This is a genomic window from Paenibacillus sp. P3E (assembly GCF_001909045.1).
Classification (GTDB): domain Bacteria; phylum Bacillota; class Bacilli; order Paenibacillales; family Paenibacillaceae; genus Paenibacillus_AQ; species Paenibacillus_AQ helianthi.
This window is the reverse complement of sequence record NZ_LVWH01000014.1, coordinates 1-115343: the sequence shown is the minus strand read 5'-3', so window position 1 is coordinate 115343 and position 115343 is coordinate 1. Positions and strand designations below refer to the sequence as shown.

Below are 115343 nucleotides of genomic sequence, written 5' to 3'. Positions count from 1 at the left end.
CAAAAACCACTTGCTTCATATGTCCAGGGATACCGCCCCTAGTCTGGCGGACCGTCAGCAGCGTGGCCGGGACTCCCGCAAACGTAATCTCCTCCATGCTGATTAGCTGAGGGCCTTTGGGATCATTTTTACTGTTCTTGTAGTAACTTTGCAGCAAGCCTACCGCATAATCGACGGAACCCTCAGGGGTAGCATTGATCTGGAAGCGTCCGCCGGTGAACCGGTATTCTACGGTCTGACTCTCAAAAACATCCTGATAAGGTATCCACAGCCGTGGAATATCTATGCTATAGCCGTAGGTCTTGGAGCTTTTGGTTACAGCCTGGCTGCGGAGCGCTATGTAATCATCGGTCTCCAGCCTGCCAAAGTTCTCCTTGATTCTGGAAAAATCAATATCAATAGAGCTTAAGATCGTCTTAAATTGAGCCTTATCCTCATCCTGCCCTGCTGCTGCCAAATATTCGACGTAGTAGCGGTAGCCGGATTTTTGCAAAAGGATCTGATACTCTGTACTCCAGCCGCTGCCCGGATTCAGATCCGTTTCCTTCACGCGCACAGGCTCACCGGAGACCACGGCCTCTATATCCTTCTGCATGGTATATGCACCCGGCATAAAGGTATCACTAACCTGTGAATCCAGATCTTTGCTCCAGCTCTCCAGTGTAGACCCGGTTGGCGCTGAAGAAACCTTTACAAGCAGATGGCTTCCCTTGTTACTCTCGTAATACAGGTGTTGATCATCCATAGTCCAACCTGCAGGAACCTGTAGAGTTATTCCGTAATCGTCGTTGTATCCTTCGCGCAGACCGTTTTTGACCGTTGAGAGGTCGCGGATACTTTTGTCGCCGGCATTAAATGAAGGGATAAATGAGTTCAACAGTGAAGCGTATGGATTCAGATCCTTGTAATTCCCTGCATTATCGTCAGTCAGGTAGAGCTCGTATAATTTTCCGTTACTGTAATATTGACGTCCTTCCCACAGAGCACCGCTGGAATCCTTACTGACAATTCGGGCGTAGGGAACCTCCGCATTCGGAAAAACCACCCGGTCCAGAATCGTCTCCCCGCCTTCTTCTGCCGCACGAACCAGTCTCTCCAGCAATTCATCGGGATCTGCCGCTATTTCCAGCGGTGAAACGTGAACCTCCAGATAATACAGATTCTCTGTATTTGTAAAAGTCGCTACACTTTCATTGCCTCCGCTGTCACCGACCACCAGACCGGATGGATAGTTCATGCTCCACCCATAGTAGCTGTTGCCTATCCGTGTTTTGCCGACATCACTGTCGATTCCACTGCTCCCCGGCGTTTCTTCATCAACCTCTGATGGCGAGAGCGTGATCAGCAGTCCACCACCGCTGCCAGGAGAAACCCGTGCTCCCAGAACTCCGGCCACAAAGCGCATCGGTACGAGCAGTGTTCCCGAAACCATACGCGGGGCTACGGGCAGCGTGATCTTGACCCCGTCTTTCCATGCAGTTGTACTGCCGATGGTCATGGCCCCGGTATGGGGCCCGTACATCACCTTAACCACATTGTCCGCTTCAAGGGAGACTGTGCTGCCGAAAGCTTTTTTGAATATACCCAGCGGCACGAGCACCGTTCCGTTAACCTCGATGGGCTTTTGAATCACAACCTTCTCACCGTTTACGGTTGCGGTAGTGCTACCGACCTTGAGATTCAGCTGCAGCTGCTTCTGCTCCGCTGCCTGCGCCTGCTGGAGTGGCAGACCTGCCAGCAGCATCAACACAGCCAGCAACGCGCACATCCCGCACCGCATCATTCTGCTTTTTGTCATCCGTCGTACCTCCACTGGCAGCCCGCTATTCTTCTGTCTGTGCTTCAGCATCTCCATCACCTCCCCCCCCCTCTCCTCCGGTCAGCGGGTCACCCTGACCAAGCACCAGCTTACGGGTCACAATATCCCCGTCACTTTGCATCAGCAGCTTCACTGCTGCACCCGGTTTATAACTCTTGAACCACTCATTGATGTCCACCAGTGAAGTAACACGATGTCCGTCAATCGCATACAGCACATCGCCTGTAGTAATTCCTGCCTGTTCTGCTTCTGCAGATACGACCTTGGTTACAGTCAGCGGGTCCTGTGCAGGCAGCCCAACAATCGCGGACCAGCTCTCCTCAAGCTCCAGGCCCAGGCTGGGACGTTTTACCTCACCATATTTAAACAACTGGTTCATGATGTACTGAACGGTATCCGCCGGAATGGAAAATCCCATATTTTCCACACCAACCGCAGCGTATTTCAGACTGTTCACCCCCAGCACTTCCCCTTTCATACTGACCAGTGGACCGCCGCTGTTCCCGGGGTTAATAGCCGTATCACTTTGAATCAGACGATAGGCGGCATCGACGGCCCGGTTCAGTCCGCTGACCACACCCACTGTAGCCGAATTCCGCAGCGAAAAGGAAATAGGGGTCCCGATAGCAATCACCTTTTCCCCCACCTGGAGCTTGCTTGATGCACTGGCAAACCTGGCGGGCTTCAGAGATTTGGCATTAATTTTGATTAGCGCCAGGTCACTGACTTCATCGATATAGGATGTTGTGATGTTGTAGCTTTTAGCGTCTGACGTGACCACTACCGCGTTCTGCAAGTCTTTTATGACATGCGCATTGGTTATAATCCAGCCGTCCGCTTTGACTATAATTCCCGAGCCATGGGTCAGATTGTACCGGTCATCCGGTCCGCTGCTGCGGTCGCCGGAATATTTGCCGATAATGCCCACCACAGAGGGGGACACCTCTTTTATAATCTGCGGCACCGCGTCATCTGTCATCACCACATTCTTTTTGCCGGCAGCTGTTGCGGTTCCTACTTGATTGAAAGCCCCAACCCTGAAGTCCTTGGCTCCAGCCTGACTACTGTCTTGAATTACCGCTGCAAGTGCTGAATGGGCACCGCTCCCCGTACCGGACAGCAGCACTCCGCACAGTAGCAAGCCTAGACTCTTTCTATACTTTCGTTTCCCCCACCACATCCGTCTTCACCGGCCCTCTCTGTATCTATGAATTGCTGAAATCTAATGGATATACCCTTTAGTAATGATAAAAAGACGCCTTCAGCAGCGCCAGTGGCGGTTAAAGGTGTCTTCCTAGAATATAATGCTCTGTAATTGTCACTTGTGTACTAACTTATCCAGTTCATCACCATTGCATAGTCCGAAACCACGAACACCAACAGACTCACCACTCCAAAAGCAATAGCGAATTTGTTCTTCTGAGGTGCCCGTAGCAGCCGAATCACTCCAATGAAGATCAGAACGGTGAACAAAATCATAAATACATCGAAGGTATGAAATTTAGACGGTCCTTGCGCGGCAGCTTCAGCAAGCAGCATGGCATTACCTCCCCAAGAGTATTGTCAAGCTAGTTCATCTATTCCATATCTCCTTCTATGTTATCGCTACCATTTCAGTGACGCAATAGAAAATCCTTAAAAAATTATGTAATTGTCACAAAAAATTTTTTTCTCCGGGAAAATATACTGCACATCAGCAATTTAGATCACAGAAGTAGCTGTTGTGCACTCTTTGTCAAAGAACTCAGCTTATATCTATTTATTCAACGAATATACCCCTCTTTGAATCTTACGACGGACATGCCCTAGGTATGCCTATTTGAACTATCAGCAAGTCCTTATTTATTGATAAACAATCGTTATACTGTTGTGCTACAACCCTCACTGCCGGATGACTCCAGGCTATGTTACCATCGGGCTTATAATCTTAGGGCTTCTTGATTCATCCGATACATCACCAGAAAGGAAGTTAGATATGGCTTACGAACCGATATGGAATGCTGCTCCCGAGAAACTGAGCAAATTCGAATTCGTCAAACTGCAGAAGGACGGCCTGGATGTGATCCGCACCATTATTGAAAAATATGCCCTGGAGGGCTACAGCTCCATCCCGGCCGATGATATGGATCTGTTCAAATGGGCCGGGGTATATCAGCAAAAGCCGCGGGATGGCCATTTCATGATGCGCGTGCGGATCAACACCGGTATTATGACTTCAGGCCAAGCCAGAGCACTGGCTGAAATCAGCAGATTGTACGGACGGAACCTGGTTGATGTGACTACACGCCAAGCCATCCAGTTCCACTGGCTTACTGTCGAGAATCTGCCGGATATCTTCAAGCGTCTCGAAGCCGCCGGACTGTATTCCTTCGAAGCTTGCGGCGACTGTCCGCGGACAATTGTTGGCAACCCGCTGGCAGGGATCGACAAGGATGAGCTGTTTGATACGGCAGATATAGTAGAGCAACTGAATGACTTTTTTATGCTGAACCGTGACTTCTCCAACCTGCCCCGCAAATTCAAAATCTCTGTGTCTGCTAACAAGTACAATAACGCACAAGCGGAAATTAATGATTTGGCCTATACACCTGCGCTAAAAGTCATCGATGGTGTTGAAACTCTGGGGTTCCATCTGATGGTTGGCGGCGGACTGTCAGCCAAACCACATCTGGCGCAAAAGCTTGATGTCTTTGTTAAGCCTGAAGAGGCACTGAAGGTAGCTGCCGGTGTTATCACACTGTTCCGGGATTACGGCTACCGGGAGAAACGTCATCACGCCCGTCTGAAATTTCTTGTCGCCGATTGGGGCGCGGAGAAATTCAAAGAAAAACTGATTGAAGCCGTAGGCGAGCTGCCCACGCGCGGCGAGGACCAGACGATTGGCTGGCAAGCCGCTTATTTTGACGGAGTCCATCCACAGGTTCAGGAAGGTCTCAGTTATGTTGGCTTGAATGTTCCCGTCGGCCGGATGAACAGCGATGAGCTGGATCAGTTAGCTGAGCTTGCGGATCAGTACGGTGAAGGCAAGCTCCGCACCACGATGTCACAGAACATCATCATCAGCGGGGTTCCGAATGAGAAGCTCAGCGCTCTTCTGGAAGCCCCAGTGCTGCAGCGGCTGTCGCCATCAGCCAAACCCTTCATCAGCCGCACAGTCGCCTGCACGGGCAATGAATTCTGCAACCTGGCCCTCGTCGAGACCAAACAGAGAGCTGTCAGTATCGCTGCCTATCTGGATGAGCATATCCGGCTTGATGAGAAGCTGCGCATTCACTTCATCGGCTGCCCCAATGCCTGCGGACAAAAGCAGGTTGCCGATATCGGCCTGCAGGGCACGCTGATCAAGACACCGGACGGCATGACCGATGCGTTCGATATTGCTGTTGGCGGAACGCTTGGCTGCGGAGACCGTGGACCTGCAGCTGAATTCGCCCGGCCGTTGAAGGGCCGCGTACAGGCTGAACGGGTGGGACCCGTTCTGGAGCAGCTCATTTCCTTCTACACAGAACAGCGTCAAGAACAGGAGAATTTCCATGCGTTTACGGGACGCGTAGGCGTGTCTGCACTTCAGGAAAAGCTTACCGCTATTTTGGAATCCGAACCTGTAACTACGTCCAAGGAGTAATGTCTTCTGAAATATATTGAGTTCGGTGTTGGCAACAGATGGCTACTTAGAACGGAAACGGAACGGACTGATGGCACAGAGATCGAAGAAAAGGGAGTTGTGCACCCTATCAAATTCCACTCATTGTATATTAGAGTATGGATAAGAAAGACCGTATGGATTATGGATTTCAGAGAGGGCTTCAAGCGTTCAAGAAAAACGCGCAATGCCTTCAAAATCATCATCGGGATCAGCAGTCAATAAATAGTTTGCATTTATGTAAAAGGGCCGTGGTGCATTCCTCGGCCCTTTCTTGTTTTCGGCTACAAGCCAGATACGCCTCTGCCCTGCTTCGAATCTTACCGGTTATATGTTATCTGAGGTCTGCAGCTCGAGAGCTTTGGTTCGCTCGGTGTCACGGAGTAATACTGGTTTCAGGTACCTGCCAGTGTAGGACTCCTCCACTTTGATGATCTTCTCCGGTGTTCCTGTAGCAAGAACAGTCCCCCCGCCACTACCGCCTTCTGGGCCCATATCAATGATATAGTCTGCGGTCTTGATCACATCGAGGTTATGCTCAATAACGAGCACGGATTCACCAGAGTCTACCAGACGATGCAGCACCTCAAGCAGACGGCCTATGTCATCTACATGCAGTCCCGTTGTCGGTTCATCCAGAATGTATAATGTCTTGCCGGTACTGCGACGGTATAGCTCGGAGGCCAGTTTCACGCGCTGTGCCTCACCGCCGGACAAGGTGGTTCCCGGCTGACCAATATTGATGTACCCTAGCCCAACATCCAGCAGGGTCTGCATTTTACGGTGAATCTTCGGGATATTCTTAAAGAATTCTGTTGCATCTTCTACGGTCATTTCCAGTACATCGGAGATGCTTTTGCCTTTATACTTCACTTCCAGCGTCTCACGGTTGTAACGTTTACCCTTGCATATTTCGCAGGGAACATAAACATCCGGCAGGAAGTGCATCTCAATCTTAATAATGCCATCCCCACGGCACGCCTCACAGCGTCCACCTTTGACATTGAAGCTGAACCGGCCTTTCTGAAAGCCGCGCACCTTGGCTTCGTTCGTCTTGGAGAACAAATCACGAATATCATCGAAGACGCCCGTATAGGTTGCCGGATTGGAACGCGGTGTACGTCCGATTGGCGACTGGTCAATTTCAATGACTTTGTCCAGATTTTCCAGCCCGCGGATTTCTTTGTGCTGACCCGGCCGCACCTTGACAGCCTTATTCAGCTGACGCGCCAGACTCTTATAGAGAATCTCATTAATAAGTGAAGACTTGCCCGAACCCGAAACCCCGGTTACAGCCGTGAAAACACCAAGTGGAATTTTGACGTTCACATTCTTCAGGTTGTTCTCTTTGGCCCCGCGGATTTCAATCCAGCGATCATCTGTAGCGCGCCGATTGGAGGTAACCGGAATGAACTTGCGTCCGCTTAAGTACTCCCCGGTCAGGGAATTCGGATCATTCATAATCTCCTGAGGTGTGCCTTGTGCCATGACCTGCCCCCCATGAATACCCGCACCCGGACCAATATCAATAATATAGTCGGCAGCCATCATCGTATCTTCATCATGTTCAACCACAATCAGGGTATTGCCTAAATCGCGCATATGCCCAAGTGTTGAGATGAGGCGATCATTGTCCCGCTGATGCAGACCAATACTCGGTTCATCGAGGATATACAGCACGCCCATCAGACTGGAGCCGATCTGGGTTGCCAGCCTGATCCGCTGCGCTTCACCGCCGGAGAGCGAGCCCGCTGCACGGCTGAGCGTCAAATAGTTCAAACCTACGTTGACCAGGAAGCCGAGGCGGCTGCTGATTTCTTTGAGAATCAGGTTGGCAATGGCTGTTTCCTTCTCACTCAGAGCAATGTTGTCGAAAAATTCAAGGCAATCTCCAATCGACAGATCGGTAACATCCGCAACATTCCGTTCGTTGACCGTTACGGCGAGAATTTCCTTCTTCAATCTTTTGCCTTTGCACACATGGCAAGGCTTGGCACTCATGAAGCCTTCAATGAACTCACGAATGCCATCGGAAGACGTCTCCCGGTATCGCCGCTCCAGATTGGGAATAATCCCTTCGAAGACGACAAGCGTGTCCTTCCGCTGGCCAAAGTCATTCTCATAACGGAAGCGGATCTTCTCGCTCCCCCTTCCGTTCAGCAGCTTCTGCATATGTTCTGGTGACAGACTGTTTACCGGCACATTTTGCGGGATGTTGAAATGCTCGCAAACCGACTTCAGAAATTGCGGGTAATAGTTCGATGTGTTGCCGGTCCAGGCCAAAAAGGCGCCTTCTTCAATGCTCTTCTCTTGATCAGGAATTAAAAGATCCGGGTCGACAACCATCTTCACACCAAGCCCATCACATTCCGGGCAAGCCCCGAAGGGGCTGTTGAAAGAGAACATCCGCGGCGCTAGTTCCTCGATACTGAACCCGCAGATCGGACAGGCAAAGTTCGAGCTGAACAACAGCTCCTCCTGGCCAATGATATCAACCAGAATTTGCCCGCCGGACAGTTTCAGCGCGGTCTCCAGCGAATCCGTCAGCCGGGTCTGTACATCATCCTTAATGACGATCCGGTCCACCACGACCTCAATCGTATGCTTCTTATTCTTCTCCAGCACGATATCCTCAGTAACCTCACGCAGTTCACCGTTCACGCGCACACGGACAAAGCCCTGCTTCGAGATGTCGCTGAACAGTCCCTTATGTTCACCTTTGCGCCCTGAGATTACCGGTGCCAGAATCTGCAGCCGGGTCTTCTCGGGATACTGCATAATCCGGTCTACCATCTGTTCCACGGTCTGGGAAGTAATTTCGATGCCATGATCCGGACAATGAGGATGTCCTACCCGGGCAAACAGCAGCCGGAGATAGTCATAAATCTCCGTAACTGTACCTACAGTAGAACGCGGGTTGCGGCTTGTTGTCTTCTGGTCAATGGAAATCGCCGGGGATAACCCGTCAATAGAATCAACATCCGGCTTCTCCATCTGACCAAGGAACTGTCGTGCATACGCTGACAGGGATTCCACATAACGGCGCTGTCCTTCTGCGTAGATTGTATCGAATGCAAGCGACGATTTGCCGGAGCCGCTAAGTCCCGTCAGCACGACGAAGCGGTCACGCGGAATCGTTACGTCAATGTTCTTGAGATTGTGCGCTCGGGCACCCTTAATTACAATATTTTCATTCGCCAACGGTATAACCTCCTAGATATCAAGCCTATTACAAAGCTATATCAAAATATTTTCGATCCCTCCCAAACCCTCCCTTAGCCAAGGGAGGGCCCCAAGGGTTGCACCCTCTGGACACCCGCAATGTTGCTGACGAAGGAGGGAGGACGGATGGGTTTAGCTGATGTGGACTGAAGAGCGCTTGTCCCTAACGGGACCGCTGGACTGTTGGCGCTTCAGGGACAACTGCTGTCCCTTCGGGATACGCAGACTGCGAACTGCGGGCTGTCCCTTCGGGATACGCAGACTGCGAACTGCGGGCTGTCCCTTCGGGATACGCAGACTGCGAACTGCGGGCTGTCCCTTCGGGATACGCAGACTGCGAACTGCGGGCTGTCCCTTCGGGATGCGCAGACTGCGAACTGCAGGCTGTCCCTTCGGGATACGCAAACTGCGAACTGCGGGCTGTCCCTTCGGGATGCGCAGACTGCAAACTGCGGGCTGTCCCTTCGGGATGCGCAGACTGCGAACTGCAGGCTGTCCCTTCGGGATACGCAAACTGCGAACTGCAGGCTGTCCCTTCGGGATGCGCACACTGCAAACTGCAGGCTGTCCCTTCGGGATGCGCACACTGCGAACTGCAGGCTGTCCCTTCGGGATGCGCAAGGGCCTAGAGCAATTTATCCAAAAGGAACGGCCATATGCAGCGCCGTTCCTGTACTTTACTGTGCAAAACAAGTTTGCATAAGTCACTACCTCACTCTGCCCGAAGCTCCAGCAGAGCGTCGCGCAGCTCTGCGGCACGCTCAAATTGCAGGTTCTTGGCGGCATCCTTCATCTCGGCCTCCAGACGCTGAAGCAGACTTTGGCGATCCTTCTTGCTCATCTTGCCGCCCACGCCGGTGAGATACTCGGCCTTGGACTCAGCAACCTTAGTGGCCTCGATAATTTCGCGCACTTTCTTGTTGATCGTTGTGGGTGTGATTCCATGCTTTTCGTTGTAGGCAATCTGCGTTTCCCGGCGGCGCTGGGTTTCGAACATAGCCTTTTCCATCGAGTCTGTGATACGGTCACCGTACATGATTACACGGCCATTGGAGTTACGGGCCGCACGGCCGATGGTCTGAATGAGTGAACGCTCGGAACGCAGGAAACCCTCCTTGTCGGCATCAAGAATCGCAACGAGGGATACCTCCGGCAAATCCAGGCCTTCCCGCAATAGATTGATCCCCACGAGAACATGGAAGGCGCCTAACCGGAGATCACGCAGAATCGCCATACGCTCCAGCGTCTTAATGTCAGAGTGCATGTAGCGGACCTTAATGCCGATTTCCTTGAAATAATCAGTCAGGTCCTCGGACATTTTCTTGGTCAGAGTCGTAACCAGTACACGCTCGTCACGTTCCACCCGGTCACGGATTTCACTGATCAGATCATCAATCTGCCCCTCTGTCGGACGAACCTCGATAATCGGGTCCAAAAGACCCGTAGGCCGGATAATCTGCTGAATCATCGTCTCGCAATGTTCAATTTCATAAGGGCCTGGTGTGGCGGATACATATACAATCTGATTCACCTTGTCTTCGAATTCTTCGAACTGCAGCGGCCGGTTGTCCAGCGCGGATGGCAGGCGAAAGCCATGCTCCACGAGAACTGTCTTGCGCGCGCGGTCACCGTTGTACATCGCCCGAATCTGCGGCAATGTCGCATGGGACTCGTCGATTACAATCAGCATATCGTCAGGAAAATAATCCATAAGTGTATAAGGGGTTGCTCCCGGCTCCCGGAAGGTGAGCGGTCCGGAATAGTTCTCGATCCCGGAACAGAAGCCGACTTCCTTCATCATCTCGATATCGTAACGGGTCCTCTGCTCCAGACGCTGGGCCTCCAGCAGTTTACCTGCATCCCGGAGCACAGCCAGCCGTTCTTCCAGCTCACGCTCAATATTGACCAGAGCCACACGCATGGTTTCTTCCTGGGTGACAAAGTGGGATGCCGGGAAAATAGCCACATGGTCGCGTTCTCCGATTAATTCTCCGGTCAACACATCAATTTCAGTAATCCGTTCCACCTCATCGCCGAACAGTTCTACACGGATGGCATGCTCACCCTGTGAGGCCGGGAAGATCTCCACCACATCACCGCGCACGCGAAAAGTGCCCCGCACAAAGTTAATGTCGTTGCGTTGGTACTGGATATCCACGAGCCGGCTCAGAATCTGATTCCGCGGCTTCTCCATACCCACACGCAGCGACAGCAGCAGGCTTCCGTATTCCTGAGGGGAACCGAGGCCGTAAATACAGGAAACACTGGCCACAATAATGACGTCACGCCGTTCGAACAAAGAACTGGTCGCAGAGTGGCGCAGCTTATCAATTTCTTCATTTATGCTGGAATCTTTCTCGATATAGGTGTCGGAGGAGGGAATGTACGCCTCTGGCTGGTAATAATCGTAGTAACTGACGAAGTAGTCTACCGAATTACTTGGAAAAAACTCCTTGAACTCACTCGCAAGCTGGGCAGCCAGCGTCTTGTTGTGCGCAATAACCAGCGTGGGCCGGTTCAGCTTGGAAATCATTTGTGCGATGGTAAAGGTCTTCCCTGTACCGGTCGCTCCCAGCAGCGTCTGGTGCTTCTTGCCCTGCCGGATGCCGTCCACTAACTCTTGTATGGCATGAGGCTGATCGCCCTGGGGTGTGTACTCGGACTCCAACTGAAAAGTCTGCGTACTGACGACAATATCATTCATTTGCCCGTCTCCCCTCTATCGTCTAAAATATATGAATATATTATAATTGTGGCCCTGATGATTCTCTCTCCATACGATCTGAAATATATGGAAGATAAGAATACTTGTTCCCGTTTATTATACAGTGTTGCCCAGATTCATGCAAACCATAATATATAGAAATTTAAGGAGCTTGAACTCATGGATATTACTTCAATTATTGGCTTGCTGGCTGGTCTAGCAGCACTCATCGGCGGCTTTTTCTGGGAAGGCGGAAGCCTGTCCGGCCTGCTGCAGTTAAATGCTGCACTCATTGTATTCGGAGGCACGCTTGCCGCCGTGCTGATCAGCTTCCCGGCCTCCAGACTGCGCTGCGTCCCAGCGGCGGTGCGGGTAGCTTTTGGCAAACATTCGGACACCATGGAAGAACAGGCAGAAGAGCTGATCTCCATGGCTACAATCACAAGACGCGGCGGTGTGCTGGCCCTGGAGAAAAGAGCCGAAGAGCATCCCGACCCCTTTACCAGTGAAGGACTCATGCTCATTGTTGACGGAACAGACCCCGAGCAGGTCCGGCAGATTCTGGAGCTGGAGATGGATGCTAAAGAGCTCAAATACGAAGGCTATGCCAAAATCTTTGAAGCCGCAGGCGGCTATGCGCCCACCATGGGCATCATCGGTACGGTTATGGGTCTGATCCGCGTGCTCAGCAGTCTAACCGATCCTTCTAACTTGGGAGCTTCCATCGCAGTTGCTTTTACAGCGACTCTATACGGTGTGGCCAGCGCTAATCTAATATTTTTACCCATTGCCTCCAAGATCAAATCCCGCAGCCAAAGTGAGCTGGGTACTATGGAAATGCTTATGGTAGGCATTCTTGCCCTGCAGAACGGGGATCATCCCCAGCTTGTGCGTAAAAAGCTCCGTTCCTTCTTGAACCGTTCCGCCAAGGAACACGGCAGCGATATTACCAGAGGTCCCTCATGAGACAGAGAAACCGCAGAAAGCCTCGCACAGATGGACGGGAGAACCGCGACCGGTGGATGATCACCTATGCGGATCTGATTACACTGCTGCTTATTTTCTTCGTGATTTTGTTTGCCATGAGCAGTTTGGATACACATAAATTCAACATCGTCACGAGCTCTTTATCGGACACTTTTAAAAGCGGAAATCCGGTATTAGATGGTGGAAATGGTGTTCTGGAGGGTCAAAAAGGGCTGCAATCCGCAGGAACGGGGAATGGGAAGAACGGGGGGAACGGAGACAGCGCGGATACAGGCCAGGAGCAAAAGAATGCGGCTACCGGCCCGACGGCCAGTCCGCCCCCTGCCGACCCGGAGCCTTCGGCGCGTGAGCAGGCCTTCCGCGAGCAAGAAGCCAAACTGGCTGCGCTCATGGGCGTCATCACCCAGTATGTCCAAGACAACCATCTGGGTGACCAGATTTTTGTGGCGGATAAACCGCAAGGTATTGCCATTACACTCAGTGACCGTTACCTGTTCGATGTAGGCAGAGCCGAGCTCAAAGCGCCCGCCCTCCCTGCGCTGCGTCAGCTGTCAGGACTATTCCGCGGCATTGGAGCAACAATCAGTATCGAAGGCCATACTGATAATATGCCGGTGTCTGCCGGTTCCCGTTATAACGACAACTGGGAATTATCCGGCGCCCGTGCCCTCTCGGTGCTGCGCTTCTTTTTGGATAAAGAGGGATTGAACCCGGATACGTTTCAATATGCCGGATATGCAGATACCCGTCCTGCTGTGAGCAATTCTACTCCAGAAGGACGGCAGAAAAACCGGCGCGTGGAGATTACGGTACTTCGGCAGCTCCAGGAAAAGGAGTAGCCTTACTAAGGCCTGCCATACGGCCGCGTACACGTTAACATTTCGCCCTGCTGTGCATAGTGTTCGCGGGTAATGCGGTCGCTCTACATCCTGTGTTTTGGAACATCGCACCGCAGTTGTCCCCCGGGCTATTCGAATTCCCTAATTAAAGACGGATTCCAATGTATAAGTACACATTAAAAATCACAAAAAAGACAGACCTCACACATTAGTAACACGAAATGCGATGTGAAGGCCTGTCTTTATTTTATATGCCGGAAATTAGTGTCCGTAGGTTATTCTATTCTTCAATCAACTTGCCATAAGCCGCTGCATCCAGGAGTCCAGACGCGACTTCGGCAAACTCCCCGGTGATTTCCAGTTCAAAAATCCATCCGCCGCTGTAAGGCTGATCGTTAATCAGCTCCGGGCTGGCTTCGAGTGCATCGTTGATTCTGGTCACTGTTCCCGATACCGGAGAATAGAGCTCAGATACCGTCTTGACGGATTCGATGCTGCCTACACTGTCGCCAGCCGAGAGGGCCGCACCCACTTCAGGAAACTCCACGAATACGATATCGCCAAGCAGATGCTGGGCATGGTCCGTAATTCCGACACGTACTGTGCGCCCTTCACCCTGCTGCGCCCATTCATGCTCTTCGCTGTACAACAGGTTGTCTAGCACTTCACTCATTCTTAAGCCGCCTCTTTTCCACATTTGGAGTTATAAAATTAGTTATAGACTAAGTTATTGCGCTGCTCAATGTCAATATAACTGACAGGAAAATAAAATTTGTCATCTTTTTGACGTTTTTTTGTTGACATCGGAGTTGTATACCCGCTTTAATGGAGTCAGTAGAAAACAATACGGTTTGCGAATGATGGCATAGGGAGAGACTGTCTCTGAGAAGACAGCGCCGAAGGAGTAAGCCCGGGAGGGTGAATCTCTCAGGCAAAAGGACCTTTGCCGGACGCATCTCTGGAGAGCTATCTGAAACCTGCCCGGCAGGGATTCGGATCACCAACGGGGAAACCTGCGCGCTGGTCAGCAGGGTAACTCTCAGGTACAAAGGACAGAGCGAAAGGCTTATATGCGGGTTGTGCATATTTGTCTTTTGCCTGTCCTTTTTCGCATGTAATCAGACAAGGGAGTGAGCCGATGGATGCTTTGAAAAGAACACCTTTTTACGACCTCTACTCCGCCTATGCGGAGTCCAGATGTATTGATTTCGGCGGCTGGGAGCTGCCGGTGCAATTCACGGGAATCGTGAAGGAGCATGAGGCTGTACGCCGGCAGGCCGGACTGTTCGATGTATCGCATATGGGCGAATTCATGGTCAGCGGCAACGGCTCGGAAGCCTTTCTGCAGCGGATGACCACCAATGATGTCAGCCGTCTTCAGGATGGCGGTGCGCAGTACACCCTGATGCTCTACCCAAGCGGTGGGGTAGTCGATGATCTTCTGGTCTACCGACTGGCCGAAGAGCGTTACATGCTGGTCGTCAATGCCTCCAATATCGACAAGGACTTCCAGTGGCTGCAGGAGCATCTCACAGATGAATTCAGCGGTGTGACGCTAAACAATGTCTCCGATGAAACGCTGCTGCTTGCGTTGCAAGGCCCTCTGGCTGAGACGATTCTGGCCGAAGTAACCTCAGCGCCCATTACGGAGCTTGCACCGTTTCATTTCATCGAGCGCGCTGTAGTCTGCGGCGTAGAGGTTCTGCTCTCCCGGACCGGATATACCGGTGAGGACGGTTTTGAACTGTACGCGCCACTGGATACGGCAGCTGTGCTGTGGAACGGCCTGCTTGCGGCAGGCGCTCCGCACGGTCTGACTCCCGCCGGACTCGGTGCACGCGATACGCTTCGTTTCGAAGCGAAGCTACCGCTGTACGGCCAAGAGCTGTCGGCGGACATTACACCGCTGGAAGCGGGAGTCCAGTTCTTTGTGAAGCTGGACAAAGCCAGCTTCATCGGCAAGGACGCACTGGTGAAGCAGAAGGAAGCCGGACTTCCCCGCCGCCTCGTGGGCCTGGAAATGATTGACCGCGGGATTCCGCGCTCGCATTATCCGGTCTATGCGGATGGTGTGAAGATCGGTGAGGTCACGACAGGCACACAGTCGCCAACGCTAAAACGCAATTTGGGTCTGGCCCTGCTAGACGCCGCCTATGCGGAGCTTGGAACAGAGTTATACGTGGAGATCCGCGGCAAACAGCTTAAGGCAGCCGTGGTCAAAGCGCCATTCTATAAAAAGAGCCAAGGAGTGAAGCCGCAATGAAGCACCGTTATCTGCCGATGACCGAGCAAGACCGCAAGGAGATGATGGAGGCTGTCGGGATTCAGTCCGTGGAGGAGCTGTTCGCCGACATCCCGCAGGCTGTCCGTTATCAGGGAACGATGCCGATGTCAGAAGCACTTGATGAATACGCGCTACTGCGCCATATGAAGGAGCTGTCCGACAAAAATGCCAGCTTCGACACTCACGCCAGCTTCCTCGGTGCTGGGCTCTATGACCATCATATCCCTGTTGTCATTAACCATGTGATTTCCCGCTCGGAGTTTTATACCGCCTATACCCCTTACCAGCCGGAGATCAGCCAAGGTGAGCTGCAGGCGATCTTCGAATTCCAGTCCTATATCTGCGAGCTGACCGGCATGAAAGTAGCGAATGCCAGTATGTACGACGGCGCGACCGCCTTCTCGGAAGCTGCGGTGCTTGCCGCCGGTGCGACAAAACGCAAAAAGCTGATCGTCTCCCGCACCGTCCATCCCGAAGCACGTCAGGTACTGCGTACCTCAGCGGGTGCATGGGGCCTGGATGTTGTGGAGATTGACTACACAAACGGAGTAACGGATCAGGCCAAGCTAGCCGCCGCAATTGACGGCGACACAGCAGCCGTGCTGGTACAGTCGCCGAACTTCTTCGGCGCCATTGAGGACCTTGGTGCGATGGAGCCGCTGATCCATGCCGTGAAAGGCCTGCTCGTGGTCAGTGCCAATCCGCTGGCGCTAGGCATTCTCGAAACGCCGGGCAAGCTTGGCGCAGACATTGTTGTCGGTGACGCCCAGCCGCTCGGCATTCCCGCTTCACTTGGTGGTCCTACCTGCGGCTTCTTCGCCGTAGCCGAACCCCTCATGCGCCGCATGCCGGGCCGGATCGTCGGCCAGACCGTTGACCGTAACGGCAAACGCGGTTTCGTGCTGACACTGCAGGCACGCGAGCAGCATATCCGCCGCGAAAAGGCCACTTCCAACATCTGCTCCAACCAGGCGCTGCTCGCACTGTGCGCTTCCGTCTACCTGTCCGTCATGGGCAAAGAAGGCATGCGCGAGGTTGGGGAGCTCAACATCCGCAAGAGCCATTATGCAGCCACCAAGCTGGGCGAATTAACGGGCGCAGCCTCAGCGTTCACGGCACCGTTCTTCAATGAATTTGTTCTGAAACTGCCAGAAGGCTCCAGCGTCAGCGAGATCAATTCCAGGCTATTGAAGGAAGGCTACCTCGGCGGCTATGATCTGGGCCGGGACTATCCTGAATTGAACGGACATATGCTGGTCGCTGTCACCGAGAAAAGAAGCAAAACGGAAATTGACCAATTCAAAGTGGCACTGGAGGGCTGTATATGAAACCGGAACAAAGTCTGATCTTTGAGCTTAGCCGTCCCGGCCGCACGGCCTATTCCCTGCCCGTGTGTGATGTTCCGCAGGAAGAGAGCATCGATGCCCTGATTCCCGCCGGACTGCTGAGAAGCGAGCCGGTAGTCTTGCCGGAAGTATCGGAAGTGGATGTCATCCGCCACTATACCGCCCTGTCCCGCCGCAACTTCGGCGTGGACAACGGCTTTTATCCGCTCGGCTCCTGCACAATGAAATACAATCCGAAGATCAATGAGGACGTTGCCCGCTTCCCGGGACTGGCCAAGATTCACCCTTACCAGCCGGAAGAGAGCATTCAGGGTGCCCTTGAACTGATGCATACTCTGCAAAAGGATCTGGCCGCCCTGACCGGCATGGATGCCGTGTCTCTGCAGCCAGCCGCCGGTGCCCATGGGGAATGGACCGGCCTGATGATGATCCGCGCCTACCATGAGAGCCGCGGCGAGACCCGCTCCAAGGTCATCGTGCCCGATTCCTCGCACGGCACCAATCCGGCCAGTGCCTCTGCAGCCGGCCTGGAAACGATAACGATCCCATCGGGCGATAAGGGGATGGTTGACCTTGAAGCGCTGAAAGCAGCTGTCGGCAGCGATACCGCAGCCCTGATGCTGACCAACCCGAGTACACTCGGATTGTTCGAAACGCAAATCATTGAAATCGCTCAGATCGTACACGAAGCGGGTGGCCTGCTCTATTACGACGGAGCGAACTCCAATGCGATTATGGGCATTACCCGTCCCGGCGATATGGGCTTCGACGTCGTGCATTTGAATCTGCACAAGACGATGAGCACCCCGCACGGCGGCGGTGGTCCGGGAGCCGGACCAGTCGGCGTGAAGGCGAAGCTGATTCCGTTCCTGCCACAGCCGACGGTGATCCAAAACGAAGACAGCAGCTACTCGCTGAACTTCGGCGGTCCGGAATCCATCGGACGCGTCAAAGCCTTTTACGGCAACTTCGGCATCCTGGTCCGTGCCTATGCCTATATCCGTACCTACGGGCCGGACGGCCTGCGTGAGGTTTCTGAGAATGCCGTGCTGAACGCCAACTATATGATGCACCGGCTCGCGCCGTATTTTGAAATCCCTTATCCGGGTATCTGCAAGCATGAGTTTGTCATGTCCGGCCGAAACCTTAAGCAGTACGGGGTACGGACACTGGATGTGGCTAAGCGGCTACTCGACTTCGGCTACCACCCGCCAACCGTGTATTTCCCGCTGACGGTAGAGGAATGTATGATGATCGAGCCAACCGAAACCGAAAGCAAAGAAACGCTCGACGGGTTCATCGAGACGATGATCCAAATCGTCAAGGAAGCCCAGGAAACGCCGGAGATCGTAATCAATGCTCCGCATACTACGGAGATCAGCCGTCTGGATGAGACCCAGGCTGCGCGCAAGCCGGTATTGAATTGTTCTTGCGGCTAAAGCTGCGCTCTATCAAACCCTGAACGCAAGGCGGCTAATCCCGAAGTCATTCCTGGCTTCGCGGATTAGCCGCCGCTTTTTTACGTTCATATAAGCTTTTTGGCAAAATGGGAGCGGTCATTTACATTCATTTTGATATAAATGCTCTTTACTACATTCCGTACAGAGCCCTCACTGATCCCCAGCGCGCTCGAGATATGCAGCGCACTTTTGTCCGCCAGCCATAGTGCAGCTACCTCCTTCTCTCTCGCAGTCAGCTTATATTCGCCAAACACCGTGTCCCGTCTGAACTTTTGCAGGCTTGCGTTGTTCACCATCCGTTTATACGCCACATTATCAGCCAATTGCTGCACGAACGGAATCGCAAAATCTATCTGCTGACCGGAATCAAAAGAAATATCCACATAACCATGCGTACCCCCGTCCAGAATCAAAGGCGCGCATACACAATTCCAGCTCTGGAAAGCAGCATCTGTATGCTCCTCTCCCCGCACCACCCCTATAAGGTTCATCTCCATAGCCAGTGAGACCGCATTCAGGCCTGAATACCGTTTGGAGAGATTGATGCCCGCACTCATACCTGCACGGTCCATGTTCTCCTGAAGGCTTCGTGAAGAGCAGATCAGATCGAGAATCCAGCCCTCTTCATCCGCCAGAAACACAACATAAGGAATGGGAATGAACTGGCTGATCGCCACCATCTCTTCCCGCATAGAAGAAACCATCGCTTCACTATATATCGCTTTGTTCTCTTTCACGCAAGAGACTACTGGAGACTGCAACGGGCTATATGTATCAGATGAATGATTATGGTGAAAAGACGCAGCTTGAGCTGCTGGAAGATCATCCGGCGAACACCACATTTTCATCTTGGAATTGAAGGTAGTCAACACAAACGCCTCCTCGGTTAATGTCGTTAGTGAATCCGGAATGATTGTGAATGTATTCACTAATAATAATGAATCTATATTTGTTATAGCAATATTTCCTAGCTCTCTTATAAACTTACAAGATAACTTAGCCTTGAATAACAGTAAATATATCATAGGATATTTAAGAGACAATTGACAGGGGCTAATCTTACGAATGAACGTTGAAAAATATGAGATCAGAACAAAATGAAACCTGCTAAAAGGAGCAGCCTAGTTAAGCAATGCAGAGGTATACAAAAAATATTAAAGCGGCTAACCCGGGTCTGTAATCCAGCCTGCGGCTAGCCTTTTGTTCATCATTCGTCATAATCTTATAAATTTTTTTACCGTCCGACCTAAACCGATAGTTTTCGACATCAGGCCGGTGCTATATTTGTTTATACGTCTTTGGAAGTTAGGAATGAAGGAGGTCTATACTTGAGTATTATTGAAGCCCGCGGGCTGTCCAAATCGTTCATGCAGGCGGTGAAAGAGCCAGGCCTGGCGGGAGCCGTCAAGCATCTGTTCATCCCGAAGCATATCGAGAAGATCGCGGTGCAGCCGCTGAATCTGAGTGTGGAAGCCGGCGAGACGGTGGCCTATGTGGGGCCGAACGGTGCAGGCAAATCCACCACGATCAAAATGCTGACAGGCATCCTCATGCCCTCTGCAGGCAGCATTTCTGTAAACGGTATCAATCCTTATAAGAAAAGAATGGAGAACGCCGCGCAGATCGGAGCCGTGTTCGGACAACGCACGCAGCTGTGGTGGGATATTCCGATTGTGGAATCCTTTTCGCTGCTGAAGGATATCTATCAGATCCCGGAGCCTGTCTATAAGGCTAATCTGGATCAGTTCACGGAGCTGCTGGGCATGAATGAGTTCATCCATCTGTCTGCGCGAAAGCTCTCCCTGGGTCAACGCATGCGTGCGGACCTGGCAGCCGCCTTACTACATAACCCGCCGATTCTCTATCTGGATGAACCCACAATTGGACTGGACGTTTCCGTGAAGCAAAAAATCCGCGAGTTCATCAAAAAAATCAATCAGGAGCAGCAAACCACCGTTATGCTCACTACCCACGATCTCGGCGACATTGAGGATCTGTGCAAACGGCTGATTATCATCGACCACGGCTCCATCATCTATGACGGGAGTCTTAGCGAGGTCAAATCCCGCTTTGCCAGAAACCGCGTGATTTTCTTCCAAGTGGGCGTGCCGATGCCGGAGCTGTACAATCTGCTCTCACAGACGCCCGGAATGAAGCTGGACCGGCAAAATGAACAGGAATTCTCCGTCTCCTTCGACCGCTATGAATATACGGCCAGTGAAGTGGTCAGCCGGGTGATGAAGCATGGCGAAGTGATTGACTTCCGCATGGAGGATGCCAACATTGAGCAGGTGATCAAAGCGGTGTACGACGGAAACCTGGACCTTAATCAAAAAGGGGAATGAGGAGGTGTGACGGCAGCCATGCCCGTAGTCAAGCTCAAGAAATACCGCAGTATTGCCAACCGATCCTTGCAAAATGTTCTATCCTACCGCTTCTCCTACGTCGTCACTTTCTTGTCTAATGCGATCAATCTGCTGGCGGTTTATTTTTTGTGGGCAGGCATTTATGGGGGCCGTGAGACAGTGGGCGGATACACGTGGGATCAGATGAAAACCTATCTGCTAGTCACTTTCCTGGCCAACTCTGTGCTGTCCTGGTACTCGGAAACCGCGATTTCCGGAAAAATCCTCGATGGCAGCGTTGCCGTAGACTTGCTGAAGCCCATTGATTTTCAAACGGCCCGTTTCTCCGAAACGCTGGGCACAAGCCTGCTGGAAGGCGGCATAAGTACGATTATTCTCGTGATTTTCTCCTTCTTCATTTCCGGCCTGGCCCTCCCCCATTCTGCGCTCGTCTATGTGCTGTTCGCGCTCAGTCTGCTGGGGGCCATTGCGGTGAAATTCGGCGTGGTGTATCTTGCAGCCTTGCTGTGCTTTTGGTCCACTGGCTCCATGGGCATTGTCTGGACCCGGATTGCCCTAACCAATCTGCTATCCGGAGCTTTGGTGCCTTTGGCCTTTTTCCCCGGCTGGCTGGAACGGACAGCACTGCTGCTTCCGTTTCAGAGTATTATCCACACGCCGACTATGATTTTTCTGGAGCAGGCCGGTACCTTGGAGAGTCTGAAGCTGATCGGGATTCAATGCTTCTGGGGAGCAGCGCTCTGGATCGCCGGGAAATTCATGTGGAACTGGGCGGTCCGTCAGGTGACTATTCATGGAGGTTAGGCGGAAGGAGGAGTGGTAATGACGTTGTCACGAATGTTCTATCTATATAAAAGGCTCTATGTGCAGCAGCTAAAAGCAATCCTGGAATACAATAAGGACTTTTACATCTTAATGTGTTCCGCCGCTCTGACCCAGGTGCTTGGGTTTGTGTTCCTGTGGGTGATCTATGACCGGATTCCCGATATTAACGGCTGGCAGTTCTGGGAGGTTACCTTCATGTATGCGATGATTTTTCTGACGGAAGGCATTGGCTCTTTATTCTTCGAGGGCACCTGGCGTTTGGGAAGATTGGTCAATCAAGGCGAACTGGACCGTTATCTGCTGCGGCCGGTGCCAGTTGTGCTTCAGGTCTTCTGTACGGGGATCGGTATTAATGGCCTTGGCAATCTGCTCATCGGCGGAGTGATTATCTGGCAATCGCTGGTTCACAGCCATATCCAGTGGAGCTTCGCCAAAGTGGTTATCCTTATTCTGCTGCTTTTGACGGCGGTTATCATTCGTGTATCGATCAATCTGGCCGGAAACTCGGCGGCCTTCTGGATTCGCAATGCCGGGAATGCCTTTCCGCTGATGGTGCATAATTTGGCCGATTTGGCCAAGTATCCGGTCACTTTGTTTCCGCAGGCAGTGCGGGTGTTTATTTCCACCGTACTGCCATATGCCTTCATCAGCTTCTATCCGGCGACTTACATTTTCGGCAAAAGCGGGTGGAGCGGCTGGTGGATGCTGGCTCCCGTCGTGGCAGCGGGCAGTGCGGCGGCAGCTTATGGCATCTTCCGGTACGGACTCTCGAAATATGAGAGTACCGGCAACTAGGGGCCTCCAAGGAGACACATCGCCTCTTCGGCAGACCTTCCGGATTCCCCCGCATAATTTCATATCGTCCATGCGAAAATATGCCAAAGAGCAGTGCGGAAATCCCGCACTGCTCTTTGTATAGCTTCCTTCTTGGGTCAGGCGCATTTGCTAACTGCCAGACTTATTTATGCCGCAGCTGCAGCCTTTTGCTTCTTCCGTTCCTTTGCTGATTTGCGGAAGTACAGCAGCTCATAGATGGCCGGTACCACTACCAGCGTCAGCAGAGTTGCTGCAATCAAGCCGCCGATAACGACGATGGCCAGACTCTGCGAGACGATGCTGCCCTGCTCTGTATGACCGAACAGCAGTGGAAGCATGGCACATACCGTAGCGATAGCTGTCATTAGTATCGGACGCATCCGTGTTCCGGCTGCTTCAATGATGGCCTCGCGCACAGTCATATGCTCTTCATTCTGCTTAATCCGGTCGATCAGCACAATCGCATTCGTGACGACGATACCGATCAGCATCAAAGCTCCGAACAATGCGGTGAAGTCAGGGGTCACACCGGAAATAATCAAGGCGACAACGGCTCCGATGGCCGCGAGCGGCAGGGAGAACATAATAGCCAGCGGTGCTCGCAGGGTCTTGAACGTCAAGACCATGATCAGATACACCAGACCGATGGAGATCAGTGCCGTCATGCCAAGGTCGCTGAAGTCTCCGGCCTGATCCGCCGAAGCCCCGCCTGCGAACAGCGTTACTCCTTCGGGAAGTGTAATACTGTCCGTTTGTTTTTTGATATCCGCTCCAATAGCCGACACTTTCTTCGGATCGACCTCAGCTGTAATACGCACATAGGGTTTGCCGTCCTTATGGTAGAGCATGGCTGGCTGATCGGTGACCTCAAGGATAGCCAATTTCGAGAGCGGCTGCGGCCCTCCGGCGGTCATGATCGTAATATTTTGCAAATCCTGCTGCGACTTCGGTTGCAGCACAGGCTCCAATACCACTCCGGCAGGGGAACCCTCCAGCTCCATTTGCCCCATCGGCACCGGATTCAGCATCGCCGACAGCTGCATGGAAATTTCCTGTGCATTCGCTGCAGCCGGATTCACCTTGAACGCGAACACCTGCTTGGTATCTTCCATGTTGCTGGTGACCTTTTTTACGCCGTCTACCGTTTTTACTTTAGCGGCTACGGACTGGGCGACTGTCTTAATGGATACCAGATCGTCCCCAACAATATCAACATACTCACTGGTCGAGCCTCCACCCATCATGCTGGACTCATTTGCAGTCAGGGTTGCTCCCGCATAGGATTCCTGAAGGCCACGGATATGATCCAGGAACGCCTGCGCATCCGCGTCCTTCTTCATCATTACGGTGTATTTCACCTGGGTCAGTGAAGACACTTCGCCCCATTGCGCCGAGTCTGCGCTGTTGCCGGTCATCATGATCACGGTCTCCGCCTGCGGCTGCTTCATCAGTTCCGCTTCCAGCTGTTTGCCCTTCTCCAGCACTTCTTTCACTGGAACATCATTCGGATAGACCAATTGTATGGTTACATTGCTGGCATCGGATGCATCCAGCGCCCCCTTGGGCATAGTAACATAAGCGGCAACGGAACCCACCAGCAGCACCAGACCAAGAGTCAGGGTAATCCACTTGTGGTGCAGATTCCATTCCAGAAAACGGCCGAAGCCTCTGGATGGCTTGTGCTCCTTCAGGGAAGAGCTGCGCAGCAGCCAGGAGCTTAACAGAGGGACAACTGTCAGCGCCACTACCAGTGAAGTTAACAGGGAGTAGGTCACCGTCAGCGCGAACGGCAGCAGGAAGGCTTGCAGGCTTCCGTTCAGCAGACCCATGGGCAGGAATACAGCAACTGTAGCTATAGTCGATGTAGTGATGGCCCTTGCGACCTCGCGGGTAGCGCTGATAATCATGTCGATGGAGAAAGGCTCTTTCTGCATCCTGCGGTGAATATTCTCAATAACGACAATACTATCGTCGACCAGCCGCCCGACTGCGACGGCGACACCACCCAGCGTAACAATGTTCAAGGTAATGCCGGAAACGTCCAGCAAGTATAGAGTAACCGCCAGCGACAGCGGAATAGATACCGCCGTGATCAGCGTAGCGCGCACATTGCGCAGGAAGATCAGAATGACGATCGTCGCAAATAATGCACCGAGCAGCACTTCACGCATCATACTGTTGACGGAAGTGACAACCATATCCGCGGTGCTGAAAATAACGGCAACCTCAGCATTTTTGTTCGATTGGGTCAGGTCTTTCGCAACCTCGCGCACCTTATCGCCCACATCGACTGCATTGGCATTCGCTTCCTTGGTGATGATGGCGAACAATACATCCTTCCCGTTCGAGCGGCTGACACTTTCCTGGTCGGTCACCGCTTGAACAGCAGCTATATCCTGCAGGGTTACACCTGAGGCGACCGGCAGCTTTTTCAGTGTGTCAATGCTGTCTATGGAGGAAACCACATTTACATTCCCCGTCTGTCCGCCAAGGGTCTGCTCCCCAATCGAAGCTGATACGCTGCGTCCCTGAAGCAGTCCCAACACCTGGGATGTGGCAACGCCCTTTGCAGCCATCGCCTTTGGATCAAGCTTCACATGGACCTGCGGAGCCGTTTTGCCGTATAGGGCTACGTTCGCTACCCCATCGATTTTTTGCAGTTCAGGAATGATCTTATCTTCAGCAAGCTTCAGATTGTCCTTGGTCATCCCTTCGTCGAAGGACATCGTGAGCTCGGAGATCGGAATCATAGAGGTGTTCAGCTGTACAATGAACGGGTCCATGACGCCTTCCGGGAAATGCAGTGCGCGGACAGCCTTTTCAACCTCCTGCGCCGCATCCTTCATATTGGTTTTGCCGTCAAAATAAATATCCACCTTCGCATAGCCATCACCGGAAGTAGACATCTGCTCGGTTTTGCCCTTCACGACTGAGGTTGCCGCCTCAATCGGCTTCGTCACATTCGCCTCCATAGAATGCGCATCCTGGCCCGGGCCGAGCGCCGTAACGGTAATCTGAGGATTATCAGCCTCCGGCATAAACTCCATGGGCAGCGAAGTATAGCTGAGTATACCCACCACCAGCGCCATGACAACCAGGAGGCCTACTGCCCCCTTATTGCCGAAAGACCACTTTGTTAACCATGTCATTTCTCTTTTCCCCTTCCACTTCTGTATGAATTGGTTTCCGTGTGCCTGATCTTTATGTATTGCTGTCATAGCTAAGTGTAGAGCCTTCGGGTGGTCTCCAAAACCTCCCGGCGAAGGGTTTTTCTCTCGGTCTCTAGTCGGGGTTCTTCCCCTTCCGGAGACAGAGCAGCCGGGTGCAGCGGTAAATGCATACAGCAAAAAAAAGCCCTCCTTCCTTCGAAGGAGAACTCATTACCCGCGTATAGTTCATAAACAGAAAAGATAGCCTTACTCCAGATAAAACACTTCACGCAGCGGAACCATCGGGTTCTCCTCATTGAAATCAAAGGAGCCTTCAACCATCTCCGACGTAATGGCGTTCCATCTGTTGCAGGCATCACTCTGGGCAATGTAGGCAAAAGCCGCTTCTGTATCCTTGCATTCAAAGCAATAGAAAAACTGATTGCCATTCTGAAAAATTGAATAATTCGTAATTCCAGCTTTGGAATGCTCCTCCAGAATTTCCGGCCAGGGATTCAGGTGCATCTGCACATACTCCTCCAGGCACTCCTCTTTCACCCGCCAGGTCCAAGCCAATTTGTTGCTGCCCATGATCTCATCCTCCTACACATTTTGTGAACGTATCAGTTCCCATTCATAAGCATAAAGTTAGATTTACTTCCTGACTGTTCTTCGTAATACAGCTTGTATCGTAAGCTTCTCTTAGGTTGGTTAAAGTCTACTTTGAAACTGCCAATAATATGGTACCGCTTACATATTTTTTATGCAACACTTTTCTGGTGAGCTTTGCAAGTACTATAACCTGACTGGCTTCATTTGCATTACAATAACTACGAAGAAGGGGATTAGCGGTATGAACAGGAACAGGTTGTAAAAGACAAAGAATAGAGGGAGAACCGGCCATGCCATTGATGATGATCAACGCTGATAAAAATAACAAATATATTTCAGCAGTAAAAGAGCTTTATCATAGTTCTTTCCCCAAAATAGAACAAATACCATTTAGAAATATTTTAAAATTATGCGAAAAAGATAAGGCTGCTTTGCTGATATTTACGGATAATCATGAGTTTGTCGATGGGCAAAATCAAGAACAACGCATGAAAAGGAAGTTATTCTATTTAAATAACGGGTATACAGAAGCAGGACTTTCCGTTGAAGATAGAGGCGAAACCTATGATATGCTGATTTCAGGTGGGACCATAGGGAAAGAAGAATATCGTAAACTATTAATATTCATGATGGGAAAGTTTCTCTTTTGGTTTATGGAGCCGAAAGTAGTCCTCAATCCATGATTCAAAGAAAACAGCCCGCCGCTCCGGCGAATGACCGGATACAACAGGCTGATCATAACCCTTAGGCATCAAATACTGGCCTATGCACTGATTCCCGTCTCGTTCGGACGAAGAATGGCGGAGCCAATCGCCAGCAGAACCGCGGCCATAAGGCCCAGGATGGCAAACGGCAGCCACAGCTCATTCCACCCGCCGCCGGTTGCGGCGATATCCACTGCCTGGATCGCCCATTTCTGCGGCATGAAGTTGGCTGCTTTTTGCATATAGTCCGGCATCACTGAGAGTGGCCAGAAGCAGCCGCCCAGCATGCAGGTCGGTGTAAGAATAAGCGCGTTCAGCATGCCTGCGTTGCGCGGATTGCGGACCAGCCCGGCTACTGTGCTGGCAATACCCATGGATACGAGCATAAATGCGGCAAGCACCAGAAAATACAGATATGCGGGAACCTCATAATCATAGCGCAGCACCCATTTTCCAAGGATCAGCACAACCGCAATCTGGATGACTCCGACCATAAAGCTGCCCAGGAAGTTCCCCAGTGCAATCTCATAAGAACGGACCGGAGCACTGAACATCCGCATCATGGTCCGGCCCCTGCGGTCATCCATAATCAGAGATACTGTGCTTGTCACCAAACTCATGAGGAACATTAAGGTCATCCCTGTAATGACTCCGAGGGTTTCCCGGGGATACAGGTCATAATCCGTACGTGTACTTCCCACATGATGCTGCCCGGCCTGCTTCAGAATTGCACCAAACCCGGCTTCAGCATCCCCCGTTCCTCCGCTGAACGCATGTACGGTTTGTGCGGTTTGGAGCATTTCATTTGCGATCGTATTCACTTTCATTTTGAACATGATCGAGGTTTCTGTCGTTCTAAGCTCATAGATATTCAGCTGCGGCTGCTCTCCATGTGCTAGCTGTGCGGTGTACTCTGCCGGAATCCATATCCCCACACCACCCTCCTGCCCGATAACGCCCTCTTTGAGCGCCGCCTCATCCTTTCGCGGAACAAGCTTGTAGTCCCCGGTATTCTCCAATTCGGCAAGCAAATGCTGCCCTGCTGCTCCTGTATCCCTATTGGTATATAGCACGGTTGCCGAATGGTTTTCCATGCCTCCGGTAACCGATATAATAGCGGCGACTACGATACTTGGCAGCAGGATGTACGTGAGGAACCCTTTGCGGGAGCCGATGGTCCGCTTGACCATATTCCAGGCGATCGTGAATATTTTATTCATGGTAACCCACCTTCCGGTATGAAAAAATCGCTGCACTGAACATCACGAGACAGATTATCGATATAATGAGCAGATTCGGCAATATCTGTGACAATTCTGAATGCAGCATCATTCGGATCACCGCCTGCAACACCCAATGATTAATAGTAACAGCACCAATGGTATTCACCCAGGCGTCCGGCAACGGAGCCATCCCCCCACTCAGGAATGTCATACATACCGTGATTACACTAATGATACTGCTTGCGCTTGCCGCAGTTTTACTGAATAAACAAATCACAATGGACAGTGTCATGGAAGCGATAATCATCAGCAGACAGAACAGCAGCAGGAGACCCGGGCGATTGCCCCAGTACACGCCGAACAGCCAATTGCTAAGTAGAATAATCGCCAAGCATTGCACAATGGACACGATGCCTACTCCGAGGATTTTACCAATAAACAGCTCTGAACCCTTGACCGGCATAGAGTTGATACGGTGGAGCGTATGGTTATCCTTTTCACTGAAAAGTGAACTGGTCACCGTGATCCCGCTGTAGAGCAGAAACATAAGCAGCATGGATGCCGCGTAGAATTGGGAAGCCGTATAGGTTCTGCCCCCATTATTCAGATCGCCCAGTTTGACCGCTTCATGATCAGCCGGTAAGGAAGCCGACACCGTCAGCGCCTCTGGCCCCAGTGTTGCCACCGCTGCCTGCTTGTAATTCATTGTGCTCAGGAAGTTATCAAACGCCGTTCCCGCCACCATATTGTCCGTACGGTTCTTGCCAAGAATAAACTCCAGCTGCGCTTTTTTACCGCTCTGCACTTCACTGTCGAAGCCACCCGGAACGATTACTGCATAGCCGTACTTTCCGGCGCGGAGTCCGCTCTCTGCCGCCTGGCGGCTCTCTGCTTCTTGCGGGATAATGACCTTCTGCACCTCCGGCAACTTCAGAAAGGCTGCAATCATAGCCGATGGCCCTGCCCCTTCACCTGAAGGATTAACTACCGCCACCCGCACAGGGTCTATCTTGGCTGCGCCTTTGACACCGACCACCCCCGACAGTGAAGCGCCCAGGAGAAAGATCAGTACCAATGGCAGCAAAAACATATTCAACAGCATAGAGCGTGAGCGGAACAATCTGCGCAGCTCATAGATCATAATGGTCCACGTGTTCATGTAAGTCTTCCTCCTTCCTCTAATCCCGCAGGGTCCGTCCGGTCAGGTTAAGAAACAGGCTCTCCAGATCCGGCTCTTCAATATTCAGGGAAGCAATAATTCCTTCATGCTTCGCAAAGATAAATAAAATATCCTGCAATTGGCTTTGCGAGGAGGGCAAATACAGTTCTACCGTATCTTCGCTGAGTTCAACGCGGCTTATCCCAGGATGCTGGCCCAGCTCCTGGATCAGAGCAGGCGTGATTTGAGATGCTTTTATGACAATCTTTTCTTCATGGGCTACCCGTTCCCGCAGCTCGCTTTCGGTTCCACAGGCAATGATATGACCTTTGTCCATAATCGCTACCCGGTCACAAATGGCGGCTACCTCCTCCATATAATGGCTCGTATAGATCACTGTTGAGCCGAGCTTATTCAGCGCCTTGACGGATTCGAGGATATGATTGCGCGACTGGGGATCAATGCCTACGGTCGGTTCATCCATAATGATCAGCTTGGGGCGGTGCATGATCGAGCAGGCGATGTTCAGCCGTCTTTTCATACCGCCGGAGAAGGTGGACGGTTTATCCTTAGCCCGGTCGCTGAGTCCGGTGAAGGCCAGCGCCTCCTCGACCCGTTCCTTCAGCAGCTTGCCGCGAAGACCGTACAGCTTGCCGAAAAAGCTGACATTTTCCGCTGCTGTCATATTTTCATATAAAGCGAGGTCCTGGGGGACGAGACCGATTCGCTTTTTGACCTCTAGCGGCTGGTTCATTACGGATAATCCGTCAATCACGATATCGCCGCCATCTGCCTTGAGCAACCCGCAGATCATGCTGATCGTGGTGCTTTTCCCTGCTCCGTTCGGGCCGAGGAGGCCGAAGATTTCCCCCTCCTGAATGCTGAAATTCACGTGATCCACCGTTAACTTCTGATCGTACCGTTTCACCACATCGGTTAGTACCGCAAATGCCATTCTTCATCTCTCCTGTTCCTTATTGCTTCTATGTCTTCATTGTAGCGCAAGAAAAACGCGGCCGAAGGTACGAAAGGTCATTCTTTGGAGGTGACTAAAGTCATCTCCTGAACCAGCGGATTCTTATGTTAAGATAAACATACCAACCCTATAAAGGATGACCTCCCTTTGACCAGAGAATTGAATGTTGTGCGCTATGCACTTATTATCATCCCTGCACTAATTGCCATCTATCTGTATGACTATGCCGACTATGAGCTGTTCACCCTTCATTTTCTGCTGCTCCTGCTGATCGTGACTCTGGGCAAGCGGCTCCCGGGTCTCCTTACCGCGCTAGCCGCCGGTGTTGAATGGCTCTATACGGCCTGGCTGTGCCAGCATTACGGGGCGCTGATGATTTTCCCGGCTATTTCGGCACTGCTCTATTACTCCCGACTGGAGCGCAGGCCGGTAGTGCTTGTCTTCTTCGCTCTCCATCTGGCGGCAATCAATACAGCACTTAGCGGATCCGATCCACGGGTGTGGGTCTATACGAACCTCACCTTCCTGCTATCTGCCACCTTGAACAGGTTATTGCTGAGATCGGGAAGGGGGCGCGACGAGACCCTATTCCTCTATGATGAGCTGCGCAAAAAACATTTCCAGCTGGAAGAAGCCCGCAGCCGGCTGCTGCAGTTCAACTCCCAGATCGAAGTGGCCGCGCAAGCGGAGGAACGGGTACGGATCGCACGTCAACTGCATGACGACATCGGCCACCGCCTGATCCGGGTCAAAATGATGACCGAGGCGGCCATCCACACCCTGCCGCATTCCTCGGAGAAGGGGATGGAAATGATGAATCAGATCCGGGACCAGCTCTCGGCAAGTATGGACGATATGCGCGCCGCTGTCCGGCGGATTAACTATGGCTCTCAGCTTGAAGGGGCTTACGCCCTGGACCGGCTGCTGGAGGAGCTTGGCCGTCACACGGGCATTGAAACCTCCTACCAGGTGCAGGGCATGCCTTATCCGCTGTATCCCAGCGTTCAGGTTACACTCTACAAAAATGCCCAGGAAGCTCTAACCAACGCTCTTCGCCATGGCCAAGCTACTGCAGTATGGATCAAAGTATCGTATAGCAGACACGAAGTGGTAATGGAGGTGGGCAACAACGGAGAGCGCCCGCAAGACAACCCTCTTGCGAAACTCAGAGGCACGGGCGGCATGGGCCTGCAGGGAATGACGGAGCGGACCCGTCTGGTGCGCGGAACGCTGGAGTTTCAGCTTGAACCGGAATTCGCGGTAATTACCAGAGTTCCAATGCACAGGCCGCCCGAAAAGCTTCCCCAGTAAACTTTTCACAGACCATTCTGCCTAAAGGAGACAGACCTCTTATGATCAAAGTAGTTATTGTTGACGACGATTCATTTATCCGCGAAAGTCTCAAAGTGCTCGTTGCGCTGGACCCAGACATTGAGGTGGCAGGCGCTGCCGGAGATGGCGATGAAGCCCTCTCTTTGCTGAAGCAGCTTCCTCATACCGATGTGGTACTGATGGATATCCGGATGCCCCACTGCGACGGTGTCGAAGGTACAAAATTAATCAAGGCATCCTTCCCAAGTACCTCCGTGCTGATGCTGACGACCTTCGACGACGATGAATACATCATTGAAGCGCTGCGGAACGGAGCAAGCGGGTACTTATTGAAGAATATTCCGCCGGACCGGATCATCCAGGGTATCAAAACCGTGCATGAGGGCAATCTGCTCATTCATCCCGACATCGCCCGCAAGCTGGCGGGTTTTCTGCAGCCGGCTGCGCGTCCGAAAGAGGTTCCGGCCCGGACACTGGTATCGTACGGACTGACCAAGGCCGAGTTGGCTGTGGTGTCCTCGATTGCAGAAGGCCATACCAACAAGGAGATCGCCGCAGAGCTTTTTTTAAGTGAAGGTACGGTCAAAAATTACATCACCGATATTCTCAGCAAGTTGGGCCTCCGTGACCGGACCCAAATCGCCATCTTCTATTGGAAGAATCAGCGGGAACTATAATTTCGAAAAAAGGCCTGTGCGCCCTGAATATCAGGGAACACAGGCCTTTGGCTTGGTTCGATGGAGTATGCACGTGTAAAAAGGCTAGAGGCCGGCGGATTCCTGGTCGGGCTCTGCAGTTTCGCCTTTGGCACGTCCCAGCCTCGCTGGCGGCTGGCTCCGGCGGCCTTCTCCAGTCTTCATGGAGATGATACTGAAGATACTGGACGGCTTGGCCTCTGCGGTGACCGAGCCGTCCGGCTCCGGCACCAGTATGATGCCGAGCTGATGATGGTCGCCATCATAGATCGCGCGCTGGAGGTATTTGCTCTCGCCTTCGCGGTTCTGCACCTCCAGCTTGCAGAACGCGGGATTCATGCGCAGCGCCTCATGCAGCTGCGCGGCATCGGTCAACAGAACCCCGTTGACCTTCAGCAGGATCTCGCCCGGCAGGATGCCCAGCTCCTGCGCAGGGCTGTCCGGCAGCACGGCCAGCACCTTGCGGCCGGCTGCGGGGTGCACGAAGAGGGGGCTTAGACTGCGCTCCTCCAGAGCGCTGTACCAGCCCAGAGCTTCGTGCAGCAGCACCGCGGCGAGCGCCGCGAGCACGGTCAGCGGGCTCCACCAGGCGGCAAGCCCGCTTAACGCCAGCAGGACGATGCTGTACAACAGCAGACGTCCTGCTGTGCGGGCGCTCTTACGCCCGGGCAGCATGCCCTGGGTCATCTCGCTGAAGCCGATGATGACCGGCAGGGACACCAGGCCCAGCCCGCCGCCCAGCAGCGGGTGCCAGGGCAGATCTCCGATTCCTGCGCCCGAAGGTATCAGCAGGAACAACGGCAGCGGCCAGAAGGCCTGCAGCTGATAGCCGCCAACCACCTTGCCGCGCTTGCCTTTGAGAAAGAGCGGCGTGGCCAGCCTTGCGCCTTGCCACCGCGCCAGCAGCGCTTCGGCCAGATGCAGCAGTGCGGCCAGCACCAGCAGTGCGGGGATATCCATCTCACGCAGCGCGGTGGCGATGGTACCTGCAGGTCCGCTCTTCAGGAGACCCGGGAAGAACGACAGGACAAATTGGATGATTCCAAGCAAGCCTATGGAATAGGCAAAACACAAATATCGGACACGAAAGAGCATAAGCACCAGACTGGTGACCCAAATACAGGCCACAGCTGTACCCGTGAGCGAAATCCCCAGGGCCACAGCTGCAAGAGAAACGACGAGACCCATAACGAGACCACTCCATACCGTACGCCAGGTCTCCTGCCCCCAGCTGTGCAGCTTCACATGGATCAGCTTCCGTTCAAGCGCTATCTGTCTGCGGTAATACACAGCAATAAAAAGGATTGCAATATAGTAATAGGGCTGTATCAGCAAATGTACAACTGCTGTGCCCCAGCTTGTAAGCAGTTCCGGCATTTCATTCAAACCGTTCGTCACACTCCTTTACGTCCGGGTGGTGATGATCTGCAGCGTTTAGCGCCCAGGCCTATTCAGGTTTTAAAAAAAGAAGGCTGGAATCAGCCTTCTTACTTTTTCGACGACGATGCCTGAATTTCCTTCTGAACCTCGGCAATTCCCTTGTTCAGCTGATTGTCATTCACCGGGTCCTGAATTACTTTGATTAGCGCGAGCTCCAGTGATTCGGCGGTCTTGGCATCAATGCTGCCGGTCACCTTCAGCTTGGACGCACTCTGGAATTTCTTCACCGCATCCTTCGTTGCGGAATCGAAATATCCGTCCTTCCGTCCCGGCTTGTAGCCCAGACCGTCCAGCATCGTCTGCGCGCTCTTCACATCCGCGCTGTTCATGTTGTATTGCAGGGTTACGCTTTTGTTAATTGGTGCTACTGAGAAATAATCCGGCTGGGCCACCGCAATATCCGGCTTGATGCCCTTGCCGTGAATCCATGTGCCGTTTGGCGTCAGCCATTTGGCAATGGTAATCTTCAGCAGGCTACCGTCACCAAGCTGCTTGTCGAAGCTGGTCTGGACTGTGCCTTTGCCAAAGGAGTTTTCTCCGATCAGCTTGGCTCCTGCAGATTGCTGCAGAGCTCCGGCCAGAATCTCCGAGGCACTTGCGCTGCCCTTGTTCATCAGCACGACAACCGGGTAATTTTTGCTTGAGCCTGCAGACTTGCTAACTTCAGTGGGCTTGCCTTTCTGCTCTACCTGAACAATGGCTTTGCCCTTGGCAACGAATTGCTCTGCCATCTCAATTACTACCGGCAGTACACCGCCCGGATCATTACGTACATCAATGACGAGGCCCTTCATGCCCTGTTTTTCCAGCTTGCCAAGCTCTTCCTCGAAACGCTTGGCAGTATTCATGGAGAATTGGGTCACCCCAATGATGCCTACGCCATCCTTACCAAGCTTGGCGTATACTGTTTCCAGCTTCACATCGTCACGGGTAAGTACGAATTCTAGCGGCTCCGCAGAACCGGTACGCTGAATCTTTAAGGTAGCCTTGCTTCCCTTGGGCCCGCGGATTTTGGCTACCGCAGCATTCAGTTCCTTGCCTTCGAGCGTTTCCCCATTGACCGACAGAATCACGTCTTTGGCCTGGAGTCCGGCTTTCTCGGCGGGAGAACCCTTAATCGGGGATACGATGACGACCTTGCCGTTATCCGAGGAGACCTCCGCTCCGATACCAGAGAACGAGCCTTCAATGCTCTCCTCGAACTTCTCAGCGGTTTCCTTGCCCATATAATTCGAATACGGGTCGCCCAGTGCCTCCATCATTCCATTGACGGCACCGTCGATCAGCTTCGTCCGGTCTACGTCCTGGTAATAATAGCCCTCTATGAGGCTCATCGCGGTTCCTAGCTTCTGCGACTCTTTCTCCTGCAGGCCGCCAGACGGTACGACCGCTGCTGCCGCACTTTCACCCGCGGCTTGTCCGAATATATCCGCATAGCCGGTGACGCCCAAAGTCAGCAGGCTGCCGCACAGCAGGGCGGCGACGATCATAAACGCCGCTGTGCTTTTCTTCAACATGATGTTCCCACCGTCCCTTCTTGTCCATCTTATGAAGCCCAAGACACAGCCGTTCTGCAAAGAACGGTATCTCTTCCAGTATATGCCGCAAAGTTAATTAATATTTATTATTAAGCTGAACTTTAGATTTTCATATTAGGGTATAGTCGTAATCCAAGTTCATCTTATCTCGTTCCGCAGCCCTACAGGTAAGGCATCGGATCCACCGGTTTGCCGTCAATCCGCACTTCAAAGTGCAGATGCGGACCGGTGACGCGGCCGGTTGCGCCTGATTCAGCGATGGTCTGGCCCCGTGACACCCGGTCACCTACACTAACCTTAATGCCACCCTCGCGGATATGACCATAAAGCGTCCATACCCCGCCGCCATGGTCGATTACTACGGTATATCCATAACCGCTCCACCATTCAGCCACAATGACCGTACCGGAGTCGGCAGCATGGATGTCCGTCCCTTGCGGAACTGCAAAATCCGTACCGGTATGCATTTTGCCTACTTCACCCGTGACCGGATGTGTACGGAGCCCATAGGGTGAAGAAATCCGCACCGCTCCCACAGGAAGCAGGAATGGCCCGCCTCCACCGGCATAATCGGAGGACTCCCCGCTGCTGGCCGAACTTGAACCTGAATCGCTGCTGGCCGCGCGGGCTTTGGCTGCCGCGGCTGCGGCAGCGGCTCTGCGCGCAGCTTCAGCTTTGGCAGCGGCCGCTTTGCGTGCAGCTTCTTCCGCTTTGATCTGGTCCTTCTTATTCTCAAGCAGCGAACGAGCGCTGGCCAGTTGCACCAGCTTCGCATCCTGCTCTTCCGTAAGACCGTCCGATTCCTGAATTTCCTTGTCATAGTAGGCGATAAGCTCCTGCTTCTCCGCCTCCTTCTCCTTCAGCACACTGCGCTGGGACTCCAGATCCGTGTACAGCTGCTTGGCTTGGGCGTATTGCCCTTCGAGCTCCTGTTTCTTGGCAATGACCGTCTGCTTGTCCAGCTTGTGTTGCACCAGGAGGTCCTGATCCTGATCCACTATCATTTTGAGCGAATCCGCCCGGTCCAAGAAATCGGAAAAGCTTGTCGAAGAGAGCAGCACATCCAAGTAGGAGACCGCACCGTCGGTATACATTAGACGGACCCGCGATTCCAGCAGCTTCTCACGGGACGCCACACGCGCTTCTGCCTCATCCAGCTCGTTGGCTGTGACGGTAAGCGATTTCTCCGTGCTGGTGATTTTGCCGGAAATATCGGTCATCTCACCTTTGACCTGAACAATTTGATCCAAAACATACTGGAGATTAAGATTCGTCTTATTCAAATAATGCTTGGCTTCCTGGTTGCGTGAAGCCGCCTTATCCTGCACGGCCTTGGCATCCTGGACCTCTTGCTGCAGCTGCTTCAGCTGCTTGTCGATTTCTGCGACCGTGGTTTTTTTGGCATATCCGTCAGAGGGTTGGAATAGCGTGACAGCCAGCAACACTGCGGTCAATCCGGCAGCAATCTTCTTCAACTCGCACTCCCCGTCCTTTGTCTTGTATGATAGTCAGCTTCACCTTGATGCTGGACCAGACACTATACTTTCAGGAACTTGCGGATCGATACGGTACTTCCCCATACACCGATCAGCACGCCCAGGCCAACGAGCAGCCCGCAGAGCAGAACCCAAATATCTTCGAACCGGATCAGCTGCAGCCCCAGCATTGGATCTCCCTCCACGGAAGCCACGAGACTGCTATAGCCTACATAAAGTGCTCCTGAGGTGACCAGCGAACCGATCAGTCCAATCAGTGCTCCTTCAATAAAGAACGGCCAGCGGATAAAATAATTCGTCGCACCCACCAGCTTCATAATCCCGATCTCCTTGCGGCGGGCAAGAATCGTAACCCGGATCGTGTTGGAGATCAGGAACATCGACATCAGCGCCAGTCCGGCTACAAAAATAAACCCGATGTTGCGTACCGCCTTCGTCACTTTGAAAAGTGTTTCTACTGAGCCCTTGCCATAGTTCACCTTATAAATCGGCTGTTCTTTATGAGTTTTGTTGAGTGCTTCTATCTTCTCCGCCACAAACGGAACCGTTGTTGGCTGGATGACCTCTACCAGCAGCTTATCCGGCAGCGGATTGTTGTCTTCATCAAAGCCTTCCAACAGCTCGGCGGCATCCGGTCCCATATCCTTACGGAAGTCCTTCAGCCCCTGCTCCTTGGAGACGAACGTCACCTTGCTGACCTCCGGCATGCTGCCGATTTCATTTTCCAGCGTTTCACGCATTTTTTGGTCGGTATTCAGGGTAAGATGCACGTTGATCTGCACCTGGCTGTCCGCCTTGTTAGCGACAGCGTTGACATTAAGCACCAGCAGTATAAAGACACCAAGCACGAATAGGGAGACGACAATGGACGTGATGGAAGCCACCGACATCCAGCCGTTGCGGAATACGTTTTTGAAGCCTTCCCGCACATGCCGCAAGAAGGTTTTAAAACTCATAACCATATTCCCCTCTCACTTGGTCTCTGACAATATTTCCGTTCTCGATAGCCAGTACACGCTTGCGCATTTTGTTGACGATATCCCTGTTATGTGTCGCCATAACAATGGTTGTCCCGCGAAAATTAATTTCGTCCAGCAGCTGCATGATTCCCCACGATGTCTCGGGGTCGAGGTTGCCGGTAGGCTCGTCCGCAATAATGACGGCAGGGTTATTGACAATCGCCCGGGCAATGGCAATCCGCTGCTGTTCCCCGCCTGACAGCTGCGAGGGCTCACGGTTCGCTTTGCTGCGAAGGCCGACTAATTCGAGCACTTCAGGGACGCGTTTTCGGATCACCTTCTTCGGAGCTTCGATAACCTCCATCGCAAACGCAACATTCTCATAGGCCGTCAGCTTCGGCAGCAAACGGAAATCCTGGAAGACTACCCCGATGTTCCGGCGGACATAAGGGATTTTGCGCGGCTTCAGCTTGCCTATATTGAACCCGCCTACCGAGATCTGGCCCTTGGTCGGCGTTTCTTCTCTATAAATTAATTTCATAAACGTTGATTTGCCGGCACCGGACGGCCCGACGACGTATACGAACTCATTGCGGTCGATCTTGACGGATACGCCTTGAAGCGCATGGGTTCCGTTCGGATAGGTCTTCCACACATCCTGCATTTCGATCACTTCATCACTTCCCGATTCTGACATATTCCGCTGCAAACCGCAGAAGCTTCCATAAACTGCATGAATACCGCAGGCGTATCTATTGTAACAAATCCGTTACTGCTTGAGTACCCGAAAGTTTTTCGGATATCGCACATATACATAAAAAGAGTCCATAACCATCTGAAAAGCTGTATTTCTTCGTAGTATAAAACAGGTCTCTTCGCCGGTCCTCCCTATTCATATATATCGGCTATAAAGACCGTTCATTAAGCCTGTTACCCCTGGCCTGCGCCTTCGTTAGCGCAAATCCGCCCAACAGAAGGAGAACATTCATGAAAACGATCCACGCCGCCCTCATTGCGGTAATTGGCCTGCTCCTGGCTGGCTCACTTATTGCCGGAGGACTTCATTTATATGGCAATCAGCGCACACTGCCCCCAAAGACCCTTTTGGCCGGATGGGATGTTGGTGGCATGAAGATTGCCGAGGTGCGAACCGGAATTGCCTCCAGGCTGAAAGCACTGGAAGTGCTGCCTCTGGTGCTGAAAGCTGAACCAAATACCGAACTCCCGGTTACGCTACAGCAGGCTGGTATAACGTATGAGGCAGAGGATTTTCTCCATGGGCTGGACACGCTCTCCGGGGGAGGACTGCTGGATCGGGTACGCGCCCGCTGGGGCTTTTCCCGCAGCTGGGAGCTCGGGGTTCATCTGGACCTTGCGGTGCTGCAGAAAAGTCTGAGCCCGGCCTGGGAAAAAGAAACCTTCGGGGTTCCCGTGAACGCTGAGCGGCGCATCACCGCAGATGACCGTGTGGTGTATACGCCTGAGAAAACCTCCTATGAGGTGGATTGGCATGCGCTGGTGCTCACCCTGCAGGCGGCGGTGCCCGTGTCATTCCGTAGTGTAGACCGCCTTACGGGCAAACAGATCCTGCTTGAAGTTCCACTTAGCACACAGCAGCCGGAGATCACGCTGAGGGCACTGAAGGAGCAGGGCATTGAGCGGAAGATTTCGCAGTTCAGCACCTCTCTCGGCGCCAGCGGACCCGGTCGCACCTTCAATGTAGAGGCTGCCGCTCAAGCAGTCAACGGTACCATGCTTCCTCCTGGCGCTGTTTTTGATTATGGCAAAGCCATCCAGAAGGCCCAGGCAGATACCGGCTTCCGCGAAGCGCCCGTCATTGTTAACGGCAGGCTTCAGCCCGGTACAGGCGGGGGCATCTGCCAGGTATCCAGCACGCTGTATAATGCTGCACTGCGTTCAGGCCTAGAAATCGTGGAGCGGCGCAATCATTCCCTGCCGGTGGGCTATCTGCCTAAAGGGCAGGATGCCACCTTTTCCGAAGGCAATATCAACTTCCGCTTCCGCAACAACACCGGCAAATACCTGATTATCCATGCTGCTGTCCAAGGGCGCGCCTTAACCGTGAAGCTGTTCGGCACGTTCCCGAAGAATGTTACCTTCCTTGTCCAGTCCCGGACCATAGAGGTACTTACACCTGCCGACAAATACGTGAGCGACCCTTCACTTCCGCGCGGCGGCACCCGGATTCTCCAGAACGGGAAAACCGGCTATATCGTTGAAACGCACATCACCCGTCTCGTGGACGGCAAAGCCGTAGAGAAGAAGCTTCTCTCCCGTGACACTTACTACGCGCAGAAACGCATCATCGCCATCAACCGGGGCGGCATGGGCAAGTCCATCCAGCCCGATTCACGCAAGCAGCCACTGGTAGAGGATGGGGTGCGGGGATGAATGGAATGGGGCGAATGGTACATGAAGTACTTGCTGCTGGGCCCCTTCCTGCAGCAAAAAGACGGCCCGGACATTTAGGGTCCGGCCGTCTTTTTGGAAAGATAAGACTTTATAGGCCTCTGTTCATCTCAGAACAAGGTGTCCGGAGACATGTCAATCCTCCAATATCCGTTCACCTTCTTCAGCTTCACTACTACGCTTTCGTTGGGCCCTTGACCGTTCGCCTGCGGGACACTCAGCCAGGGATAGCTTGTAAGCTAAAATACCCCATTTGTAGCCGGATGAAAACGGAAGGATCGCTGATGAAAGCAAAAAATCCGCCCCCCATTTAACTGGAGACGAATCTTGGATGCTTGGGAATTATTCAGTTGGATCGCCTGCCGCAACTTGCTGCCCGCTATTAGGAGCTTCCGGCGCTTCCTCGTAATAGGCAGTGAAGGCGATATTAGCGGATATGATACTGCCGGATGACTGCTGGAAGCTGAACGAATCCACATTTATAATGCGGGGCAGGAGCTGCAGCGCAGTCATCCAGTTGCGCACACTTGCGTAATCTCCTTCCACCAGCGCTGTCATTTTCAACTGCTTCACCGTAGGAAAAGCGGCTTGGGATGCGCCTGTCATTTCCTGTATCGGATTGCCCACACCCACTGCAAAGCCGATATCCTTAAGCCTGGCATTCGTAAGCGTACCGATGGATCTCAGGTCCAGGATAAGCTGTTCACTGTTATCGCCGCGTGGAAGCTGTGCGAGCAGTGATTCCTGCTCCTGATGATCCGCAGAGGAGCTCTTCAGTTCATTGATTTTATTTTGCAAAAGCCCGTTTTGCTGCTCCAGTTGGGACATCTGCAAGTTTTGTTCCTCAATGGTATGATTTGTCGGACGCACTCCAAGGATAAAAAATGCGAGCAGCAGCAGAAAGAGAACAAGAACGCCAAGCACAATGGGCGAACGGTATTTATTGATCTGTTCCATCATCCTCTGCCTCCCCTTGATTGTTCTGTTCAAAGGCTTCCTTCGGATTCCCTTTCGCCAGGTTCACTTTATACACAGCTGTGTATGATTTGGTCAGTGATGCAGAAGCTTGTGAATTCTCCTTCATATCTCCTTCGCTTAACTTCAGTATAGAAGCCTCCACGCTAAAGGACATTTTGCGGAGGTTCGCCAAATAGAGAGAAGCATCCTCCATTGCTGGCACGTTCACTGTTAAATCAATGGATGTCAGATAGATATAATTGATTGTCCGGAGCGAACTTCCCTGTGGAAGCCCCTGGGCCAGCTCGTTCAGTACAGAGACGATATTCAGCTTGTACTTCAAAATTTCATCGATGGCTGCTTTACGGTCGAGCTTTACAGAACCGCTGTTATTGAGCTTGCTAAGCTCCAATTGCATCATCGCACTCCGGTCCTGCAGTCCCTGAAGCTGCTCTGCCTGTTCACTGATCCGGCCCTTGTTGGAGGCAAAATAGATCCCTGTTCCAATGGCCCCCAGCAGCCAGATCCCCGCCAGCACCATGGCCACATAGGGGAAAAACCGCGCTTCGCGGTCTTCTCTGGGAAAAAGATCAATATGCCGGATAGAGCTGCCGAGCGCGGCCCCGGTAGCAACCCGGTAACTGTTCAGCTCAGCATCCTGTGCCGCCCCCGCTTCCAGCTGATCCAAATGGACGGGAACGATCTCCTGCTCACTTAAAGATTGGCGCAACTCTTCATGGAGCTGCCTTCGTACCGTTGAAGTGCCTGTAATTACAATATTGCCAATACGCGTACTGCCGTCATGCAGACTGTATTGATAGAAATTCAGCATCCGCGAGATTTCAGCCGTAATCTCAACCATCTGCTCCGGCGATAGACTTACTTCCATTTCTTCTGCAGCCGCCGCTGCTTCAGCTTCATACACAGCCATATCCGGGGTAAAGGCTGTCTCTATTCTGCCCTGTTGCAGATCAGCCACATTAATCGTTCGGATAAACACGGGGTTGCCGTCCCGGAACATATATATGTCCAGCATTGACCGCTCCAGATGGATCAGCATCGTTTCTGTGAATGCCTCTCCGTGAACGAGATGAATACTGCGGGCAAGGGCAGTGGCCGATATTTCGACAGTGCGTACCCGCAGGCCAGCGCTCTCCAGCAGATCAATATACTGCTGAATCGGCAGCCGCGGCGCCGCAAATACAAGCAAATGCGTCTGATCCCCGTCGAAGTCGACCCCGGTTGTAACATAATCATAGACAGGATTGTCAAAAGGCAGGTGAAGGCCAGTCTCGACCTCCAGCTTCACAAGCTGATCCAGCTGCTTCTCATTGGTGCTGGGAATGACCATCTGGCGGATGATGATTTGCGCCGGAGGGATAGCCAAAGACACCTTCGCCCCGCGCAGCCCCTGCTGCTTCACCCAAGGCTTGAGGACATCCAGCAGCGCCTCGCTGTCTGCGATCTGGTTCTCAACGATCATGCCTGTAGGCAGAGCCAGAGTCCCTTTTTTGCGGACCTCCCATGTCTTGTTGTGCTTTAAGCTGATATAGCGGACCGCAGATTCCTCAATGGATATCCCGATCGCCCGATGACCTGGTACAAGCATGTGATATTGATCCTCCTAACCGATAAACGAGAGATACGCACCGATGATGTCCGAACCATACACAACAGCAAGCAGGGTGCCTGTCACCAGAAAAGGCCCAAAAGGCACATGCTGTTTTTTGCCGATAACGCCAACTAGCTGTAAACATCCTCCCACCGCAGCACCGAGTGCGCAGGCTATTAGAAAGGCCAGAATGACACCTTGCCAGCCGACAACCCAGCCCAGCAGCGCAAACAGCTTAACATCGCCCATCCCCATGCCGCCAAACAGAGCCATCAGCAAAAGAATTCCGCCGCCGCTCAACGCGCCAAGCAAATTATCCCAAAGTACCCCGTCCCCCATCCAAGGCACCAGCACAAGAAAGAGAGGCAGAAAAAAGAGCAGCACTTTGTTGGGAATCAGCATGTAATTCAGATCGGCTACCGTGATGATGACTGACAGGCTTGCCAGCAGCAGGCCTGCGATTCCTTTCAGCGTAAGCCCCAGCTCCAGATACATCCACAGGAACAGTAGCCCGGTAGCCGCTTCTCCAAGCGGATATACAGGAGATACCTTCGCTCCGCAGTGACGGCATTTCCCGCCGGATAATAAATAGCTGAATACCGGAATCAAATCCCGTGCGCCAAGCCTGGTATTGCACTTAGGACACCGCGATGGCGGATGCACCAGCGATTCACCCACAGGTACCCGCAATCCCACAACATTAAAGAATGAGCCTAGTACCAGGCCGAGTAACATAATATAGCTTGCGATTATTATAGTCATAGTGGTGTAGTTCCCTTTCGGGGATTGTGAAAAAGGAACCGGAATGGGTCCGATTCCTTTGGACTTCTAAAAATAGCGGTTAGGACTATCTGCTTGATCCTGGTTTTCCACTCATTACTTCATCAGCACTAAATGGAGTCGGATCTGTCGAAGCTGTTGTAGTTAATGTAACTTGATTTAATGTGCCATCTGTATTAAAAGTTACAGTCCCACCATCAATTTTATCTTTAGTACTAGGTAAATAAAGCGGGTCTTCTAGATATCCCTTAGCTTGCAAGGTACCAGCAGTTGCCTTTGGTCCAATTGTGACAGTTAGACCTGGAGTAGAAGTGAACTTACCTTCCAATTCTGAAGTTACATAAAGACGTGCCGCATCATATACCTGTCTAGCTGTAGCAACATCAGCATCTTTTCTGGATTTAGATATAACATTAGTAATCATAGGAATCGCAATCACTGCAATAATACCCAAAATAACGATAACCGCCAAAAGCTCAATCAGTGTAAACCCCTTTTGATTTTCTTCCTTGCTGAGTCTTCTTTTCATTGCCTGTGCCAACATTTGATTTCCCCCTTGATATTTAGTAGTGGTATGTCGCAACAATTCCCCCATCTTCGAGCACCAGCAAAAACTCTTGGACTACGCGCCGCCCTCCCCGGCGTTACCCCTTTCCATATGTACAACGAAGCGCAAGGTCACATATTGCTATATAGACTGAACATCGGCAGCATAATGGCTGCCACAATAACCCCTACCACACCTGCCAGAAAAGCAATCAGCAGCGGCTCCAGCAGTGACTTCAGCCGGTCGACCGTGTTCTCTACGTCCATTTCGTAGAAGTCGGCCACCTTGGACAGCATCGTGTCGAGTGCCCCGGTCTCTTCTCCGATGGCAATCATCTGTGTAACCAGCGGCGGAAACACCCAGGCCTTCTTCAGCGGCTCGGAGAGCGGATTACCCTGACGCAAGGAATCACCAGCGCTGCGGATGTACTGTCCAATTACTTTGTTGCCCGCCACCTCCTCCACAATCGCCAGCGATTGCAGAATCGGGACAGAGCTGGCATAGAGTGACGAGAACGTGCGGGTGAACTGGGCGATCGAGCCTTTCTGATTCAGCTTGCCGAACACCGGTACCTTCAGCTTGGCATAATCAATCGCATACGCCCCCCGCTCCGTCCGTTTGGCCACCTGGAAGGCAGTCACCAGCAGCAGCACGCCAAACAGCCAGAAATACCACTGTCCCTGAATACTTTTACTGAGAGCCAGCACCAGCTTGGTAATCGCCGGCAGCTCCGCGTTCATCGACTCGAACATGGTGACGAACTGTGGCACAATCGCCCACAGAAGATATATAACTGCCCCAATAGCCATCACTCCGACAGTTATAGGATAGGTTAGCGCGGATTTGATCTTCTCAGTTGTCGTGTGCTGCTTCTCAAAGAACATCGCAAGCCGCTCAAGCGTACCTTCCATATTGCCGGACTCCTCACCTGCACGAATCATGCTGACGAACAGCGGAGGGAAAATCTTCTTATGGTCCTGCACCGCCTGGGAGAATGAAATCCCCCGCATCAGGCTGGAGCTGACATCCTGCAGCGCTTTGCGCAGCGGTTTGCTCTCCGTCTGTTCTGCCAGAATCCGGGTACCCTCCAGGATGGACACCCCGGCACGCATCAGTGTAGCGAACTGGCGGCAGTAAATAATGAAATGGATCGTCTTGACCGGCTTTCCGATATAGAGCTCCATTTGCAGAATAGAGGTCTTACGTTCCACCAGAGAAAATACGGTCAGGCCGCGCTTACGCAGCTCCTCCATCGCAGCCGGCTTATCTGAAGCAGTCAGCTTGCCTTTGATCGGCCTGCCTGCGGCAGTTTTTACCTGATATTCAAACAGAGCCATCAGGCGTTCACCTCATTTATGTATACTTTGGCCGCTTCCGGGCGAACAAGCCCCTGTGCCAAATAGTCACGTATGCTCATCTCCAGCGTGTGCATACCCAGCGTGCGGCTCGTCTGCATGACATTCTTGATCTGATGAGTCTTGTCGGTGCGGATCAAATTGGCAACAGCCGGAGTATTCACCAGTATCTCCGTTGCGCACAGGCGTCCCCGGCCGCCGGCTCTTGGCAATAATCGCTGGCTGATGACAGCAAGCATGACGGATGCAAGCTGGGAGCGGATTTGCCCCTGCTGCTGTCCCGGAAAAGCATCGATGATCCGGTCAATCGTCTGCGGTGCATCTGTTGTGTGCAGCGTGGCAAGTACCAGATGCCCTGTTTCTGCGGCTGTGATGGCCGCAGCCATCGTCTCCAGATCACGCATCTCCCCGACAAGAATCACATCAGGGTCCTGCCGGAGTGCGGCACGCAGTCCGCTCGCGAAGCTTCCGGTGTCACTGCCCACTTCCCTCTGATCCACCAGGCATTTGCAATGCCTGTGAAGAAACTCGATGGGATCTTCAAGGGTAACGATATGCTTGCTCTCCGATTGATTAATGGAGTGGATCATAGCGGCGAGCGTGGAGGATTTCCCGCTGCCCGTCGGGCCGGTAACCAGAATGAGGCCTTGGGGTTTAGCCGCCAGGGAAGCCAAAAGTGGTGGCATGCCCAATTGCTCCAGAGAAGGAATCTCTGCCGGAATCGACCGGGCGGCAATGCTGATGCCGCTGCGCTGCCGGTAGACATTCACCCGGTATCTGACCCCATTATCCAGCGGAAAGGAGAAGTCGATCTCTCCCGCCTCATCAAAAACCTTACTATGGCGCTCCCCCATCAGTATTCCGGCCATAGCTGCTGACTCCCCGGATGTGACAAGCTCTCCTTCAATGGGTTGAAGTGTGCCGTCAATCCGTATCACCGGCGGAGAGCCTACAGAGATGTGCAGATCAGAGGCTTTGGAAGAATATGCAGCGTGCAGCAGTTGAACTATGTCTCTCGTCGATGTCGGCATGGTCTTCCTCCTCCCTTAACACTCTCGATGAATCATTGAAGTTCAAATTAGTGGGACACCGTTTCGCGCATAACCTCCTGAAGCGTGGTCATGCCTTGCGCAACCTTGAGAAAGCCGTCATCCATCAACTGCACAAGCCCATGCTTCCGGGCAGCCCCCTTCAAATCTTCGACCGGGGCCATGTTTGTAATCAGTTCCCGCATAGAGTCATCAATCGTCAGTACCTCGTGAATAGCGATACGTCCGCGGTAGCCCGTCGTATTGCAGCTGCCGCAGCCCCGGCCGCGGTGCAGACTTTCTACCGGCAGGCCATGCCTACGGAGCACTATTGCCTCCTGTTCGGACGGCTTATACGTTTCCTTGCAGTCATTACAGATCTTACGGACTAGCCGCTGGGCGACTACCCCGATCAGCGAGGATGCGATGAGGTACGGCTCGATCCCCATATCCCGAAGCCTGGAAATGGTGCTGATAGCATCATTGGTGTGCAGCGTCGACAACACAAGGTGGCCTGTCAGCGAGGCTCGAACGGCAATCTCAGCGGTCTCCGTATCGCGGATCTCCCCAACCATGACGATATTCGGATCCTGCCGCAGAATGGAGCGGAGCCCGGCCGCAAAGGTCAATCCGACCGCAGGATTGACATGAACCTGATTGACTCCTTCCAGCTGATACTCCACCGGGTCTTCAACGGTAATAATATTGGTGCTTTCCACATTAAGCTGGCTCAGTGCAGAATACAGGGTCGTCGTTTTCCCGCTGCCGGTGGGGCCGGTAATCAGCAGAATGCCGTAGGGCCTGGCGATCATTTCCCTGAAGGCTGCAGCATTCCGCTCGCTGAAGCCGAGATTTTCCACCGTTTTGATGCCTAAGCTTAAATCCAGCAGCCGGAGCACGATTTTCTCCCCGTGCATGGTCGGCAGTGAGGATACACGGATATCGACCATTTTGTAGTCGAACTGCATCTTGATCCTTCCGTCCTGCGGCAGCCGCCGCTCCGCGATATTCAGCTTGGCCATGATCTTCAGCCTGGCCGTAATAAAGCCCTGCATCTGCTTCGGAATCACCCGTTCTGTCCGCAGTGATCCGTCGATCCGGTAACGGATCGTAAGATGGTTCTCACCCGGATCGACATGAATATCGGAAGCACGCAGTGCAACGGCCTGCTGGATCATCTGGTTGACCAGCCTGACAATCGGTGAATCCTCGTCCGTGATTTCAGTTTCTTCAATTTCTTCCTGGGTCGGCAGCTCTACCATCATCTGGCTCATCGAATCACGCATGCCGTAATGACGGGCTATAGCCCGCTGAAGCTCATCCCGGGTGGAAATAGCAGGTTCAATCCGAAATCCGGTACTCATCCGCAGGTCTTCAATAGCGAAATAATCCAGAGGATCAGCCATGGCAACCATCAGTTTGCCGCCCTCTTTCATAAAAGGCAGAACCTGATAGCGCTTGGCCATGCTCTCCGGAATAATCTGTGTAATGGCCGGATCAATCTGATATTTGAACAAGCTGACATGCGGAATACCGAGCTGAAATTCCAGCACTTCAATAAGCTGTTGTTCAGTAATGTAACCTTGTGAGATCAACAGATCACCGAGCTTGCGTTTGCTCTTTCTCTGTTCACCGAGAGCCTCCACCAGTTGATCCTGAGAGATGATCCCATTCTCTACCAGCAGATCTCCAAGTCTCTTTTTTATGATTGGCAACGTCTGCTCATCTCCACACTATCTAGTTTTAGTTTCCAGTCAGATAAGCAAGGTAACATAGTTTCGCGGAAAAGTAGTTCTAAACTACTACTCTTCTAAATTAACAGGTGAAAATATGTAATTCAGTAAGATTCATTCAAGGAAATCAGTAATAAATTGCCGAAAAGTAGTTCCAATTTCTTAAAATTCAGGGTATTATTTCATAGATAATTATTGCCTATACATGTAAATTGTCCTAGAATGATATATAGCATATAACTGTTTTTTTTACAATTCCGATTTCCATTTCTGGTCAATTTCATACAAGATTCGTAGTTTATAGCAAATATTCAATCTATTATTCGGGGGGAATTGGAGATGGAATTCATAAGGCGGAGAAAATGGATCTTTATCCCTGGAATCGCACTGCCGATTCTTTTGATCGCCGCTTTTATTCAAGGTTATGTATTGCCTGTGAATGCTTCCGACAATCATTACTCAATCCGCATTCTGGAGATTACCGATCCAACCAGCCCGAGCCTGAAGCTGAGTTCTACTGACCTATTCCCCCAAAGCGAGCTGGACGCTCTGCACAATCAGCCCAACGTCCAGATCGACACCATGACCATGAAGAAGTTCGTCTCGCTGCGTGAGAACTGGGACGGCAAGTATGACGCTGTCTATATCGGCAAAGGCGATTTCAACACAGCAAAAGTCAACAGCACAGGCAGCAGCAGCAACGATGCTCGAAGCAAAGCCCATAACACCACAAGTGTGGAGAATGACATCACCCTCCTTAAGGCTAAGGAAATAACCGATTATTACATCAACAAAGGCTTATATGTATTTTTCAGAAACGAGACTTTCGACGCGCAGGAATCATCCGTTGCCAAACAAGGCCATTTGTATGCCTCTTTCAATACATACCGTACAGCATCAGGCTCCAAATCCAATGTCGTTTTCCTTCCAAATCTGACGGGTCTGAACGCCTTTACTAATAAAATAATAGACGCCTCTTCACCCTTTATAGCCGGCCTGACCCAGCGGCCAAGACTCACGCTAACCAATAAGGAAAATATTGTAAGCTACCGCGATAAGCCTGATCATGTCTACATATCCGGGGACACCCTTAGCTTCGACGTCAAGCTGAACAATGTTTCTGACTTCACGCTACATCCCATAAGGGTCCGCTTGTTCATCAATGTGGATTCTTCACTGCCTATGACCGAAAACAATGTCGTCGCTACCGAAATGATGACCTCTTCGTCGGGCACAATCCGCTATAAACTGCCATCAACCTATTCAGGTCCGCTATACTGGAAAATGGAAATCAGCGATACCCTTACCGGATTAAAGGATTTCGACGCAGATGTTATCCGGTACAGAGGGATTAAACCGGAGATTCATGTTCTTCAGGTTATGCCTGCTGACAAACCGGACAGCAATCTGCTGAGCACGACCAACAAGAACATGACTGCCTCCTACTTGTCTAATACCGATTACGAACTGAAAATCACTGTGCTCGACATGAAAGGGTTCAACAACTACATCGCCCAGCATATCAGCGCCATGGACCAGACCTCTGGTCTGAACGGCAACTACGATATGATCGTGTTTGGCTTTCAGGATATGTACGACCGCGTAACCACACCGATGCTATCCCATGCTGCCGCCGATGCGGTGAAGGCCTTTGCCGAAGAAACCCGGCAAAGCCTGATGCTGACGCATGATACCATTTTCCGCGAGGTTGATGCGAATCCGGCTACACCCGTATTGGACCCGTACGTGGAGAGTACCACCAATGGTGTTAAGAACTACAACTACTGGAGTTCATACTTCCATGACATGGTGGGACAAGCTTTACCCCGGACCTACCTGGGCGGTCAAGCAGTCAATCCTTCCACTTCAGTCGTGCCCGTTAACGAAGGGCTTTTGACACAGTATCCTTTCGATCTCGGCAAGGTTGGCTTAAGCTCAAGCACGGGACGATACACGGTGGCTACGACTCATGACCAGTTCTTCCCGCTGAATCTGGAACGGGCCGATGTCATTCCCTGGTACAACATTTCCGGATCGAACCGGGATACCGATGACAGCTACAACCATTTCTACACGTATTCAGTAGGTAACATCACCTTTTCCGGTACGGGCCATACCAACAGGAACTTTCCCCAATGGGAGCAGATGCTGTTCGTAAATACAATGTACCGTGCCTTCACCGGAGCCAATCACGCCCCCGAAATTACAGTAGCCATGCCGCAGGATCACAGCACCAAACCGTCCTACCAGAACAAGCTCGTTGTCAGCTATACCGTCAATGACTGGGATCTCAAAGATAAGAATCTGATCACCGGCATCAAGTTCAAGACAGGTAATGCATACTTGACTGATTATGTGATGGCCGACAAGACTGTGCAGTCCGGGGAGACGGTAACGCAAACCTTCAACAATCCGCTGCCCGCCGGTGGTGCTCTGCAAATTGAGATTACGGCAAGGGACAGCCAAGGAGCTCTGGCAACCCAAACAGTGAATGTGGCGGTAGAATACGTGGAGTCCAAACTATCCCTCAGCCGGACCGTTTCGCCGGATACGGTGGAACGGGGAAAAGCTGTGACCCTTGCCTATACAATTACTCCTAACCCTATCCCGGCCTATACTGTGCCAAATGCTGAGGCCAGCAGCCAGTTGGTCATTTCAAATATCGGGTATTCCGAGAAATTCCCGGCCATGCTGGAGTTTACGGAGCCTCTGCCGGCAGGAATCACCAAGAGCGGCAGCCTTGCGGAGGGATACACACTAACGGGGAGCTTAGCTGATATCAGGTATGTATTATCCAGGGATGGAACAACTTTTGAGCCCGAGTCCAATCAACCTGTCACGTTCAATCTGACCGCTGTCCCAAGGGAGAAGCGCTCTTATGATCTGGCTGAGTGGAGTTCAAAATTGACGTACTATGAGGTACATTCCGTGAAGACGGGGGGAAATACTTCCGAGGTATTTGATAATATAAATACACTCAGCAATGAATATAACGCGTTCATCTTAGGAAATGTGAATTTGAGGAGTACCAGCACGGAAGGTCGTATCGCCGCGGCCGGCAATGCAGAGTTCACCAGCTACAGTCTGAATGGACATGGGGGCACCCGCAGTAATGCATTGGTCGTGGGAGGGAACTTTATCTTCAACGGAGGAAACGGCGCTGCCATCCGCGGGAACGTCACCTATGGGGGCACCTCGACCATTACGCCGAACAATTCCGTTACGGGTACCGTAACCCAAGGGGCTCCCATCAACTTCGCAGACAGCCAGAAGCTCCTGCTTCGCCAGTCCCAAGCCCTTGGCTCTTTAACGGCAAACGGCAGTGTGGACAGCTATCTTAATTTTACAGGTACAGATAATAATCGGAATGTTTTTGAGGTCAGAACAACTGTATTGAATAATATAAAAATCAAAGCTCCCCAAAGCTCGACCGTTATCATCAATGTACATGGTGAATCCGTCTCGATTTCGGGCGGGTTTGATTTAACGGATATACAGAGCAATCATATTATTCTCAATTTTCCGGAGGCCACATCCGTAACCATCAACGGTGTTGGAGTCCAAGCAAGCGTGCTTGCTCCTGTAGCCAGTGTGCAGTTCGATAATGGTCAGCTTACCGGAACCCTTATCGCCAAAGAGCTGAGTATCCATAACGGAGGCTATCTGAGGCTCGGGGCATTTACCGGGACTCTTCCAGAGGTAGTGAAGGACCCGGAACCTGTCTATCCGCAGAAAACGATCTACTTTAATCCGGCAAGCTTCAAAGCGATTGTTAAGGTAACAGAGCTCACCCTGCAGAATGCGCGGATTAATGTAGACACTGAACTGGGGATGAAACCCATGGTCACGGTCCTCCCTGACGATGCAGACAACAAGGAGGTCTCCTGGTTATCCCTCAATCCCGAAGTTGCTACAGTAACCGATGAGGGAGTAGTGAAAGGGCTTCAGGCTGGTACCGCCACTATTCAAATTAGGGCAAGAGACGGCAGCGGCATCACGGCAAGCGCTTCTGTGGAGGTAATTTCTCCCGACCTTAACATTATCGGTGCCAACACGGCTTATGTGGGGGAAGAGGCCCGCTTTGAAGCTCTGTACAGTACCGCTGATGAGATTACGGGGTATGAATGGAAAATCAAACCGGGAAGCGATACCGCCGGGGCAGATTTGGTGGTATCTCCCGATTCACCCTTGAAGAACCATGCTATTCTGGTGGCTGATCACTCCGGTCAGGCTACGCTCGTGGCACAGGTTAATACCAATGTCTCGCCTGCCGGGGCCGCCACCAAAGAGCTTACGGTGACCTTCACGAATCCGGTACGCCAAATCAGGATTGATGGATTGTCACTGGTCAACGTCGGGCAGCAAATCCCGCTGCAGGTACGGGTGATTACACCAGCCAATGCAGATCCTGCAGTCTACACCTGGAGTCTGGAAGGCGACGGTGGAACCTACGCAGAAATGATTAACGGCACGGACACCAGCAGCATTCAACTAAAAGGATTAAAGGTCACCGCAACGGACCACCCTATCACCGTTAAAGTTACTACACCGGGACCGGTGCCGGAACAACCGGTAACGGCCACGGCAACCCTCACCGTAGGTGCCAGATTAACCGGCCTTAACCTGCCGGACTCGATTAGCATTGGAGTAGGGAATGAGAACTCACACAACTTATTCAATGTCCATGATCTTACCCTGTTTCCTGAGAGCATGACACTGGCAGATATCCAGGGCAAACTGGAATGGACGAGCAGCAACCCGGCCGTAGTGACAGTACAGGACGGACTTATTACCGGACTCGTCAAAGGCTCTGCCTCCGTCACCGCTGTCTATAAGGACGATCCTTCCATTCAAGATACCATCCTGGTCAAAGTCACCAATGAAGACCGCTATTAAGTAACCATACCCAAACACCTCCCTGCTGCCTACAGCATCTTGTGCTGATAGGCAACAGGGGGGTGTTCATGTATCTGCTGAAGCCCCACTTAACTATGGATTCTGCTCAATTCAGCTTCAATCCTTCTACACGGATATTGACTGCTTTGACACGGGGGAGACCTGCCTGTTGATCGTTGAAGATCTGGTCATTATAGGAAGCTTTGAACCGGATCAGGCGGTTGTCGGGGATAATGTTGATATCGCTTGTGCCACCAGCCGCACTACCCCGCACTGCATTTATGGTTAGATCGCCCTTGGCGAAGAACCCCCCGCTCAGTGAGAAGATCGAGCCCACACCATACAGCTCCGCTGCGGAATCTGTATAGAAAAAAGCATCGAGCGGCGCCGGTTCATCATTGGTGAAAGCGGCCAGCCGGTTGATCAGAATCGGGCCTTGCGAGATAAGCACCAGTTCCTTGCCGTTCAAACCCTTAATCGACGCATCCTCCACGGTGGTCGTATATTCTTCTTGCCCGTTGATGACTTGCGGCTTCTTATACACAAAGAGGGTAGAATCAAACTCCACCTTGCCTCTGATCTCTACTTTGCCTGTTACGAGAATATTGGCACGTACCTGAATGGGTGTAGCGCTGCCGTAATTATTGATCCTCAGATCGCCGTCAATGATATACCAGTTGCGGGGTGAAGCCGAATTCTTAACGTTCTCCGAATACGTGATTCCCCTCAGTTCAGTACCGTCCAAGGTCAAATCTCCATCGTAAATCACTGACTTACTAGGCTGCGTAAGACGCAATACCGCATCTTCGTACTCATGTTGAAGCTCCTGCCCATGGTCAGAGATATCATTAGGGTCAGGCTTCGGCGGAAGAAGTGGATGGTCAAACAGACCGGAGTATGTGCCCGTCAGGTAGGCCGCCAGTGTACCGTTCTTCAAGTTCCTGGAAATGTCTGTTCCATTGGCTCCGCTGCCTATGGCCTCGGCGACTTTATCAATGAAGGAGGATTCGACATCCATTTCAACGAAGCTGCGGTGGTTTTTGATTTTGACATTTTCCTGCGGAATCTTGCCGGTCATCGATGTGGCAGGTGTGATTGTATCTGCTGTACGATCCGGTAACCCCTGCTCCTTATACACTAGTTTACGCAAGGATTGGACATGGGCTTCGCCCGTCAGTTCAAAGGGCTGGGATGTAAAAGTATGATTAATGGTTTTGTATGTGTATTGAGCGGTATCATTAATAGTCAGCGTATCGCCGGCGTAAATATTGCCCTGGATATAAGGTGCCCCGTTAATAGTCAGATTCTTCTCTGACCCTAATGTATATTTAAGAAAATCAGGAGATGTGTCGATAACTACCGTCTGAGTCAGCATCCGCTTTACCCCGTTGACCTCGGCCTCAGCACTCAGAGTCAGTCTGTAGCTGACAGATTGGCCTGCGTGTCCCGTTCCCGTTTTTTCCGAATGAATGCTTGTAATTTTACCGACTGCTTTTTCCCCATCGGCTTGGAGCAGATCAGTACTGGTAAGAAAACCATTGGAACCCACAGGCAGATTCTGCAGAAAGCTGTTGATTTTGTTATCCAGATCGGCTTGGCTTACGTCCACACCTTTATTAATTTCGTCATTCAGACCAGCCGTAATGTAGGCAACCGCCTCGTCCAATGTCTTTTCCGCCAGGTGAAGGCTCTGAACATCGTTCTTTCGCGTCTCTGTTCGCTGGGCCCCTCCAACCGCTGCGCTGAGCACCCCCATCCCTAGAATGGTCAGCAGCAGAACAATAAACATGACCAGCACAAGTGCGGAGCCCTGCTCTCCATGAAGATGCCGGACCGGATCTCCAAGCCTTCTCTTAAGATTCATTTTGCCCGTTAATGGTTCAGACATCGGCCCTTGGCCTCCTAAAATCCGAATTTGCTTTTCAGTTCCATGGTGTAAGTTCTGCCGTCATATTCCTGTGCCAGCTTCAGTGAGATATGAATCAGTCCGCTCTCGTAGGGAAAAGAGATCTGGGGAGCCCTCCCGTCAGCCGTAGAAGAAGAAATACCTGAACCTGAGAGACTCGAATGCACTGCAGTCCTCGGGTCATCCGGGTCAGGAGCCGCTGCTTGCGCACCGATTACAAGCTGGCCTTGTGCAAAAGCAACTTTGACCACCTCATCTGCGGCCCCTTCTCTTGTTTTCTTCAATAGAATGCCGTCGGCGGTATTTTCCACAATTTCGGGAGAAAATGTATATAGCTCATTCATAATGGAGGACATAATGATGTCTGCTTCATCTCTTAGTGAATTTTCGATCGTTATTTTGTGATAGCTTCGTATACCAAACATCGTAACCACTGAAATCATGCCGACAATCAGCGAGAAAAGCGTCATAGCGGCAATCATTTCGATCAAGGTAAAACCCCGTTCGGACTTCAAACGCTCAGCGTATTTTCTCATCCGTGATATAACCCTCCACTACCGTACTTGAAGTACGGCCTTGAGGGCCGCCGGGTCCCGTGACAGTGACTTCAACCGGAATTAAATAAGGTGCCATTTCCTTTTTGCGTTCGTCCATTTCACCCGCATCGCCGCCGCTGATTCTGCCGGCCAGCATGTCCTGATGTAGATTCGCCTGGTAGACAATGTTCACCTGATAACTGATATTATTGATTACCGGATTCAGTACGCTGGCGAGTGCATTGGCGTCCGTAACGACGGTCTGATACGCCCCACAGCTTGCCGCGGCTTCTGTAATGGGTACACAGTCTGAGGCCCGAATGCTGGAATGCCCCGGTATGGCGGGATTTGCCCCCTCTGCCTGCTTCCCCTGAAAATATAAACTCATCGTCTCAAAATCCTGCTTTTCCACATAAAACAGCGCATTACGCGCCAGGTTGACCATGATCGTTCGGTTCTGGTTCGATTTGGAGTAGGACATGGCGTTAGTGAAATAGGAGGTCAGCACCAATGAGACAATCGAGAGAATAACAATGGCTGCCAAAACCTCAATCAAGGTAAAGCCCTGCTGCCTGTTCCATAGAGGGCTATGCTTGTCCTTCCGATGCATTCCGTCAGCTCCTTGTGCCAGATTTGATCTAGCCTGCATTTAATTTGACTGCCGATGGGCCAGCTATGTACTTGTGATTTCAAAAGAATACCGTGTCTTCAGTCCTGTATCCAGATCCAAATCTATGAAACTTTATACCTATTTCCATTATATTCTTTCTATTCCTGAACCAGCAATCCTTGTGCGTAAGAATTCTAGAGATTTCTACAATTTATATCTAATTTGTGCTGTGCTATCATTTGGGCTGAATGGAAAGGAGACAACAATATGGCTTTGATCGAATGCAGGTTTTATTCGGATGTCCTGGGACTGAGCACCTCTATGACGGTGATTCTGCCGCAGCAGACCACTACACAGATCGGCATGACTAATGTAACTAAAGGCAAGCTTCACCCCACACTCTATTTATTGCACGGCATGTCGGATGACGATTCCATCTGGCTCCGCCGCACCTCCATTGAGCGTTATGTAGCCCAAATGGGGATCGCCGTGGTGATGCCGCAGGTACACCGGAGCTTTTATACGGATATGGCTGAGGGAGGACGGTACTGGACCTTTATCAGTGAAGAACTGCCGGCACTCGCCCGATCCTTTTTCCCGCTGTCACCGAAACGTGAGGATACCTTTGTGGCCGGGCTCTCGATGGGCGGTTATGGGGCGATGAAGCTGGGACTGCGTAAGCCTGAAACGTTTGCGGCAGCGGCAAGCCTGTCAGGAGCACTCGATATGGCGCATCATTTCTTGAACTGGGAGGATCCAACTAAGATGACTCCGGAGTACGAACAGATTTTTGGCAAAAAGAGTATTGAAAATACCCCCGATGATCTGCTCTGGCTGCTGAAAGAGGCCGACCGCTCCAAGGGACCTAAGCCGCTTCTCTACCAATGCTGTGGCACGGAGGATTTCCTGTACACGGACAACCAGAGCTTCCGCAAGACTTGCGCCAAAACTTCATTGTCCTTAACCTATGAGGAAGGTCCCGGCGAACACGAGTGGGGTTATTGGGATACCAAGATCCGTGATGTGCTGGCTTGGCTGCCTCTAGGTAAATGAATGAAGACCTGTACCTGAGCCAAGTGGAAAAAGTAAACTTAATTCTCACCACTCTGGCTCCTCTGCAGGTCCAAGTGGAAAAAGTAAACTTATTCCTGGCGGTCTACACCCTCACGGGTGAATTTGCTCAGATTATGCAAGTAGAATAAGTTTACTATTTCCCACAAACCTCTCAGAAAAATGATTTAAAGCTCATTTAAGTTCACTAATTCCACATTACTCCAATGAAGCTAAACATTCTAATTGGGTGTCATGGTAAAGTGAAGCCCATGCGCTCGCAATGAATTCATCAGTCTGCTTGTCTTCATTCTCTAGTGTTATAGAGCAAAAAGAGACTGTCTTCCCACATCCAGTGATGTGGCAGAAAGACAGTCCCTTGGTTCCAGCAGTCTATGTTCAGCCAATCGGCCTCTTCTTACCCTATAGTATTCACATGCTGCGCTATCCACTCACTGGTGTCGTTCAGCGCTGCTTCTGCCCGCTGGGTCGCTGCTATGACTTGCACAGATGCCGTACCGCCATAGACGTTGCGTGCATTTACAACAGCCTCTGGCTGGAGCACGGCATAGATCTGCTCATCGAACAGCGGGGAGAACTGCTTGAATTCCTCCAGTGTCAGATCCAGCAGGAATTTGCCTTCGTTAATGCAGTACAGCACCGTCTTGCCAATTACCTCGTGTGCCTGGCGGAAAGGCAGTCCTTTGCCCACCAGGAAGTCGGCGATATCGGTCGCGTTGGAGAAATCTGTATTCACGGCTTCACGCATCCGGACTTTGTTCACCTTCATGGTGGAGATCATAGGCGCGAACAGCTGCAAGGCACCCGTCAGGGTAGCTACGGTGTCGAACATGCCCTCTTTGTCTTCCTGCATATCCTTATTGTAAGCGAGCGGCAGTGACTTGAGCACAGTCAGCAGGCCGATCAGGTTCCCATAGACACGACCCGTTTTGCCGCGTACCAGCTCCGGTACATCCGGATTTTTCTTCTGCGGCATAATGCTGCTGCCTGTACAGAAGGCATCATCCAGCTCTACGAAGCTGAACTCCGTGCTGCTCCACAGCACCAGCTCCTCACTGAGCCGGGAAAGGTGAGTCATCACAAGTGCGGCGTTAGCCAAAAACTCGACGATGAAGTCACGGTCACTGACGGCATCCAGGCTGTTCTCATAGACACTGTCAAATCCGAGCTGCTCCGCCACAAAATGACGGTCAATCGGGAAGGTGGTTCCCGCAAGCGCCCCTGCTCCCAGCGGCAATACGTTGATCCGTTTGTAGCTGTCCATCAGACGCTCCGCATCGCGGCGGAACATGGACACATATGCCAGGAGGTGATGGGCGAACAGGATCGGCTGGGCACGCTGCAGATGCGTGTAACCCGGAACGATGGTCTCCACATTGTCCTTGGCTTGCCCAATCAGCGACTCCTGCAGCTCATGCAACAAGGCTACCAGTTCCACTACACGGTTACGTAGATATAGGTGCATATCCGTAGCCACCTGGTCGTTGCGGCTGCGTCCGGTGTGCAGCTTGCCGCCGACCGGGCCGATCTCCTCGATCAGATTCTTCTCGATATTCATGTGAATGTCTTCATCCGCTACGGAAAAAACAATCTCACCCGCACGTACCTTATGCAGCACCTTGTTCAATCCGTCCTTGATCGTTTCTACATCCTCCAGCGGCAGGATGCCGCATTTGCCCAGCATCGTGACATGGGCCAGACTGCCCTGCACATCCTCTTCAGCAAGTAGCTTATCGAATCCGATAGAGGCTGTGTATTCCTCCACCAGCTTGTTGGTCCCTTTGGTAAAACGTCCGCCCCACAGCTTGCTCACCTGTTGTATCCTCCTCTATTGACGTTAGAAGGGCCGCTCCTGTCCTGACGGGAGGAACGGCCTTCTGCTGTCTGCTTATGTTTGCCTTATCTATATGCCTAACGCTTATTTATTGATTCGATTCCGCCACGCCCGCAGAAACCTTCAGACGCAGGGCATTCAGGCGGATAAAACCTGTTGCATCCCCTTGATCGTAGGCCTGAGTCGGATCAGCTTCCATGGTGGCGATATCCGGATTGTACAGGCTGACCGGAGACTTCACACCGGCTCCGATGATATTGCCTTTGTACAGCTTGACGCGCACGGTGCCTGTAACGTTCTTCTGGCTTTCCTTCACCAGCGCCTGCAGTGCAAGGCGTTCAGGTGCGAACCAGAACCCGTTGTACACGAGTGTGCTGTATTTAGTAATCAGGCTGTCGCGCAGGTTCATCACTTCACGGTCCATCGTGATGGACTCCATTTTGCGGTGGGCTGTGAACAGGATCGTTCCACCCGGAGTTTCGTACACACCCCGGCTCTTCATGCCGACAAAACGGTTCTCCACCATGTCGACGCGTCCAATTCCATGCTTGCCGCCCAGCTCGTTCAGCTTCTCCATGACTTGCAGCGGAGTTAGCGGCTCGCCATTCAGTGCGATACAGTCGCCCTTGAGAAAGTCCAGCTCCAGGTATTCCGCTTGATCCGGAGCATCCTCCGGTGCGTTACTGAGAAGGAACATGCTCTTGTTCTCCGGTGCACTTGGATCGAACCAGGGATCTTCGAGCACGCCACTCTCATAGCTGATGTGCAGAAGGTTGCGGTCCATGGAATAAGGCTTGGCCGCCGAGGCCTGAACCGGAATTCCATTGGCTTCCGCATAAGCGATCATTTCTGCACGGCCCGGGAACTGGTTGCGGAATTCTTCAAGCCGCCAAGGCGCAATCACCTTGATGCTTGGCGACAAAGCTGCCGCATTCAGCTCGAAGCGCACCTGGTCATTCCCTTTGCCGGTTGCGCCATGGGCAATAGCCGTCGCACCTTCAGCAATGGCAATGTCCACCATACGCTTCGCAATCAGCGGACGGGCGATGCTGGTACCGAGCAGATACTGGCCTTCATACAAAGCGCCCGATTGGAACATCGGGTAGATGAAGTCATTAGCGAACTCGTCGCGCAGGTCATCGATATAGACCTTCGATGCGCCGGTAGCGAGGGCTTTTTCCTCCAGGCCTTCCAGCTCTTCCTTCTGTCCGATATCAGCTGTAAATGCAATAATCTCAGCGTCATACGTTTCTTTCAGCCATTTCAGGATGACCGAGGTATCCAGCCCGCCGGAATAGGCGAGCACAATTTTTTCTTTAGCCATGGGGGTGCAACTTCCTTTCGTGTGGGGGGGTATAGGACCGAACTTAGCCTGGCGTATGGAGCTTCCGGTGCCTGGACGCAACTGCGTGAAATGTTTGGACTTTCGGCCGCTGTTATAATCGGATTTCTGTGATTTTAAGCCCGCAGGCTGCGGGGGAAATCCGATTATAAAGGCGGACGCTGACGCTCCTACAGTTCCAAACTTTCACTCCGCTGCTTCGCACCAGATTCTAACGCTTAATATTAAGTTCAACCTATATAATGTTTTATATAGTATAAGATCAAGCAAGAGCCTTGCCTGACTTGCATAATCAACCTTCATTTATCCATATCGCTGCTAACTCTGAGCTTTATTTAGCCCGGTAAATCACTACTTAGCCCATCAAAGCAGCCATCAGCGCTTTCTGCGCATGCAGACGGTTTTCCGCCTGGTCGAAGATAACCGAGTTCGGGCCGTCGATTACGCCTGTGCTAACCTCTTCCTCACGGTGGGCCGGCAGGCAGTGCAGGAACAGATAGTCGCTTTTCGCGCCTTTGACCAGTTCTTCGTTGACCTGATAGTCCTTAAAGGCGGCCTCACGCGCGAGCTGCTCGGCTTCGAAGCCCATACTTGCCCATACGTCCGTGTAGATGACATCCGCGTCCTGTACGGCTTCCTGCGGGCTGCGGGTAACCACAATCACTGAGCCGGTCTCCTTGGCAATCTCGCGTGCCTCTGCCACTACAGCCGCATCGGGCTCATAGCCCTCGGGTCCGGCAATGGAGACATGCACACCCAGCTTGGCACCGCCGATCAGCAGGGAATGCGCCATATTGTTACCATCGCCGATATAAGCCAGCTTCAAGCCCTTCAGCTTGCCCTTGTGCTCATAGACGGTCTGGTAATCGGCCAGCACCTGGCAGGGATGCGCCAGATCGCTTAGTCCGTTGATGACAGGAACCGAAGCATATCGAGCCAGATCCTCCACTTTATCATGGCCGAAGGTACGGATCATAATGCCGTCCAGATAACGCGACATCACCTGTGCCGTATCGCCCACGGTTTCTCCGCGTCCGAGCTGGATATCATTTTTACTCAAGAACAGCGCATGACCTCCAAGCTGGAACATGCCCACTTCGAACGATACGCGTGTGCGGGTCGAGGATTTCTCAAAAATAAGCCCAATCGTCTTCCCCTTCAGCGGCTGGTAGACCTCACCGCTCTTCTGCTTGCGCTTAAGCTCGATCGCCAAATCAATCAAATACGTGATTTCCTCCGGGCTGTAGTCGTTCAGCTCCAGCAAATCACGGCCTTTGAGCTGCTGCGCGAGTTTTCCGGTATCGCTGTGTACTTCCTGGCTCATGAACCTGCCTCCCATTTTCCATTGTTATAGAACGTGAACTTAAGAATGTAATATACGGAGTTGCCAGAAAGCCTTAAGTATAAGGCTTCACGGCAACTCCCTGCTTCATTCTTAAGTTCATCTTATTTAGCATAAGTATGAATGAGTTCCGAAAGGATGTCCACCGCCTGGTGGATCTCCTCGGTGCTTACATACAGGTTAGGCAGCAGCCGGATGACATTCGGTCCGGCCTGTACGAACAGCAGCCCGCGTTGCTGTCCGGCCAGCACGATATCCGCTACAGGTGCCGCACATTCAATGCCGATGAGCAGGCCTTTGCCGCGGATTTCCTGCACAAAAGGTGTATCTGCCAGCTTCTCTCTAAGCAGCCCTTTCAGATATTCGCCCATTTCGGCAGCTCGCTGCGCCAGATTGTCTTCAAGCATCGTTTCGATCGTCGCTTCCATCACTGCTGCCGCAAGTGGCGTTCCGCCGAAGGTGGACGCATGGCTGCCTGGGCTGAAAGCTTCACGCAAATAACCTTTGCCAAGCATCACACCTGCGGGGAAGCCGCTGGCGACTCCTTTGGCCAGAGTGAATATATCCGGCTCAATGCCGTAGTGCTGATGCGCAAACAGCTTGCCTGTGCGGCCCATACCGGTCTGCACCTCGTCCACGATCAGCAGCAATCCGTGCTCCTTGCACAGTTCTACCACCGCATCCAGGAATTCCTGCTGCACCTCCAGCACGCCGCCCTCAGCCAAAATCATCTCCAGCATAATGGCTGCTGTATTCTCGGAAATAGCCGCCTTCAGCGCCGGAAGATCATGCAGAGGCACGGTCTTGAAGCCTGCCGGGAGCGGCAGGAAGCCTTCTTTTACCTTCTGCTGTCCGGTAGCTGTCAACGTCGCCAAGGTACGTCCATGGAAGGATTGCTCGAAGGTAATCACCTCATAGCGGCCCGTTCCCTTCACCTTCTGGTGATAACGGCGCGCCAGCTTGATCGCTGCTTCGTTCGCTTCGGCCCCGCTGTTGCAAAAGAACACCTGATCCGCACAGCTGTTAGCCGTCAGCAATGCCGCCACCCGGTCCTGCCCCGGAATGTGGAACAGGTTCGAGACATGCCACAAGGTATCAATCTGTGCCTTCAGCTTGGCCCCAACCTTCTCCGGTGCATGGCCCAGACTCGTTACAGCCAGGCCGCACATGAAATCGAGATACTTGTTGCCCTGATCATCCCATACCCAGCTGCCTTTGCCCTTGACCAGACTAATGTCGTATCTGGCGTAGGACGGGAATACCGCACTCAGCTTGGCAGGAGCAGCCTCCTGAACCTCCGTTTCCACTGAACGGTCCTGCGGCGCCCCTGTCAAAGAATCTTTTTCCGCTTGCGTAAGCTCACTCATTCTTAGTCACTCTCCCACCATGCTGCTTCCGGTATTCCCGTCAGCGCTTGTTATTAGTTATGAACGAATAATCCGTGTTCCCAGCTCTTCACCCTGCAGCACCCGGCTGAGCACCCGTGGCTCTTTGCCGTCAACAATCACTACTTCGGACACACTGCCCTGAATACAATCGATCGCCGCGCGTACTTTGGGAATCATCCCGCCATAAATTTCGCCGCTTTCGATCAAGTCTTCAATCTGTCCCACCGTCACAGACGAGAGTACCGTTTTGCGGCCATCCAGTGTACGCATTATGCCCGGAACATCCGTAACGACGATCATTTGGGGCGACCCGATAAAAGAAGCCACCGCCCCCGCCGCCGTATCCGCATTAATGTTGTACCGCTGGCCTCCGGCATCCACACCAATCGGCGCGATTACAGGGATATAGCCCATGGCCAGAACACCCTGCACAATCTCTGCGTTGACCTCTGTCACTTCACCAACCAGCCCCACTTCATCACTGTTCGCGACCAGCCGGGCGGTGATCAGCCGTCCATCCACACCGGATAAGCCTAGCGCTTGCCCCCCGCTGCCCTGAATCCTTCGGACAATTGCCTTGTTAATGCTTCCGGACAGCGTCATCTCCACCACATCCAGCACTTCCTCGGTCGTCACCCGCAGGCCGTTCACGAAGCGGCTCTCAATGCCAAGCTTCTCCAGATTGCCGGATATCGCCGGCCCACCTCCGTGCACGATGACGGGCTGGGCACCGCTCTCCTGCAGCTCCCGCAAATCATCAAAAAACGAATCCGGAAGCGCCGCCAGCGTACTGCCGCCACATTTCATCACGAACAGTCCGCCAGCTTTATGATTCTCAGTAGGTTCTATAGTCATTTTTCGTTATCCTCCCCGTAAGTGGAGTGCCAGCCAAGAATCAGGTACGGTATGCGGCATTAATGCGCACATAGTCATACGTCAGGTCGCAGCCCCAGGCAGTAGCCTTGCCGTCTCCGTCAGACAAAGCTACGGTAATCAGCACAGTATCGCTTTTTTGCAAATAATGCAGAGCTTTCTCTTCATCAAAAGCCACTGGCCGCGACTGCTTGAGCACCTCAATTCCGCCAAGTGATATATCCACCCGTTCCGGCGATACCGGCACCCCTGCGCGTCCTACTGCGGCAATCACTCTCCCCCAATTGGCATCCGCGCCAAAAATCGCTGATTTCACAAGACTGGAACCGACCACCGTTTTGGCAATTGCAGCCGCAGCCTCATCGTGTACCGCACCACTGATCTGCACCTCAATCAGCTTCGTCGCCCCTTCACCATCACGGGCAATGGCCATGGCCAGACTCTGGCAGACATGCGTAAATGCCGCGGCAAAAGCATCCCAGTCCGCATGCAGACGTGTCAGCTTTTCATTCCCCGCAAGTCCGCTCGCCATCGTAATCAGCATATCATTAGTGCTTGTATCTCCATCTACCGTAATCATATTAAAAGTCGTATTCGTCGCAGTACGCAACAGACTGAGCAAATCATCGCCGTCAATTACAGCATCCGTGGTCATGAAACCCAGCATGGTTGCCATATTGGGATGAATCATCCCCGAACCTTTGGCAGCTCCGGCAATCGTTACTTCTATATCCCCGACCTTTACTTTCACACAGCATTCTTTTTTGACCAGATCTGTGGTGAGGATCGCCTGGCAGAACTCCTCTGCTCCGGCAGCTCCTCCATCCAGCTTCTCAGGCAGTCCGGCAATCCCGTTTCGCACACAGTCCATCTTCAGCAATTCGCCGATCACACCGGTAGAAGCAACCGCAACATCCTGTTCATTCACACCTAAGCGGCGGGCCGCGGCAGCACGCATTTCATAGGCATCGGCTTCGCCTTGATCACCTGTACAGGCATTCGCATTCCCGCTGTTCACGATAACTGCCTGAAGTGTACCATTCACCAGACTCTCCCGCGTTACCTGAAGCGGTGCAGCCTGAAAAACATTCGTTGTATATACAGCAGCCGCTGTCGCCGGAACCTCGCAGAGGATGGCTGCCAGGTCATTGCGCTCTGTTTTTTTGAGGCCGCAGTGCAGCCCGCCAGCCCTGAATCCCTTAGGTGTCGTAACACTTCCGCCTTCCAAGACGGTAAAACCTTGCTTATCACTCATTGTATAGTTGACCGCTGAACCTTAAGGATACACTGGTGTGTAGCCCAGGCCGCGGGTTTCCTCCCATCCCATCATCAAATTCAGGTTTTGAATCGCTTGCCCTGCTGCGCCCTTAACAATATTGTCAATGACGGATACAATGGTCACCCGACCTGTACGGGCATCTGTGGCAAAACCGATATCACAATAATTAGAACCGCTGACCTCTTTGGTTGCTGGCAGCACACCAGCGTCACGAACCCGCACAAACGGCCGTCCTGCATAATATTTACGATATAAGTTCACAAAATCCTGCTCGTTGTACCCACCGTTCATCCCGGCGTACATCGTACTCATAATCCCGCGGGTCATCGGCACGAGATGTGTAGTGAATGTCACCGTCACTTTCTCTCCGGATATCTCCGTCAGGGTCTGTTCAATCTCCGGAATATGCTGATGCTTGTTCACCTTATAAGCTTTGAAATTCTCATTGATTTCGGAGTAATGGACCATCAGACTCGTTCCCCGGCCTGCCCCGGACACACCCGATTTCGCATCAATAATAATGCTGTCATGCTTGATCCAGCCCGCCTGCAGCGCCGGAATTAAGCCCAGCAGCGAAGCGGTAGAATAACAGCCTGGATTGGAAATGAAGTCTGCCCCGGCCGTACGTTCGCCGAACACTTCGCATAATCCGTATACAGCCTGCTGTAAATAGGAATCAGACGGAGCCGGATGTTTATACCATTGCTCATACTCTGCGCCGTCCTTCAGCCGGAAGTCACCGGACAGATCGACGACCTTCAGGCCTGCCTCCAGTAGCTGCGGCACCAGCTTGGCACTGACACCCGACGGTGTTGCTGTAAATACCACATCTGCCCTGTCGGCAATCTCTGCCGCGTCCACTCCATCCAGATTGCGCTGCACAATGCCTGTTAAATGAGGAAACCCTTCCTCAATAGGCGCACCTGCGCTTGAAGAGGAAATCACTGAAGTAATCTCTATATCAGGATGGTTCTGCAGCAGCCTGATCAGCTCCACGCCCCCATAACCCGTTGATCCAACAATAGCCGCTCTCAGCTTGCCTGTCACTGTCATCCCCGCTTCCTGCCTGTTATGAATATCATGAATACCGTCCTTGGAAATATGTATTATTATACGACCGAATTAATATAAATACAACATGTAACGTCAAGTTTATTAAGCAAGTAAGATATTAGCGTAAAGCATATAATACTCATTTTTCCAAAAAAAGAGTGCAGACCCCCTAAGGAGACTGCACTTCTCTTTTAAACCCTTCGCCCAACACTTCATGTGCCTCGGTAATAATGACGAACGCCCCCGGATCAACAGAACGCACAATTGCCTTCAGCCGGGTAATCTCATTTTGGCCCACAACGACCATAAGCACTGTGCGGTTATCGCCCGTATAGCCACCTTGCGCATTCAGCTTGGTTAGACCACGGTCCAGATCGTTCAGGATGGCCTGAGAGATCTCTTCCGTCTTATCGGCAATAATGTAGGCCACCTTGGTCGTGCTGAAGCCAACCTCCAGCGCATTGATGACCCGGCCCGTCACAAACAAGCCAATCAGCGCATACATTGCCTGTTCCATTCCCAGTACAAAAGCAGCCAGCGTAATCACCGTACCATCCAGCAGTACCACAGACAGCGAGAAGCTGAATCCCGTAATCTTCTGAATAATCTGCGCCAAAATGGTCAAGCCTCCCGTGGAGCCGCGCCCGCGGAATACCAGCCCCAGACCCAAACCCACCCCAATCCCGCCATAAATAGAAGCCAGCAGCGGATTCGTGGTCGGCACAGGCCCGTCTTTCGTCAAAAAAATAAACAGCGGCAGCACAAAGCTGCCGAGCAACGACCGAATTCCATATTGCTTGCCCAGGAATATCACCCCAAGAATAAACAGCGGAATGTTCAGCGCCCACTGGGTGAAGGCAGGTTCGGCTTTAAACCAGGCTTCCGCGAGTACGGATAACCCCGATACCCCTCCGGAAGCGATTTGGTTCGGCAGAAAAAACAGATTAAAAGCAAGCCCCGTAATCAGTGAGCCCACCAGAATCAGCACAATATCCACCGTATGGCGCAATGGCCCGTTCAGCGGAATCAGCGGGGGTTTATTGCGTGAATTGATTTTTTGCATGCAGAGTTATTCTCCTTAACGTTTATACTTGAAGCTATTATACACCCTAAACTTCTCAAAAAAATTCCTACACCTCCGAAGACGCGTAGGAATTATCATTATCCCCTTATTCTGCTTCTGTCTTAATCTGGCTGCGCAAATATCCGTCGATAAAAGCGTCCAGATCGCCGTCCATCACCGCTCCAACATTACCGGTTTCCACGGAAGTACGGTGATCCTTTACCATACTATAGGGATGGAATACATAGGAGCGGATCTGGCTTCCCCATGCAATATCCGATTGCTCGCCGCGAATCTCATCGAGATGTTGCTGCTGCTCCTGCAGCTTGCGCTCATACAGCTTGGAACGCAGCATTTTCATCGCTTGTTCACGGTTCTTGATCTGTGAGCGTTCATTCTGGCACGTTACCACTACGCCGGTTGGCAAGTGAGTAATACGCACTGCAGAATCCGTTGTATTAATATGCTGACCGCCCGCACCACTGGCCCGGTACGTATCGATTTTCAGATCCTCGGTACGGATATCCACCTCTACATCATCTGCAATCTCGGGTACCACATCACAGGATACAAACGAGGTATGGCGTCTGCCTGAGGCATCGAACGGGGAAATGCGCACCAGCCGGTGTACTCCCTTTTCGGCCTTCAGATAGCCATAGACATTGTAGCCTTTGATCAAAAGCGTAACACTCTTAATCCCCGCTTCGTCGCCCGGCAAATAATCCAGGACCTCTACCTTGAAGCCGCGTTTCTCCGCCCAGCGGGTATACATGCGTAACAGCATCTGCCCCCAATCCTGGGACTCCGTTCCGCCAGCACCGGGATGCAGCTCCAATATGGCATTGAGCTTGTCATACGGCTGGTTGAGCAGCAGCTGAAGCTCGAATTCATCGACCTTGCCAGCCACACTGCGAATCGTTCCAGCAACCTCTGTCGCCAAATCCTCATCGCCCTCTTCATCCGCCAGCTCCGCCATCATCGCCGCATCATCATATTCCTGCTGCAGCTTCTCATATTGATCTACGGATGATTTCACCGCGTTCATCTCGGCGATGACGCCTTGTGCCTTCTCTGGATCATCCCAGAATCCGGGCGCTGCCATCTTTTCTTCGAAGTTGGATATCATCTCCTGCTTCAGATCTAAGTCAAAGAGACCCCCTAAGGTCTGTAAGTTTCTTGCCTATTTCACGCAGGTCCTGCTTAACATTAGGATCAATCATGTGTGATCACTTCACCTTTCAAAATAAAATCATTGCGCCGGGTCGGCTGGATTGAGCCTGGGGCATATTATTGTTACCCCCCGCTGTCGGATGCTCGTTCTTTTCCACACTATTTTCGGTGGTTGCCGTAACTGCGGGGAATGTTTGGACTTCCGGCCGCTGTTGTTCACAGATTTCCTGATTGGAGACCGCCGCCCGCGGTTGAAATCTGTGAACAAAGGCGGACGCATTCGCTCCTCCAGTTCCAAACTTCCCCTCCGTTACTCCCACCTGAATCCAGGTTTCAAGAATTACGCCTTCCGCTTCGCTCAGGAATCAACATAGCTCCCAAGCTCAAAAAAGCGGCCGGGCCGCAAACGGGGAGTCCCCCGGGCCCAGCCGCTTTTTATTGTCATTATAACCCTTGAACTGTGGAGCAAGACATAAAGTACATAAAGTACAGTTCTGTAAACAGCTTTTGCAGATTAATGTCTGCGCACTGGTTTACTGAAAAAGATAAAGCTGAAAGCCGGAAAATCAAAAGGCCCGCTGTACTTACGCGTTCTGTCCATGGCAGTTCTTGTATTTCTTGCCGCTGCCGCAAGGGCATGGATCGTTGCGGCCGATAGCGGCCTCAACATGCACAGGCTGCTTCTCAGCAGGCTCGCCATTAGTAGAGATCTTATTCTCTTCCACTACGGATTGCCGTTCCTGATTGGTTTCAATATGCGCCTTCATAATGTAGGTCGCAACTTCCTCCTGAATGGTAGCGGTCATGGCATTGAACATTTCAAAGCCTTCAAATTGATATTCGCGGAGCGGGTCAGTACCACCATACGCGCGCAAGTGAATCCCTTGACGAAGCTGATCCATCGCATCAATATGATCCATCCATTTACTGTCAACCGAACGCAAGACGATAACCTTTTCGAATTCACGCACCAGCTCAGAGCCAAGGCGTTCTTCACGGGCTGCGTACTTCTCCAGTACACGGCCAAAGATGAATTCGATGATCTCTTCAACTTCTTTGCCCCACATATCGTCCCGTGTCAGCTCGCCTTCTTCCAAAAGCTTGCTGTTCACATAATCAGCAACCTCCTGCAGCTCCCAGTTCTCGGGAATATCGTCACTGCAGTGGGCATGAACAATACGGTCAATAACCGGCTTGATCATTTCAATTACGACGTCTTTGATATTGTCAGACTCCAGAATCTCGCGGCGCTGCTTGTAGATAATCTCACGCTGCTGATTCATGACGTCATCATATTGAAGTACGACTTTACGAATATCGAAGTTGTTGCCTTCGACACGTTTTTGGGCGGATTCTACAGCACGCGTGATCATACGGCTCTCGATCGGCTGATCCTCTTCAAACCCAAGACGGTCCATCATGTTCAGCACGTTGTCTGCACCAAAACGCTTCATCAGTTCGTCACCGAGCGACAAGTAGAACTGAGTGGAACCCGGGTCGCCTTGACGTCCCGCGCGGCCGCGCAGCTGATTGTCGATCCGGCGTGATTCATGGCGTTCTGTACCAATGATATGCAGACCTCCGAGATCTGTCACTCCTTCACCGAGTACGATATCCGTCCCGCGTCCTGCCATATTCGTAGCAATAGTTACGGTTCCCGGCTGACCTGCATGGGAGATGATCTCTGCTTCCGCCGCATGATGCTTGGCATTGAGCACCTGGTGTCTTACACCTTTGCGTTTCAGCATTTCCGATACACGTTCGGAGTTCTCAATAGAAACCGTACCTACCAGCACGGGTTGATTCTTTTTGTGGCGCTCCACAATTTCTGCTACCACTGCGTTAAACTTACCGTTTTCGCTTTTGTATACAACGTCCGGCATATCCGCACGCTGGTTCGGTTTATTGGTTGGCACCTGCAGAACTTCCAGACCATAGATCTTCTTGAACTCTTCTTCTTCGGTCTTCGCAGTCCCCGTCATACCACCCAGCTTACGGTACATCCGGAAGTAGTTCTGGAAGGTAATAGTAGCCAGGGTCATACTCTCATTCTGCACCTGAATTTCTTCTTTGGCTTCGATAGCCTGGTGCAACCCGTCACTATAACGGCGTCCCGCCATCAAACGGCCGGTGAATTCATCGACAATAACAACCTCGTCCTCATTCACTACATAATCAACATCGCGGCGCATAATTACGTTCGCCTTGAGCGCTTGAACAATGTGATGATTCAGAGTTACATTGGCATGGTCATACAGATTTTCCACCCCAAAAGCGCGTTCTGCCGTAGCCACACCTTTTTCAGTCAAAGCCACGGATTTCACCTTGATATCAACAGTATAATCCTCTTCCGCAGTCAGTCTCTTTACAAAACGGTCTGCTGCATAATACAGCTCCGTCGATTTCTCGGCCTGTCCGGAGATAATAAGAGGAGTCCGCGCTTCATCAATCAGGATGGAGTCAACTTCATCAATAATACAGAAATAGAGCGGACGCTGAACCATTTGCTCCTTATAGAGCACCATGTTATCGCGCAGGTAGTCAAAACCGAACTCGTTGTTTGTGCCATACGTAATATCGCAGGCATAAGCTTCTTGCTTATCAGCATGGTCCATGCCGTTCAGGTTTACCCCAACCGTCATACCCAGGAAGTTATAAATTTGTCCCATCTGCGCACTGTCGCGCTGAGCCAGATAGTCATTGACCGTTACAACATGTACACCTTTGCCGAGCAAAGCGTTCAGATAGACCGGCAGTGTACCTACCAGCGTCTTGCCTTCACCCGTCTTCATCTCGGAGATCCGGCCTTCATGCAGCGCCATACCTCCAACTAATTGAACGTCAAAATGCCGCATGCCCAGCGTCCGTTTGGAAGCTTCGCGTACGGTTGCAAATGCCTCGGGGAGAATTTCCTCCAAGGTTTCACCCTTCTCAATCCGGGCACGGAATTCATTGGTCTTGGCTTTCAGTTCTTCATCCGAAAGTGATACGAAATCGGGCTCCAACCCATTAATTACATCGACCGTCTTCATGAGACGTTTGACATCACGTTCATTGGTGTCGCCGAATATTTTTTTTACAAGTCCTAGCATGGTTAACCCCTTTCATGCAACACAGATGGTGGAACCGAGCCCATCCTCACTAATATTGAAAGGGCCATATATGATTTCGATTCCGCTGCTTCATAAATTGTAACAGTTTGTAAGAGAAGCCGCAATACAAGCAGCCGCAACCTTATTTTTCAAGTGATCTCATTACTGCCAAAGTGCCGCTATTTTGTCATAAACACATGTATATACGCACAAGAGCCCTATTCGCTTATGGCGAATAGGGGCTCGGTTAATTTTCTTTTGTCAGACTGAAGTAAATCTCTGCTCCAAGTCGGGTTACGGCTTCATGCATCCAAACCTAGTCTTGTTCGATCAGGCCATACTTGCCGTCATTGCGTTTGTAAACAACGCTAACTTCAGAAGTATCAATATTGGAGAACACGAAGAAATTATGTCCAACCATGTTCATTTGCAGGATCGCTTCTTCTACATCCATAGGCTTCAAAGTGAAGCGCTTGTTCCGCACGACTTCCAAATCATCGTAATCCTGTTCCTCAACAGCAATGCTGCTTGGTGCTCCTTCCACAAAGAGCGTTTTCAGGCTTCCTTCCTGACGGAACTTACGATTGAGCTTGGTTTTGTGTTTGCGAATCTGGCGTTCCAGCTTGTCCACCACGGCATCGATGGATGCGTACATATCATCGCTGCGGTCTTCCGCACGAAGCGTTACACCTGCTAGCGGGATCGTGACTTCCACCGTATGAAGGCCGCGAACAACGCCAAGCGTCACATATCCTTCTGAGGTAGGGGGTGCATCGAAGTACTTCTCAAGTCTGCTGAGCTTCTTATCAACATAATCTCTCAAAGCGTCGGTCACTTCAATTTGTTGACCTCGAATGCTGAATTGCATGGGCACTCCTCCTTTGTTTACATAGCCATTATACCAAATTGTCAGGCCTAAGTAAAAAACAAATCATGACAGTGTTTACATCCAGCTAACAAAAGATGTCACAGCCCCCCCATATACATAAATAGGTCCGGCCAGAGCAACTCAAGCTGCCTGGGCCGGACCTAGTGTTATCGGTTAATATTGCAATTATCCAGCTCTTACTTGGTTTGAATACGCAGAATTTCTACAGGTGACCAGACACTGCCGGAACCTGTAATAAAGTATACCTTGTAGCTTGTTTTGGCAGTTAGCCCAGTCAAGCTCAGTGTCTGTCTTACCGCCGGTGAAGGCGCCGGAGTGATCCAACCTGTCCAAGGTGCGGCAAGTTGGCCCCCTGAGCTGTTTTGTCCGGCAGCAATCTGCGCCGCAGTCGGGTTGGCGGCATTAGCCGGCAGTACTACATATCTTACTGGAGCCGAAGCACCACCTGTCTGCCCATATTTCACATAGACATCTGCTGTCACTGTTCCCATATGTCCCGGTTCAACCAGCGTGATCGATGTTGGAGTACTAGTGTTCGTCTTCAAAAGAAGCTTCGATACCGTTGACATGTTCCCGGCAGTATCTGTAACGATGATGTATGTTGCATATTCTGTATTAGGCTGCAACCCGTATACCGAAAAAGAAACAGTTGACCCTGCCGATGTGGCCTTGGTTCCATAGTTCACTCCTTGGGTTCCAGCACTTGTCTTTCCCAGTTTTACCTGCGAGGCACTAGGATTCGGCATGCTGCTGCTGTAAGGAGCCACCACATAATAGATTGCTCCGGTTACGGATGGAGTAAGGTACACATCTGCTGTCACCGAACCCACATGTCCATAAGTTACACCACTTACTGATGGTGTAGTGATAACACCACCGCCGCCACTACCTCCGCCACTACCGCCACCTGGTACAGGGGTTGCAGTGGGAGTAGGAGTTGCGCCAGGCGCAGGCGTCGCTGATGGAGTTGGTGTAGGGGTCACTCCAGGGGTAGAAGGCTTAAATACAACCGAATTGCTGATAATCCCCACAGCCTCTGCCCGGGTCAGCGATCTCTTAGGACCAAAGGTTCCATCCGGGTACCCGTTGATGATCTTTTTACCTGCTGCGGCTGCCACTGCCCCTTTTGCCCAAGCGGCAATTTGAGCATTGTCTTTAAAGGTTGTAGAAGCTGCGGCGGTATTCAAGCTAAGCAATTTGGCAGCAATGACTGCTGCCTCTTGTCTGGTCAAAGGATTAGCGGGACGGAATGTTTTATTCTCATAACCACCGATATAACCGGCTTGCACGGCTTTCGCCACCTCGGAGTATACCCAGTTAGTCTTTTTCACGTCGGTGAAGCTGATCGTTCCCGTATCCTTGAACCCGAACAGACGATTAATCAGTGCTACATATTCGCCGCGCGTTATCGCCTTGTTAGGCTTCACCGTACCATCCGGGTAACCGCCTAGATACCCTTTATTCAGCCAATCCTGCAATTGCGTCTGCGCCCAGTGTCCTTGAATATCCTTGGGGGCAGGGGCAGCAGAGACACTGCCTAGAGATCCGAGTAACATGCTTGCACCCAGTATCCCTGTCATTAATCCACGCCACGTCTTTTTCATTCTGCTTTTCATCCTCCTGAGTGTTTGATGGGCATAGGCTTACTACATCGCTCCTGAACAACGGTCTCGCTCAAAAAGCCACACGCCTAAGCATAAAGAATGTACGTCGAGGCAAGATAGAAAGCCCAACGTCTTCTATTACCCAAATACTGGAGAATGTTAACATTTTCCGTTAAATTAATTTTACACTTTGTTTAATTCCAACTTAATTTCACCACATCTGGAACGATTTTTTGTAAAAAAGCATTAAAAAAGACCCTGGGGAAAATCCCCAGGGTCTACGCTAGCGTTGTCTCAATTGCTAACCATCTACCATATATGTAGGTCGGCTGCGCCGGATGATTATAATTTGATGACGTTAGCTGCTTGTGGTCCGCGTGCACCTTCAACGATGTCGAACTCTACGGATTGGCCTTCATCCAAAGTCTTGAAACCGTCAGTTTGAATCGCGGAGAAGTGTACGAATACGTCGCCACCATCGGCAGTTTCGATAAAACCATAACCTTTTTCTGCGTTAAACCATTTAACTTTACCTTCCATTGACTAAACATTCCCTTCGTCATCAGATGAACGTGAGTCTTGCTCACAACTCGACTATACCACCGCTGCTTCTCCATTGTCAATTGGAATAGTAAATGTTTACTTTCAATATTTTACCATCCAATAAATAACCAAATTTAAGCAAAAATTGTGATATTCGGATCAAAAAAAGGAGCAGACGGTATATAATACCCGGCTGCTCCTGAGATGAAACATTTGGAAAAATATTATTTTCGGCGGTCCATGAGAATGCTGTCCGCACTGTATTTCGCTTCATATGCACTCCGCTGCACTTTGGCATGGTTGCGCTTCTGCAGAAAGTCTTGTGCCTCCAACCGCAAGACATTCATACGGTCTAGTAGGGCGTAGTCATGCTCCAAAATCCGATGAATTTCTTCCTTTTGTGCAGAAGTAGACTGACAAATTGCGACTTGTTCTGCAATCGAATCGACAATCTCCTGCCGTTCCTCTACGAAAGCCTCAAGCTCCTCATACGTCGCTTCCTGAAGCCGGCCCATCATCTCCCGAGTGAGCTGATCCAGATTGCGGATAAGTTCATCCATTCGCCGTCTCGGTCTGGCCTGCCGCAAGCTTCGAGGCTTGGAGCCAGGTTTCACGCAGTTCGATCAGATAGCCGATGGCTTCTTCGGCTTTCTCCGGGCTTTTGCGAATGTTGGATTCTACCAATAAAAAATTCGTATATTCATATAGGGAGAAAAGATTCTGAGACACTTCATAAGAATGATCTAAGGTACTCATTAATTCACTGACAATGGTCTGGGCCTTACCAAAGTTAAGGTTTGATTTTTCGTAATCTTTTTTACTAAGCCCATCTAAAGCTGTTCTAACAAAGCGAATGGCCCCATCGTATAGCATAATCACAAGCTGTGCTGGTGTAGATGTCTGAACAGAGGACTGCCGGTATTTATCATAAGGAGATGTAAGCAAAATTCTCACCCTCTATTTTAAAATTATCTTAGCTGGAAGCAGGGAACAGGCTGGATGACTGGGACTGCAACTTATTCATTGCTGTTTCCATGGCTGAGAACTGTTTGTAGTAACGAGTTTCCTGATTATCCAGGTAATCTTGCATAGACCCAATCCGCTTATTATAATCTTTGAGCTTTTTGCCCATTACACTTTCTTCTTTGTAGGTGCTTGTAAGATCTCCTGAATACTTATTGGTACCAGCTCTATCAGAGATACTGCTCAATGCATCACTAACCCGCGTGGATAGCTTATCAAATAATCCGGAATCAGGATTACTTTGGGAGCCCTGAAGTAAATCCATGACGTCTTGCGAATTATTGCTAAGCGCTGTTCTCAACTTGCTTTCGTCCAAGTAAAGCTTGCCGTTCTCAAAATATGATCCTGTTGTAATTCCAATATCCTTAAGCTTACTTAGCTTTTCTGTAATATCCATTCTCATTGTGGACAGTAACGGTTTAAGGATATCGTCATTCTTAAGTAACCCGCTTTTTGCCTTTTCAGTCCAAGCGGTTATATCAGAGTCCTTCAGATCTTTCTTCTGCTCATCCGTTAAAGGGGTGAAATCACGATATTTCGCTTCGTCCAATTTTGCATTTAAAGACACTATCAAAGTATTATAGTCATTAATGAACCCCTTAACTGTTTCTACTGCCTTGTCTGCATCGACTTGTGTCGTTATTTTTGTCGGACTGTCCGTACCGTTAACATCCGTTTTTGCCACGAGTGTCAATTGTATACCATTTACTGCAAAAGTATTACTATCGTTTTCTAGGTTAGTCCCATTAATTGAATATTGAGCTTTTACACCGTCCGTTATCCCTATTCCTTTGAGTAACGGTGCATCATCACCTGTTACTGTTAACCGAGTAGTATTATCTACATTTGAGGTAACGATCAGTTCACCAGCAACAAATTTAGCTGTTGCATTCAAAGTAGCATTACCATTAATCTTGTCAATTATATTTTCGCTTCCTAAAAAACTAATATCTGTACCATCAATGGTTAATTTAAAGGTTTGCCCCCCCGCAACAGCAAGTGAAGTATCACTTACTGCACTTTTCAACTGGGCAAACGTTGTGGAGGCTGACTTTTTGGAGAACAAACCCAGCAATGAAGTATCCGCACTCAAAACGACTTTTCCTTTTGCTTCAGTTGTGAGTGTAGCATTCGTTGGAGGTCCGCTACTCTTAGCCGCCATAGACAACTTTCCAGTGATCTCATCAAATGTTGCGGTTACATTTGCCTTGGAATTACTATTTATACTAGCAATAACGGTAGAAATGGCCGTATCTCCCGTAAAGGAAAAATTTTCTCCATTCACTGTTAGCTGATAGCCCCCAGTTGGGGGAGTACTAGTAACATCCAAGTTTTTCTGCAATTGTGACAGTGTCGTTGCTGATGTAAACCCTGAGCCAGCCCCTGAAGTCTTTACAGTAGTCTTTGTAGCGAGCTGTGTAACACTAACATTCATGTCAACACCATTTGCCGTTGCTAACGCAGTGGCTTTTACAGCATCTGTATTACCGCTAACCACTGATTTATTGGTATTTAGAGATTCGTTACGGCCATATTTGTCAATCAACTTATTGCTGCGAAAGTCATATAGTTTACTATTCACTTCTCTGTAGCTGTCTCTGGTCCAGTTAAGGAGAGTTTTCTGTTGATTCAGTTTATCTAAGGGAACTCTTTTGGCAGTCATTAAGTTCTTTACCATACTGTCAATATCCATACCCGAGAAACCATTAATTCGAGATACCAATGTTTATTACACCTCCTGATTTATATCTTCTCGTCAACCAATATACCAGCAATCTCCATCATCTTGGCAACTAGGTCGAGAGTTTTTTCCGGCGGTACCTCTCGAATAAGCTCACCTGTGTCCTTATTCAAGACTTTGACCATAATATCATGTGTTTTCTCATGTATGCTAATTTCCAAAGTTGTCTGAGGACCCTGCAAAGACTTAACTGCCCGTTCAATGGTTTTAATTAGTTGCTCTTCAGCCATAGAGACGTTCGCACCTTGTCGTTCTCTGAGGTTCAGGTCCTTAACATCTTTGATTGCTGGTACAGACGAATCATCATTGTTCGTGGAGGCTGCTACAACAGGTGTAACGGGTCCATTGCCAGATAATAAATCGGACTTACTTTGGCTATTAACAACAGTGCTGGCGGAAAGTGAAAACTGTACATTCATCAAACCCCGACCTCCAAAAACCTCAATTATATATAGTATATATCGGTTTGCAGCAGGAAATGTTTAGGGTAGAGAAAGAATATTAGGCATAGTCCCCTCAGGAGTATATTAGAACTGTCCTTAATTTTGTCGTCATTACGTCTTCCAAATTACTGAACATATTATACAAATGAAGTAATTATAGCAGCTCTCACGCATAATTTCTTTTTCCGAGTCGCGGAAGGGGTACGGTTCGATTAACTAGGAGAAGAACGAAAAATCCCGGCAGATGATCATAGTCTAATGCTTTGCATTATGGTTTCCTTAACAGCACTTTTTCTTTTATTTTGTGGCCCACAAATATAAAGAAAGAGACTGAAGCAAGGATACTAACTCAAGTTACTCACCCTTGTTTACGCAAAGTAATCAGATTCCTAAGCAATCATAAAGTAGTTAGACCTACCAATAGGTTCAGAGTGGGGAAACCAATGTTTTTTCAATGCCATGAGATCATCTTTTTCTTTATGGTTAAAAGCGGAAGTTCCACACTCTTTGACCTTTAAAGTAAAATCCCAGTGAATGAACAAAAGAAGTAAGTTCAATTTGGTGCAGCAGTACGATCTGTTGATAGAGCAAAGATCCCCGCCAGAGTTGGGATGTTTCCAAATTCGTGCTTATTTGGATCACGGAACACAGGGACATCCATTTTATAGGAAGACAGCATCCGAATCCTTTTGGCCACTCCCTTTTTTTTGACATTGCTAACGTAAGAGTTCTGGCTACCGCGCAATCTACCAAATTGTATCCTTTAATACTGGTTTATATACGGAGCGAAAATGTTGTGTAACTCCTGTTTCCACAATAAAAAATTGGGTACGACCCGATCCACGAGTTCAGCCCCCAATAAATCCCACCACTCATTATTGAAGTGCATAACAGCTTCTAAAAGAGAATGTTCGAACTGTGTACTAGTTGCAGGTATGTTATTTTCACTAAGAAACCTAGAAAACGTATCTATACGTAAATTAATCTCAGTATGTGCATCTATTATATCCTGCATAACTAGAGCAGCATCATTATAGTTTTTGTCCGATACCTTATCAACGATAAAACTAAAACCTTCGCCTATCGAATCGCAAATATTCAATAAATCGCCCATTAACTGAAATGAGCTAATTAAATTATAATCTGTTTTTATGTTATCCGTTATGGTAACGTTCATTGTAAAATCATCCCTAAAATTAAAAATATAATTTTTATTACCGCAATTCAAAGAGTTAACTTGATTATTAATGAATTCGTTTTCGCTCTTTTCTTTCATCAATCCGTATTCGTTGTCCTGTTCGGCGACGTGGTCAAACAGTTTGCGTAAGGATGCATCCATCGCGTGTGCATATTTTTTAAAAAGCGTACCATCCAGATCACTCATTCCGACTCTTTTATAGTAGGTGGAATTATAATTGGATAACAGGGCCACCACTTTATCTTTATCTTCAACGGAGGCAATTTGATCCTCTTCGCAATGAAAAATGTAATAACGTGTATCCGATTTTACCCTATGCTCTCTAATAAATAGGTTACGAATTTGCTTATGAGAATCTCCAAAATAATGAGGTGATGTTTCATCCATGATCGTCCAAGGATTATTATATGCGAATGGCACAGTATAAAATTTATTATTGTAATTGACAGTAGCAGTAAAATCATGCTCTAATATTTCTCTACCCACGATATATTTCAAACGGGTACGTGAAAATCCTGAGTTGTCAATTATGACTGAGAATGTATTAGGCGCGAATTTGCCACAAAGCATCGCTATATAACCACCGTACGAACTACCGTAAGCAATTATCTTCCTCTTATTTATTGTAGGGTATCTTTTGAGAACATCTCCAAGAACAGTAAGATTATCAAGAGCAGGTAAAAACCCATAAGACTGATATTCATTCCGTTCCGTAATCTTCAAGGCTTGACAGCGGGGGTCTAACTGGAACAGCCCCCTTCTTTCAAGTAGTTCTCCTAACTTCACATAAAAATCGTGATCCGAAGTAATGTTATTCCAGTATGTACTTGGAGTTCCATAAATCTGTTCCATATTATGAATAAAGTGATCATCCATCTTCATATTATTTCCTCGGTATATACCAAAATAATTCAAAGAAACTACAATACAATTATATTTCTCAGCCAAGTATGGATTTAATTTTTCTAATTGATAACTCGAATTAGCAAGTCCGCCAAATCCAGGGATAGTTATTATTAGCCCAGTATCGTCGGTTATACTTTCAACTGGTAACGTAACATAATAGTCCAGTTCGTTTCTGCTAAAACCCAATTCAACATCTGCATGCGGTTGAATTATATAACATAAAGTCTCCAAAATTCCGGCCTCCGATTATATACAGTTTGCAAGTTAACTAAACTATAAGGCGATGTGATTTATTTTAATTGTAATAGAAAGGTCATTATTTAATTTTGATATTGAGCCATCTATATCGTCTGTAAATCTATAAATCTATCTTCTACCTAATGAGTACTCGCAAAAAAAGAAATCTTCCTCCGTATCAATATCACTGGAACGATTCCTTGGCATTACAAATGCAGCAGTCTCATCCTCCAGAAAAGAGCCTCTTATCAAAAGCCAATTTATATCTGCTACATAAACTGCTCCATTTAAAGCATAGATATCTGGTAGGTCCTGACGGCGTGATATGACCTCATCTTGTTTAATTAATGGTTTCAATAATTTATTACCCTGTAGAGTATACATCCAGAAAGGTGATTTTTCCGTTTTCGTAACACTAACACAAGCAGGTGCTCCTATACTTACCATGTTCTCGATACAGCCATCTATATCTTCTAATAATCTTAAAGGAGAAGTGGGTTGTAATAATACTACATAATCAAAATTTGGTAATTGATTTATAGCATGCAGAACTGGATCAATTCCTGGAGTGGTATCTTCAGACAATTCTTTAGGACGCACAAAGGGAACCTCACACCCATATGCTCTGGCAATTTCTATAATCTCAGAGTCCTCTGAAGATAATATAAGTCTATCAATATACCTTGACTTTTTTGCTTCTTCTATCGTCCATGCAATAAGGGGTTTCCCAGCTATTGTTTTAATATTTTTACGGGGAATCCCCTTGGATCCCCCGCGTGCAGGAATAATGGCAAGGACCTTTTTATTATCGATCATATAAATACACCTCTATAATCACCGTTTGCTTTCTCATAGTCATCCACTCGGCCAATATCAAGCCAATACTCTCTTAATGGAAAGGCAGAGACACCACCTTGCAGGTCCATCAATTTCTTGAATAAGTCCGGCATATCATAAAATTCGTCTTGCGGAACATGCTCAAGCACCAGCGGGTCAAGCACGTAAATTCCTGCATTGACAAAACTTTTGTGGACAGGTTTTTCAACAATGGAAAGAAGCCGATGATTCTCGGTTTCTATGACACCATAAGGAATCTGATATTCATATTCTCTTACACATATTGTTGCGTTTGATTTAGTTTCACAGTGAAATTCCATCAATTGCTCGTAGTTCATTTTAGTCAGTAAGTCACCATTCATAACAAAAAATGGAGCATTCGGCTTTTCTGATAAAAGTGATAAAGCTCCCGCAGTACCCAATCTCTTACCTTCTTCAAGGTACTCTATATTCACACCTAAATGCTTACCATCTTGAAAATAAGCTTTGATTATTTCCTTCTTATAATTTACAGACAGAATAAATTTGGTAAACCCGTAATTTTTAAAGCCCTTAATAATCGTTTCTAAAATTGGCTTATCGCCAACTTTAAGCATTGGCTTTGGAATATCATCCGTGAAGGGCCGCAGGCGGGTTCCTAGACCTCCAACCATTAAGACTACAACATTTTCTTTTGGCAGTACTTGTGCAATATCATCAGCAAAAAGAATGCGCAGAACCTGGTTATTTCTATTTACAATAGGTAATTGTCTTAACTGTCTTGTCCCCATCAATTCTTTGTAATGAAGAAACTTTTTACCTTGCCTCTCGAATATAGGCGAGCTATTCATAACTAAATTAATTGGCGAGTCAAGTGGTATTCCTCTCAATATTCCTCTGCGAATATCACCATCTGTAACAGTTCCTAGCAATTTACGATCTTTATCGACAACAACAGCAAATTGCAGTGAAGATTGGTCGATAATTTTCATCGTTTCAATAACCGTCATCTCAGGCGCGATTAAAATACTTTGCCAGTTATCCATCTGTTACGCCCCTTTTGGATATTATGAATTATCTTCAGTATATTTTGAATAGTCAATGTTTCACGCCGGTAACAATCCATTCAATTACTTTCTCATTCATATCATCACTAAATTTTGATAAGAATTTGCGGATATCGTTTCACTATCAATAACAGCATCAAATGTACAGCTTTCATAAGCATCAATTCCAAAATCTGAAAAGTCCTCTCTTGCAACATACCATAAATTCGCACCAATTCCACAGCCAACTTCAAGTATTTTAATCTCTTTCCTGTTAGGAGTTCCGTAAAAATAGCGTGTAATACAGCGGATTAAATCCTCCGAAGGATAATTACCCCATTCCCGGATTTTGAATACATTTTCCCGAGTTTGATCCCATGCCATTATTCATACCTGGTTTCTTAACGATAGAATAGAATAAACTGTTCTTTTTGTGGATTTTGTTTTATATATTCAGTTTTATACTCTTCATAAATAGCTTCACTATGCTTATAGTTACCAATGAAGAAGGTAGCTTCTTGCTTTGAAAATCCCTTTTTAAAAAAGAGCAAAGAATTTGAACTTGAACCGTCAGTCCCTCCACCTAAATACAAGGATTGAACATTAAGTTTTTTTGCGTATTCTGCAAATTCGTAAATTAGTAGGTTAGTCACATTTTTTTCTCTACCTTCAGTATTAGAAGCAGAGAGATGATATTCTGCTATGTCACCATTGATAAAGAATATTGCGGCTCCGATTACTTCCCCAGATTCATTCTCTGCACTTAGTAAGTGAACAGCATCCTTCTCTAATAATTCTATAAAGTACTTACTGTTAAAATAATAAGTACCATCCGCATTCTTTTCTGTCATTAGTGAAATATACATTTCTAAAAACATCTGTACGTTCACCTTGGATTTTTGCATTGAGATACTTACTTTGTCCTTTTGGGCCTTCCTAATAGCAGTACGCACTCGAGTACTAAATTGATTAAGCAGTTCTCCACCGGAGTTCAGATCAATATAAACCGTCTGTCTGTTTTCTCTAACTTCCCCATAATAATTCAAATGATTGTTCAACAGTGGATGGAACCTGATAAACTCGACTATAACTTTTTGTTCCAAGCACCATCTTTTATAACCCTCAATGCTTGAATTAATAAATGGCTGGTCGCCTGTAATCAACGGCCCTCCATATCCATAAGGTGACTGAATATCATAGTACTCCGTGCCTGGCACTTTACCCATATGAAAAGCATGATAATAAATATTATCATTATCCTCATGCACAAAAAATACTGGTTGTAAGCCCTCTTTATAAAACACATCATTAATTACATATTGAGGATGAAAGTAAAAGGATTGCATCGCTAAAGGTAGTTTCTCAAATATACTTATTGCCCGTTCAGCAGAAACTATCATGTCAAAGTAATTTGTTGATCATTATCAAAATCTCTAGAAGCTTTTATATTTAGCATATTCCAATATTCAAATGGAGGTATGCCGTTTCCCGGCCTTTTAATAGTTATGTTTTCAGCAGTTAAGGTTTCACCTTGTCTGATTTTTTTAAGTGCGACGATGCTTTTTCTTGCAATATTAAGATTCTTCAACTCTGATTCTGAAGGGATCTTTATACCCGAGCCTTTAGCTAATTCTACTTGTCTTATCCCTTCAACCATATGATGTAACTCTTCTGGGGAAAGAGACGCCTTATGATCCGGTCCTTCTGCTTGCTTATCATAAGTTATATGTTTTTCAATCACTGTAGCCCCCAGGGCAACAGCCGCAATTGGTATTGCTATTCCTTCTGTATGATCTGAGTAACCAGTCCGCAATCCAAAAGCAGTACTCATTGTATTCATAGCTAACAAATTCACATCGTGTACAGGTGCGGGGTATTCAGTAGTACAGTGGAGCAATGTAACTCTCTCTTTTAATAAACGCTGACCTTCGGAAGAAATGAACGACGCTTTAAATGCTTCAATAGAAGGAGACCCTTTAGATGATAGATATCCGTATGCTATGACACCAAGAGCAGCTTCAATTTCGCTCAAAGTTGACATTCCTGTTGATAATATAATTTTCACGGATTTTTGTGCAATATGATGAATCAGGGGGGCATTCGTGATTTCACCGGAAGGTATTTTAATTGTTTGTAAACCTAAAGTATCAATTAAATAATCAGCACTCTCCATATCGAACGGAGTGGATAAAAATTCAATATTGTGATCATCGCAATATAATTTCAACTCTGAAAATTGAGCAAACGAAAGTTCTAATTTTTTTACCATCTCGAACTGCGACTCTTCGCTGCCGGTTGTTTCAATTTGATAGTCAGCCTTAGGCGCGTTCATACTAATTACATTCTCTGTTTTAAATGTTTGAAATTTCACTGCATCAGCCTGAGCACTAACCGCAATATCAATAAGTTTCTTTGCTAATCTTATGTCACCATTATGATTAACGCCTGCTTCAGCAATAATATATGTGGTTTTCATTTAATCACCTCCAGAAAGAATACAAAAAAAATTAATTTAAGTCGTAGAAGGGTTTACTAATAATATTTTCTATGTTTATTTCTTTTAAATGACTTTTTATAAGTTCAGAAGCTACCTCTCCCTCATATTCCAAATGAATTTTCGTCAATAATTGTTGAAACTCATCTGAAAGAGCTTGCTGAATTGAATTTACTATCTCCGTCGTCTTAGGAGCACAATCGATGATAGAACCTGCTTTTAAACGGCCTTTTTGACGATCCCCGATATTAATTGTCGGTTTAACCAAGGCAGGCGCTTCAATAATTCCACTAGATGAATTTCCGATCACTATACTACAATGCTTCATTGTACTTAAATATCTTGATTGTCCTAATGAAAAAAAGGATTTAGCCCGCTCTGGATTTAGAGCCGTGTACTCATCAATCAGTTCATTAATTCTTCTGCCATCTGTATCTGCATTTGATTTAGTAAAGACAATTTTATAATCCGGAAAAAAATCAAAAGCAGCAAGTAAATTTTCCATTTGTTCTTTAGCCGTTTCAACTTCAAGTGTTGTTGAATGAAAAGTCACTAAGAAGAGTTTTTCAATATCCAAACCTAAAATTTCATGTAGCTCCTGCTTTGACAAAAAAGACATTTTCCGAATATTCTCAACACCAAGATCTCCTACGTTAAACACCCTATCCGGCTGCTCACCAAGCTGAATAACACGTCTAGTATACTCTTCATTTGCTGTAAAGTGGATATGACTCATCTTGGTTAAAGAATGACGAATGGATTCATCAATTGCTCCCTCAGTGAGTTCACCACCAGAAATGTGAGCAACAGGAATACGCATGACTAATGCCGTTTGTGCAGCACTGAATATTTCAAACCGGTCCCCGAGAAGAACCAGTATGTCCGGTTTCAGACGCTGAAATGCTTCCGCAAATCCCAATGTAGCAATTCCCATGGATTTAGCGATAGCAACAGGGGTATCTGAAGATAAGAGCATTTCTATTTTTTCATCAATAATAAACCCGTCTTCTTCAATTTGCTTATAGGTCAATCCAAATTCAGGTGACAAATGCATACCTGTAGCTATTAATTGCAACTCCAGTTCATCATCTGCTTGAATTTCTTTCATTATACGAAATAAAAGGCCATACTCTGCACGAGTTCCTGTAACAATACATATCTTACGTCTATTCATTAGGCCCTTCCCCCCAGCGGAGTTGAAGGAATATTAATTATACGGCCCTTCAATTGTCTTGTAACTGTAAGATCCGCCTTTGGACAATTTAAATAAGGCTGTAATTCATTAAGCGGTGTCCAGATCGGACGAGCCATAACACCCTCACTATTAAGCACCTCTAACACAAAATCACGGTCATAGCACTTTTCATTAATTAGTACGGTCTGCAGCCAATAATTGCTTGTCCCAAAGGAAGGCTCTGTAAACAGTCGAGCACCTTCTACGCCTTCGAATAGTTTCTCATAATGCGTTGTTAACAGTCGTTTTAATTTTTGAAATCCCTCGATCTGCTCTAATTGGGCGCAACCAAGAGCAGCATTAATATTGGGCATCCGGTAATTATACCCTACCTCATCATGATTAAATTCCCACTGGTGAGGATTTTTGGCAGTTGTAGTAATATGTTTGGCGTAGTCGGCAAGCTTTTCATTATTAGTTAGAATTGCCCCACCACCACCAGTAGTTATAATCTTGTTGCCATTGAAGCTGAGGGCTCCTACGAGCCCAAAACCTCCAGTATGCTTCCCTTTATAATAGGAACCGAGTGATTCTGCTGCATCTTCTACTAAAACAAGATGGTAACGTTGACAGATATCTATTAGCGGATCAAGATCCACGGAATGCCCGAAAGTATGCATAGGAACAACAGCACGAATGATCCTGCCTGTATGCTTGTTCATTAGCTGTCCATTATCAACTATTCCAATTTCTCGAATATATTCTTCGAGCTTATATGGATCAAGTCCCAGGGTGTGTTCAGATACATCTACGAAGTGCGGAACAGCCTGTAAATACGAAACTGCATTGGCAGTCGCAATAAATGTCAATGCTGGCATGAACACTTCATCATTCACTTGAACACCAGCAACTTTCAGTGCAATATGTAAAGCCGCAGTACCATTTACAACGGCCACCGCTCTCTTCACGCCAGTGAAATCTGCAAGTCTTTGTTCAAATTCATTAACATATTTGCCTACCGATGAAACCCAACCCGTCTGGATACAGTCGGTTACATACTGTAGCTCTTTACCCCCAAAAGTCGGCTCATGAAGAGGAACAAAATCCTTGTTGTCATATAGAGATTTTATATTCTGAGCGATATGCTGCCATTGACTACTCATATATTATAAACATCTGCCTTATAGTTAGTTAGATTAGCTGGATTAATGAACCAGTCAACCGTTTCTTGTAATCCGCGTTTAAATCCTTCAATTCCCCCATAGGATGGTTCCCATCCTAGTAGATTTTTGGCTTTCGCATTGTCTGCCCAGAGCCGTTCCACTTCACTTTTCTCGGGACGCAATCGAATTTCATCTGTTAAGATTTCTACCGTTACCCCCATTACTTCTGCAATAGCCTCAACAGTTTGTCCTATAGAAATTTCGTAATTACTTCCTATGTTGATCACTTCACCTATAGCTTTTTCATTATTCATCATCGCAATAAACCCATTCACTGTATCCTGAACATAGTTGAAATCTCTCGTCGGTGCTATTGATCCAAGTTTAATATTCTTTTGTCCTGCTACAAGCTGTGTAATGATGGTTGGGATCACAGCGCGTGCAGACTGACGCGGACCATACGTATTAAAAGGACGAATAACCGCCACAGGCGTTTCAAAAGATCGATAAAAAGAGAGCGCCATTTGATCAGCACCGATCTTTGATGCCGAATACGGTGACTGCCCCTGTAATGGATGATTTTCATCAATGGGTACGTATTGTGCTGTACCATAAACTTCACTTGTGGAGGTATGCACGACTTTTGATACTTCTAGCTGACGAGCAGCTTGTAGTACGTTCAATGTACCTTTAATATTCGTGTCTACATAAGTGTCCGGAGAATGATATGAATAAGGAATAGCGATTAATGAAGCTAAATGCAAAACCTTGCTGCAGCCCTTCATCGCCTCCATTACCCCATGAGGATCTCTAATATCTCCTGCAAACACTTCAAACTCTTTCTTATAAGGTGAATGATCGAGCCAGCCCCAAGAGTTAAAGGAGTTATAATATACGAAAACTTTCACTTCATATCCGTCCTTGATTAACTTTTCCGTGAGGTGAGACCCAATAAAGCCATCAGCTCCAGTTACTAATATCTTTTTATTCTCCGCCATATTATCACGCTCCAATGTCCCTTAAAGGTTCTTTGAACTTCCCTCAATTATAGAGATAATTTCCCCGAGAACAACAACACTGACCATAAGAAACTCCATCTGTATGTCTCTGTTCGCATTTAAATTGGAAGAAGATAATGTTTGTTCTATCGCATATAGATTCCACAAAGAACTCATCATTATTGGCTGTAGGTTATGACGCAAAAGCCAGTTCTCCGTTACTTTCTCGAAAAGCTCATCCGTTTTACTTAGTTTCCCCATCACTTTCAATAATTGTTTTTCAGATAAACCGTTATTAATATTTAATCTCTTAATTACTTCAATTTGGTTTTCAAATTCTAGCTTCAAACTGGTAAAGATCTCTTTTTGTTCCTTCAGTGTCAATTTCATTTGCACTAAATTTAGAGGGTATTCAACTACGCTTTTCATCACATGTTTAACTGGTACTATATCTTGAGAACAGTATTGTTTAGCGACTTCACTTAAGCTCAATTGAAGAGTGTTTTCAATTTTAGCACCACCTTCAGTTGCATTTATAACGACTAAGTCCTCTTTAAAAATTTCAATTTCAAACCATTTACGGAAATTAATCCAAATATCTGTTGTAGGGACTGTTCCTCCGTAATAACCTTCAGTATAGGTTTTATCGATTGCAGAAAATACTTCATTAGTGAAATCTTTATTATCATATATTGTTCCCCCGGCGTGGGATTCCTCTTCAGAATTCCCAAAAGCAAGGTCCTGACCCACCAAAACAATTGGAGAAGCACCTATATGTTCCGCAAATCCAAAAGCAACATGCGCACAGGACAACCCAATACTGATTGAATTATCCCCCACTAGTCCGAATGTCTCTTGAAGCCAGATATATTCCCCTACGTTTCCTCGCATAGGGATAATAATATCCCCATTAAATTCTTCGAAAATTTGAGGATAAAGAAGAAGTGGAGCCACAAGAGTTGTATCAGAAGGATAGTTTTTATTTTCATAGAAGTAGGAATAAGTTTCTTTTTCGCGTTCAATTGAACAAATGAAATCCGGAGTAATTCCTTCCTCACAAAGTCTTTGAGCGATAGTGTCTACAGCAATTATTACAGCCTTCGATTTCAGTCTCTTTAGCTGTTCTATATTTTTATTAAGAGATGGGCCCGCTGCTACCACTATTGCTGGCGTGTCTTTGAAAATATTTTTTAAACGCGAGACGTCCTTTGAATCCACTAAGTGATGTAGATTCATCATATTGTGTTTGAATCCAGTTAAACTATCCTCAATCGAATTTCCAAAAAGCATGGCTTTATATTTCGCCGTTTCCTTAACTGCTCTTACCAAATACATACATATATCCAGAGCGAATTTTCTGTAGAAATATGTAAAGTAAAATCTCATGCTTTTGAGGTAATAGATCATAGTTGTCGAAAATATCTTATCCAGGAAAATTGATAGATTACTCAATTCATCAGCAAAAAGGATCACATTAAACTCTTTAAAAAAAGATAAATCCCTATTATTTAATGCGTAACTAAAGAAGGCTGGGTTAGGTTCAATAATGATCAGGAAAGACTCTTTGCTCATGGTTTGAATTACTTTGTTGATTTCTTCCATCGAATTAATGCCTACTGCAAAAATCAGTTCTCTTTTTTTTGGATTGGGCAAACTAGCTTTTTCAATTTCCCTTTTTATAAGCAGATTCTGGCTGTTACACAGGATGAATTCATTACCTTCCGCATCTTTACTCATTAACTCATTACCATAATCCCCCTCTTTCTGTTCACTTATCCAATGAATTGCATTCCGAGATAACACTTCGATATTTCTATTTAGTAACGTCATGCATGATTCTCCTTATTCACAAAATATTAAAGCCATCTTCAGTTTAGTTTAGTCTTGCATAGAAAGATAGCCCCACAATGTGGGGCTACGCCTTCTGTTAATCACAGAATAAATTCAGTTATTAACTTCAATATGCATCAATTAATTATCTCAACAATTGAAGTACGCCTTGTGGCTGTTGGTTAGCTTGAGCCAACATAGCTTGAGCTGCTTGAGCCAAGATATTATTCTTGGTCTGTTCCATCATTTCTTTCGCCATGTCAACGTCACGCACACGGGATTCAGCAGCTGTCAAGTTCTCAGAAGCTGTTCCCAGGTTGTTGATCGTATGCTCCAGACGGTTCTGAACAGCCCCCAGTTTCGAACGTTCGCTGGAAACCTTTTGAGTGGCTGTATCGATAACCTTAATAGCTACAGTTGCTTGGGATTGAGTAGAGATTTGTAAGCCCGCTACACCCAGAGCAGAAGTTCCCATATCTTCGATAGACAAGCCCATTGTTTGACCTGTATTAGCACCAATTTGGAAGGTTGCAGTTCCATCAGTTCTTACATTAGCTGCTGCTGTAGTCTCTGAGAAGGAGGACAGTGCATTTGAGGCAGCACTACGAACATTGCCAAGACTATCCTTAATAGTGATTGTCAAACCATTCACAGCGCTTGTAGTACCAGTAGCAGCAGCTGTTACTACAGCTTCGCCATTACTAGTTGCAGAGATAGTTGTAGATGCATCGGCAGTAGCACCATCAGTAGTTCCCAGGGCCGCTAATGTCAATGCAGCACTAACAGCAAAGGTATTAGTAACTGTCGTGCCATTCTTAACATAAGAGACGGTAATGGAGTCATTTGAAGTAATTCCCAGACTGTTACCATTCTTATCAGTGAGTGCAGTAATTACAGTAGAAGTAGAAGCTGCTGCTCCTGCTGCGCCCTTCAAAGAAGCATTTGTATTAACATTCGCCACAGCAGTACTCACGGCACTACCCATAGAACCATCTAGCAAGTTCTTGGTGTTGAACTGAGTTGTAGACTGAATACGATCAATTTCTGAATTCAATTGGTTCATTTCTTTTTGCAGTTCGCTGCGGTCACTACCAGTGTTAGTATCATTTGAAGATTGAACGGAAAGTTCACGCATACGTTGCAGAATGCTATGAGTTTCGTTCAGTGCGCCTTCAGCTGTTTGAATCAATGAAATGCCATCTTGCGAGTTACGGGAAGCCTGATCCAGACCGCGGATTTGGCCGCGCATTTTTTCAGAGATTGCCAGACCAGCTGCGTCATCACCTGCACGGTTGATGCGAAGACCGGATGACAATTTCTCGATATTTTTGTTAGTGTTAGCAGTGTTAGTAGACAGTTGACGGTGAGTGTTCAGCGCCGCGATATTGTGGTTAATAATCATTTGATATTTCCTCCCTGAAATTAAGTTAGTTCCACATCCATGTGGTAAACGCTGAGCCATTAAGGTCGGCCGCCCCGCTGGCTCAGTGCCTAATACATATATCGACAGCAGGTCCTCAACTGTTTAGAGTATTTCAAAAGTTTTTTTAGAAACTAAGAGGATATATTTCAAAATAGAAAAGGAGATATCCTAGCAGCAGAAAATAGCTGCTGAGATACCTCCTCATAATGCCCTAAATAGATTTCATTTGTTCTGTGGTCCACGAAGCCGATGAATCAGCGCATTCAAATCAGATTGTTGTGGAGCTACAGACTCCTTGTTGGATTCCTGAATAGAAAGATACACCTCTTTACGGAAAATATCAACATGTTTGGGGGCAGAAATGCCAACCTTTACAGTATCACCATCCACACTTAAGATCGTCAATTCAATCTGGTCCTGGATGACGATGGTCTCTCCTTTTTTGCGGGACAGCACGAGCATATCACCCACCATCCTTTCCGTCTATTGCTGGTTGCTCTTGCAGCAAGTTATGCTTCGTATGATAGGGCGCTCTGTGGAGCACAATTTGTTTACCGGTTCGGCCGGTTGGATTCAATACAATTGGCGCCAAAAGGTTAATGGAGGAAGCCTCTATTTGTTCCTTCAGTGTAATGATACAGCGAACGAGCACTTCCGATTCTATTCCCAGTTCCTCTGCTTCATCATCAGGTAGTTCAAATTCATAGGATGGATAAAAGACAAATGGATCACCCAGCAAAAAAGAGAGTTCTTGCTCTTTCAACGATTGCAACACCCAAAAAGGGGACTCACTCATATGAATTAGGGCAAAGTCCGTCTCCTCTTCAAAACCTGGAATACCCTTAGGAAAATGATAAATCTGATCTTCATTTACTTCAAGTTTGCCCATTGAAAGTGTTTCTATAATCAAGTTATTCACTCCTTAAAAGTTCTGCATAGCAAAACCAGCTATCCTCGTAAACCTATTAAGATAATTATGTTAGATAATACAAAAGCTATAGAAGCGCACTCTGGCACATCCATAGCTCATTGCCTTACAATTGAACATTTACTTCCGGTGGGATAAATTGTATTGAGGCATACTGCTGCATATAAATATCCAGCTTCCCGCGAGTATACTCTATCTCTGGACGATGTCTCTCCACCTGAATATCCACTTGTGCTGCCTTAAACCTGACCTCGGGAGCACTTGTTACAAAATGAATATCTACATTATCATAGGACGCCGTACCACACGGATCGGGAAATGAATTGGGTTCAGTATCCGTCCCATAGACTTCTGCAATTGTATTTCCCGGCTTAAAAAACTCAGCCATCCGGGTTCCTTGCTCCATTCTGCGTGCAATCGCCTGAAGGTATAATTGTTGAATTCCCGAATAAATTCTTTTGTTCATATCTAACACGCTGCCTCCATTGTAGGCCGCACGTGCCCGGGTCTGATCAATCGTGAGCTCCGGACGGGAAGACTGAACACTCAGTTCTCCAGGTGTAGTCGTGATAGTAACATCAGCTTTAGGCTGAGTTATAGAAAATGCACCTAAATCAGCATCAATCCCAATTACTGCCGGTGTCTGCCGAATTTGCAGAATAGGTTGCAGCAAGGAGAACCACCTCCGTTATCTGATGAAGTCGACTAGGCTTGTAGAGATAATCTTGGCTCCTACAGAAAGAGATGCATTATAGATGTTCTCTTGAATCTTCGACTGCATAATCAGTCCCTCGTAATCAGCATCCTCTGTTTTGGCCTGCAGATCGGTCAGGTTTATACTCAGGTCACTCAGACGGTCCTGCATTAGTTCCACACGGTTAGTCTTTGCACCTATTTCCGAGCGGGCTGACAAAATCTTTTCTTGACGCGAATCAATTTTGTCCAGCTGGTTAGAAATTCCGGTAATATCCCCTGTTTTCAAACTGGCAGAAATACTATTAATAATATTAAACAGATTATCAGAATCGCCCGTATATCCGAAAACATCATTCCCAGTCATATTTATAGGCAGCTGTACCCCTTCACCTACGATATATTGAATCTGTCCATTGTCTGTAGTGACAGGGGTAGATGTGTCATAGGTACCATCTGAACCTTTAGCAAAATCGTATGGCTTGGTTGTATATTGCTCACCATTAAAAATATATTTCCCGTTGAGCTTGCTGTTAGAGATATCCACGAGCTGTTCTTTGAGCTGCAAAACCTCTTCATTAATACTGTCCAAAGCTGATTGCGGGTTGCTTCCCGTGGAAGCTTTTACAGTAAGCTCGCGAAGACGTTGAACAACATCTCCCGCTTGTCCCAGCACGGTGTCGTTATAATCAAGCCAGGACAGCCCGCTGTCCACATTCTTGGTGTACTGTTCATTTGAAGACAGCTCGGCACGGTAACGCAGGGAGTAAGTAATCCCTACCGGGTCATCGGAAGGCTTATTGATTTTGCGGCCGCTGGACAGCTGGAGCTGGGTGTCGTTCATGGTGCGCGCATTGCGGTTTAGGTTAAGCAGCAGCTGTGAATTCATCATATTGGAGGTTACCCTCAACATAAGCTATTCCTCCTTTATCTGCCGACGGTGCCGGTAGAATTAATTAGTTTGTCGAGCATTTCGTCATAGGTCGTCATAAACCGAGCAGCGGCGCTATAAGCATGCTGGAATACCAGCATATCCGACATTTCTTGATCCAGGGACACTCCGCTTACAGACTGTCGGCGTGAATTCACCTGTTCCACCAGATAATCGGCATTACTCGTCTGACGTGTAGCTTCCTGGGATTGAATTCCCAGTTGCCCCACCATGGAGCTGAGATATGATCCGATAGTGCCGCTCTTAATACCATCCGCTGTAGTGAAGGTATTGTTGTCCTTCATGTTACTGAACAAAAGCGCCAGTGTATTGTTCCCTTTAATTACCGATACCTTTCCGGCAGTGTCTGTAGTGGCGCGGAGAGAAGTAGCGAATAGGGAAGGATCTGCAGCAATTTCCGGATTCAGTCGAAGATTGCTCGCGGTGATCGCTTCCCCGGCCACTGATGGCGTGAAGAATGGGCGGCCTGTGCTGCCATCCATCGCAAACCCCAGCTGATGCAGACCATTCAGGCCCTTGACTGTAGTTTTCAAATCACCTGTCAACGGGATAGGGACTGCAGCACCGGCAAGGAGCGTTGTTTTGGTGCCATCGGCATTAACAATTTCTGAATCCTTGAACACTGTGGTACCAGCCGGAAGTGTTGAACCCGCAGGAATCGTAACCTTCACCTCGCCATTGGCGATTGTATTGGCCATATCATCCAACTGTTTCTTATAATCCGCGACGTAGGTTTTGCTGGAAAAGATCATTCCGTAAGCCTCTCCAGCCTTGAGATCCCCGGAGGCATAAGCCGTGTTGAGAAACGCGCTGTCTACAGTCGCTGTAACGGCTTGTCCTTGAACCAGCTGCCGGGTACCCAGCGATATATTATAGCCGGCATCGGTCTCCAGAACAGTAATGTTCGCAATCTTGGACAGCTTGTCTGTCATCAGGTCACGCTGATCCCGCAAATCATTGGCGTGATCGCCCATACCTTCGATTTTAGCAATGGATTGATTCAGGTCAGCGATAGAGCTCAAATAGCCCTGAACCTGTTTTCCTTTGACATCAATATTGGTACTAAGATCCCGGTCCAGATTGCTCAACTGCGTACTCATGTAGTTCATTGCATCCGTGAGTGACTCCGCAGTCTGCACAACAATCTTACGGGCTGTAGGATCTTCAGGGTTCTTGCTGAGGTCAGACCAGGATTTCCAGAAATTATCCAGTACTGTTCGAATGCCTGTATCCGAAGGCTCATTCACGATGGCTTCGAGCTTGTCCAGTGTATCGGATTGGATGCTCCAGTTGCCGCTGGCAGAGTTCTCACCCCGGTACTGATCGTCCAGGAACATCTCGCGGATACGCTCGATGGAAGTGAACTCGACCCCGGTACCCAGCTGCCCGGGAACCGTGGAATTCGTAAGACCGTATGCTTCAATGGGAGAAGCGGCTTTCATGTTCACGCGCTGGCGGGTGTAGCCCTCCGTATTGGCGTTAGCGATATTGTGTCCGGTTGTGCTGAGCGCAGCGGTCTGTGTGAACAGGCTTCGTCTTGCCGTCTCAATTGAGTGAAATGTGGATGTCATGCTACTGGTTCCTCCCTTATGATGGCTCCGGCAAAACGGCTTGCAAGAACGGTAAGTCTATCCGCGTGCGTCAAAAAGACCCGGCCGGGTGGAGCCACTGCCCTTGTCGGACGGATGATGGTAAGTAAAATCCTGGTTCGGTCTTCCGACGAGCAAATCCAGGGAATAATCTATAAAGGTAAGCGACTGCTCAATCAGCTTCTGATTCAGCTCATTGGCCTGCTTCAAGCGGCGTAGTGTGCCTGAAAGCTTCTGCTGAATATGCAGCAGCCGCGACTTGTCTTCAGGATCAAATACAAGACGTGAGAGCTCAGAGAGGTTCAGGTTCAGGTTGGAACGAATCCCGACCCCCTGCAGAAAAGCATATGCGGCCTGCGCACGCTGCTCTTCGAGCTGCTCAATTAGCTTCATTAGCTTGGATTCCCGGTTCAGGATGTCAATCAGACCATCCACCTTGTTATCCATAATCGTCTGTTTCTTAAAAGCGGCCAGATCCAGCATTTGAATATGCGCTTCGTCCAGCCGCTCAAGCAATTCCAGCAATGTTGTCAATGGCATGGGTGTCTTCACCTAATTCTCGGAGGATTGCTTAAAGTAGGGGGCGAGTGTGGCTGCGAGCTTGGCTGCATCAACTTGGTAGGTACCTGCGGAAACTTGCTGTTTCAAGCTTTCAATCTTGCTTGCACGTTCGTCGTCAACTTCTCCGCTTTTCTGTGCCTGTAATAGCTTTATCGCTTCATCTGAGATCGAAACCTCATCCTTGCGTGTGCTTTTCTTCAGTTGTTCCTGTCTAGGCGATTCCGCGCTGCGTTGATACGGGTTAATCGCATTAATACGTCCGGTCTCGTTAATTTTCATAACTTCCACCTTCCTTTTAATATAAAAAAGCCGATAATCTTTACTAAGTTTATCGGCCATCTTTGAAACATTCTTTATACCTGCAAGCGTTATTTTGCAGATTTAATTATTCACGCATCTTGTCGACGGCCCGGTATGCGCCTTCCCCAGATTTTTTAGAGGGTTCTGCAGGAGCAACTTCCTTCACTACATTGGTCAGATCTTTGCGTAAACGGCTGCGGCAGCTGTCGCACATATGGCCTTCCCGGATTAAGGTTCCGCAGACCTCACAAGGGTACATCATATTCGGCGCATTCGCGATAGAAATCCGGCCTTCCCGAATAAAACGGGTAATCTCCTTAATCGGAATTTCCGTTGCATCGGACAGCTCCTGAATGTTAGTGCCTCTGTTTTCGCGTAAATAACTTACGCAGGTCTCATATTGATGCTCCAAATCCTTAATACAGGGCTGGCACAGGTCCATAATATTTTTGACGTATAACCGGCCGCACCGTGGACAATTGTCTAGATTCATTTTCAGCAGCGGCTCCCTTCCATACATTTTGTGCAGCGTATAATATCTTATGCTCCTAGATTACATGATTGCAGAAGCTTCGTCTATCATTAGTATCGGCTATTGAGGTGCAATGTGTTTATATTAGTTTTACAAATAAATACTGAAACATTGCTTAGATTAAGGCAGAATCACGAACGTGCCCAGGTCAAACTGTAAATATCCGCTGTACAGCCTAGGCTGCCGGTCAATACATGAATAGTTTCCGCGCAGGCCCGGATCGTACTTCCTGTTGTGTAAATATCATCGATAATGATGATTTGCAGAGGCTGTGACTGAGTCTGAAGTCCGGCTGACTCAAGCCAATAGACAAACTCTGCGCGAATAGCAGGATCCGGGTTGGCTGCAAAAGCATGCTTCATATCCGCCAGCCGTTCGGCGCGGCTTTTGAAACTCTGTTTACCGGTATGATGGGTGCGGACCAGCAGCGGCAGCTGGGGAATCCTTCTGTACCGGGACAGAACGTCCGCCAGACGCTCAGCCTGATTGAACCCGCGTTCAGCCAGCCGGGCGTCACTTACCGGAACCGGGACCAGCAGATCCGCCTGCCATAAGCTGGCACGACTGATGCGCTTGAATTTGCCTTTGATAGCAGGAAACTTCGAATGGATTTGCCGGGAACCTTCACCGCGCAGCTGCCCCCGCTCTGCTTGGAGAACCGTATATGCCCGATCCAGCATCAGACCGAGTACAGGGGCCAGACGTTCGTTCCCCCTATATTTATACTGGCCCAGAACCTCACGCATCACACTTGTGTAAGCTACCGCACTGCGGTTGCAGACTATTGGACCCGTGTCCCCGCTGCGGCTGCAATCCGGACAGCCCACATGGCGGCCGCATTTAGAGCAGCGCGGATTACGAATCCAAGGGATGGAGGTCTGGCAACTTTTGCAAACTTCTGGAATCTCTGATGATAATTGAGTTTTTTTACCACAAATAAGACAGTCCGAGGCGGAAGGAGCAAGCAGTGACTTGGCTACTTGGAACCATGTGCTCATCAAGATTATAACCCCGCTCCCTTGCTTATGTACCCTTGTCTGCGGGCGATGGTATTCATCGTTCGGATCTGTGCGACTGCTCCCCGTTGTGATTTCGTCCATTGCGGAGAGAAAAACAAAACGGTTCCTGCCGGATCTTCTTTGGAGCGCCCAGCTCTTCCAGCCATCTGCACCAGTGAGGCTTCATCAAATAGGCTGCTGTCCGCATCCAGTATAAAAACATCACTGCGGGGAACGGTAACTCCCCGTTCGAGGATTGTCGTGGTAACTAGAAGTGAGATTGCGCGGCTGCGGAAAGCCTCAACCTTCTCCGCTCTTGCCGGGTCCCGGGAAGAGGTGCCCTCCATTGCTGCTCCGGGAAAGTCCTGGCGGAGAAGAATCAGTAATCCTTCGATGTGGGCTATTCGCGACACAAACAGAAAAATTTGTGCCTTACGCGTAAAGGACCTGCGAAGTGCCTGCAGCAGATTTCCGGGCAGCGCTCCCCGCTTCAGGCATACGCGGACGGAAGACATCCCAACATGCCGGGGCACCGGCAGCGGATGACCATGAAAACGGACAGGTACCCTGGCATGAGGTAGCTTGCCTGCGTGGGCTAAACGCTGCAAATCCGTTGGCGGTGTAGCTGACAGGTAGATGAACGAACCCCCTGGCTTGCAAGCATGCTCTGCCGCATAGGCCAGCATAGGATCGTTGTGGTAAGGAAAGGCATCGAGCTCATCGATGATGACAAGGTCAAAGCTCTGGTAGAAGCGCAGCAGCTGGTGGGTTGTGGCCAGAGTCAGCTGGCCGTGGGTCCAGCGGTCTGCGCTGCCGCCGTACAGCACGGCGAGCGTCTCCGCCGGGAACGCCTTGGCGAGCCGCGGCGCCAGCTCCAGCACGACGTCGCGCCGCGGCGTGGCGACGAGCGCACGGCCTCCGGCAGCGAGCACGGCCGCAAGGAGCGGGAACGTGATCTCCGTTTTCCCCGCTCCCGTGACAGCCCAGAGCAGGAACCGCTCTGGGCTCCGGGCGGCGGAGCGCTGCCGCGGCTCCGCCAGGAACCCCAGCGCAGCGCCGGCGGCCCCCGCCTGCGCCGCGCTAAGCCCCCACCTGCGTGCCGCCACGGTGGGGGAAGCCCCGGCCGTGCACCGCACGGCCGGAGAGGCCGCGCTGCGCAGCAGCAGCGCGCAAGCCCGGCTGCGCCCGAGTGCGAGGCAGGCCTCGCAATAGGCGCAGCCTGTAAGGCCGCACGCGGCGCAGGCCGTGCGGCCCGTGGGGGCGCTGCCGCAGCGCAGGCAGCGCTCTTCCGCGCGGCGGGCACCCGCGCCGCGCCGGAGCAGGCGCAGCTGCGGCAGGCGGAGCGCCGCAGTGCGCAGGAGGCGGCCGGTGACCGCAGGGAACCGGCCTGCGCCAACAGCGGCCTCCACGCTCAGCCGCCCCTGCAAATGGCAGAGCTGAACAGCCGCCCGCCACTGTCCAGCCAATCCTGGAAGCTGCTCCTCCAGGAGCGCTTCGACTTCAGGCTGGAGTAATGAACGGCCATCCAGTACCTGCATCAACTGCTCTGCCGCAGCTCCAAGAACATCCGCGCATATGCTTTTTTCACAACCTATAGCTGATCTGTAGTTTTCATCAACTTCCGTATAGAGTCCGCCCACATTCCAGCTGCCGCCGCCTCTTCTCTCCACGTCAATTTCAGCTCTGAGCACCTCAGCCATATATCTCCCCCAGTCTTCCTCCTGCCATTGCCGCGCTGCCCGTGAGGAATCCCAGTGCTCCCTCAGCTTCACCGCCCAACCGAGAGGAAGCGCCGAAGAGAGGAGCACCAGCTTGTCCGCAGCCCTATTATTCCATCCATCCCTTTCTCCCCTGGTACCGCTCCACCATATCCTGTCAACATTCATATGGAGTGAGACCCACAGACTCCAGTCTCCTTCAAGCTCTACCGCATATACTGCTGCCTGCACCTGCTACACCTCCTAAAATTTGTTTGGACAACACAAAAAAGCACACTCCCCCATTTCTGAAGAGTGTGCTTCACCCGTTTCCTGCTTTGCTTGCATATGTTATGATTATTCGCCTCGCTTTGATCTGCATCCCCTGCTCCACGGTATTTGCAGAAAAGGCAGCGGCACCGATTGTCCGGTCCCCCGTAAATCCACTACGATTCCAGATTGAAGGTTTAGATCCGATTCAAAGGCACAGACCGGCATAGCCGGAACAAATTCCAGGGCGGAACCGTTCTGGGCAAGCCGAGTAGCTACGTCCAACGTTGCATCATTGGATCCGTCATCCATCAAGGTTACCTGCAGCATCTTTCCGCTTAGTAATGAATGGAGGGTCAGCGCTCTGATATACCATTCCACTACATATTCATGATTACGGGTAATGAGAATGTAATGAAGCCGTTTGCCAGACTGGCTGCCCTGCCGGGATTGCTCCCGTTTACTCAGCATATGAACCAACACTACCGCAAAAACATAGATGGCCGCAATCCATATTAACTGGGCTACCATGGAGATACACCTCCTCTTATACCGACAATATATGCCGGTGATAAAAGGTCGGTGACTGCCCAGAGCAGACTGCATTTCCTTCAAATAATGCTGCAGACTCAACCAATACTTTGACTGCAGCAGAGCAGCTACAATCATTATATGTAAAAGTTTAACCTACCACTACAGGGTTACCCACCCATATTTAATCGAATTGATAACAGCCTGTGTTCGATCGTCAACTTCCATTTTTTGGAGAATACTACTCACATGGTTCTTGACGGTTTTTTCGCTGATAAACAGATATTCACCAATCATCTTGTTGCTCTTGCCTTCAGCCATCAGCCGAAGCACTTCTGCTTCACGCCGGGTCAGCGGATTATTATCGCCTGCAACAAATTTGACACCAGCCTCTTTAACCGCAGTTTCAGCAATAGCTCCTGTTTCATTGAGGTATGTCATACGGCGCAGCTGGTTGATGAGCTTGCCCGTAACCTTTGGATGAATGAAGGCATGGCCTTCACAGACTGAACGGATCGCATTAATAAGCGATTCCGCCTCCATATCCTTCAGCAAATAGCCATTGGCACCCTTGCGCAGGGTTTCAAATACATAACTTTCATCATCATGAATCGATAAAATAATAACTTTGACATCCGGGAACATTTCCCGCAGTTTTTGAGTGGCTTCCACACCATTTTCAATCGGCATATTGATGTCCATCAGTACGATATCAGGTTTGGTTTCATTGCAGAATTCAAGTACCTGAATACCGTCACCACATTCCCCTATGACCTCAATATCTTCCTCCATATTTAAAATCCGCTTAAGCCCTTCACGAAACAACTGATGATCATCGGCCAAAAGAACTTTAATGGGCGACTTGCCAGGATTCTGGTTTTCCATCACATTACTCCTTCCCTTTTTCCACATTCGTCGGAATGTGAATTACGATTGTTGTGCCCTGATTCTCAGCTGACAGTATTTCCATTCTTCCTTCGAGCAGTTCCACGCGTTCACGCATGCCGACCAACCCAAAACTTTCACGATTTGCCTGTTCACTGATTTTTTTTACATTGAAGCCTAATCCATTATCCTTCACGACAATCTTGATCAGCTGTGCCTGATAGGTGATCTCCACCAATACGTAGCTTGGAAAAGCATGCTTGGCCGCATTCGACAATGCCTCCTGGACCAGACGGTATACGGCTGCCTCCATAGCTGAAGACAGCCGGTGCTCCTTGCCCCTCGTTTCAAAGGAGGTGCGGATCTTTGTCTTTTCCTCATAATCATGTACGTATTTTCGAAGTGTCGGAATCAGACCCAAATCATCGAGCGCCATCGGACGCAGATTAAAAATCACCTTACGCATTTCTTCCAGACTGTATCTTACCTGCCCTTTCAAGTCTATTACTTCGTCCTGTACCAGCCCGAATTCCTGCTTTACCAGCATTCTTTCTACAATTTCCGTCCTTAGGACTAGATTCGCCAGCATTTGAGCGGGACCGTCATGAATTTCCCGGGCAATTCTTTTCCGTTCCTCTTCCTGAGCCAGGATTATTTTGAGTCCAATCATCTGACGGTTCTTCGCAGATTCGACAATCCTGGTCACTTGTCCTAGTTCCCCGGATAGATATTCCAAAACAACACTCATTTGCGAACCAATAGATTCTGCCCGCTCTACCGAATTTTCGACACTGCGGACCCGCAGCTGCAGCTCGTCTCGCCTGCTCCGAAGATAGACTTCCCTCTCTCTGGTCATCATGAGCTCAAGCTGAAGCTCTGTTGCTTTCTCGTACGCGATCCGGATATCCTTCTCGGAGTAACGGACAAAGTCCCGGCTGACCTCTGTCAGCCGGATACGGGAGCGGTGGTACTGCAGCTCCAGCTTGTCTACCTTTTGCAATGTTTCATCCGTTTCATCTATGACCCGCTGCAGTTCTTTGGTGAGTGCAACAAGCTCATCCCGTGCAACCTGCAATATTTCAAATATCTGATACTTGCTGCTCTCCATCACGTCGATGGTATTCTTAATGACGCGATCTATCGCATCGGCTTGAAATTCCACGGATGCTGCCCCATTTCTATCGGATCGTATTAAAGGCTTTCCTTTAATATTACCATATCACGATTCGATAGTTACGGTCTTCGTTTTCTGTTCCCATTTTACGGTCAATCCCAGTTGTTCTGAAACTAATCTGAGCGGTACTAAAGTCCTGCCTTGTAGGATTAAAGGCGCTACTTCAGCACTTTGGCGTTTACCGTTCAATACAAATTCCTTCATGTTTACGGTCAGATCAAGCGCCTTGGCCCCACGCAGCACCAGAATCCCTTTGGTGTTCTTATCCCATGAGGCACTCCCGCCAAATGCATCCATAACTACCTTTATCGGCACGTAGGTGCTTCCATTTTTGACAATCGGAGCCACATCAATCGGTTTCTTCACACCGTTTAGTGTAATAGACTTGGACCCGATGCTCATCGCAGCAGTTCCCTTCGGAAGTCCGGCTTCACTCGATAGGGAAGGCATGACGAATGACAGATTGTCAAAAGCAACCGTGCCTGTCTTGGCCCGTTCATCCTGGCCTTCCTCCACATTCACCACATACAGACGCTTCAATGATGCCGGGAACTTGATGCCGGAACCTGACAAATCAATATTGAGGTTTTTCCAGCCGTTCCAGTCGATCACTTTGGCCAGATCGATGTAGGAAATAGCTCCGCTTCCATCCACCACTTCTGCCCGCAGCCAGTTAAGGCTCATATCCCCCATTACATCAAGTGACATCGATGTTGCCGCTGCCGGTATGCTTTTGCCACTGCTTCCATTAAGCTGGGCATATGCGTACATTTTGCCGCTGCCCGCAGTCATATCATAGCTGAGTGACAGCACTTTGGAGCCCGCTTTTTCAGCGCTTCCCGCCATAACTGCCGCAGTTCCGGTCACACTGCTCACATTGGATGTGAATGCGATAGGATAACTAACATTTTCAAAATCCTCCCACGGGGTTGCAGTTGCTGCTGACAAGACAACTGCAGTGCTGAATCCGTCATAACGAGCAATAGCATATCCTGTCGTAACACCAGGGTCCACGGAATCAACCGTAAGTTTGCCGTCCACCACACTGCCCTTAAAGCCTATCAGCTCCCAGTTCAGTGATGCTGGCGGAACGGTAAGCGAAGAACCATTTTGGGCTACAGCTGTCACAGGTACAGACACTGACGCCCCGGCTGTGAGTGGCGCGGTTGCTGTTCCTACCGTTAGGCTTGAGAGGTTCTCTCCACCTAGTACCGTAACCTTGGTCGAGGCAGTGGCAGCCCCGCTTGCGGCTGTCAATGTAGCGGTGCCTGCTTTGACAGCAGTAGCTTCCCCGCCGCTTATGGTTACACTGCCGTTACTTGAAGTCCAGGAAGGATTGCCCGAAGCCACATCGATTGGATTGTAGTACGTATCATAGCCTTTTAAAGAATAGCTTGCCTTTTGTCCGATCAGCATTGCCGAACTGCCGCTAATTTTGATCCCTTTCACTTCCCCTTGCGGAGCCGAGGTATACACACCCACCCCGTTGACAATACTCCTCTGCTCGGTACCATACTCGGTGTTGAAGGTCAGGGTCGTCGAGGTTTCGGCAAGCGGCCGGTCAACCATGGTTGTAGAACCGCCCCCGTCCAGATTCAATCCTTTCCAGACACCGATATTTGTCATAAAGGATTGCAGCTCAGTCAGCGACATCCCCGCACTATTGGCATTGTCTTCGACTGCAATTACGTATACATACCGTCCATCCTGTGAGTAGCCCAGCGCTGTTCGTGCACGATAGCCTCCGATACTGGAGGTGGAGCGGGAAAACGTAGCCGCTTGGCCGTTATTCACCAGAATGGTATGCCCGCCAATCATCATCTGCAGACTGGCTGGATCAAGTTCCTGCTTCGTAGTTTTGGAACGTAGGGTGTAGACACTGCTCAGCTTTTGTCCTACAACCAGATGAGCTTTAACGAACTGGGCTCCCAGCCCGTGTGTCCGCAGGATGTAGGCTCCCTTTGGAACCGCCATGGGCAAAGCTTTGTCCGCTGAAATCTGGGTAATGATATCGTTTTCCACAAGCACCTCGGTAGGTGTAGTCGAGCTGTTCTTTGGCCGGTCCAGAGCCGTCCAGGCATCTGTATAGATATACGCTGCGTTGGCATGACTATAAGTCGAGCTGCCGCCCTCCGGGCTGTATGCACCTTTATTGATACCAGACAATGGGAATTGGGCTCCGTCCTCCGCGGTAACGAGTCCTTCGAATGAATACTCATCAATCACGGGTTTGCGGTCTTTGGTAACAGCAAAAGCGTACATTCCGTCAAGCTGTGAAGGTGTGGATACAACAACTCCGCCGGACACCTGCCCACCGATGGGTGCACCTTCACCGCCTGTATTGAAATAGTCTCCGTTAACCGCGGCTACTGCCCCTGTCTCCGCAGCCATGCCTCCGGTGCTTTGCCGCGTAGTCAAATGGCCGCCCTTGCCGGTCATGACATCGAGGGATACGTAAGCATTACTAAGATCGATGCGGATAACATCCGCAAGACCGCTGGCTGCTTTCCCGGAACGGGCAGTTGTGTATTTATATTTCATCATAATAGCGCCTGAAGTAATAACCTCTTCACCCAGCTTGGTAACGGCAAAGGAGGAGGCTGCCTCCGCGATCGGTGCCGGTCCTGAACTAAATTGCGGCATACCTTCAATGCCTAGGACGGGCATGATCCACAGTACTCCTGCCAATGAAGCCGCAATCCACTTTTTGGCTGGCTGCTTCTTCATTTCCTGCAACTGCTCTCTACTCTTCTTCCCCATGAAAACTTCATTCATTTCAGCGTAACTCTCCCATCTCTTTTTTAAATATCAAGAATCTTTCAAAGGCTGGGAACACATTCCTAGTTTCCCGCTACCCTTTAATAGACTGATTTTAAGAGGAAAAGTTGCGAATATTGCTAGATTTAAGCTAAATCCTCTTCTTCTTGGAACAGCACAGAGAATGCAAAAAAAGCCCCGCAAAAGCGGGGCCTTAAGTATATTTGATTTTACAGATATCCTGCCATGGTCAACATCCGTTGCAGCATAACGGCAGCTTGGGCACGTGTGGCATTACCCTGAGGCTGAAATTTGGTGGTAGTCATTCCCAGAATAATTCCTTGCTGTACAGCCTTAGCCACAAATTCAGCAGCCTGACTTTGAATGCTGGAACGATCCTTGAATGCCGCCAAAGCGGAAGCGGAGTTTCCATTCAGGGTTATCGGATGCCCGGTATACTCCATAGCCCGGATCATCATAATTGCCATTTGCTCACGGGTGATATTATCACTCGGACGGAACGTAGCATCCGTATTTCCGGTAATAATCCCAGCTTTGGCGGCTGCGCCAATATAATCGCCTGTCTGGGTTGAAGGCTGTACATCTCTGAAGCGCTGTGCCGTCTCCCGGTCTCCCAGCAGCCCCAGTCCCCGGCTGAGCATAATAGCAAACTCAGACCGTGTAATCTTCTGCTCCGGCATAAAAGCACTGCCATAGCTGCTGTCGATAATATTCTTAGCGGCTAATTGAGAAACGATCGCTTTGCTCCAATGACTGCTCATGTCGGAAAAACTCCGGGTCGAGAGGAATGTACCGACTACCTGATTGCCGGTTGTGCTGGCTTTGATCACTGTATAACTGCCCGCTGCGCTGATTTTGGTTGGGAGATAGGTAGCATCATAGTATGCAAGATCCAATCTGGCAGCCGAAGTCTGGTCACCGTTCAGCGTAGCAGTTGTACGCACTGTATATTCAGCAGGTACACTCAACGCAGTAGTGCTGGTGTAATTTCCGTTAACCGCAGCACTTAGGCGGATATCCATAAGTCCGGTTATGGTCCGAAGCCCCTGTGTCTGTAGCTTTTGCTCAAATGGTGTAAAGGTGCCGGCAGGGACCTTCTCCAGCCGCAAAACAAGTGAGATATTGTTGCTGTCGGCAATCAATGTCGCGGCAAGACTGTTCATATTCACGTTACTTAGCCCAAGACTGTATAGATGGTCACCATAACGGACCAGAAATACCGCCTTGCTGTCACGGTTCACTGCATCCAGCAGAGGTTTGAGTGGTACACTCACATAGGCTGACGATTCCGTTGAAGGAACCTCAAAAGCCACTGCGGAACTGCCGAGTTTGTATACAAAATCATAACTGGCCTTTAGGCGGTCAGCGGTCAGGTTATATCTTTTTGCAGATTGGCTGTACACCGAACGGTCATCTACCGTTGTAGAGGAGTCGCTTTTGAGCAAAGGATATTCTTTTCCAAACTCACTGGCTGCCAAGATCCCCAGATAAGAGGGGCTGCCTGCTATTGAGGAATTTCCTGTAATCCCCGTCAGATTTTGTACCGTAAGTGCGCTAAAGGAAGATAAGGTAGTCCCACTTTGATCCGAGATAGTACCTGAACTAGACATATAGGATACATCCACCGCTTGACCTGTCTTTGCCACGCTGGACAGCACCAATTTGAGTGTATTGCCGGACATGTAATAGCTCTGCACACCAATACTGCTGCCGTCAAATCTTACAGCAAATTGATTTGCGTTCAGTGTTGAAGAGGCCTGCATGGTTTTGCTGAAGGTCAAAGTCAGCTCGTCCCCTGTAATGGTTGCTGAACTGATATTAGGGACTGTAGTACCGCTTGAACCCGAAACGCTCACCGGCTGAAGGTTAAGATATGGCGCACGGTTGCCGTTCAGATCGCTGATTCCTGTTGTTCCTGGTACGTACGAGACTGTAGTCGGCTGATTCACTGCCAGCGCACTCTGCAGCTTTAAGGTGACTTGCGCTCCACTAACATCCACGCCCGTAACGTAGTTCGGTGTACTGCCTACCAGAACGGAAAACTGGCTGTTCATTGGAAGACTGGTTGAAGATAATCCCTCGTTATAGGTCAGTACAATTTTGTTGCCTGAACCGGTCGCACTCTGAAACGCTGGTGCAACCGTGTCCCCACTATTGCGGATATAGACATCGCTGAAATTCGCTACATTCTGTCCATTCATATCCTGCACCGGATAAGAGCCCGCAGAATAAGACACACGGATAATCTGGGTATTTGTCGCTGCATTATTCAAGCTCAAGTAAACCGTTGCCCCACTGGAGGTAATCGTGTTCACCCCAAGAGAAGAGCCATCTGCATAAACATTGAACTGGCTGTAAGCATTAGAATTGGCTGCTTTTAGAGTATCATTAAAATTTAGCAAAACAGTTTTTCCGGTAAGTATTCCGTCTTTAAGATTCGTTAAAGCGGATTGGACTCCATTGGTAACCTGACGCTGGGAGAAGGTACTGGCAACATTCCCGCTCAAATCCTGAATGGTCCGAAGTCCTCCTGTATAGCTGATCTTGATAACCTGGCCTACAGCAACTCCTGTACTGAGCGTGATGTAGATACTGTCTCCCTGAATGGAGATGCCATCAATCGCACGCTTCTCATCGTTAACAGTCACGACAAAGCTTGAAGGCAGCAGCGACGCATCAGTTTTTAGTATTTCATCATATTTCAAACGGATGGTGCGGGTATTATCCAGTTGTGCAAGCGCGAGCACGGGAGCTGTCTTGTCCAGCGAATAAGTCTGAAAGCTCCAGGCATTTTTGCCACTTAGTCCGCCATAGATAACCTGACTATTGTTAGCATCCACAAAAGCGCCATTGGCAATATCCAAGTAGTACGTCGTATTATTCTCAAATGCCGCGGCTGGGGTTACGATAAACTCTTTGGCCGTAGCACCTGCCGATAGGTTTGAATTCAGTTTTGTACCATCCCCCTTATAAAGGGTTACCGGATTTGCCACCGCATTGTTCTGTACAACATTCCTGTTAAATGTAATTTTGATAGTTGGGTTAAGTCCTACAGCTTCGCTGCGGTCTACTGGAGTAAGGGACTCGATACCAAACCCCGTGATCTCACTTGTGGTATAGCTCCATGTAAGTGGCCCGGAAGCAGGGAATAAATTGCCGTCCTGATCATAAAAGGCTCCTTGCGGCACAGAAACGGTATACATGGTTTTCTCCAGCAACATGTTCGCAGGCGAGGCCGCATCTACTGTGATGGTTCGCGTACCGCCTCCTGTAACCGCTGTAGAATTGACATTAAAATATCTTGTACTTCCTGCACTGTTGTTAACAGGTGTCAATGAGATTGCGCCTGTATTGGGCATCATCGGCCGGTCAAAATTCAGTTGGATATCACTTGCAGGATGAATACCAGTAGAACCTCCAGCAGGTGAAACGGTTCCCCCTACTCCATTGCTTTTGGCCGTAAAGCTCCATACGCTGCCGCTGGATATCCCGGAAAAGGTGCGGTTATCGTCATCTTTGAGTGCATAGTTGTCGATCAGTACATAATAAGTACCGCCTGGCGTCAGTCTACTGGCCAAGGTCATACTTACATTAGTGGTAGTGCCATCGCTTTGCACATTTACATAGGGTTCTCCGTCTCTGAATTTGAACTCCTGAATAAGTGTATTGTCGGCTGAAGAGATGAGCTTTGCGGACCCTCCGCCTTTTTGCAGCTTCTTGTTGAGCTTGAAGTTCAATTGGTTCAGTGTTGTAGAATCAGGCCGTGAGTTGTTCACTGGTGAGAATTCAGTAATAGACACGGCGGCACTAACTTCAGGAGAAGTGGTGAATGTCCAGTTTGTCGCCGATGATTCCGCTCCCGAGCTATCTTTAAATAGCCCCCTCGGAAGTGATACATTATAGCTTTTGTTGGCTTCAAGCGGCTTATTAGGCCCCCATTTGATTTCAAAGTAATTAGAGGTTCCGACCAATCCGAGACTCCCTACGGGAATAGTAGCAAAAGGTGTACCTGCCTGGGTAATTGTGATATCTCCGCTCTGCGGAGTCACTACATGGTCAAAACTCAGTTTGATCGATGAGCCTATGTTGATGTTCGTCTCCCCTGCAGCAGGTGAAGTTGCAGACAACCCGAACTCACTTGCGGCGAATACCGGCGATGTCCCAAGTCCTAGTGAAGGAGAGACCGTCCCCAAGAGTAATTCCCCTGCCAGAATGAGTGCTGCCCATATGGTAACTTTTCTTTTCATGTGGTGATAGACTCCTCTCAAGCCATACATTCGTTTTTACATATATTCTTATATTTCGGCTACAAGGCTTCCAAAGTTTAGAAGACTTCCAGGATGGGATAGAGGGGAATACAAACCATTACATTTCCAGGCGCACAAAAAAGCCCGCAGCAGCTGGCTCTAATGATCAAAGCGCTGTCCTGCGGGCGAGCATATAATAAGGAAGAAACTCGTTATATCAGAGCAATATGCATGCCCAGTGTTGTGAAAATCACCTGTATCTTATAGTCCTGCCTGAGTCTTCAGCATTTGGGCTTTGTCTACCCGTTCCCATGGAAGGTCAATATCCGTACGTCCAAAATGGCCATACGCTGCGGTTTGTCTATAGATAGGCTTACGCAGATCCAGCATTGAAATGATTCCGGCTGGACGAAGATCAAAATTGCTGCTAATCAGCTCGGCAAGCTTTTCTTCACTGATTTTACCTGTTCCGTATGTATCCACATTAATCGAGACAGGATTAGCTACCCCAATGGCATAAGCCAATTGAATCTCACATTTGTCAGCCAAGCCGGCAGCAACCAGATTCTTAGCCACGTAACGGGCTGCATAAGCCGCAGAACGGTCAACTTTCGTCGGATCCTTCCCTGAGAACGCACCACCGCCATGACGGGCATAACCGCCATAGGTGTCGACGATAATCTTACGTCCGGTCAGACCTGCATCGCCTTGTGGACCACCAATGACAAAACGTCCTGTCGGATTAATAAAGTACTTCGTGTTTTCATCAAGCAGATCAGCCGGAACTACGGGCAGAATCACATATTCCTTAATATCAGCCTGAATCTGTTCAAGCGAGATTTCTTCCGCATGCTGTGTAGAGACTACTATGGTGTCCACTCGAACCGGTCTATCATTGTCGTATTCAATGGTTACCTGTGTTTTGCCGTCGGGACGCAAATACTCCAAGGTACCATCCTTACGGACCTCAGACAAGCGGCGGGCAATACGGTGAGACAATGCAATGGGCAGCGGCATTAATTCAGGAGTTTCATTGGTAGCAAAACCAAACATCAGTCCTTGATCGCCGGCACCAATATTTGCAGTTTCCTCAGCAACCTGTGCAGGGTCCCGGTTCTCCAGTGCAGCATTGACCCCTTGGGCAATGTCTGCTGACTGTTCATTTAATGAGCTCAAAACGGCACATGTATTATAGTCAAAACCGAATTTCGCACGCGTATAGCCAATTTCCTTGATGGTATTGCGAACAATTGCCGGGATATCCACATATTCCGATTTGGTGCTGATCTCACCAATGACCAATACCAGACCTGTTGCAACAGCAACTTCACAAGCCACACGGGCATTAGGATCATTAGCCAAAAAAGCATCGAGGACCGCATCGGAGATCTGATCGCAGATTTTATCCGGATGTCCCTCGGTTACAGACTCTGAAGTAAACAAATGACGTCCTTTAATAGACAATACAACAACCTCCCATATTGTTTATTTGACACTGTATAAAGAGATTTTTCGTGAATACCAGACTAAATATCTCATAAAAAATAGAATTGGACCAGCCTGTCCACTTCCGTCTAGCATTACTTAATACCCTCGACTCAATAATCATAGTTTTTGTTGAATAAGTTCAAAAAATGAACCTTTTCCGATTGGAAAAGGTTATGGCTTTCCTCAAAAGTCATATTATCTTATTTGCCGGATGGTGTCAATTCAAGCCATTCTTATTTAAAAAGAGACTGCTCGGCCTGCTTCACAAGCCTCTTGGTAATTTCTCCACCAACAGATCCATTGTCTCGGGAAGTAAGATGTCCCAGATAAGAAGATCCATACCCTATGGAACCACCGGTTACACCAAGCTCAGAGGCAAATTCAGTATCTGCTCCCCCGCTAGAAGGAGCACCATATAAACCAAACTCAGAAGCAATTTCGTATTGCATTTGTTTGAGCATTGCCCGGCTTTCGGGTACCACTGTACGATTAGCACGTGCCATAATCAAGCACCTCCTGATGATTGTTAAGAATACAGGAAGTATTATGTGCTTGATCCATAATCCCGAGTCATTTCAATGTTTGTCAGTCGTGGCAATCCGTTCCGAGAGTATGATCGAGCCATCTTTAGGGTATCCTATCTGGTAAGTAAGCCGAAACGGCTTCGCCGTCCTTTACAGTATCCGTTTCAGCGAGAAAAATAAAAATCATTTATTGCGTGAAACATATAAGACCCATATTCTAACAAAAAAAATCATAAAATATGTGTATTCAGTATTGGTTATTTTAATGTATATGTGCCGCGAACCATGACAACCAGACCCAACGTTTGACCGTCTTGGACAGTTATCCCCCGGCCTTCACGTGGAAAAGATAGCAAGTGGTTTGTCGGAGCTGCAGTTCCATTGGCAAGATCTACTCCGTCGGTCAGGTCACCGACGCCATTGCTGTCTTGCGTAGTGATTACTGCCTTTCCGGCACGTACAATAAACTCGGCACCTGCTCCGGCAATCAGGGTTTGACCTGGCTTCACATCGACAATAACATACGCAGTTGAGGTAATCTGGGCCGGTGTGCTTGATGGTCCAGGGGTAGGAGTTTTGCTTGGTGCAGCAGTTGTTGCGGGGGTAGCTGTTGCCACTGGTGCTTGAGTAACAGTTCCACCACCCTGAAGTGCTTTCTGAATTTGCTGGTCCACATAACTTTTGGTTACAACCGGATCATCGGCTGTTCCTGGCTGCGAGCCTACACTTGCTCCTTCGGCAAAAGGATTCATAATGGATCCTGCGACAAGAGTGATACCTAGAACTGCAGTAAGCGCAGAAATTTTTGTTATTTTATTCATACGTCTATAGTTCAGCCCTTTCTCATTCTGATACAAATAACTAAATAAAAAAGCAGAGAGCATCACTGCTCTCTGCCTTAATGTAAAGCTTAGGTGAAATATTATTTCACTGTGATGCTTGTGCCAGTAGTGATTGGGTTAGCGAATGGACTTGGTGATTTAACAACGTCAGTTACAGTATCAGCTGCATTAGAAACTCTAACAGTTAATGTAGCAACCTTGTTCACATCAAACGTTCCATTAGAAGCAGTGGAAGCAGTTTGAATCAGGATATCACCAGCAGTGTAAGTACCACTACCATCAACATCTAGGAACAATTGACCAGTAGCGTCAACCAGTTGTTTGAAGGTAACTACATATTTACCTGCATCAGTACCAGTTCCTGGTGCAAATGTAGCAATGTTTTGAACATTAGATCCAGCTACAGTTACGTTATTGATTACGAATTCGAAGTCATTGTATGTTCCAGCCGTTACTGTGGATACATTTTCACTGAATCCAAGAACAACCAAACCATTGCTGGAGATTGTTGCAGAATTCATAACTGGTGATACATCATCGTTTAGACCCAGACCGGAAACAGCAACCGCATTAGCGATATTTCCAGCTTTGTCTTTAACATTAGTGACATTCAGTGTGTAACCTTCAGTGGATGCGATAGAGCCAGCTGGCAAGTTGATAACTGCAGTAATACCAGTTGCTGCACTTTCAGAAACACCAGAATCCAACACAACTGTTACATAAGCTCCGGATGGAAGTGCTTTACCATTGAGCAAGTAATTGCTTACGTTTTGAACAGATACCAGATCAAGACCGATGTTGTCTTTCATGGTGATCTTAATTTGGTTACCAGCCAAACGATTTGCAGCTGGTACTGGAGTTGCAGTAGTTGCTACTTCTGGTTTGCCGCTATCGGAAGAAGCACCCACAGTAAAGCTCAGAACAGCTGCACCGTTACTGTTTGTTTGAGTGGATTTATCCTTAGCAACGCCATTGTTTACACGCAGAGTGTAAGTACCGGAAGTCAGAGCTGTACTTGTAGTAACACGCAATTGTGTGGAATCATTTGCGTCACCAATAGCTGACACAAGTGTAGGGCTATTAACTACCACACCATTAGCATTGATCAAGCTGAATGCACTAGCGCTACCGGAAGCTGTAACATCTTCACTGAACTTAACAACAATTTCGCCAGTAGCGATTTTGCTAGTGTCATAAGATGCGGATTGAACCACAGGAGCAATTACGTCCTTAGTCAACGTAACAGCATGACTTGTAGTTGTTTTAGCATTACCCAAAGTATCTTGGATTGCGTCTGTAAGGATCAATGTACCAGTGAAAGTACCGGCAGAGTTGAAAGGTACAGTTCCAAGTTCAACATTAAGATTTTTTCCATCAGGTTTGGAGTTCAATACTGTTACAGGGTTTCCGTTACCATCAAGAAGTTTAACTGCACCAGTAATTGGAGCTGCAACATTCTTGTCAAATACAACTTTGATCAAGTTATCGCGTGTTGCTGTTACACTTTGAACTACCGGAGCTACTACGTCAGAGGACACAGCCACAGACAAAGCAGTTGGGTTTGGAGCCAAGAAGTTGCCAGCGAAATCTTTGAAGTTCAAAGCGCTGATTTCATAGGATTTACCAGCAGTCAGAGTTTGACCAGTTGTTACTTTAATTGTTGTAGGAGTGGAACCAGCTTCGGATTTTGCAGCTGTGCCACCTACATATACGATTGCGCCAGTTGGATCAACCGGTTCGGAGAAGGTAAGAGTAACAACGTTTGTTGTTGTCTTAGCTGTTGCACTAGCAGCAGTAAGTACTGGAGCTACGGAATCACTGGAAGTCAAAGTTGCAGTGTAATCAGCAACTGTTGCAGCAGATGTATCTTTTACGCCAGTAACAGTGAATTTGAATGGAGTTCCGGCAGTGATTCCACCAAGGCTCGAATTCAAAGCAGCTGGAGTTGTGATTGTTACAGTTCTCTTATCAGCGCCCAATTCAATGTCAGTTCCGTTTGTTCCTTTAGCAGGAATAGCAAGAGCTTTAGGCATTCCATTGGTTTGGTAAGTATAGTTAGTTACTGTTTCTGCGGAAGTTTCATCCACAGTTCTGTTGAATACTACTTGAATTTGCTTAGCATTCAGAACAGTTACAGTTTTAACTTGTGGAGCAGTCAGTGTAACTGTGTACTTGTAGGAGTAACCGTTGTAAGTGAAACTCACTTCAGTTGCTTTGTCAGCCACAAGAGCTGTAGCCAATTTGATTTCGGCAGTTTTGCCGTCAACAAATGTTACGCTCAAAGTTGAGGCATCCAAAACTTCTACAGTTTTGATTGCAGGAGCTTTAGAGATAGTGTCAACTGCATAAGCTGCTTCTACTACCAAAGAGCGAGTAGCGTTAGCTTTGAAGTTAGTACCTTGAGCAACCAGTCCTGCATTGATAACAGCTTGAGCATAGCCCTTAGCCCATGCGGATGCGGAGTTATCAGTTGTAGCTGGAGTTTCCAGTTTCAGAGCACGGAACAATACAGCCGCTACTTCTTCAACTGTTACTTTACCGTTGTAGTCGAAGATACCTTTAACAGTATCTTTACCTTGCATCAATTTAGCTGCAGAAGCTGCTTCGATGTAAGGAACTGCCCAGTTACTTGCTGTGTAACCTTTGTCTTTGTAAGACAGTTTGCCAGTTACTTCAGTAAGACCGAACAATTTAGTAACGATCTTAGCAAACTCAGCACGAGTCAGATCTTTTTCAAGATGAGCTTTACCGTCTGGATATCCGTTAAGGACACCCTTAGCTGCTAAAGCATCAAATTTTGCTTGTGGAGTTGTTGCAGTTGCAGTTTCACCAAACGCTACAGAGGCAAACATCGAGAATGCCATTGCTGTAGATAATGCTACGGATAAAATTTTCTTCATAACCTTTTTTTCTCCTCCTTGGACGTTCATGAACTGAGATTTTTCTTTAGTTGGGTAGCTCATGTCACTCATTAGCCGATGCACCCCCTTTCCCGAGTTGAGCATATTAAGTATAAATAATGTCTGTGACGGGTATCACAGAAACTTGTAAACAGGTTGAAGACAGAGTAATACTAGATTCCTAATTCTACCTAAGTATTATACAATGTGCCTCAAGTCACGTAAAGCTAATTTTTCCAATCGGCTATGCTCTTCGATATTGCAAATGCCGTTGGTAAATGACTCTACACCTTAAACGCAGATGATTCAGAAAAGTTGCGCTTTGTTCAAAATATTTTTTTAAGGACTGTGACCTGGCATTTTTCCATTAGAAGATACATTATGTATGTTCTACTAACTATTGTTAATGATGGGGGGCTACGGGACTCAGTATAG

The 115343-nt window shown here is 49.2% G+C and carries 92 protein-coding genes and 1 riboswitch (1 of these 93 running past the window's edge); of the genes, 17 read left to right on the top strand and 75 right to left on the bottom strand.

Annotated features, from left to right (window positions below):
* The 3 genes from A3842_RS03755 to A3842_RS03745 all read right to left on the bottom strand — a co-directional run.
* A protein-coding gene (locus A3842_RS03755) for a stalk domain-containing protein (RefSeq protein WP_178382286.1) crosses the window boundary here: on the bottom strand, positions 1–1849 show its 5' portion. 122 nt of this gene lie to the left of the window's left edge; 1849 of the gene's 1971 nt are visible here — the first part of the coding sequence; the start codon lies at positions 1847–1849; the stop codon falls past the left edge of the window.
* On the bottom strand, positions 1824–2999 hold the full coding sequence (locus A3842_RS03750) for a S1C family serine protease (protein ID WP_371915979.1): 1176 nt from the start codon (positions 2997–2999) through the stop codon (positions 1824–1826). Before A3842_RS03750 ends, A3842_RS03755 begins: the two co-directional genes overlap by 26 nt.
* Positions 3000–3148: 149 nt before the next feature.
* Positions 3149–3358: a hypothetical protein gene (locus tag A3842_RS03745; protein WP_074087233.1), complete on the bottom strand. Its 210-nt coding sequence runs from the start codon at positions 3356–3358 to the stop codon at positions 3149–3151.
* Positions 3359–3794: 436 nt separating this feature from the next.
* Here A3842_RS03745 and A3842_RS03740 point away from each other — a divergent pair, with 436 nt between their 5' ends.
* Together A3842_RS03740 and A3842_RS03735 are read left to right on the top strand one after the other, a co-directional pair.
* On the top strand, positions 3795–5444 hold the full coding sequence (locus A3842_RS03740; protein WP_074100485.1) for a nitrite/sulfite reductase: 1650 nt from the start codon (positions 3795–3797) through the stop codon (positions 5442–5444).
* Positions 5445–5450: 6 nt separating this feature from the next.
* On the top strand, positions 5451–5687 hold the full coding sequence (locus A3842_RS03735; RefSeq protein WP_074100484.1) for a DUF3977 family protein: 237 nt from the start codon (positions 5451–5453) through the stop codon (positions 5685–5687).
* A gap of 102 nt (positions 5688–5789) precedes the next feature.
* Here A3842_RS03735 and uvrA read toward each other — a convergent pair whose 3' ends face one another.
* From uvrA to uvrB, 3 genes are all read right to left on the bottom strand, one after another.
* Entirely contained in the window at positions 5790–8663 is a 2874-nt protein-coding gene (gene uvrA, locus A3842_RS03730; protein ID WP_074100483.1) for an excinuclease ABC subunit UvrA, read from the bottom strand.
* A gap of 153 nt (positions 8664–8816) precedes the next feature.
* Entirely contained in the window at positions 8817–9305 is a 489-nt protein-coding gene (locus tag A3842_RS31825) for a collagen-like domain-containing protein (protein WP_178382285.1), read from the bottom strand.
* A 91-nt stretch (positions 9306–9396) separates the two neighbouring features.
* Entirely contained in the window at positions 9397–11388 is a 1992-nt protein-coding gene (uvrB, locus tag A3842_RS03725; RefSeq protein WP_074100482.1) for an excinuclease ABC subunit UvrB, read from the bottom strand.
* A 180-nt stretch (positions 11389–11568) separates the two neighbouring features.
* Here uvrB and A3842_RS03720 point away from each other — a divergent pair, with 180 nt between their 5' ends.
* Positions 11569–12354 (top strand): flagellar motor protein, encoded by a 786-nt coding sequence (locus tag A3842_RS03720; RefSeq protein WP_074100481.1) that lies wholly within the window; start codon positions 11569–11571, stop codon positions 12352–12354.
* A complete protein-coding gene (locus A3842_RS03715; RefSeq protein ID WP_074100480.1) occupies positions 12351–13214 on the top strand; it encodes a flagellar motor protein MotB in 864 nt (287 codons plus the stop codon). The genes A3842_RS03720 and A3842_RS03715 overlap by 4 nt, the downstream gene beginning before the upstream one ends.
* A gap of 280 nt (positions 13215–13494) precedes the next feature.
* On the opposite strand, the gene gcvH is transcribed toward A3842_RS03715, so the two are convergent.
* A complete protein-coding gene (gene gcvH / locus A3842_RS03710) occupies positions 13495–13887 on the bottom strand; it encodes a glycine cleavage system protein GcvH (RefSeq protein ID WP_074100479.1) in 393 nt (130 codons plus the stop codon).
* A 184-nt stretch (positions 13888–14071) separates the two neighbouring features.
* Positions 14072–14167: riboswitch (glycine riboswitch) on the top strand.
* 185 nt (positions 14168–14352) lie between these two features.
* Between gcvH and gcvT the strand changes: the two genes are divergently transcribed.
* From gcvT to gcvPB, 3 genes are read left to right on the top strand one after another with little or no spacing between them, the layout of a single operon-like run.
* A complete protein-coding gene (gcvT, locus tag A3842_RS03705) occupies positions 14353–15477 on the top strand; it encodes a glycine cleavage system aminomethyltransferase GcvT (protein WP_074100478.1) in 1125 nt (374 codons plus the stop codon).
* Positions 15474–16826 (top strand): aminomethyl-transferring glycine dehydrogenase subunit GcvPA, encoded by a 1353-nt coding sequence (gene gcvPA / locus A3842_RS03700; RefSeq protein ID WP_074087242.1) that lies wholly within the window; start codon positions 15474–15476, stop codon positions 16824–16826. The genes gcvT and gcvPA overlap by 4 nt, the downstream gene beginning before the upstream one ends.
* Positions 16823–18283, top strand: coding sequence for an aminomethyl-transferring glycine dehydrogenase subunit GcvPB (gene gcvPB, locus A3842_RS03695; RefSeq protein WP_074087243.1), 1461 nt, complete (start codon positions 16823–16825; stop codon positions 18281–18283). Before gcvPA ends, gcvPB begins: the two co-directional genes overlap by 4 nt.
* Before the next feature lie 86 nt (positions 18284–18369).
* Here gcvPB and A3842_RS03690 read toward each other — a convergent pair whose 3' ends face one another.
* On the bottom strand, positions 18370–19173 hold the full coding sequence (locus tag A3842_RS03690) for a helix-turn-helix transcriptional regulator (RefSeq protein WP_074087244.1): 804 nt from the start codon (positions 19171–19173) through the stop codon (positions 18370–18372).
* A 459-nt stretch (positions 19174–19632) separates the two neighbouring features.
* Between A3842_RS03690 and A3842_RS03685 the strand changes: the two genes are divergently transcribed.
* Genes A3842_RS03685 through A3842_RS03675 form a run of 3 tightly spaced genes read left to right on the top strand, consistent with a single transcriptional unit; the run spans position 19633 to position 22290 of the window.
* Positions 19633–20649, top strand: coding sequence for an ABC transporter ATP-binding protein (locus A3842_RS03685; protein WP_074100477.1), 1017 nt, complete (start codon positions 19633–19635; stop codon positions 20647–20649).
* Between the two features lie 18 nt (positions 20650–20667).
* Entirely contained in the window at positions 20668–21474 is an 807-nt protein-coding gene (locus A3842_RS03680; protein WP_074087246.1) for an ABC transporter permease, read from the top strand.
* Between the two features lie 18 nt (positions 21475–21492).
* Positions 21493–22290, top strand: a complete 798-nt coding sequence (locus A3842_RS03675) for an ABC transporter permease (protein ID WP_074100476.1) — start codon at positions 21493–21495, stop codon at positions 22288–22290.
* Between the two features lie 167 nt (positions 22291–22457).
* Here A3842_RS03675 and A3842_RS03670 read toward each other — a convergent pair whose 3' ends face one another.
* Positions 22458–25460, bottom strand: a complete 3003-nt coding sequence (locus A3842_RS03670) for an efflux RND transporter permease subunit (RefSeq protein WP_074100475.1) — start codon at positions 25458–25460, stop codon at positions 22458–22460.
* A 267-nt stretch (positions 25461–25727) separates the two neighbouring features.
* Positions 25728–26051: an L-rhamnose mutarotase gene (locus A3842_RS03665; protein ID WP_074100474.1), complete on the bottom strand. Its 324-nt coding sequence runs from the start codon at positions 26049–26051 to the stop codon at positions 25728–25730.
* Between the two features lie 311 nt (positions 26052–26362).
* Between A3842_RS03665 and A3842_RS03660 the strand changes: the two genes are divergently transcribed.
* Positions 26363–26755, top strand: a complete 393-nt coding sequence (locus A3842_RS03660) for a hypothetical protein (RefSeq protein WP_074100473.1) — start codon at positions 26363–26365, stop codon at positions 26753–26755.
* A gap of 80 nt (positions 26756–26835) precedes the next feature.
* Here A3842_RS03660 and A3842_RS03655 read toward each other — a convergent pair whose 3' ends face one another.
* From A3842_RS03655 to A3842_RS03645, 3 genes are read right to left on the bottom strand one after another with little or no spacing between them, the layout of a single operon-like run.
* A complete protein-coding gene (locus A3842_RS03655) occupies positions 26836–27996 on the bottom strand; it encodes an ABC transporter permease (protein WP_074100472.1) in 1161 nt (386 codons plus the stop codon).
* Positions 27989–29158, bottom strand: coding sequence for an ABC transporter permease (locus A3842_RS03650; RefSeq protein WP_074100471.1), 1170 nt, complete (start codon positions 29156–29158; stop codon positions 27989–27991). Before A3842_RS03650 ends, A3842_RS03655 begins: the two co-directional genes overlap by 8 nt.
* A gap of 19 nt (positions 29159–29177) precedes the next feature.
* Positions 29178–30113 carry an ABC transporter ATP-binding protein gene (locus tag A3842_RS03645; protein WP_074087253.1) on the bottom strand — a complete coding sequence of 312 codons (936 nt, stop codon included), beginning with the start codon at positions 30111–30113 and terminating at the stop codon, positions 29178–29180.
* A gap of 168 nt (positions 30114–30281) precedes the next feature.
* Between A3842_RS03645 and A3842_RS03640 the strand changes: the two genes are divergently transcribed.
* Positions 30282–31445 carry a sensor histidine kinase gene (locus A3842_RS03640; protein WP_083609463.1) on the top strand — a complete coding sequence of 388 codons (1164 nt, stop codon included), beginning with the start codon at positions 30282–30284 and terminating at the stop codon, positions 31443–31445.
* 41 nt (positions 31446–31486) lie between these two features.
* Positions 31487–32143: a response regulator transcription factor gene (locus tag A3842_RS03635; RefSeq protein WP_074087255.1), complete on the top strand. Its 657-nt coding sequence runs from the start codon at positions 31487–31489 to the stop codon at positions 32141–32143.
* Positions 32144–32227: 84 nt separating this feature from the next.
* Here A3842_RS03635 and A3842_RS03630 read toward each other — a convergent pair whose 3' ends face one another.
* The 5 genes from A3842_RS03630 to ftsE all read right to left on the bottom strand — a co-directional run bounded on the left by A3842_RS03630 (position 32228) and on the right by ftsE (position 38267).
* Complete coding sequence (locus A3842_RS03630; RefSeq protein ID WP_371915980.1) at positions 32228–33547, bottom strand: PDZ domain-containing protein; 1320 nt, start codon at positions 33545–33547, stop codon at positions 32228–32230.
* A 101-nt stretch (positions 33548–33648) separates the two neighbouring features.
* A complete protein-coding gene (locus A3842_RS03625; RefSeq protein ID WP_074100469.1) occupies positions 33649–35118 on the bottom strand; it encodes a S41 family peptidase in 1470 nt (489 codons plus the stop codon).
* 182 nt (positions 35119–35300) lie between these two features.
* A complete protein-coding gene (locus tag A3842_RS03620) occupies positions 35301–36614 on the bottom strand; it encodes a murein hydrolase activator EnvC family protein (protein WP_074100468.1) in 1314 nt (437 codons plus the stop codon).
* Positions 36615–36676: 62 nt separating this feature from the next.
* Complete coding sequence (gene ftsX / locus A3842_RS03615; protein WP_074087258.1) at positions 36677–37591, bottom strand: permease-like cell division protein FtsX; 915 nt, start codon at positions 37589–37591, stop codon at positions 36677–36679.
* Positions 37581–38267: a cell division ATP-binding protein FtsE gene (gene ftsE / locus A3842_RS03610; RefSeq protein ID WP_074087436.1), complete on the bottom strand. Its 687-nt coding sequence runs from the start codon at positions 38265–38267 to the stop codon at positions 37581–37583. The genes ftsX and ftsE overlap by 11 nt, the downstream gene beginning before the upstream one ends.
* 314 nt (positions 38268–38581) lie before the next feature.
* Here ftsE and A3842_RS03605 point away from each other — a divergent pair, with 314 nt between their 5' ends.
* Positions 38582–40006: a VanW family protein gene (locus A3842_RS03605; protein ID WP_074100467.1), complete on the top strand. Its 1425-nt coding sequence runs from the start codon at positions 38582–38584 to the stop codon at positions 40004–40006.
* A gap of 360 nt (positions 40007–40366) precedes the next feature.
* Here the strand turns inward: A3842_RS03605 and pilO are convergent, their stop codons facing one another.
* From pilO to A3842_RS03565, 7 genes are all read right to left on the bottom strand, one after another.
* The gene (gene pilO / locus A3842_RS03595; protein ID WP_074100465.1) at positions 40367–40981 is read right to left on the bottom strand and encodes a type 4a pilus biogenesis protein PilO; all 615 of its coding nucleotides are present in this window, start codon (positions 40979–40981) and stop codon (positions 40367–40369) included.
* Positions 40965–42590, bottom strand: coding sequence for a pilus assembly protein PilM (gene pilM / locus A3842_RS03590; RefSeq protein WP_074100464.1), 1626 nt, complete (start codon positions 42588–42590; stop codon positions 40965–40967). Before pilM ends, pilO begins: the two co-directional genes overlap by 17 nt.
* A 15-nt stretch (positions 42591–42605) precedes the next feature.
* Complete coding sequence (locus tag A3842_RS03585) at positions 42606–43355, bottom strand: prepilin peptidase (protein ID WP_074100463.1); 750 nt, start codon at positions 43353–43355, stop codon at positions 42606–42608.
* Between the two features lie 85 nt (positions 43356–43440).
* A complete protein-coding gene (locus tag A3842_RS03580; protein WP_256701479.1) occupies positions 43441–43917 on the bottom strand; it encodes a type IV pilin protein in 477 nt (158 codons plus the stop codon).
* Positions 43918–44051: 134 nt separating this feature from the next.
* Positions 44052–45257 carry a type II secretion system F family protein gene (locus A3842_RS03575; RefSeq protein ID WP_074087264.1) on the bottom strand — a complete coding sequence of 402 codons (1206 nt, stop codon included), beginning with the start codon at positions 45255–45257 and terminating at the stop codon, positions 44052–44054.
* Positions 45257–46306 carry a type IV pilus twitching motility protein PilT gene (locus tag A3842_RS03570; protein ID WP_074100462.1) on the bottom strand — a complete coding sequence of 350 codons (1050 nt, stop codon included), beginning with the start codon at positions 46304–46306 and terminating at the stop codon, positions 45257–45259. The genes A3842_RS03575 and A3842_RS03570 overlap by 1 nt, the downstream gene beginning before the upstream one ends.
* Before the next feature lie 47 nt (positions 46307–46353).
* Positions 46354–48018 (bottom strand): GspE/PulE family protein, encoded by a 1665-nt coding sequence (locus A3842_RS03565; RefSeq protein ID WP_074100461.1) that lies wholly within the window; start codon positions 48016–48018, stop codon positions 46354–46356.
* A gap of 357 nt (positions 48019–48375) precedes the next feature.
* Here A3842_RS03565 and A3842_RS03560 point away from each other — a divergent pair, with 357 nt between their 5' ends.
* Positions 48376–52932, top strand: a complete 4557-nt coding sequence (locus A3842_RS03560) for a collagen-binding domain-containing protein (protein ID WP_074100460.1) — start codon at positions 48376–48378, stop codon at positions 52930–52932.
* Between the two features lie 106 nt (positions 52933–53038).
* Here A3842_RS03560 and A3842_RS03555 read toward each other — a convergent pair whose 3' ends face one another.
* Genes A3842_RS03555 through A3842_RS03545 form a run of 3 tightly spaced genes read right to left on the bottom strand, consistent with a single transcriptional unit; the run spans position 53039 to position 55984 of the window.
* The gene (locus A3842_RS03555) at positions 53039–54820 is read right to left on the bottom strand and encodes a hypothetical protein (protein WP_074100459.1); all 1782 of its coding nucleotides are present in this window, start codon (positions 54818–54820) and stop codon (positions 53039–53041) included.
* A gap of 14 nt (positions 54821–54834) precedes the next feature.
* Complete coding sequence (locus tag A3842_RS03550) at positions 54835–55374, bottom strand: PilW family protein (protein WP_074100458.1); 540 nt, start codon at positions 55372–55374, stop codon at positions 54835–54837.
* On the bottom strand, positions 55358–55984 hold the full coding sequence (locus tag A3842_RS03545; RefSeq protein ID WP_074087270.1) for a type IV pilus modification PilV family protein: 627 nt from the start codon (positions 55982–55984) through the stop codon (positions 55358–55360). Before A3842_RS03545 ends, A3842_RS03550 begins: the two co-directional genes overlap by 17 nt.
* Before the next feature lie 267 nt (positions 55985–56251).
* Here A3842_RS03545 and A3842_RS03540 point away from each other — a divergent pair, with 267 nt between their 5' ends.
* Complete coding sequence (locus A3842_RS03540; protein WP_074100457.1) at positions 56252–57037, top strand: alpha/beta hydrolase; 786 nt, start codon at positions 56252–56254, stop codon at positions 57035–57037.
* A gap of 23 nt (positions 57038–57060) precedes the next feature.
* Positions 57061–57186, top strand: coding sequence for a hypothetical protein (locus tag A3842_RS33155; RefSeq protein ID WP_256701477.1), 126 nt, complete (start codon positions 57061–57063; stop codon positions 57184–57186).
* A 266-nt stretch (positions 57187–57452) separates the two neighbouring features.
* Here A3842_RS33155 and argH read toward each other — a convergent pair whose 3' ends face one another.
* The 47 genes from argH to A3842_RS03300 form a co-directional block, all read right to left on the bottom strand.
* Complete coding sequence (argH, locus tag A3842_RS03535; protein ID WP_074100456.1) at positions 57453–58868, bottom strand: argininosuccinate lyase; 1416 nt, start codon at positions 58866–58868, stop codon at positions 57453–57455.
* 109 nt (positions 58869–58977) lie between these two features.
* Positions 58978–60213 (bottom strand): argininosuccinate synthase, encoded by a 1236-nt coding sequence (locus tag A3842_RS03530; RefSeq protein ID WP_074100455.1) that lies wholly within the window; start codon positions 60211–60213, stop codon positions 58978–58980.
* Positions 60214–60586: 373 nt separating this feature from the next.
* A complete protein-coding gene (argF, locus tag A3842_RS03525) occupies positions 60587–61555 on the bottom strand; it encodes an ornithine carbamoyltransferase (protein WP_074100454.1) in 969 nt (322 codons plus the stop codon).
* A 122-nt stretch (positions 61556–61677) separates the two neighbouring features.
* Positions 61678–62940, bottom strand: a complete 1263-nt coding sequence (locus A3842_RS03520) for an aspartate aminotransferase family protein (protein ID WP_256701476.1) — start codon at positions 62938–62940, stop codon at positions 61678–61680.
* Between the two features lie 57 nt (positions 62941–62997).
* A complete protein-coding gene (gene argB / locus A3842_RS03515) occupies positions 62998–63816 on the bottom strand; it encodes an acetylglutamate kinase (RefSeq protein WP_074100453.1) in 819 nt (272 codons plus the stop codon).
* 40 nt (positions 63817–63856) lie between these two features.
* Positions 63857–65089, bottom strand: a complete 1233-nt coding sequence (argJ, locus tag A3842_RS03510) for a bifunctional glutamate N-acetyltransferase/amino-acid acetyltransferase ArgJ (RefSeq protein WP_074100452.1) — start codon at positions 65087–65089, stop codon at positions 63857–63859.
* A gap of 21 nt (positions 65090–65110) precedes the next feature.
* Complete coding sequence (gene argC, locus A3842_RS03505; protein WP_074100451.1) at positions 65111–66166, bottom strand: N-acetyl-gamma-glutamyl-phosphate reductase; 1056 nt, start codon at positions 66164–66166, stop codon at positions 65111–65113.
* Between the two features lie 169 nt (positions 66167–66335).
* On the bottom strand, positions 66336–67229 hold the full coding sequence (locus A3842_RS03500; RefSeq protein WP_074100450.1) for a YitT family protein: 894 nt from the start codon (positions 67227–67229) through the stop codon (positions 66336–66338).
* A 106-nt stretch (positions 67230–67335) separates the two neighbouring features.
* A protein-coding gene (gene prfB, locus A3842_RS03495) for a peptide chain release factor 2 (RefSeq protein ID WP_143186146.1) occupies positions 67336–68449 on the bottom strand; the annotation gives its coding sequence in 2 pieces (ribosomal slippage) (positions 67336–68376 and positions 68378–68449; 1113 coding nt in all).
* 534 nt (positions 68450–68983) lie between these two features.
* Positions 68984–71491 carry a preprotein translocase subunit SecA gene (gene secA, locus A3842_RS03485; RefSeq protein ID WP_074100447.1) on the bottom strand — a complete coding sequence of 836 codons (2508 nt, stop codon included), beginning with the start codon at positions 71489–71491 and terminating at the stop codon, positions 68984–68986.
* 316 nt (positions 71492–71807) lie between these two features.
* The gene (hpf, locus tag A3842_RS03480) at positions 71808–72359 is read right to left on the bottom strand and encodes a ribosome hibernation-promoting factor, HPF/YfiA family (protein WP_074087283.1); all 552 of its coding nucleotides are present in this window, start codon (positions 72357–72359) and stop codon (positions 71808–71810) included.
* 197 nt (positions 72360–72556) lie between these two features.
* Complete coding sequence (locus A3842_RS03475) at positions 72557–73984, bottom strand: S-layer homology domain-containing protein (RefSeq protein WP_074100446.1); 1428 nt, start codon at positions 73982–73984, stop codon at positions 72557–72559.
* Between the two features lie 342 nt (positions 73985–74326).
* Positions 74327–74524: a cold shock domain-containing protein gene (locus A3842_RS03470; RefSeq protein WP_019915069.1), complete on the bottom strand. Its 198-nt coding sequence runs from the start codon at positions 74522–74524 to the stop codon at positions 74327–74329.
* A 227-nt stretch (positions 74525–74751) separates the two neighbouring features.
* Positions 74752–75087: a flagellar protein FliT gene (locus A3842_RS03465; RefSeq protein WP_074100445.1), complete on the bottom strand. Its 336-nt coding sequence runs from the start codon at positions 75085–75087 to the stop codon at positions 74752–74754.
* Positions 75080–75472 (bottom strand): flagellar export chaperone FliS, encoded by a 393-nt coding sequence (fliS, locus tag A3842_RS03460; RefSeq protein WP_074100444.1) that lies wholly within the window; start codon positions 75470–75472, stop codon positions 75080–75082. Before fliS ends, A3842_RS03465 begins: the two co-directional genes overlap by 8 nt.
* A gap of 28 nt (positions 75473–75500) precedes the next feature.
* On the bottom strand, positions 75501–77273 hold the full coding sequence (fliD, locus tag A3842_RS03455) for a flagellar filament capping protein FliD (protein ID WP_074100443.1): 1773 nt from the start codon (positions 77271–77273) through the stop codon (positions 75501–75503).
* A gap of 20 nt (positions 77274–77293) precedes the next feature.
* Positions 77294–77710, bottom strand: a complete 417-nt coding sequence (locus tag A3842_RS03450; protein WP_074100442.1) for a flagellar protein FlaG — start codon at positions 77708–77710, stop codon at positions 77294–77296.
* Between the two features lie 787 nt (positions 77711–78497).
* Positions 78498–80069: a DUF2920 family protein gene (locus A3842_RS03445; protein WP_074100441.1), complete on the bottom strand. Its 1572-nt coding sequence runs from the start codon at positions 80067–80069 to the stop codon at positions 78498–78500.
* 135 nt (positions 80070–80204) lie between these two features.
* Positions 80205–80891 (bottom strand): acylneuraminate cytidylyltransferase family protein, encoded by a 687-nt coding sequence (locus A3842_RS03440; RefSeq protein WP_074100440.1) that lies wholly within the window; start codon positions 80889–80891, stop codon positions 80205–80207.
* On the bottom strand, positions 80888–81937 hold the full coding sequence (locus tag A3842_RS03435; RefSeq protein ID WP_074100439.1) for a nucleotidyltransferase family protein: 1050 nt from the start codon (positions 81935–81937) through the stop codon (positions 80888–80890). The genes A3842_RS03440 and A3842_RS03435 overlap by 4 nt, the downstream gene beginning before the upstream one ends.
* A 96-nt stretch (positions 81938–82033) precedes the next feature.
* Complete coding sequence (locus tag A3842_RS03430; RefSeq protein ID WP_074100438.1) at positions 82034–82321, bottom strand: class I SAM-dependent methyltransferase; 288 nt, start codon at positions 82319–82321, stop codon at positions 82034–82036.
* A gap of 17 nt (positions 82322–82338) precedes the next feature.
* Positions 82339–83337 carry a GNAT family N-acetyltransferase gene (locus A3842_RS03425; protein WP_074100437.1) on the bottom strand — a complete coding sequence of 333 codons (999 nt, stop codon included), beginning with the start codon at positions 83335–83337 and terminating at the stop codon, positions 82339–82341.
* Complete coding sequence (gene neuB / locus A3842_RS03420; protein WP_074100436.1) at positions 83334–84413, bottom strand: N-acetylneuraminate synthase; 1080 nt, start codon at positions 84411–84413, stop codon at positions 83334–83336. The genes A3842_RS03425 and neuB overlap by 4 nt, the downstream gene beginning before the upstream one ends.
* Positions 84414–84444: 31 nt before the next feature.
* Positions 84445–85605, bottom strand: a complete 1161-nt coding sequence (gene neuC / locus A3842_RS03415) for a UDP-N-acetylglucosamine 2-epimerase (protein ID WP_074100435.1) — start codon at positions 85603–85605, stop codon at positions 84445–84447.
* On the bottom strand, positions 85605–86768 hold the full coding sequence (locus A3842_RS03410) for a LegC family aminotransferase (protein ID WP_074100434.1): 1164 nt from the start codon (positions 86766–86768) through the stop codon (positions 85605–85607). Before A3842_RS03410 ends, neuC begins: the two co-directional genes overlap by 1 nt.
* On the bottom strand, positions 86765–87766 hold the full coding sequence (locus A3842_RS03405) for an NAD-dependent 4,6-dehydratase LegB (RefSeq protein WP_074100433.1): 1002 nt from the start codon (positions 87764–87766) through the stop codon (positions 86765–86767). Before A3842_RS03405 ends, A3842_RS03410 begins: the two co-directional genes overlap by 4 nt.
* A gap of 21 nt (positions 87767–87787) precedes the next feature.
* Entirely contained in the window at positions 87788–89596 is a 1809-nt protein-coding gene (locus tag A3842_RS03400) for a motility associated factor glycosyltransferase family protein (protein ID WP_074100432.1), read from the bottom strand.
* Between the two features lie 145 nt (positions 89597–89741).
* Positions 89742–90998 (bottom strand): flagellin N-terminal helical domain-containing protein, encoded by a 1257-nt coding sequence (locus A3842_RS03395; RefSeq protein ID WP_074100431.1) that lies wholly within the window; start codon positions 90996–90998, stop codon positions 89742–89744.
* Between the two features lie 243 nt (positions 90999–91241).
* Complete coding sequence (csrA, locus tag A3842_RS03390; RefSeq protein WP_074100430.1) at positions 91242–91481, bottom strand: carbon storage regulator CsrA; 240 nt, start codon at positions 91479–91481, stop codon at positions 91242–91244.
* 1 nt (position 91482) lies between these two features.
* Entirely contained in the window at positions 91483–91938 is a 456-nt protein-coding gene (fliW, locus tag A3842_RS03385; RefSeq protein WP_256701470.1) for a flagellar assembly protein FliW, read from the bottom strand.
* Positions 91939–92053: 115 nt separating this feature from the next.
* Positions 92054–92620, bottom strand: a complete 567-nt coding sequence (locus A3842_RS03380; protein ID WP_074100428.1) for a DUF6470 family protein — start codon at positions 92618–92620, stop codon at positions 92054–92056.
* Positions 92621–92635: 15 nt separating this feature from the next.
* A complete protein-coding gene (gene flgL / locus A3842_RS03375) occupies positions 92636–93553 on the bottom strand; it encodes a flagellar hook-associated protein FlgL (RefSeq protein ID WP_074100427.1) in 918 nt (305 codons plus the stop codon).
* A gap of 14 nt (positions 93554–93567) precedes the next feature.
* Positions 93568–95163 carry a flagellar hook-associated protein FlgK gene (gene flgK / locus A3842_RS03370; protein WP_074100426.1) on the bottom strand — a complete coding sequence of 532 codons (1596 nt, stop codon included), beginning with the start codon at positions 95161–95163 and terminating at the stop codon, positions 93568–93570.
* A gap of 57 nt (positions 95164–95220) precedes the next feature.
* Positions 95221–95721 carry a flagellar protein FlgN gene (locus A3842_RS03365; RefSeq protein ID WP_074087294.1) on the bottom strand — a complete coding sequence of 167 codons (501 nt, stop codon included), beginning with the start codon at positions 95719–95721 and terminating at the stop codon, positions 95221–95223.
* 12 nt (positions 95722–95733) lie between these two features.
* The gene (gene flgM, locus A3842_RS03360) at positions 95734–96021 is read right to left on the bottom strand and encodes a flagellar biosynthesis anti-sigma factor FlgM (protein WP_074087295.1); all 288 of its coding nucleotides are present in this window, start codon (positions 96019–96021) and stop codon (positions 95734–95736) included.
* A 106-nt stretch (positions 96022–96127) separates the two neighbouring features.
* A complete protein-coding gene (locus A3842_RS03355) occupies positions 96128–96535 on the bottom strand; it encodes a TIGR03826 family flagellar region protein (RefSeq protein ID WP_074087439.1) in 408 nt (135 codons plus the stop codon).
* A gap of 170 nt (positions 96536–96705) precedes the next feature.
* Positions 96706–97572: a ComFC family protein gene (locus tag A3842_RS03350; protein WP_074100492.1), complete on the bottom strand. Its 867-nt coding sequence runs from the start codon at positions 97570–97572 to the stop codon at positions 96706–96708.
* A gap of 5 nt (positions 97573–97577) precedes the next feature.
* Complete coding sequence (locus A3842_RS03345; protein ID WP_074100425.1) at positions 97578–99521, bottom strand: ATP-dependent helicase ComFA; 1944 nt, start codon at positions 99519–99521, stop codon at positions 97578–97580.
* Between the two features lie 105 nt (positions 99522–99626).
* The gene (locus tag A3842_RS03340; protein ID WP_074087297.1) at positions 99627–100070 is read right to left on the bottom strand and encodes a glycosyltransferase family 2 protein; all 444 of its coding nucleotides are present in this window, start codon (positions 100068–100070) and stop codon (positions 99627–99629) included.
* Positions 100071–100232: 162 nt separating this feature from the next.
* Positions 100233–100955 carry a response regulator gene (locus A3842_RS03335; RefSeq protein WP_074087298.1) on the bottom strand — a complete coding sequence of 241 codons (723 nt, stop codon included), beginning with the start codon at positions 100953–100955 and terminating at the stop codon, positions 100233–100235.
* Between the two features lie 4 nt (positions 100956–100959).
* Positions 100960–102117, bottom strand: a complete 1158-nt coding sequence (locus tag A3842_RS03330) for a sensor histidine kinase (RefSeq protein WP_074087441.1) — start codon at positions 102115–102117, stop codon at positions 100960–100962.
* A 57-nt stretch (positions 102118–102174) separates the two neighbouring features.
* A complete protein-coding gene (locus A3842_RS03325; RefSeq protein WP_083609457.1) occupies positions 102175–104904 on the bottom strand; it encodes a stalk domain-containing protein in 2730 nt (909 codons plus the stop codon).
* Positions 104905–105116: 212 nt separating this feature from the next.
* Positions 105117–109154: an Ig-like domain-containing protein gene (locus A3842_RS03320; RefSeq protein WP_074100424.1), complete on the bottom strand. Its 4038-nt coding sequence runs from the start codon at positions 109152–109154 to the stop codon at positions 105117–105119.
* Positions 109155–109415: 261 nt separating this feature from the next.
* Complete coding sequence (gene metK / locus A3842_RS03315) at positions 109416–110618, bottom strand: methionine adenosyltransferase (protein ID WP_074100423.1); 1203 nt, start codon at positions 110616–110618, stop codon at positions 109416–109418.
* 257 nt (positions 110619–110875) lie between these two features.
* A complete protein-coding gene (locus tag A3842_RS03310; protein WP_074100422.1) occupies positions 110876–111145 on the bottom strand; it encodes an alpha/beta-type small acid-soluble spore protein in 270 nt (89 codons plus the stop codon).
* Between the two features lie 278 nt (positions 111146–111423).
* Positions 111424–111987 (bottom strand): hypothetical protein, encoded by a 564-nt coding sequence (locus A3842_RS03305; RefSeq protein ID WP_074100490.1) that lies wholly within the window; start codon positions 111985–111987, stop codon positions 111424–111426.
* A 101-nt stretch (positions 111988–112088) separates the two neighbouring features.
* Positions 112089–114980 carry a beta strand repeat-containing protein gene (locus A3842_RS03300; protein WP_074100421.1) on the bottom strand — a complete coding sequence of 964 codons (2892 nt, stop codon included), beginning with the start codon at positions 114978–114980 and terminating at the stop codon, positions 112089–112091.
* Between the last annotated feature and the right edge of the window lie 363 nt (positions 114981–115343).

Excerpts from the sequence above, each read along its gene's own strand:
- A3842_RS03750 (WP_371915979.1), bottom strand. The coding sequence starts at position 2,999 with ATGTGGTGGGGGAAACGAAAGTATAGAAAGAGTCTAGGCTTGCTACTG.
- A3842_RS03745 (WP_074087233.1), bottom strand. The coding sequence starts at position 3,358 with ATGCTGCTTGCTGAAGCTGCCGCGCAAGGACCGTCTAAATTTCATACC.
- A3842_RS03740 (WP_074100485.1), top strand. The coding sequence starts at position 3,795 with ATGGCTTACGAACCGATATGGAATGCTGCTCCCGAGAAACTGAGCAAA.
- uvrB (WP_074100482.1), bottom strand. The coding sequence starts at position 11,388 with ATGAATGATATTGTCGTCAGTACGCAGACTTTTCAGTTGGAGTCCGAG.
- A3842_RS03720 (WP_074100481.1), top strand. The coding sequence starts at position 11,569 with ATGGATATTACTTCAATTATTGGCTTGCTGGCTGGTCTAGCAGCACTC.
- A3842_RS03715 (WP_074100480.1), top strand. The coding sequence starts at position 12,351 with ATGAGACAGAGAAACCGCAGAAAGCCTCGCACAGATGGACGGGAGAAC.
- gcvH (WP_074100479.1), bottom strand. The coding sequence starts at position 13,887 with ATGAGTGAAGTGCTAGACAACCTGTTGTACAGCGAAGAGCATGAATGG.
- gcvT (WP_074100478.1), top strand. The coding sequence starts at position 14,353 with ATGGATGCTTTGAAAAGAACACCTTTTTACGACCTCTACTCCGCCTAT.
- gcvPA (WP_074087242.1), top strand. The coding sequence starts at position 15,474 with ATGAAGCACCGTTATCTGCCGATGACCGAGCAAGACCGCAAGGAGATG.
- gcvPB (WP_074087243.1), top strand. The coding sequence starts at position 16,823 with ATGAAACCGGAACAAAGTCTGATCTTTGAGCTTAGCCGTCCCGGCCGC.
- A3842_RS03680 (WP_074087246.1), top strand. The coding sequence starts at position 20,668 with ATGCCCGTAGTCAAGCTCAAGAAATACCGCAGTATTGCCAACCGATCC.
- A3842_RS03675 (WP_074100476.1), top strand. The coding sequence starts at position 21,493 with ATGACGTTGTCACGAATGTTCTATCTATATAAAAGGCTCTATGTGCAG.
- A3842_RS03670 (WP_074100475.1), bottom strand. The coding sequence starts at position 25,460 with ATGACATGGTTAACAAAGTGGTCTTTCGGCAATAAGGGGGCAGTAGGC.
- A3842_RS03665 (WP_074100474.1), bottom strand. The coding sequence starts at position 26,051 with ATGGGCAGCAACAAATTGGCTTGGACCTGGCGGGTGAAAGAGGAGTGC.
- A3842_RS03660 (WP_074100473.1), top strand. The coding sequence starts at position 26,363 with ATGCCATTGATGATGATCAACGCTGATAAAAATAACAAATATATTTCA.
- A3842_RS03655 (WP_074100472.1), bottom strand. The coding sequence starts at position 27,996 with ATGAATAAAATATTCACGATCGCCTGGAATATGGTCAAGCGGACCATC.
- A3842_RS03650 (WP_074100471.1), bottom strand. The coding sequence starts at position 29,158 with ATGAACACGTGGACCATTATGATCTATGAGCTGCGCAGATTGTTCCGC.
- A3842_RS03645 (WP_074087253.1), bottom strand. The coding sequence starts at position 30,113 with ATGGCATTTGCGGTACTAACCGATGTGGTGAAACGGTACGATCAGAAG.
- A3842_RS03635 (WP_074087255.1), top strand. The coding sequence starts at position 31,487 with ATGATCAAAGTAGTTATTGTTGACGACGATTCATTTATCCGCGAAAGT.
- A3842_RS03625 (WP_074100469.1), bottom strand. The coding sequence starts at position 35,118 with ATGTTGAAGAAAAGCACAGCGGCGTTTATGATCGTCGCCGCCCTGCTG.
- ftsX (WP_074087258.1), bottom strand. The coding sequence starts at position 37,591 with ATGAGTTTTAAAACCTTCTTGCGGCATGTGCGGGAAGGCTTCAAAAAC.
- A3842_RS03605 (WP_074100467.1), top strand. The coding sequence starts at position 38,582 with ATGAAAACGATCCACGCCGCCCTCATTGCGGTAATTGGCCTGCTCCTG.
- pilO (WP_074100465.1), bottom strand. The coding sequence starts at position 40,981 with ATGGAACAGATCAATAAATACCGTTCGCCCATTGTGCTTGGCGTTCTT.
- pilM (WP_074100464.1), bottom strand. The coding sequence starts at position 42,590 with ATGCTTGTACCAGGTCATCGGGCGATCGGGATATCCATTGAGGAATCT.
- A3842_RS03585 (WP_074100463.1), bottom strand. The coding sequence starts at position 43,355 with ATGACTATAATAATCGCAAGCTATATTATGTTACTCGGCCTGGTACTA.
- A3842_RS03580 (WP_256701479.1), bottom strand. The coding sequence starts at position 43,917 with ATGTTGGCACAGGCAATGAAAAGAAGACTCAGCAAGGAAGAAAATCAA.
- A3842_RS03575 (WP_074087264.1), bottom strand. The coding sequence starts at position 45,257 with ATGGCTCTGTTTGAATATCAGGTAAAAACTGCCGCAGGCAGGCCGATC.
- A3842_RS03570 (WP_074100462.1), bottom strand. The coding sequence starts at position 46,306 with ATGCCGACATCGACGAGAGACATAGTTCAACTGCTGCACGCTGCATAT.
- A3842_RS03560 (WP_074100460.1), top strand. The coding sequence starts at position 48,376 with ATGGAATTCATAAGGCGGAGAAAATGGATCTTTATCCCTGGAATCGCA.
- A3842_RS03555 (WP_074100459.1), bottom strand. The coding sequence starts at position 54,820 with ATGTCTGAACCATTAACGGGCAAAATGAATCTTAAGAGAAGGCTTGGA.
- A3842_RS03550 (WP_074100458.1), bottom strand. The coding sequence starts at position 55,374 with ATGAGAAAATACGCTGAGCGTTTGAAGTCCGAACGGGGTTTTACCTTG.
- A3842_RS03545 (WP_074087270.1), bottom strand. The coding sequence starts at position 55,984 with ATGCATCGGAAGGACAAGCATAGCCCTCTATGGAACAGGCAGCAGGGC.
- A3842_RS03540 (WP_074100457.1), top strand. The coding sequence starts at position 56,252 with ATGGCTTTGATCGAATGCAGGTTTTATTCGGATGTCCTGGGACTGAGC.
- A3842_RS03530 (WP_074100455.1), bottom strand. The coding sequence starts at position 60,213 with ATGGCTAAAGAAAAAATTGTGCTCGCCTATTCCGGCGGGCTGGATACC.
- argF (WP_074100454.1), bottom strand. The coding sequence starts at position 61,555 with ATGAGCCAGGAAGTACACAGCGATACCGGAAAACTCGCGCAGCAGCTC.
- A3842_RS03520 (WP_256701476.1), bottom strand. The coding sequence starts at position 62,940 with ATGAGTGAGCTTACGCAAGCGGAAAAAGATTCTTTGACAGGGGCGCCG.
- argB (WP_074100453.1), bottom strand. The coding sequence starts at position 63,816 with ATGACTATAGAACCTACTGAGAATCATAAAGCTGGCGGACTGTTCGTG.
- argJ (WP_074100452.1), bottom strand. The coding sequence starts at position 65,089 with ATGAGTGATAAGCAAGGTTTTACCGTCTTGGAAGGCGGAAGTGTTACG.
- argC (WP_074100451.1), bottom strand. The coding sequence starts at position 66,166 with ATGACAGTGACAGGCAAGCTGAGAGCGGCTATTGTTGGATCAACGGGT.
- A3842_RS03500 (WP_074100450.1), bottom strand. The coding sequence starts at position 67,229 with ATGCAAAAAATCAATTCACGCAATAAACCCCCGCTGATTCCGCTGAAC.
- secA (WP_074100447.1), bottom strand. The coding sequence starts at position 71,491 with ATGCTAGGACTTGTAAAAAAAATATTCGGCGACACCAATGAACGTGAT.
- hpf (WP_074087283.1), bottom strand. The coding sequence starts at position 72,359 with ATGCAATTCAGCATTCGAGGTCAACAAATTGAAGTGACCGACGCTTTG.
- A3842_RS03475 (WP_074100446.1), bottom strand. The coding sequence starts at position 73,984 with ATGAAAAAGACGTGGCGTGGATTAATGACAGGGATACTGGGTGCAAGC.
- A3842_RS03470 (WP_019915069.1), bottom strand. The coding sequence starts at position 74,524 with ATGGAAGGTAAAGTTAAATGGTTTAACGCAGAAAAAGGTTATGGTTTT.
- A3842_RS03465 (WP_074100445.1), bottom strand. The coding sequence starts at position 75,087 with ATGGATGAACTTATCCGCAATCTGGATCAGCTCACTCGGGAGATGATG.
- A3842_RS03450 (WP_074100442.1), bottom strand. The coding sequence starts at position 77,710 with ATGAATGTACAGTTTTCACTTTCCGCCAGCACTGTTGTTAATAGCCAA.
- A3842_RS03440 (WP_074100440.1), bottom strand. The coding sequence starts at position 80,891 with ATGATCGATAATAAAAAGGTCCTTGCCATTATTCCTGCACGCGGGGGA.
- A3842_RS03435 (WP_074100439.1), bottom strand. The coding sequence starts at position 81,937 with ATGGATAACTGGCAAAGTATTTTAATCGCGCCTGAGATGACGGTTATT.
- A3842_RS03430 (WP_074100438.1), bottom strand. The coding sequence starts at position 82,321 with ATGGCATGGGATCAAACTCGGGAAAATGTATTCAAAATCCGGGAATGG.
- A3842_RS03425 (WP_074100437.1), bottom strand. The coding sequence starts at position 83,337 with ATGATAGTTTCTGCTGAACGGGCAATAAGTATATTTGAGAAACTACCT.
- neuB (WP_074100436.1), bottom strand. The coding sequence starts at position 84,413 with ATGAAAACCACATATATTATTGCTGAAGCAGGCGTTAATCATAATGGT.
- neuC (WP_074100435.1), bottom strand. The coding sequence starts at position 85,605 with ATGAATAGACGTAAGATATGTATTGTTACAGGAACTCGTGCAGAGTAT.
- A3842_RS03410 (WP_074100434.1), bottom strand. The coding sequence starts at position 86,768 with ATGAGTAGTCAATGGCAGCATATCGCTCAGAATATAAAATCTCTATAT.
- A3842_RS03405 (WP_074100433.1), bottom strand. The coding sequence starts at position 87,766 with ATGGCGGAGAATAAAAAGATATTAGTAACTGGAGCTGATGGCTTTATT.
- A3842_RS03400 (WP_074100432.1), bottom strand. The coding sequence starts at position 89,596 with ATGACGTTACTAAATAGAAATATCGAAGTGTTATCTCGGAATGCAATT.
- A3842_RS03395 (WP_074100431.1), bottom strand. The coding sequence starts at position 90,998 with ATGATTATTAACCACAATATCGCGGCGCTGAACACTCACCGTCAACTG.
- csrA (WP_074100430.1), bottom strand. The coding sequence starts at position 91,481 with ATGCTCGTGCTGTCCCGCAAAAAAGGAGAGACCATCGTCATCCAGGAC.
- flgL (WP_074100427.1), bottom strand. The coding sequence starts at position 93,553 with ATGTTGAGGGTAACCTCCAATATGATGAATTCACAGCTGCTGCTTAAC.
- flgK (WP_074100426.1), bottom strand. The coding sequence starts at position 95,163 with ATGACATCCACATTTCACTCAATTGAGACGGCAAGACGAAGCCTGTTC.
- A3842_RS03365 (WP_074087294.1), bottom strand. The coding sequence starts at position 95,721 with ATGCCATTGACAACATTGCTGGAATTGCTTGAGCGGCTGGACGAAGCG.
- flgM (WP_074087295.1), bottom strand. The coding sequence starts at position 96,021 with ATGAAAATTAACGAGACCGGACGTATTAATGCGATTAACCCGTATCAA.
- A3842_RS03355 (WP_074087439.1), bottom strand. The coding sequence starts at position 96,535 with ATGAATCTAGACAATTGTCCACGGTGCGGCCGGTTATACGTCAAAAAT.
- A3842_RS03350 (WP_074100492.1), bottom strand. The coding sequence starts at position 97,572 with ATGAGCACATGGTTCCAAGTAGCCAAGTCACTGCTTGCTCCTTCCGCC.
- A3842_RS03340 (WP_074087297.1), bottom strand. The coding sequence starts at position 100,070 with ATGGTAGCCCAGTTAATATGGATTGCGGCCATCTATGTTTTTGCGGTA.
- A3842_RS03335 (WP_074087298.1), bottom strand. The coding sequence starts at position 100,955 with ATGGAAAACCAGAATCCTGGCAAGTCGCCCATTAAAGTTCTTTTGGCC.
- A3842_RS03325 (WP_083609457.1), bottom strand. The coding sequence starts at position 104,904 with ATGAATGAAGTTTTCATGGGGAAGAAGAGTAGAGAGCAGTTGCAGGAA.
- A3842_RS03320 (WP_074100424.1), bottom strand. The coding sequence starts at position 109,154 with ATGAAAAGAAAAGTTACCATATGGGCAGCACTCATTCTGGCAGGGGAA.
- A3842_RS03310 (WP_074100422.1), bottom strand. The coding sequence starts at position 111,145 with ATGGCACGTGCTAATCGTACAGTGGTACCCGAAAGCCGGGCAATGCTC.
- A3842_RS03305 (WP_074100490.1), bottom strand. The coding sequence starts at position 111,987 with ATGAATAAAATAACAAAAATTTCTGCGCTTACTGCAGTTCTAGGTATC.
- A3842_RS03300 (WP_074100421.1), bottom strand. The coding sequence starts at position 114,980 with ATGAGTGACATGAGCTACCCAACTAAAGAAAAATCTCAGTTCATGAAC.